The sequence below is a fragment of the Amycolatopsis sp. lyj-346 genome, assembly GCF_046548975.1.
GTDB lineage: Bacteria > Actinomycetota > Actinomycetes > Mycobacteriales > Pseudonocardiaceae > Amycolatopsis.
The window spans coordinates 1-114,058 of record NZ_JAJPWT010000010.1 but is presented as its reverse complement, the minus strand read 5'-3'; the positions used below and the strand labels follow the sequence as shown (position 1 = coordinate 114,058).

The following is a 114,058-nucleotide window of genomic DNA, read 5'->3' as shown; positions in this document are numbered from 1 at the left end:
GCGTGTCCGGCTCGAGCCGGCGCGCCGGGTCGGTGTGCACGACGAAGTGCACCTGCGCCAGGACGGTCTCGCCGATCCGCGCGCTGTACTCGAGCTGGGTGCCTTCGAGTTCTTCGAGCAGCACCTCCTGCATCGCCAGCCGCGAGCGCGTCGTGTAGCGGTCGCGCGGCAGGTAGACCAGGCAGGAGTAGAAGCGGCCGTACGGGTCGCGGCGCAGGAACAGCCGCAGCCGGCGGCGGTCCGACAGCGTGATCGCGCCGGTCGTCGTCGAGTACAGCGAGTCGGTGTCGGCGGAGAACAGGTCGGCGCGCGGCCAGTTCTGCAGGATTTCGAGCATCCGCTGGCCGGAGAACGACTCGATCGGGAAGCCGGCGCGGTGGATGACCTCGCGGACCCGCTTGGAGACGACCGGGATGTCGAGGACGTTCTCGTGCAGCGCGGTCGTGGTGAACATGCCGAGGAAGCGGTGCTCGCCGGTGACGGTGCCGTCGGCGTCGAAGGTCTTCACGCCGACGTAGTAGGGGTAGACCGGCCGGTGCACGGTCGAGGGCGCGCTCGCCTGGGTCAGCACCAGCAGCGTCGGCGCGAGGGCGGTGGCGGCGGTGTCCGGGCCGGCGGTGAGACCGCGGGCGGCGAGGCTGTCCTGGCGCAGCACGCCGAGGCCGGAGGCCAGAACCGCGCGCAGGGCGGGCGCGGTGTCTTCTTCGGAGTCCGGGTTCGGGTTCGGGTTCTCGATCAGCTCGTAACGCCGGTAGCCGAGGAAGGTGAAGTGGCCGTCGGCCAGCCAGCGCAGCAGCCGCGCCCCCTCGGCGACCTCGGACTGGGGCAGCTTCGGCGGGTCGGTCTCCAGTTCGCTCGCCAGCTGGCAGGCGGTCTGGGCCATCTTTTCGGCGTCCTCGACGACCTCGCGGACGTCACCCAGCACGCTGGCGAGCCGGTTGTCGAGCTCGCGGGCGCGGTTGCGGTCGGTGACGAAGTCGATCTCGATGTACATCCACGACTCGGCGGCCGAGTTCGCGGGCGGCTCGGCCGGGTCCGCTTCGGGGTGGACCTCGAGCAGCTCACCGGTCAGGTCGCGGCTGACCACCACGATCGGGTGAACGATCCGCTGGACTTGCACCCCGTCGCGGGCGAACTCCGCGGCGATCGAGTCGACCAGGTAGGGCATGTCGTCGGTGACGACCTGCACGACGGTGGCTTCGCGGGCCCAGCCGTCTTCGGCGACGGTCGGGTTCAGCAGCCGCACGGCCGGGCGGCCGGGCATCCGGTGCTTGGCCAGTTGCAGGTGCGAGCGGACGGCGCCGACCAGGTTGACGGGCTCGTCGCCGACGATCTCTTCCGGCGGGAGGTGCCGGTAGTAGAGCCGGATGAGCTCACCGATCTCCGGCGCCAGCCCGGCGGCGGAGTCGATCAGGTCGTCCCTGATCTGCTCCGGGCTGGCCGAGGAGCGCGGAGCGCCGAATTCGGGTTCGGCGTCGGCTCCGGTTCCGGGTAGGGACGAGACTCCGGTCGAGCTCATTTGAGGCAACTCTCCAGTTTGCGTGAGGTGGCACCGCGCCGGTTCGGCGTTGAGCCGGCCACCCCACACTAATGCGCCGCGATCCGGGATCGCAGGAAGACCCGAAGGTTCCCCAACGCGCGGAAACCCTTCCGGGGCAGGGGATTTGCGGGATCGGTCAAGCTACTGACGGGTTGCGTTGCGGGGGCGTGCGCAGCTGTGACCAGCCATGGCAGGCGGGTTGCGTTGACGGGGAGGTCAACATGATCGGTTCAGCTCGGGCGGCCCACCACCGTTCGGCGAGCGGTGTCGGCCGGTCGGCGACGCCGAAGCGGCCCGGCGGGGGCCGCGGCGGGCCGACGGTGAGTCGGCGACGAAACGAGGTGTCTCACCGACTGGGAGGTGACCAGAGCACCGGTACGCCGGGGGGCCGGAGCCGGTCCCGGCCGGAACCGGCGCCGGCGGCCTGCGAGCGAACGCGTCAGCGTCAGCCGGCACGGTGCGGTCCCGGCGGGCGAGTCAGTCGCGGAACCGGTGGCCGCGGGAGTCCGATACCTCGGCGCCGTGGCCGTTGCGGCCGTGGCCGTTGCGGCGGCCCGTGTTCTCGGAATCGAGCTGCTTGACCAGTGCGGCCGCGCTGGCCGTGCCCGCCTGGTGCTCGGCCAGTGCGCGGGCGAGCAAGTCGGCGAGCCCGGCGTCCGGCGGGGGCTCGTCCTCCGCGATGGCGCGGGCGTAGCTCTCCGGGAACGGCGCCGTCGCCGGGGTCCAGTGGCCGAAGTCCTCCATCGGCTCCAGCGACGGTGGCATCCGCAGCCGCGGCAACCACGGCTCCGCCTCGTCGCGGTGGCCCGGCACCGACGGTGGTTCGTCCTCCGGCCGCGGCGGCGGGGCGAGCTCCGGCTCCGGACGGGCCGGTTCCCCGGCACGCGGAGTGCCGGCGTCTTCCGCCCGGCGGCGGCGGCCGGCGCCCCCGGAGGACGAAATGCCCAGGCGGTCCAGCACGGACCGCGCGGCCACCGAGCCGTGCTCGGCGTCGTGGCGCGTCGACGGTGGCGGCTCCTCCTTCCGCCGCCGCCCCTCCGCTGCCCACGGCTCCCGTTCGGCGGCGGGCTCGGGCGCGAGCGGCAGGGCCGGCGTGACGCGGGTGGGCGCCGAATCCCGCTCGGCGGCGGTCTCCCGCAGCCGGGATTCGGCCAGCGCGGCCCAGGAGAACTTGGTCTTGCCGGCTTCACCAGACGGCACCGTCTCGACGGGCTCCCGCGCGGACCGCACCTCGTCAGGCTCCGACCGGAAGTCCGGCTCCCGCTCACGCTCGGCCCGCGGCGGCTCCGAACGGCGCTCCGGCTCTCGCGACGGCACTTCGCCAGGCTCAGCCTCCGGCTGCCGCCCACGCTCCGCCAACCGCGGCTCGGCGGGCTCGGCCCGGTGATCCGCCGACCGCACCTCGTCAGGCTCCGACCGGAAGTCCGGTTCCCGCACCGACCGCGCCTCAACGGACTCGGCCCGGTGGCCCGCCCCACGCCCCGACCGCACCTCGCCAGGCTCCGACCGGAACTCCGGCTCACGCACCGACTGCGCCTCAGCAGACTCGGCCCGGTGGCCCGCCCGCCGTGCCGACCGCGACTCGTCAGGCTCCGACTGGTGGCCCACCCCACGCCCCGACCGCGACTCGCCCGGCCCCGACCGGAACTCCGGCTCACGCACCGACCGCGCCTCAACAGACTCCGCCCGGTGGCCCACCCCACGCGCCAACCGCGACTCGCCCGGCCCCGACCGAAACTCAACCGGCTCCGGCCGCGGCTCCGAGCGTCCCGGCTGCACCTCGATCGGCTCCGGCCGGGCCGGCGCCGCCTCCGGGCGTCGCTCCACCACGACCGGCTCCGGGCGTACCCGAGGCTCCGGCCGCGGCGAGGCGGGCTCGTCCCGCACCGCCGGCATCAACGTCGTCTCGGCCGCGTCCGCAGTCACCCGTGGCCGTTCGAACGACCACGCCGGTGCCGGCTGCCGCGGCTCGGGCCGCGATGGCGCCTCCTCCCGCCCGAACGACCACGCCGGCGTCCGCGGCTCGGGCCCCGGAACCGGCTCCGCCGCGACGACCGGGACAGCGGGCGAAGTGGATGCCGCGGGAGCAGCGGGCGCTGTCGAGGCAGCCGGAACGACCAGCGTCGGAGCCCCGGCCGCGACCGGAACCGGCCGCGACGGCACCGCCTTCAGCACCTCGTCCAGATCGACCGAAGCCGGTTCCCCGCTGCCGAACTCGCCGGCCAGCACGCTGCACGCCTGCCGCCGGGCCCTGGCGTGCAGCTGCTCCGCCGCCCGCGAGCGGTAGAGGCACGCGATGGCCTCCTCCGCCTGCCCGAACCGCTCCTGCAGCTGAGCCAGTTCCAGCCACAACCGCGCGGTGATCGACGGCAACCCGTGCCGGTCCGTGCTCGCCACGGCTTCGCGGACCAGCTCGATCGCCGCTTCGCCCGCCCCCGCGGGCAGGTGGACCCGCGTCGCGACGGCCAGCCGCAGCCAGCCCATCGGGGCGACGCCCGCCGCGCGCACCGGCTCGGCCAGCACCGGCTCCGCGATCTCGTACGCCATTTCGGCGTCGCCGCGGTCGAGCAACGTGCTGACCAGCAGGAGCACCAGCCGGATCCGGACGAGGCCGCCGTCGTCGGCCGGGTTGTCGAGCTTTTCCAGGAACCCCAGCCCGGTCCGGGCCGCGTCGGCCGCCGCCGTTAGATCGCCGTGGCGCCGCCGGTGGGCGGCCGTGCCGACGCGCAGCAGCGCCCGCACCAGCAGCTGGGTGTCGGCGCCCAGCGAAGCGTCGCCGACGACGAGCTTGTCCGCCTCCACGAGCACGCGGTCCAGCTCCGACTTGCGCCCGAGCTGGCCCAGGCAGCCCACCAGGTGGCACAACGCGGCCGCGCGGTGCACCGGCGAGACCACCGGGTCCGTGAGGACCGGCCGCAACGCGGCGAGCCCGGTCAGCGGCACGCCGAGGCTGCGGGCGCAGACGGCGAGGTCGATGCGCAGCCGCGCGGCGATGTCGCCGTAGCCCGCGTGCTCGGCCGCGCGCAACGCCGCGACCGCGCGCCCGACGGTGCCCGGCCGCATCCCGAGCCGGACGCGCGCGGACACGACCAGGCTCTCGGCCCGGACCCACTGTTCGTCGGCACTGGCCGCCTCGGCCAGCGCGGCTGCGCGCTCACCGAGGACCAGTGCGAGCTCCGGCGCGCGCAGGTGCAGCGCGTCCGCCCGCTCGATCAGCCGTCCGACTGCGGAGAGGGTTCCCCCGGCATTGACGGAGCGCCCGCCCTCCACTCGGGAGAACGGGCCCGTCCGGTGCTGTTTGCTGGCTTCCACGGGGAAACCCGCCCCCTCAGTCGCGGGTCAGCTTGCGATGGGTGACACGGTGCGGGCGGGCAGCCTCGGCGCCCATCCGCTCCACCTTGTTCTTCTCGTACCCCTCGAAGTTGCCCTCGAACCAGAACCACTTCGCCGGGTCTTCGTCCGTACCTTCCCAAGCCAGGATGTGCGTCGCGACCCGGTCGAGGAACCACCGGTCGTGGGAAATCACGACGGCGCAGCCGGGGAACTGCTCCAGCGCGTTCTCCAGGGAGCCCAGCGTCTCGACGTCCAGGTCGTTGGTCGGCTCGTCGAGCAGGATCAGGTTCCCGCCCTGCTTGAGCGTCAGCGCCAGGTTGAGCCGGTTGCGCTCACCACCGGAGAGCACGCCGGCCGGCTTCTGCTGGTCCGGGCCCTTGAACCCGAACGCGCTGACGTACGCCCGCGACGGCATTTCGGTCTGGCCGACGTGGATGTAGTCCAGCTCGTCGGAGACGACCTGCCAGACGGTCTTCTTCGGGTCGATCCCGCCGCGGTTCTGGTCCACATAGGACAGCTTGACCGTCTCGCCGATCTTGACCACGCCGTCGTCGGCCTCTTCGAGCCCGACGATGGTCTTGAACAGCGTGGTCTTGCCGACGCCGTTCGGGCCGATCACGCCGACGATGCCGTTGCGCGGCAGGTCGAACGACAGGCCGTCGATGAGGACGCGGTCGTCGAAGCCCTTCTTGAGCTTCTCGACCTCGACCACGACGTTGCCCAGCCGGGGACCCGGCGGGATCTGGATCTCTTCGAAGTCGAGCTTGCGGTGCTTGTCCGCTTCCGCCGCCATCTCCTCGTAGCGGTCGAGGCGGGACCGGGACTTCGTCTGACGGGCCTTGGCGTTGGACCGCACCCACTCGAGCTCGGTCTTCAGGCGCTTCGCGAGCTTCTGGTCCTTCTTGCCCTGGACCTCGAGGCGCTCGCGCTTCTTCTCCAGGTACGTCGAGTAGTTGCCCTCGTAGCCGACGACCCGGCCGCGGTCGATCTCCATGATCCACTGGGCCACGTTGTCCAGGAAGTACCGGTCGTGGGTGACGGCGAGGACGGCGCCGGCGTAGCGGGAGAGGAACTGCTCCAGCCACAGGACACTTTCGGCGTCCAGGTGGTTGGTGGGCTCGTCGAGCAGCAGCAGGTCGGGCGCCGACAGCAGGAGCTTGCACAGCGCGACCCGGCGGCGCTCACCACCGGAAAGGTGTGAGACGCCTTCGTCCGGCGGCGGGCAGCGGAGCGCGTCCATGGCCTGCTCGACGGTCGAGTCGAGCTCCCAGGCGTCCGCGTGGTCCAGCTCCTCCTGGAGCTGTCCCATCTCCTCCATCAGCTCTTCGGTGTACTCGGTCTCCATGAGCTTGAGGACCTCGTTGTACCGGTCGAGCTTGACCTTGACTTCGCCCAGGCCCTCTTCGACGTTCTGCCGGACCGTCTTCTCCTCGTTGAGTTCCGGCTCCTGCATGAGGATGCCGACGCTCGCGCCTGGCTGGAGGAACGCTTCGCCGTTGCTGGCCTGCTCGATCCCCGCCATGATCTTGAGAACGGTGGACTTACCGGCACCGTTCGGCCCGACCACGCCGATCTTGGCGCCGGGGTAGAACGCGGTGCTGACGTCGTCGAGGATGACCTTGTCCCCGACGGTCTTGCGCACCTTCTTCATGGTGTAGATGAACTCGGCCATACCCACGATCGTAGAGCGCACCTGATCGCGGCTCGACGCCGGTCACCGTCGGACTACCGAAAGTCAGCCAGGGATCACGGCGAGAGTACCGGCACCACCGTTTTCCCGGCATCCGGATGGCGGCTCAACCTCAACTGGAACCCGAGGGTCGCTTGCCCTCGGCGAGGTTCTTGAGCATCGCGTTGTAGGCGTTCAGCTCCTCGTCGCCCGTCACCGCTTCGCGCCGGTCACTCCGCTTCGCCTCGCGTTCGTCCTGACGCGCCCACTGCACCAGCAGCGCGATCAGCACCAGCAGGACCGGGACCTCGCCGGCGGCCCAGGCGATGCCGCCGCCGAGCCGCTGGTCGGTGAGCAGGTCGGTGACCCACGGCAGGTGCAGCTGGCTGTAGAAGGCCTGCCCGATGACGGTCTGCTTGCTCATCAGGATCACGCCGAAGAACGCGTGGAACGGCATCGCGGCGAACATCATGCCGAGCCGGCCGAGGTACGGGATCCGCCGCGGCGCCGGGTCGACGCCGATCACCGGCCAGTAGAAGACGTACCCGGCGAGCAGGAAGTGACCGTTCATCGCCAGGTGCGCCCAGTGGTAGTTCAGCGCGGTGTCGAAGATGCCGGAGAAGTACAGCGCGTAGAACGAGCCGACGAACAGCAGCAGCGCGACCACCGGGTGGGTGAGGAACCGCGACACCGGCGAGTGCACGAAGGCGACGAGCCACTCGCGCGGGCCGGGCGGGGTGTCCTTGCCCGCGGCCGGCAGGGCGCGCAGCGCGAGCGTCACCGGCCCGCCGAGCACGAACAGCACCGGCGTCACCATCGACAGCAGCATGTGGTTGCCCATGTGGACGCTGAACATCGCGGGCGCGTACCGGCCGATGCCCGACGACGTCGCGATCAGCAGCACCACGCAGCCGGCGATCCAGGCGACCGTGCGGCCGACCGGCCAGGTGTCGCCCCGGCGCAGCAGCCGTCGGACCCCGGCGAGGTACAGCCCGCCGAGTACGAGCGCGAGCGTGCCGTAGACCAGGTCGAAGCGGGTGTCGAAGAGCAGCCGCCAGACCGTCGGCGCGCCGTCGAGGTTGTAGCCGATCAGCAGCTCGGTGGTGGACGGCTGGGTGACCGCGTCCGCCGGCGGTGGCGTCCTGGCCAGCCCGGTCGCGATGCCGATCGTGACGAACATGATCAGGATCTCGACCGAGGCCAGGCGCAGCAGCTGGGCGCCGCCCTTGCCGTCGACGAGGTTCGCGACCCCCTTTTCGCGCTGCTGGTGCCCGAACACCCCGAGCAGCAGCAGTGCGACCGTCTTGGCCACGACCAGCAGGCCGTAGTCGGTGGTGAACAGGTCGTTCAGGCCGATCCGGACCAGTGCGTTGACCGCGCCGGAGAGCGCCATCACGATCCAGCAGACCAGGGCCAGCTTCGAGAACCGCCGCGCGGCCAGGCTCAGGTGGCCCCCGCGCCGGTACCCCAGCGCGAGCAGGGCGACCAGGCCGCCGACCCACAGCGCCGCGGCGACCAGGTGGAACAGCAGGCTGTTGGTGGCGACGTCGTGCGAGCCGCCGCTGGCGGAGTGCCCGGTGACGGCGACCGGGACCAGCCCGCCGACGGCCAGGAAGAACAGCACCGCCGTCCAGCCCCAGCTCAGCGCGAGCCGGCAGCCGAGCGCGACGAGGACCGCGATCAGCGCCGTCCACAGCCACGCCTTCGGCTGTTCGATGGCGCCCACGAGGTCGAGCAGCGTCTGCGGGTCCAGGACTTCACCGAAGGGCTTTCCGGCGGTGTCGGCGGCCGTGAAGGCCACCGAGAGCAGGGCCGCGGCGAACCACACCCAGGCGGCGATCCCGGCCACGCGCAGCGCGCCGTAGCCCTCCGGCCCGAGCGTCCCGGACTTCTGCGGCGGCACCAGGAACGCGGCCAGCAGCAGCGAGCCGACGCAGATCACCGACGCGCATTCGGACAGCACCCGCATCAGGGTGATGCCGTACTTGGTGACCAGACCCGGGTCGGGCAGGCCGGCGATGGCGTAGCCGGCCCCGCCGGTGAGGGCGATCAGGCCGATCGCGACCACGGCGGCCAGCAGGACTCCGACCACGAGCAGGGGCAGCACGCCGGCCCGGCGCTGGGTGGGGACGTCGGATTTCGTCGCGGACACGCCACTGAGGGTATGCCCAGCCCCGGTCAGGCCCGTGTGACGGGCAGGATGGGCGCCGTGAAGATGATCCTGCTGCGGCACGCCGAGTCGCTCGGCAACGTCGACGAGCTCGCCTACACGCGGATCCCCGACCACGCGCTGCCGCTGACCGCCAAGGGAGAGCGGGAAGCCCGCGCGGTGGCGCCGGAGATCGCCCGGCTGCTCGACGGCACGCGGCCCGCGGTGTACGTGAGCCCGTACCTGCGCACCCGGGAAACGTTGCGGCTGCTGGACATCCGGGCGTCGTGCGAACGGCTGGTGCCGGAGCCGCGGCTGCGCGAGCAGGACTGGGGCAACCTCCAGGACCCGGCCGACCAGGAAATCCAGAAGGCGCGGCGCCACGAGTTCGGGCACTTCTTCTACCGGCTGCCCTTCGGCGAGTCGGGCGCGGACGTCGACGACCGCGTCGCGGCGTTCCTCTCGGACCTGCGCATGCGCGAGGAAAGTCACCCGGAGACGGTCCTGGTCGTCTCCCACGGGCTCACGTTGCGGCTGCTTTGCCGACGGCTCTTCGGCTGGAGCATCGAGCTGTTCGAGTCCCTGTCCAATCCGGCCACCTGCGAATACCGCGTCCTCGAAGAGCAGGACGGCAAGTGGGCGCTGGACCGCCCGTTCGCGCAGTGGCGGGACTCACCCGACGGGGAAACCCAGCTTTAGCGGCGCGGTCAGCACGACGCGGGTGCCGTGGCCGGGTGCCGAGTCGATGCGCGCGGCGCCGTCGATCTCGGCCATCCGGGCGTGGATCGAGTTCTCGATGCCGAATCCGGCGTGGCGCGCGCCGAGGTCGAAGCCGGTCCCGTGGTCGCGCACGGACACCGTGACCACGCTTTCACGCTCTTCGAGGCACACGACGGCCTTCGTCGTCCTCGCGTGCTTCAGGGTGTTTCGCAGTGCTTCGCGGGTTGCGTCGTGAAGAGCGTTGACGACGGCTTCGGGCGCGTCAGTGGGCTTCGCGAGCACGACGAGGTCGACGCGGAGGCCGTCCGCCGTCATCTCGACCGCCAGCGCGCCGAGCCGGTGTTCGAGCCCGCCCGGTTTGGCGGGCGCGTCGCCGTCGAGGCTCAGCCGCAGGCGCAGGGCGTGCGCGCGGGCGGTGCGGCGAACCTGGTCGAGACTGCCCCGCGGGTCGAGCGCGTCCCCGGGCGCGGGCAGCGCGAGGGACTCCATGACCTGCAGGACGGTGTCGTGGACGTCGCGGCGGTGCCGTTCCCGCTCGGCGGCCCGGCCGCGCTGCTCGCCCAGCCCGAGCGCGAACCGCATGGACCCGGCGACGAGCAGGACGATGGCCAGCGCCGTCACGGCGGCCGCGACCAGGGCGAGCAGGATCCACGTGGCGGGGGCCGACGTGCCCGACACCGCGGCCATGCCGTACCTCAGGAGCAGCGCACCGGCGATCGCGACGGCTCCGGCGGGCGCGCCGAGCAGCAGGGTCCAGACCATGACCGTGCCCATGATGTTCGGCCAGGCCAGGGTCAGCAGCTCGGGTGACTGCGCCGCGAACACGGCCGCGGCGAAGCTCGTCATGAGCGTGTACGCGGTGTCGGCGGCCAGAACCGGCCGGATGCCGGTGGCCCGGCGGAAGACCCAGGCCACTTCGAGCAGGTTCGGCACCAGGTAGAGGGTGATCGCGGTCCAGAGCACCGGCGCGCTCAGCGGGCCGCCGAACCAGACCGCCTGCAGGAACAGTGCCAGCCGGAACGCGACCGGTACCAGCACGAGCCGCGGCACGGCGTCCTGGACGAGTCTCGACCCCGTCCCGCCGAACCGCCCGCTCCGGCCGGCGAGCGCCCCCGCGCCGCCGAGCAGCACAACCCTCACGACGTCCTCCCCGGACCAAGGCCCCTACCCTGATCAGCCGACCTGAAATTGAAACGTCGCCGTATTCATTTCAGTTTACCGACGGGGTTCAGCTTGCCTCGCGCACCAGGAGACTGTCAACGCCCGGGCACTGGCGGAAACGCGGGCCAGGGGCCGGATTTCGGGCACGGACGGCCTAGCGGCCGGCCATCGCCGCCGCTTCCTCCCGCCGTCGCGACCGCCGTGCGGCGACCGCGGCGGGCAGGATCAACGCCGCGATGAGCGCGACGAAGACGAACGCCACGTTGTAGTCCGTCGCCTGCGCGATACCGCCGACGATCGGCGGGCCACCCAGGAAGCCGGTGTAGGCGAGGGCGGTGACGAAGCCGATCTCGCGCTCGCCGCCGGTGCCGTCGCCACGCTTCCCGGCGTCTCCGGCGAGGCTGAGGGCCATCGGGAAGGACGCGGCGAGACCCGCGCCGGCCAGCGCAAACCCGGCGTAACCGGCGGCGGCGGCCGGGATCGTGGCCGCGGCGACCAGCCCGGCGGCGGCGAGGGTGGCGCCCGCGGCGAGGCAGCGGGTCGGGCCGAACCGGCGTTGCGCCCACGGGCCCGCCAGCCGGGTCAGGCCCATGACCAGCTGCATTCCCGCGAACGCAAGAGCCGCGGCGCCTTGGCCGACTCCGCGCTCGACCGTCATCAGCAGCGCCGACCAGTCCGATGAGGCACCCTCGGCGATGGCCGAACACAGCGCGACCGCGGCGAGCAGCCACAGCACCGGCCGCCGGATCGGCGCGCGCGCCGGCGTGACGACCGGCTCTTCGGTGTGCGCGGGTCGGATGCCGGGGACGGCGCGGATCACGAGGGCCAGCACCAGGAGGGCGACGATGGCGGCCACGGTGAGGTGCCGCGCCGGCGACCAGCCGTGCCCGGCGGCGAGGCCGGCAGCCAGGGAACCGGCGAGCGCGCCGAAGCTGAACCCCGCGTGGAACACGGACATCACCGGCTTGCCGAGCCGGCGTTCGACGGCCACGCCGGCGACGTTCATCGCGACGTCGAGCATCCCGACGCTCGCGCCGATCACCAGCAGCGCCCCGGCCAGCAGCGGGACGGTGGGCGCGAACCCGATCAGCACCAGCGAACCGGCGGCCATCGCGGTGCTCCCGGCGACCACCGCCCGTGCACCGGCCCGCTCGATCAGCCGTCCGGACACCGAGGCGGCGGCGAGCATCCCGGCGCTGGCCCCGAGCAGGGCCAGGCCGAACACCCCGGGCGACGCGTGCACCTGCGCGGTCAGCGCGGGCGTGCGCGACGCCCACGACCCCAGCGCGAGCCCGTTGAGGGCGAACACGGTGAACACCGCGATCCGGTCCCGCATGCGTCCCCCTTTCGTGCCTCCCAGGGTGACTTAAGCGCTTCAGAAAGTCCACCGGGCTGCGGCTAGACTGCGCCGATGACCCGGCGCCGCCGTCCCACGCTCGACGACGTCGCCGGCGCCGTCGGCGTCTCGCGCGCCACCGTCTCGAACGCCTACAACCGGCCCGACCAGCTGTCTGCCCGGCTGCGGGCCGAGGTCCTGCGGGTGGCGGCCGAGCTCGGCTACCCCGGCCCGGACCCGACCGCGCGGAGCCTCGCGACCAGCCGCACGGGCGCGATCGCGGTCCTGCTGGACACGTCGTTGTCGATGGCGTTCGCCGACCCCGCGCTGTACCTGACGCTGGACGCGCTGGCCCGGGTGATCGACCCGCGCGGGCACGCGCTGCTGCTCCTGCCCGGCGGGGCGCACGGCGGCCCGCCCGCCGACCGCGTGCTCGCCGCGCAGGCCGACATCGCGATCGTGTATTCGCTGCCCGACGGCGCTCCTTCGCTGGACGCGGTGCGCACGCGGGGGTTGCCGCTCGTGGTGATCGACCAGCCGCTGCTGCCCGGCACGGCGCGGGTCGGCTGCGCGGACCGGCTCGGCGCGGCACTGGCCGCGCGGCACCTGCTGGACCTGGGGCACCGGCGGTTCGGGATCTTCGCCGCGTGCAGCCACCTCAAGCCCGGCGGGGGCGGGCTGAGCGTGGCGGAGGCGGCGGCCGCGCCCTTCCACGACGTCCGCGAACGGCTGGGTGGCTACCTGGACGAGCTGGGGTCGTGCGCCGTCGTGGTCGAGGAAGCCGCCGGGCTGAGCGCCGAGAGCGCGATGACCGGGGCGTTCGCGCTGCTCGGGACGTCGCCGCGGCCGACCGCGGTGCTGTGCATGTCCGACCAGCTCGCGCTGGCGGTGCTGGCCGCGGCCCGTGAGCTGGGGATCAGCGTGCCGGGCGAGCTTTCGGTGGCCGGCTTCGACGACAGCCCGCCGTCGTCGTGGTCGTCACCGCCGCTGACCACGGTCCGGCAGGACCTCGCGGCCAAGGGCCGGATCGCCGGGGAACTGGCGCTGGCGCTGCTCGACGACGGTTCGGTGCCGGCGCCGGTCGAGGTGCCGGTTTCGCTGGTGGTGCGCGGCAGCACGGGCCCCTGTTAGCACCGTCCTCGTCCGGTCCGCAAGACCGCTCACGGATCTGTGGACAACCATTCCACTGCCGGGCAGTTGTCCACAGAATCGAAATCGCGGGCTGACAAACCCCCCACCACCCGCCAATCTGGAATCACACGTTCACCGCGGCCGGCAAGAGCCGCGATTCCGGAGGGGAAATCCACCATGTCTTCACGTCGTCTTCGTTCCCGCCTGCCGCAGATCGTGGTCCTGGCCCTGATCGGCCTGCTGACCAGCGTCGGAGCCGCCCACGCCGGCACGGATCCGGCCTGCCGCAAGGGCGAGTTCTGCCTGTGGCCGTCCGACGGCTACGGCGGCGAAATCCAGCGCTTCGACCTGCGCTCGGCCAATACCGAAGAATGCCTGCCACTGCCCGAGGGATTCGACGGGTCGTCATTCGCGAATCTGATGACCCGCGACGTCACGGTGTACCAGGACGAGGAATGCTCGACCGAGGGAGACTTCGTCACCTATCCGGGTGGCGGCACGTTCGTCCCGAACGCGCCCTTCCTGGTCCGCGGCATCCAGATCTGGGAGTGACGCCCTGACCGGGCCCGCACGCCGTCCGCTCCAAGGGGGAGCCGGCTCGCGGCGGCGACCGGGCCCGACCGGGGCCGCTCCCCCGAAGCGGCCCCACCCCGTGGGCGCGCCTCCGCGGCGTGGCGCGCCCACGGGTCCCCGCTGAACGCAGGGGTTTCTTGGGGAAGCCGGTCGGATCGGCGGCCTCGGGACGCTCCGCCGGGAGCGTTCCCGGCACGGCACAACACCGCCCGCCCAGCCCGACGGGCGAGCACGACAAAACCCGCGAGACACCGGACCGACCACCCACAGCAACCGTTCACGCACGACGAGCCCATCACCTCGGCTGCACCGGCCGAAGTCCACTGGCGACCCATCACGCGCTCCCGGAAAGGCCGACGCAGCCATGCCCTTCGTGACACCAGAAGCCAGGCCACTTCCCGGCCCTGAGGCGCCCCACCGCAGGTGTTCCCACCCGGGCACGGCTGCCCTCTCACCCGACCGAGTGGCGGCTGTGGTCCACACCACCATCCTCGCCCCTGGCCGGTCCACCGTGCACGGGCTCCGGCGCGTTGCCCCGCCGTGACATCGCGCCGCCGACTTTTCCGAATCAAGTCGAACGAGACCTGAAACGATTCGCCGGTGTCGAACGATCGAGAGGATGGCGACGACTAAGCTGCCCGTGCCGGGCGACCGGCACGGGCGGGACAGGTCGTCGGCGCGGGCCCTCGTAGCTCAGCTGGATAGAGCAAGAGCCTTCTAATCTCTAGGTCGCAGGTTCGAGTCCTGCCGGGGGCGCCACCAGGGAAAACGCCGTGCGCAGGTCGCGCACGGCGTGCTCCGGCCGAGAGATCCGCCTCACACCCGGCCGGGTCGCCGACGACGTCATGCCCCCACAGTGGACGGTAACGGGCCGCGTTCTTCCTTGCCCCGCACCCGACCGGGCGACCATCGGCGCATGCGGCCAACTGGCCCAACAATCGCGGTGCCCGCACCCCTCGAGACAATCTTGTTATCCGGACGGCGATCCCGGGCGCCGTTCCGACCCCGTTCTCACCGCGACCGGGCGGTCACACCGAGCAATGACGCCGGCGTGCCCGCCGCGCACCCCGCCGACCTTCCGAGGACGAACGCCATGACGGACCAGGAATCCACCCCACGACACCACCGCCACCACCGCCGCCGCGCGAACGGCGCCGCTCGCGGCGCGTTCACCGAGGCGCGCCGCGCCGGGCTGGTGCAACGGCACCTGAGGAAGATGCACCACCTCGCGAGGCGGGAAGACCGCGGACCCGCCACCCGGGCGAGGCCGGACGACGTCCCGCTCGACCGCACCCCGCCCGCACCGCCACCGTCTCCGGTCCCCGGCGCACCTCCGTCCACTTCGGAGGCTGCCTGACTGTCGCTTGTAGACGGTGGTCCCCCGGCTCGGGGCGCCTTACCCGAAACCGGGTCGCCGCGCATCTTCCAGATTGCGCTACTGGGCGGGCGCACTCACCCGTGGGGCCCCTCACGGCGAAAGCGCAGCTCAGAGCCGCTGCAACGGGGAACGGGCGCCATTCGGACCACACGAAGGTGGTATTTCCCCGCCGGAAACAGCATGATGGAAGAACGAGGCGGCACCGTCCGCCCCGGTTTGACGAATGCGGAGGACGTTCCGGTGCCAGATCCGATGGTGAGGAAGCTGCTGAACGCGATCGAGCGAACGGCGGGCTACAGCCACACCGGCTACCTGCTCAACGGGCTCACCGGCCCCGGCCCGTTCGCGGCGCCGGCGTACCTCGCGCCCGTCTGGCACCCGGACCTGTGTCTTCAACCGCCGCTCAGCCGCCAGGAACGCGACGCCTTCGAGCGCCTGACCGCCTGGTTCTGAGTTCCGCCCCGGCCGGGGTCGTGGTTTCCAGGCGGTCGGGGCTCCACGCACGCCGGGCCGGGCGAACAGGGTGCGGCCGAGGTGGGCGCGCCGAAACCGAGCCGCGAGCCGTGCAGTCACCTCGGTCCCACGCACCGGGACCGCCCGGGGCGAGTACCGATCCGGCAGCGCCGCGCAAAGGCGCACCCGCGCCCCGGCAGGCCGCCGGAACCGGGCAGGTCCCGCCGCGGCCCGTCCGGGTCAGGCGGCCTCCGCGATACCCCCCGCGACCAGGCCCACCAGGTTCTCCGCCACCTCGATCGGGGTCGGCTCTCCCGCCAGCTCCGCCGCCAGCACCTCGGCCGCCCGGCGGTAGCCGGGCCTGGCCAGGAGCTCCTCGCAGTGGGCGGCGATCGCCGACGGGGCGATCTCGGTCGGGAGGAGGCGGATGCCGGCGCCGGCGGCCGTGATCGCTGCTCCGTTGTCGAACTGGTCGTCGAACACCGGGAGGACCAGCTGCGGCAGAGCCGCCTCGATCGCCGTCAGTGCGGTGCCCTGGCCGCCGTGGTGGATGGCCGCGTCGCAGGCCGCGAACACCGGGGACAGCGGCATGCGGCCCACGTGCCGGACCTCCGGGGGCAGCGGGGGCCAGCCCGCCGCGATGCGGTCGTCCACCGCGATCACGATCTCCACCCCCAGGTCCGCCAGGGCGGCGACGATGTCGGGCACGCTCCCGGCGACCTGGCTGCGGCCCGTGCGCGGCACCACCGTGCCCAGCGTCAGGCACACCCGCGGCCGGCGACGGCGGCGCAGCACCCAGTCCGGCACCCGGGCCTCGCCGTTGTAGGCCAGCGGGCGGATGCCGGTGTGGCCGGCCGCGTGCGGGAGGCGCAGGGACGGCGGCCACGGGTTGAGCACCGCCGCCGGGCGGGGCAGGGCGTCCAGGCCTCGGGCCGCCAGCTGGACCGACAGCTCCTTCGCCGCCGCCGTGCGGTACTCGGGCAGGGCCGCCACCCCCCAGTGCAGCTCCACCTGCGGGATTCCCAGGTGCCACGCCGCGAGCGGGCCGGCGAACTCGGCTCGCTCGCTCACCACCACGTCGGGCTGCCACGTCCGCATGACCACCGACGTGCCCGGCAGGCTGCGGGCGGCCATCCGGCCGAACACTCGGCCGTGGGCCGCGCGCTGCTCCGCCAGGCCGGCGCTCGGCCGGTCGTCGGCGACCAGGTCGGCAAACCGCTCCGCCGGCCCCGACGACGCCGCAGGCAGTCCCGAACCGAGGACCGTCGGAACGAAGTCCGCCGCACTGAGCACCAGGACCTCGTGCCCCGCCGCGCGGCAGGCCCACGCCAGCGGAACCAGCGGGAAGAAGTGACCGGGCAGGGCCACGGTGGTGAACAGGATCCGCACGACGTCCCCCCGTGTCAGGTCAGTACGTCACGACGGCGCGGAACCGCACCTCGCCCTTGCCGACCTTCCGGACGGCTTCGGCGACGTCTTCGGCCGCGAACGTCTCCACCAGCGGCTTGACCTTGCCCGCGGCCACCAGGTCCAGCGCCTCGCGCAGGTACTCCGTGCCGTTGTGGGTGGCGCCGATGATCCGCTGGCCCAGCCCGAAGAACGGCAGCATCGGCGGCAGCGTGAACGGCTCCGTGACGTCGATGCCGGCCAGCACCAGGCGGCCGTTGACGTTGAGGCCGGTCATCGCGTCCGCGGCCGCGCGGTACGACGTTCCGGTGACGAGCACGACGTCGGCCCCGCCGGCCGCGCGCAGCTCTTCGCCGTTGGACACCACCGTGCCCGCACCCAGCTCGCGGGCCAGGTCGTGCTTCTCCGGCGAGCTGGTGACGGCGATCGTGTCGAAACCGCAGGCGCGCGCGTACTGGACGGCCAGGTGGCCCAGGCCGCCGATGCCGACCACCGCGACCCGTTCGCCCGGCTTCGGGTCGGCCGTGCGCAGCGCGCTCCAGCTGGTGTACCCCGCGCACAGCACGGGAACCGCCAGCTCCGGTGCCAGGTGGTCGGGGATGAGCACGGTCTGGTCCGCGGCGACGACGATGTACTCGGCCTGTCCACCTTGGACGGTGAAGCCGGTGGAAATGGGCGCGGCACAGGCGAAGGCGGCGCGCGCGGACAGCGGCAGGCCGAGACGGCAGTAGTCGCAGCTGCCGCAGGTGCCGCGGATCCAGGTGGTGCCGACGACGTCGCCGACCTGGCGGCTGGTGACCGCGTCGCCGACCGCGACGACTTCGCCGACCGGCTCGTGGCCGGGGATGGCGGGGTCGAACGCCGGGAACGGCAGCATCCCCTTGGTCACCAGGACGTCGTTCGAGCAGATCCCGGAGGCCCGCACCCGGATGAGCACGTCCGCCGGGCCGGGCTCGGGGGTCGGCACCTCCCGCAGCTCCCACTCCTCGTTGACCCCGGGGATTACCGCAGCCTTCATGACCATCATCCTCACTGGACGGAAAACTTTCGGGACCCGTACGGCAACGGTGCCAGCGCACCACCCGCCCCGGCGTCTCCCCGGCTGCGGAAGCCGGGCAGCTCAGGCGGCGCGGGCGTTCCGGGTGCGCCGGCCGGTGCACTCGCGCACGGCCGAGATGACCCGGTCGACGTCGGCGTCGGACAGGGACTGGTGCATCGGCAGCAGCAGCGTCTTGTCCGCGGCGGCTTCGGCGCCGGGGAGGACCGCGTCGGAGCCGTACGCCGGGACCTGGTGCAGCAGCGGGTAGCGGAACGTCGTGTACACCCCGCGCTCGTAGAGGTCGCGGGCCACCTGGTCGCGGTTGCCGTCCTCGAACTGCAGCCAGTACATGTAGTACGACGACGTGTGCCCTTCGGGCAGGGGCGGCGGGACGCGCAGTCCGGGCACGCCGGCCAGCCCGGCGTCGTAGGCTTCGGCGACCTCGCGCCGCCGGTCGATGAACTCGCCCAGGCGGCTCAGCTGGACCGTGCCGACGGCGGCGAGCACGTCGTTCGTCGTGGAGCGGCGCGAAAACGACGTGACGTCGAAGTCCCACCAGCGGGTCTGGGCGCGCATCGCCTGGTCGTACCCGCTGCGCTGCTCCATGCCGAGGTAGGCGATCTTGGGGGCGCGCGCGGCCAGCTCCGGGTCGCGCACGCACAGCATGCCGCCGTCCACGGTGACCACGATCTTGCCGTGGTCGAAGCTCCACACGCCCATGTCGCCGAAGGTGCCGCACGCCTGGCCGTCCACAGTGGACGCGATGGCGACGGCGGCGTCCTCGATCAGGGAGATGCCGCGGTCGCGGCACAGCTCGGCGATTCGCGCCACCTCGCCCGGGTAACCGCCGTAGTGGAGGATCAGCACCGCCTTGGTGCGCTCGGTCAACACGGCCTCGACATCCTCGACGCGCGGGTTCAGCGTTGCTTCGTCGACGTCGCAGAACACCGGCACCGCGCCACGGGAAGCGATCGCGTTGCCCGCGCCCACGAAGCTCGGCGACGGCAACACGACCTCGTCGCCCGGCCCGACCTCCAGCAGCTCCATCGCGATGAACGTCGCCTCGGTGCAGGAGTTCGTCGACGTCACGTGCCCGGCGTCGACCCCGATGTGCCGTGCGAAAGCCGACTCGAACTCGTTCGTGCGGGCGCCACGGCCGATCCAGTTGCTCTCGAACACCTCCCGGACGGCCGCGAGCTCGCGCTCACCCAGCGCCGGCTGCATGACGTTGATCATCGGCTCCATCGGGACTCCTCGAGATGGCTGGATCACGGGCGGGTCCGGCCGGATCGCGAGGGCGATCCGGCCGGACCCAGGGTTTTCCGTTGTCGCGCCGGCCGTCAGGCCTGCGCGGCCTCCGCGGAGGCTTCCCCTTCCGCGGGGGCACCTTCCGGCGCGGCCTCCGGCGGCGGGCCCGTGGGCGGCGCCGGCGGGACCGGGATGTGCCGGAGGGTGGCGAAGGCCAGCGCGGCCAGCGCCACGAACACGACCGCGCAGATGCCCGCGGTGGTGTTCAGGGCGCCGGTGAACGCGTCGCCCGCCGCGGACAGCAGGTCCTGCGCGACGGCCGGCGGCTGCGAACCCGCCGCCAGCACCGCGCTGGAGATGCTCTCGCGGGTCGCGTCGGCGGCCGGGCCGGTGACGCTGGCCGGCACCGTCAGGTGGCTGTGGTAAGCCGCCGTCGCGATGCTGCCGAGCGCGGCGATGCCGAGCGCGACACCCAGCTCACCACCGGTCGACTGCAGCGAAGCCGCCGACCCCATCTTCTCGGGCGGAGCCGAGCCCATGACGACCTTGTTCACCAGGACGCCGATCGGGCTGCCGCCGATGAAGATGATGCACGAGCCGAGGATCAGCACGCCCACGCCCGAAGCCGTGTCGTACAGGCTCAGCACCAGCATGCCGGCCGCCGCGACGAGCATGCCCACCATCATGATGATGCCGGGCCGCACCTTCAGCGACAGCGGGTTGGTCACCTGGATGCCGATGACCATGATCACGGCCGGGATCAGCAGCAGCAGCGCGGACTTCAGGGCCGAGAAGCCCTCCACCTGCTGCAGGTGCTGGGTGACGAGCAGGCCCGTGCCGCCCTGGATCGCGGCGAACAGCAGGCCCAGGATCAGGCCACCCGAAACGGCCTTGATCGCGAACAGGCGGACGTCCAGCAGCGGGTTCGCCAGCTTGAGCTGCCGGACGACGAACACCACGCCGAACACGATGCCGGCCACGGCCACCAGGACCGGCGCGACCGCCCAGCCGGAGCGGACGACCTCCTTGAGGCCCCAGATGAAGGGCAGGATCGCCAGCAGGGACAGCAGCACGCTCACCAGGTCGAGCTTGCCCGCGTTGGGGTTCTTGAACTCGGGCAGCAGGATCGGCCCGAACACCAGCACCAGCACCATGATCGGCACCGCGAGCAGGAAGACCGAACCCCACCAGAACGAGGCCAGCAGCAGACCGCCGACCACCGGGCCGAGGGCGATACCGGCCATCATCGAGGTGGCCCAGACACCGATCGCGGCACCCATCTGCTTCGGGTGCTGGAACATGCCCATGATCAGCGCGAGCGTCGAGGGCATGATCGTCGCGCCCGCGATGCCGAGCAGGGCCCGGATGACGATCAGCGTCTCGGGGTTGGTCGAGAACGCCGCGATCGCCGAAAGGATGCCGAAGGCGGTGGCACCGACCACCAGGACCCTTCGCCTGCCTACCCGGTCACCGAGCGTGCCCATGGTCACCAGGAACCCGGCGATCAGGAAGCCGTAGATGTCGGTGATCCACAGCTGCTCGGTACTGCTCGCGCCCAGGTCTGCGCTCAGGTGCGGGAGCGCGAGGAACAGGACGTTGATGTCCATCATCGTCAACATCGTGGGGAGGGCGAGTATCGCCAGCCCCCACCATTCCCGCCGCCCGGCCAAGGGCGGCGCGCCGTTACCGGTCACTTATCATCATCCTCTCTCCAACAAAGCCGCCGGCCAACCGAGGGATCACAAAGGCCAGACGCACAGGGCGTTGTGACTTCGAGGTCGGTTCGTACGGTGAGTAACTGTCCCAGAGGCCGCTCGTCACGAGCATCTTCCGGAATGCGGTGCGACCCGCGCCGGGAACTGTCCGGCCGAACCGTGCGTTTCCCACTGTTTGCCCCCGGTGAAACAGGCTCTGACCTGCGGCCACGGATTCCCGTGGTGGGCCGGGCCGCGACGGCGGAATCGGGACTCAGATGTATGCGGTGTCCGGTTCCAAACCGCACAGAATACGACCGTACAATTCCGCGGCGGTGGTCGGGTTGATCAACGCGTGCAGGCTCGCGGCCTGCAGGTCGTGCAGGATGCCCTGGATCGGCACGTGCTGGTAGATCGACGCGCCGCCCGCGCCGGCCGCGAGGATGTCGACGGCTTCCTTGGCCAGCTTGCAGACCTCGCCGACGTCCGCCCGGTTGCGGGCCCGCTCCACGAGCGTCCACGGGACACCCTCGACGGCCTTCCGGTCCACGGTGGAGGTGATCCGGCGGGCGTGGAACTCGGCCTGGTCGATCTTCTGCGAGGCCTCGGCGACCTGCAGGTGGGTGACGGCGGCGTCCGACTGCTTCGAGTAGGCGGTGTACGCGATCCGGCGGCCCGGCAGCCATTCCAGGAAGTTCTCCTTCGCCGCGCGCGCCAGGCCGAGGAGGGTGCCGACAGTGCACGCGCCGGACACCGGCACCAGCGGCGCGCGGTAGATCGGGATCCGCGCGTTGCGCTCGGAGACCGTGTTGCCCTGCACGACGGTCGGCATCGGCAGCGCCCGCTCGGCCGGGACGAACACGTCCTGCGCGATCGTGGTGAGGCTGCCCGAGCCCTTGAGGCCGGTGGCGAACCAGTCGTCGACGACCTGCAGGTCCGCCATCGGGACCAGGGCCATCAGGGGGTACGGCTCGGAGCCGTCGCCCGGGTCGAGGATGGCGATGATCTCCTGCCAGTGCGCGTGCGGCGCGCCGCTGATGAAACTCCACTTGCCGTTGACGACGTAGCCGCCGGAGACCGTCTTCGCGAAGGCGGTGGGGCTGAGGGTCCCGCACACCCGGACGTTCGGGGTGGCGAACACCTCCTCCTGCACCTCCTCCGGGAACATGCAGACCATCCAGCCCGGGATCGAGTAGACCGAGGCGACCCACGACGCCGAGCCGTCTCCGCGGCCGAGCTGAGCGGCCACCTCCATCAGCGTGGTCGTGTCCGCCTCGTAGCCGCCGAACCGGGCGGGGACGCGGAGCTTGAAGATCCCGGCGTCGGCGAGGGCATCGATCGTCTCTTCGGTGAGGCGGCGGTCTTCGGCCGCCTTGGCCGCGTTGCTGCGCAGGAGCGGGACCAGGCCGGCCGCGCGTTCGACGAGCTGGGCGCGGGTCGGAAGGGGGGTGCTCGGCACCATGACCTCCACGGGATGACAAACGACGGAGGCCCGGCCGGGCGGCTCCGGGCGCAACAGGACGCCGCGCGCGTCCCGACGTTCGCACCCCCGTCCCGGCGGCCGCACCTCACGGGATGCGGCCGCCGGAGGCTGCGCAATCCGGAAGAGCCGGAAGCGCCGGAAGAGCCGGCAGGGCCGGAAGCGCCGCCGAAGAGGCCAAGCCGAAAGACGCGCCCCGGGCACCGGCCGTCCGACACTGGCGCCAAACCCGTCCTTGACCGGAGGATGCGCATGCGAGTCACCACCGACCGGCTGGCCGTGCCCGGCGCGAGCCTGCACTACGAGGTTCGCGGCGCCGGCCCGGCGCTGCTGATCATCCCCAGCGGCAACGGCGACGCCGCGCCCTTCGTCCCGCTGGCGGAGACCCTCTCCGACGAGTACACGGTGATCACCTACGACCGCCGGGGCTTCTCCCGCAGCCCGCTCGACGGCCCGGTCGGCGACGACCGGCTGGCCGACGACGCGCACGACATCGGCGCCCTGCTGCGGCACCTGGCCCCCGGACCGGCCGCGGTGTTCGGGTCGAGCTCCGGGGCCATCGTCGCGCTCGCCACCCTCGAACGGCACCCCGACCTGGTGCACACGGTCGTCGCGCACGAGCCGCCGCTCGCGTCGGTGCTGCCGGACGCCGAACAGTGGCTCGGGTTCTACGCCGAGCTGTACGAGACCTACCAGCGCGAAGGCGTGGACGCCGCGCGCAAGGCGTTCCGCTCGGGCATGGGCATGGACACCACGACGAAACCGCCGCGGCGCACCGAACTGCCGCCGGACGAGCTCGCCGAGATGCTCGGCCGGATCCGCCGCAACCACGTGTTCTGGTTCGAGCACGAGCTGCGCCCCTACCCGGCCTACCGCCCGAACCTGCGGCTGCTGAAGTCCTTTTCGGACAAACTGGTGCTGGCGGGCGACGACACGGCCCCCGACCGCTTCCCGTACCTGCCCAACACGGTGCTCGCCGAGCACACCGGCAACCCGATCGTGCACCTGCCCGGCGGGCACGTCGGCTACGTCACCCAGCCCGACGAGTTCGCCGTGGCGCTGCGGGAGATCATCCGTCAGGACAGCCGGTTACCCCGGTGAGGGTCAGGCGGCGTCTTCGTGCAGCCGGAGCAGGGTGTACGCCGAAACCGTCGTGTTGTCGCGGATCCCGCCGGCGCGGATCAGGGCCTCGAACTCCGCGCGCGGGCACCACCGGTGCCGCATGTCCTGCTCCTCGTGCTCGCGGTCGGGTTCGCCCTGGACGAGGTCCGTCGCCAGGAACACGGTGCACATCTGGCCGCTGGCGCCGTGCCAGGCGGCCAGCCTGCCGATCGGCACCATCGAGCCCGCGCGCAACCCGGTCTCCTCGGCCAGCTCGCGGTGCGCCAGTTCGAGCGGGTCTCCGTCGCGGCGGCCGGGGAAGCAGCCCTGCGGGAACTCCCAGTACCGCGCGGAAATCGGGTACCGGTACTGGTCGACGAGGTGGAAACCGCCGCGCTCGGCGGCGATCACCACGGCGAAGTCGGGCCGGTCGATCACGGAGTAGACGCCGTGTGAACCGTCGGGGCGCTCGATGCCGTCCTCGCGGACGCTCAGCCACGCGTTTTCGTACACCTGCCGGGTGGAGATCTGCCGGATCACCGGGAGATCGGCGGCGTCAGCCATGGCCTCACGATAGGCGCCGCCGGACGGACGGCGCTTCTCTGGCGGTGCTCCACAAGCAACAGAGGAGACGCGGGCGGCGGCGGCCCGCGCGGACCATGGTCGCTGGGGAGACCGGCGGTCCGGCCGGCCACCGGCAGGACCGGTCCGCCGTGTCCGGCGCGTTCGCCCCCGACGAGTTCGTGCAGGACCCGCGCTCGGTGCCGCAGTCGGCCCGCGAGCCGGCCCCGGAGGCATTATCACTTGATTGGAGACGCGAATGCGTTTTCTGCCCGACAAGGACCAGCTCCGAGTGGCGGTGATCGGATTCGGCTATGTCGGCTCGTGCATCGCCGCGACACTGGCCGACCGGGGGTTCGACGTGGTCGGCGTCGACACCGATCCCCGGCTGGTCGGCGAACTCGCCCGCGGCCACTGCCGGTTCGCCGAAGACGGTCTCGCCGAACTGATCTTCCGCGGCCTCGCCGACGGGCACCTGCGCGTGACCACCGACATCGCCGAGGCCGGTACCGCCGACGTCGTGCTGATCTCGGTCGGCACCCCCGTGCGCGAGGACGGCTCCCTCGCCGAGGAGCAGCTGCGCGGCGCCTGCCGGGCGCTGAGCGAGCACCTGCGGCCGGGTCAGCTGATCGTGCTCAAGAGCACCGTGCCCCCGGGCACCACCCGCGGCATCGTGCTGCCGCTGCTGGAGGAGAGTGGCCTGACCGGCGGCGTCGACTTCGGACTGGCGTTCACCCCCGAACGGCTCGCCGAGGGCACCGCCCTGCGTGAGCTGCGGACCTTCCCGATCGTCGCCGGCGGGCTCGGCGCGGACAGCGAAGCCGCCGCGGAGGCGTTCTGGCAGCGCGCGCTCGGGGTCGAGGTGATCCCCCGCGACTCACTGGAAGCGGCCGAGATCGTCAAGCTGGCCAGCAACTGGTGGATCGACCTGAACATCGCGCTGGCGAACGAGCTCGCGAAGTTCTGCGCGCTCTACGGCGTCGACGTGCTCGACGTGATCACCGCGGCGAACACGATCCCCAAGGGCGCGGGCAACGTGAACATCCTGCTCCCCAGCGTGGGCGTCGGCGGCTCGTGCCTGACCAAGGACCCCTGGATGGTGTGGCGCTCGGCCGACCGGCTCGGGCTGCAGATCCGGACCGCCCCGGCCGGGCGCGAGGTCAACGCCGGGATGCCGGAGTACACCGCGCAGCTGGCCGTCGACGAGCTGGTGCGCCAGGGCAAGAACCCCACCGGCAGCAAGGTGGCCGTGCTGGGCCTGGCGTTCAAGAACGACACCGGGGACCTGCGGGCCACCCCGACCGTCGGCGCGGTGAAGACACTCGCCAAGGCGGGGCTGACCGTGTCCGTGTACGACCCGCTGGTCGACGCGGACGCGGCCGAGGAGCTGTTCGGCGTCCGGCCGGCCGCCACGCTCGAAGAGGCCGTGCGGGACGCGGACTGCCTGGCGATCCTCGCCCTGCACCGCGACTTCCACGACCTCGACTTCGCCGCCCTGCCGGTCGCGGAGAACTGCCTGGTCCTCGACGGCCGGGCCTACTACCCCAAGGAAAAGATCGCCGAGCTGCGTGCCGCCGGCTACGTCTACCGCGGCATCGGCCGTGGGGACGCGATTCCCGGCCCGGACGAAGGCGCGCAGCGGATCTGGACGGAGACCGGACGATGAGCACCCACCCCGCCCGCCACGCCGTCGTCACCGGTGGCACCGGTTTCGTCGGCTCGCACCTGGTCGAGCGCCTGGTCGACCGCGGCGACCGCGTCACCGTCCTGGACGCGGTGGCGTCGCGCTTCCCGGTCGAGGGCGTCCGGTACGTCACCGGCGACCTGCGGGACGCCGCGAAGCTGGCGAGCGTGATCCGGCCCGGCGTCGACGTCGTCTACCACCTCGCCGCGGTCGTCGGCGTCGACCAGTACCTGGCGCGCCCGCTGGACGTGATCGACATCAACTACGCCGCCACCCGGTCCGTCCTCGACCTCTCGCTCGAAGCGGGCGCGAAGGTCGTGCTGGCCAGCACCAGCGAGGTGTTCGGCAAGAACCCGGCGGTGCCGTGGGACGAGGACGGCGACCGCGTGCTCGGCGGCACGTCGCACGACCGGTGGTCCTACTCCTCCAGCAAGGCCCTGGCCGAGCACCTGACCTTCGCCTTCGCCCGCCAGCGCGGACTCGATGCGACGATCGTGCGCTACTTCAACGTCTACGGCCCGCGCCAGCGGCCCGCCTACATCGTCAGCCGGTCCATCCACCGCGCACTCAACCGGCGGTCGCTGGTGGTCTACGACGAGGGCAGGCAGACCCGCTGCTTCACCTTCGTCGACGACGCGATCGAGGGCACCCTGCGCGCCGCGGACCACCCGGGATCGACGGGCCAGGCGTTCAACATCGGCAGCATGGTGGAGACCACCGTCGGCGAGGTCGTCCGGCTGATCGGCGAGATCACCGGCGCGACCGCCGTCGTCGACGTCGACACCGGCGAGAAGCTCGGTGCGTCGTACCAGGACCTGCCGCGGCGGGTGCCCAACAACGCCAAGGCGCAGGCCATCCTCGGCTGGCGGCCCGAAACCGCGCTGCGCGACGGCCTGGTGAAGACCGTCGAGTGGGCGCGCGGGGCGGACTGGTGGCTCGGCCAGGACGACAGCGGCGCGGAGTGAGGATGCCATGACCACGAACAGTGAGGGCCAGTCCATGAGTACGAAGTGTCGGGTGTGCGGCGGCCAGGTCGCGGAGTTCGTCGACCTGGGCAACCAGCCGACGGCGAACGGCTTCCTGCTCCCCCACGAGGTGGACGGCGAATTCCGCTTCCGCCTCGCGGTCGGGGCCTGCGAGAGCTGCACCATGGTGCAGCTGATGGAGGAGGTGCCGCAGGAGCTGCGCTACCACGCCGGCTACCGGTACCAGGCCTCCGGTTCGGCGGGCCACCGCAAGCACTTCCGGGCCGACGCCGAGTGGTTCCTCGCCAACGAGCTCACCGGGGGCGACCCGTTCATCGTCGAGATCGGCTGCAACGACGGCGTGATGCTGTCGGCGATCGCCGAGGCGGGGGTCCGGCACCTGGGCGTCGAGCCGTCCGGGAACGTCGCGGAGCTGGCCAGGGCCAAGGGCGTGCAGGTCCTCTCGGCGTTCTTCGACGAGGAGACCGCGACCGCCGTCCGCGGCGCGCACGGTGCCGCGGACGTCATCTTCGGCGCCAACACCATCTGCCACATCGCGCACGTCGAATCGCTGTTCCGCGGCATCGACGCGCTGCTGTCCGACGACGGCATCTTCGTGTTCGAGGAGCCCTACCTCGGCACGATCATCGACGGCATGGCGTTCGACCAGATCTACGACGAGCACGTGTTCTACTTCAGCGCGGGTTCGGTGCGCCGGATGGCCGAGCGGTTCGGTTTCGAACTCGTCCACGCCGAGCACATCGCCATGCACGGTGGCGAAGTCCGCTACACCATCGCCCGCCCGGGCGCGCGGACGACGTCGGCCGCGCTGGACGCGCTCCTCGCCGAGGAGGAGGCGGGCAAGCTTTCGGAGCCACTGACGTTCGCCCGGTTCGGCCGGAACGTGGAGCGCATCCGCGACGACCTCGTCGGGCTGCTCACCCACCTGCGGGCCGAGGGCAAGACCGTCGTCGGGTACGGCGCGCCGGGCAAGAGCTCGACGGTGACCACGTACTGCGGGATCACGACCGACCTGATCCCGTTCGTCGTCGACTCGACGCCGGGCAAGCAGGGCCACCTGCTGCCGGGCTCGCACCTGCCGGTGAAGCCGCCGTCGGCGTTCTCGGACGACTACCCGGACTACGCGGTGCTGTTCGCGTGGAACCACGCGGCCGAGATCATGGCCAACGAACAGGCCTTCCGCGCGGCCGGCGGCAAGTGGATCCGCTTCGTCCCGGAGGTCGAGGTGCTCTGACGCCCGACCGCGAAGGCCCCGCCGAGTCCGCTCGGCGGGGCCTTTTCGTCGCCGTGCTCGTTGCCGCACGAAGAAAGGAAGCCGCCGTCCCGATGCGGGACGACGGCTTCCGGGTGGTGCAGGGGGGTCAGCGGCGGTGCTGGACGATCAGCTTCTCCAGGTCCGGGATCACGTCGCTGGGGGACGGCATCGCCAGCCAGTCGTCGTGCAGGGCCGCCGCCGCGTGGCGGTAGCACTGGTCCGTGGCCACCGACCAGACCAGGTCGCGGATCTCCTCGACCGTGGTGGCGCGGTGGTCGAGGCGGACGCCGGCGCCGGTCGAGATGACGAAGTCCGACACCACGGTGGACTCGACCTTCTTCGCCGGCAGCTCCCAGTGCGAGGTGGCCGCGTCGGGCTCGCCCTCTTCGCGCTCGTCGAACTCCCAGCCGAGGCGGTAGGTGCCGGTCTTGTTCACGTCGCCGTCCTCGACCAGGCGCATCAGCAGCGACACGCCCTCGACGTCGCAGACCAGCTGCGGGACCTTGTGCGCCACCGCCGACGAGTACGTGCCGATGCCGCCGTGGTGGATCAGCGCCGAGCAGGTCGGGAGCAGGTGCGGCAGGTTGACCCAGTCGATGACCTTGACGTTCGGCGGGATCTCCTCGACGTCGGCCAGCTGCGCCTTGTCCAGCGTCGCCACGATCTCGAGGTCGTCGAGCTCGCCGAGGGCCTTGATGATCTTCGGCGCGCGGTCCCAGTCGCCCTTGATGAACCGGCGGGTGGACTCCCCCAGCGACAGCGCGACGCGGCGGCGGTTCTTGCGGCCGCAGCACTCACAGCGCGTCGCCTCGGGACGCTGGTAGAGCCACTTCGGGAACGGCGCCGGGTCGACGTACGGGACGTGCCGCATCGGCAGCTTCTTCGTGCTGGTGGGCAGCCGCAGGCCTTCCAGCATGGTCTCGATGCTCCACTGCCCGACGAGCAGCTCGTCGTCGACCTCGTAGCCGTACTTCTCGGCCAGCGGCCGGATCAGCGTGGCCAGCGGGTTCGGGTCGAGGCCGGCCGCCTTGAGGGCGGACTCGTTCTCGGCGAGCCGGTCCAGGCTCCAGCCGAACATGTCGTGCCCGATCAGCAGCCGCGTGTGCGCCGCGCCGCAGACCTTCGCCGCGACCGCGGCGGCCGGGATGGTGGCGTCCCACGAGATCAGGTCCGGCTTCCAGACCTTCGCGAACTCGATCAGGTCATCGGCCTCGGAGCGGTCGAGCCGCACGTAGTCCGACGTCGGCTGCATCAGCCACTGGTAGAACACGATCCAGTGCTCGCGGCCCTCGGGCGACAGGCCCATCACGTCGGCGTAGCGGTTCACGATGTCCTGGTGGTGCGGCGGGGCGCAGTTGTCGGTGAGCCGCACCGGCGGCTGGTCCGGGTCGCCGAGCAGCACCGGGGTCAGGCCCGTCTTGGTGATCAGGTCCGCCGAGCTGTGGTGCGCGGCGATGCGGACCTCGTGGCCGGCGCTCTGCAACGCCCAGGCGAGCGGGACCACCGGGTAGAGGTGCGCCAGTGAGTTCGGATAGACCGTGAACAGGACTCGCATCGAATCTCCTCGACTCCGGATGAGGTGTCGTCGTCGGTGGGAAGTCAGGCGCATCCGGGGCGGCTCGGGCCGGCCGCGGTCCGCACGCGCCGCGGAACACCGTGACGACGGCACGCGCGACGCCGTTCCGGCGCGGAAATCCTGACTACAGCGAGGATCGTCGCCCGGCCCGCGGCGGCGCATCTCCCGCCGTGCGGTGGGCCCGTGCGCAGTGCAAACGAGGAGACGCAGTGCCGCGGCACCGCGCCGATACTTGGCGTCTGCCCACCGGAATCCGGCCGGATCGCGCGCCGTCGTGGAGGACGCATGAGTACGTTCAGTTTCCTGGACGAGAAGACGATCGCCTACGTGGTCAGTTCGTGCACGCCACCCGACGCGGTGGTGAGCAGCCTGATCGAGGACACCGCGAAGGTCGGCGAACTCGCCGAGATGCTGACGCCGATCGAACAGGCCGGCTTCCTGCACCTGATCGCGAAGCTGGTCGCGCCGAAGACGGTCGTCGACGTCGGGACGTTCACCGGACTGTCCTCTTTGGCCTTCGCGCGCGGGCTCGCCCCGGGCGGTCGCGTGATCACCTGCGACGTCACCGAGGACTGGGTCGGCATCGCCCGCAAGCACTGGGAGATGGCCGGCGTCGCCGACCGGATCGAGTTCAAGCTCGGCCCCGGTCGCAAGACCCTGCCCGGCCTGGTCGGCGAAGGCGAAGCGGACCTCGTGTTCATCGACGCCGACAAGACGTCCTACCCGTACTACATCGACGCGGTGACGCCGATGCTGCGCTCGGGCGGCCTGCTGATCCTCGACAACGTGCTGCTGCACGGCAGCGTCGCGGCGCCCGAAGACGTCGAAGAGGACCTTCCGCGCTACGCCGCCGAAGTCGTCGCCGGGGTCAACGCCAAGCTCGCCGTGGACGAGCGGTTCGAAACCGTGATGCTGCCCATCGCCGACGGCGTCACGCTCGCCCGCAAGAAGTGAACGGACAGGGGGAAGTGGCCATGAGCGAAAACCCGGACGGCCCCGGCCCGGCCGAGGCGAGCCGTCCGGCCCGGCCGCTGACCGGTGCCGAGTACATCGAGAGCCTGCGCGACGACCGCGAGGTCTACATCAACGGCGAGCGCGTCAAGGACGTCACGGAGCACCCGGCGTTCCGCAACCCGATCCGGATGACCGCGCGCCTGTACGACGCGTTGCACGACCCGAAGTACAAGGACGTGCTCACCGCGCCGACCGACACCGGCAGCGGCGGCTACACCCACCGGTTCTTCCGCACCCCGCACAGCGTCGAGGACATGATCGCCGACCAGAAGGCGATCGCGACGTGGGCGCGCATGAGCTACGGCTGGATGGGCCGCAGCCCGGACTACAAGGCGTCGTTCCTCGGCACCCTGGGCGCGAACTCCGAGTTCTACGCGCCGTTCGAGGAGAACGCCAAGCGCTGGTACAAGGAGTCGCAGGAGAAGGTCCTGTACTGGAACCACGCGCTGGTGCACCCGCCGGTCGACCGCAAGCGGCCGCCGGACGAGGTCCGCGATGTCTTCGTGCACGTGGAAAAGGAGACGGACTCGGGCCTGATCGTCAGCGGCGCCAAGGTCGTCGCGACCGGGTCGGCGCTGACGCACTACAACTTCATCGCCCACTACGGCCTGCCGATCAAGCGCCGCGAGTTCGCGCTCGTGGCCACAATCCCCATGGACGCCAAGGGGATGAAGCTGATCTGCCGCCCGTCGTACACGGCGATGGCGAACTCGGTCGGCTCGCCGTTCGACTACCCGCTGTCCTCGCGGCTGGACGAGAACGACACGATCCTGGTGCTGGACAAGGTCCTCATCCCGTGGGAGAACGTCTTCATCTACGGGGATCTCGGCAAGGTGCAGACGTTCACCGGGCAGTCCGGGTTCATCGAGCGCTCCACCTTCCAGGGCTGCACGCGGCTGGCGGTGAAGCTCGAGTTCATCGCGGGGCTGCTGGCCAAGGCGCTCGAGATCACCGGCACCGAGGACTTCCGCGGCGTGCAGACCCGCCTCGGCGAGGTTCTGGCGTGGCGCAACCTGTTCTGGGGTCTCTCGGACGCCGCGGCACGCAACCCGGTGCCGTGGCGGGACGGCGCCCTGCTGCCGAACCCGGCGTACGGCCAGGCCTACCGCTGGTTCACGCAGGTCGGCTACGCGCGGATCCGCGAGATCGTGCTGCAGGACGTCGCGAGCGCGCTGATCTACATCAACTCCAGCGCCGAGGACTTCAAGAACCCCGAAATCCGCTCCTACCTCGACACCTACGTCCGCGGGTCGAACGGCATCGACGCCGTGACCCGCGTCAAGGTGATGAAGCTGCTGTGGGACTCGGTGGGCACGGAGTTCGGCGGGCGGCACGAGCTCTACGAGCGCAACTACGCCGGCAGCCACGAGAACACCCGCATCGAACTGCTGTTCGGCCAGGTCGCCTCCGGGCAGGTCGACGACTACAAGCGGTTCGTCGACACCTGTCTCAACGAGTACGACCTCGACGGCTGGACCGTGCCGGACATGCACCGGTGACTGTGCCGTTCGTTCCTGATCCGGCCACGGCCGAATGGCTTCTGGCCGGATCGGGAACTGGGCAAGACGCGAGGTGTCCGTGGCCGGGGACGCAACGAAGATGAAGCCGGGGAACGAGGGCCGGCGACCGCGGCCGTCCTGGGGTACCGCGGCGGTTCGGCCGAGAAGAACTTTGAGGAGTGAGTGATGTCCGTAGAAGACGCCCCTCGCGTGCCGCTCGAGGCGACGGATCTGACCAATCCGCCGCAGCTGCTCGCCAAGCTCGGCACCGACAGCCCGATCCACAAGGTGTCGATGCCCGACGGCATGCCGGCGTGGCTCGTCACCGGCTACCGCGAAGCGCGGCGGGCCCTGTCCGACCCCCGCCTCGCGCGCAGCGACAAGGTCGCCGACCCGACGCTCAAGCCGTACCTGGCGCTCTACAACGACGACTTCTTCCGCCACTCCATGGTCTTCAACGACCGGCCGGACCACACGCGGATGAAGAAGCTCGTGTCGCAGGCGTTCACCCCGCGGTACATGGAGAACCTGCGCCCGCGGGTGCAGGAGATCACCGACCGCCTGCTGGACGCCGTCGCCGCGGCCGGCACCGCGGAGGTCGTCGAGGACCTCGCCATCCCGCTGCCCAACGAGGTCATCTGCGAGTGGTTCGGCGTCCCGATGTCGGACCGCGCGGAGTTCCGCGAGTACTGCTCGATCGTCACCGGGCTCGGCGAGGTCACCGACCAGAACGACATCTTCCAGGCCGGCCGCTGGTTCGACGACTACCTGACGAAGCTGATCTCGCAGCGCAAGGAGACCGGCGGCGAGGACATGATCTCGGCGATCCTGTCCGGCCAGGAGGGCAACGCGACCCTGTCGGACATCGAGCTGCGGTCCAACATCTTCCTGATGCTGATCGGCTCGGTCGAGACGGCGGTCAACATGATCGCCAACGGCATCCTCGCGCTGCTGCGCAACCCGGAGCAGCTGGCCGCGCTGCGGGCGAACCCGGACCTGGTGCCCAAGGCGATCGAAGAGATCCTGCGCGTCGACCCGCCGGTGGTCACGGTGACCTACCACTTCGCCAAGGCCGAGGTCACCATCGGCGACGTCGTCGTGCAGCCGGGCGAGCACGTGGCCATCTCCCTGACGGCGACGAACTACGACGCGCGGGACTTCCCGGACCCCGGCAAGTTCGACCTGGAGCGGCAGACCCCGCACCTGGCCTTCAGCCACGGCATCCACTTCTGCCTCGGCGCGCCGCTGGCCCGGCTGGAGGGCGAGATCTTCTTCAAGAGCCTGCTGGCCCGGTTCTCGGACATCCAGCTGGCGATCCCGGACGCCGACCTCGGCTGGAAGCCCAGCTACTTCGTCCACCGCCTCAACGAGCTCCCGATCCGCTTCACGGAGACCTCCGCCGCCGCGGCGGCTTAGGTTCTCCCCCGAGCCCCGGGTCCGGTCCGCCGGCCCCGGGGCTCTTTCGTGCCCGGGGACCGGCGGGTGGGCCGCCGCACGCGGGTGGCGGGCCCGGCCGGGGTGGCGGCGGCCGGGGTGGGGTGGGCACAGGAAAGAGCCGCCTCGCGCCAGTGGCGCGAGGCGGCTCCGGAGTCCCCCAGGTCAGGCCGCGGCGCGGCGTTCCCGCTCGGTGACCGCCGCGTAGTAGCGGGCGATCGCCTTGTACGACTCCTTCGGCTCGATGCGGTACGTCGAGAAGTGGTCGAAGTAGTCGTCGCGGATGGACTTCGTGATCGTCATGCTGGCCGCGTCGAGGTCCCACTGCGGGTCCGGCGAGTGCGGGTGCGTCGGGTGGACGAACTCCGTCACCGCGACGCTGTAGATGCCGAACTCGTCGTACAGGCGCAGCCGGTCCAGGTGGAAGTCCGCCTGGGCCTGCTCGTCGCGGACGAAGCCGTCGAACACGCGGGGCGGCTCCACCGTGCGGTCCACGATGTCGAAGCCCAGCAGGCCCTTCTCCGCCGCGCCGGCGTAGGTGAACGTGCCGTACTCGGCGATCATGATCGGCTTGTTCCACTTGCGGTACGCGTCGAGTTCGGCGATGTACGCCGACCGGCTCGGCTTCGCGTGGTAGTAGTCCGTGATGCCGATGTAGTCGAACGGCGTCCAGTCGACCCGCTCGAACGAGCCCGCCGAGTAGGTGATGCCGCCGCCGAAGTTCGCCCGCGCGACCACCACCGCCTGGCCCAGGAACGCGTTGAGCTTGCGCTCGACGTCGTCGTGGTCGATCGGGCCGACCGGACGCAGGAAGTGGTGGTCGGAGTCGGGGAAGGCGTTGCCCATCCGGTTGTGGTAGAACTCGCCGGGCATGATCCCCATGGTCTGGATCGCGTGCGTGCACCCGACGCTGACGTGGATGTCCGCGCCGTGGGCGCGGAACTTCTCGCCCAGCGCGGCGGTCTTCCCGATGTGCTCCAGCACGTCCGGCTGCTCGCCGTCCATCAGGCGCGGCTGCAGCCACACGTGCAGGCCGCGCTCGACGGCGTAGGCCGTCGTCGCCTCGAGGCGGTCGAACAGCGTGCCGTAGATCGTGACGGAGTTCGCCTTCAGGCCGTCGGCGATCGAGTCGATCTCCGTGCGCATGACGGTGTCGTCCCACACCATGCGCGAGTTGTGGCCTTGGCCCGTCTCGTGGTTGGACCCGCAGTCGTAGGCGACCCCGCGGTAGGTGAGACCTCTTCCCTGCGGCGCGAGGATCTCTCCTTCTTCTCTTGCCATGTTCCCACTCCTTGCCCGGGACGGCGGTGCTACGCCGCCCGCCTGCGCTGCTCGAAGATGTCGTTGATCCCGGTGAGTCCCGAGAGCATGGTCGCGAAGTCGGTCTCCCGCGGCCGCAGCTTCTTCGGGTCGATCTGCTGCTGGGCCTTGTCCCAGTAGTCCTCCTTGTTCTTCGTGCGGTCGTAGAAGAACCGCACGAAGTCCAGCACCGAGTCGAGGAAGGTCCGGTAGCTGTCCTCGTACAGGTCGAGCAGCTCCTGCGCGACCGACGGGTCCCGCAGCGCTCCGTCGACGGCGTCGGCCAGTGCCCGCGCCCCGCGCAGGGCCAGCGTGACGCCGGTGGACAGCAGCGGGTCGACGAACGCGGCGGCGTCGCCGACCAGCGCCCAGCCCGGGCCGTGGAAGCGCTTGGCCGTGTAGGACCAGTCCTTGATGTTGCGGAACCCGCTCGCCCGGGTCGCGCCCTTGACCAGGGTGCTGACCTCTTCGGTCTTGCCGAGCTCCTCGAAGTACAGCTCCTCCAGCGACTTGCCGGACTTCTGGTACTCCTCCAGCGGCGTCACGTAGCCGACGCTGACCGTGCCGTCGTGGAGCGGGATGAACCAGAACCAGCCGGTGGGGCGGTTCTCCGAGATGATGTCGCCGGCCTTGGTGCCGCTGTAGAGGTTGCAGCCCTGCCAGTACGTCCAGGTGGCGATGTTGCGCAGGTCGTCGTGCCAGACGACGGAGTCGAAGTGCTTGGCCAGCAGGTGGGTCTGGCCCGAGGCGTCGATCACGAACTTCGCGTGCGCCTCCTTCGTCTCCTTGCTGCCCTTCTCGGCGTAGGAGACGCCGACCATGCGCTCGCCGTCGAAGAGGGGCTCGCGGACGGTGACCTCTTCGAGCACCTTCGCGCCCAGCTCACGGGCCCGGCCCAGCACGAGCGCGTCGAAGTCGGCGCGGCGGACCTGGTAGGCGTAGTCGTAGAGGGCCGACTCGGTGAACCGGAAACCCCAGGTGCCCTGGTTCTTGCCCCACAGCAGCGTGCCACCGTACTTCTTGGTGAAGCCCATGGCGTCCAGGCGCTTGAGCAGGCCCAGATCGTCCAAAGTGGGCAGGGCGCCGGTGATCAGGGACTCGCCGATGTGGTAGCGCGGAAACTTCTCACGCTCGAGCACCAGCACCTTGTGCCCCATGCCGGCCAGCAGCCCGGCCGTCGCCGCGCCACCCGGTCCCCCGCCGATGACGACGACGTCGTAATCCTCTTCAGTTGCGCTCATGTGCGCCTTCCTCCTCGAGATCGCCGCTACTGGTGCATTCGGGGGTCCAGGGGGCTTGCCCCCGGCTGGGCTCCGGGGCTCGGCCCCGCGAGACACCGTGCGTCAAAGTGCCCACAGTGGACGGTTGGGGTCGGCCAGGCCGGACGCGAGGATCCCGCGGTAGTCCTCGATCATCCGGATCGTCGTCTCCCGGTCGAACTGCTCGGTGTTGTAGCGGGCGGTGCCGGCGATCTCGCCGTCGGCCAGGATGTCGAGCGCCCACAGCACCCCGTTGGGGATGTCCGAGGTGTCCTGGCAGGCCTTGGTGCGCTTGCGGACTTCGGCGTACTCGACGTCGCCGACGGTCTCGGCGTCGGTCATGCCCGGGAACTGGAGGACCTGGATCGCGCAGACGGCGTTGTCGTCCCGCTCGTAGGTCTTGTTGATCTCCGGCGCCTGCGCGACGACCTCGCTGAACGGCAGCTCGTGCGCGTAGGCCTCCAGGCAGGTCGCCCGGATCCGCAGCACCAGTTCGGAGAAGGTGCGGCAGCCCTCGATGTCGGTCCGGAGCGGGACCAGGTTGAAGAACGGCCCGACGGTTTCGAGGAACGACTGGTCGGTGCGGCCGGAGGTGATGATCGGCACGACCAGGTCGGTGGCACCCGACTTCCGCGCCAGCAGCGCGTTGAAGGCGGCCAGCAGGACCATGAACGGCGAGCAGTGCATCACCCGCGCGAGCTCGATCGTGCCCCGCGTCAGCTCCGTGTCGAGCAGGAACCGCTCGACCGCGTAGACGGCCGCGGTGTCCGGGGCGAGCGTGCGGTCGGCCTTGATGTCGAGCATGCGCCCGCCGCGCAGCTTGCCGCCCCAGTATTCGCGCGACGCCTGGGACTGGGCAGTGGCCAGGTCGTCGATCTGCCACACGGAGAACTCCCCGTACTGGCGGGCCTCCGGCAGGACGGGCACCTCGAACCCGCGGCGCCGCGCGTAGCAGACGGCCAGTTCGTGGATCAGCACGTGCAGGGACCAGCCGTCACCTGCCGTGTGGTGCACGATGAGCACCAGCACCCCGTCGCGGTCGTCGAAGCGGCCGAGCTCGGCGCGCAGGTGCGGCAGCACGTCGGCGCCGAGCCGGCCCGCCTCGATCGTGTTGACGAAGTCGTCGACCTGCTCGTCGCGCGGTCGTCCGTCGTCGGTGATGTCGTGCACCACCAGCTCCGGCGAGCAGGGCGGGTGCACGCGCTGGTACTGCTCGCCCCCGTCGCGGACGATTTCCGTGCGCAGGATCTCGTGCCGCTCGACGACGTCGTCGAGCGCGCCCCGCAGCGCGGCCAGGTCCAGTTCGCCGCGCACCCGCCAGCCGTGGATCACCAGGTGCCGCGGCCCGAACGCGCCGTCCGTCTCCCCCTTGTCGAAGATGCACAGCAGACCGAGGTTGGCCGACAGCGGGTAGCGGCCGGCCGTGGCGCCGGCCTCGGAGATGCTCATCGCGGGTTCCCTTCGTAACGGCGCGAGCGGGCGGGGGTCAGGAGTGGTCGCGCTGGCGCTCGGCGGCCTGGTACAGCGCGGTGATGTTGCCGCTGCCGAACCCACGGGCCCCGAGCCGCTCGATCAGCTCCAGGAAGATCGTGTTCCGGGGGTGCACGGACCGGGCGAAGATCTGGTACAGCTGTCCGTCGTGGTCCTCGTCGACGAGGACCTGCTGGTCGCGCAGGTTCGCCACCGAGTACTGCTCCGGCGCCACGCGCTGCAGCAGGTCCGTGTAGTAGGAGTCGGGGGTGCCCATGAACTCGACACCCCGGTCGCGCAGCTGGTCGACCGCCTCGATGATCCCGTTGGCGGAGAAGGCGATGTGCTGCACGCCCGCGCCGCCGTGGTCCTTGAGGAAGTCGTCGATGTGGCCGGGCTCCTTCGAGGTGTCCGGCTCGATCAGGGTGAACGTGACGCTGCCGGACTTGCTCTGGACGACCTTCGTGGTCATCGCCTGCGACCCGACCGCGATGGTCTCGTTGAAGATCAGCTCGAAGCCCAGCACGGTCCGGTAGAACTCGACCGTGGGGTCGAGGAGCCCGTTCTCCACGCACACCGCGAAGTGGTCGATCTCCAGCAGGGCACCCGGTTCTTCGGCGTTCGCCACGATCGGCGCGGGCCGGCCGCCGGGGTACTCGACGAAGGTGTGCAGCGTGTCGCCGAAGCCCATGATGCTGGCCGTGACCACGCCGCCGGCGCTGGTCGGCGCGGCGACCGGGCGGGCGCCACGGGCGACGGCCGCCTCGAAAGCCGCCTTCGCGTCGCTCACCCGCAACGCGATGTCCGAGACGCCGAAGCCGTGGTGGTCGACGTAGGCGCTGCCGGGGTGGTCCTCGACCAGGGGCTCGCTGAAGACGAACCGGACGTCGTTCGCGCCGATCTCGACCGAGCGGACCGCGGCCCAGTCCGGCCCTGCGTCACCCAGGGGCCGCTCACCGAGCCCATACCCGCCTACCAGCCAGTCCCGCGCCGTGTCGAGGCTGCCGACGTAGAAACGGACGTAGTCCAGCTCGAGGCCGTCGAGCGCCGACGGATTCAAGGTGGCCATGGAAACCTTCTTTCCTCTGTGACGGGAGAGCGCGGTGGGCGGCGTCCGGGGGTCAGGCGGCGCGGCGGGCGGCGGCGTTCGGCCGCAGGTCGCGCCAGTTCTCGGCGATGTAGTCCAGGCAGGACACGCGGCCGCGCGGGCCGTGCACGACCTCCCAGCCCGCCGGGACGGGGATGCCGGACGGCCACAGCGAGTGCTCGCCCGCGGCGTTCACCAGGACGGTGTAGTTCTTGTCCGGGTCGTCGAAGGGGTTGGTCATCTCGGTCTCCCTCAGAGCACCTGGGCCAGGCCGGCCACGGTCGGAGTGTCGAAGAGCGTGTTGATCTTCAGTTCCACACCCAGCTCGGCGCGGATCCGGTTGAGCAGGCGCATCGCCAGCAGCGAGTGCCCGCCCAGGTCGAAGAAGCTGTCGTCGACGCCGACCTCCTCGACGCCGAGCACCTCCGAGAACGCGCGGCAGAGCGCCTCCTCCTTGGGGCCGCTCGGCGCGCGGGACGCGCCCGCGGTCTCGAACTCCGGCTGCGGCAGCGCGGTCCGGTCGAGCTTGCCGTTGGCCGTCAGCGGCAGCCGCTCGACGACCACGAACGCCGCGGGCAGCATGTACTCGGGCAGGCGGGCGCGGACGCGCTCGCGGATGGCGCCGGTGTCCGGCTCGCCGTCCTCGGCGACCAGGTAGGCGACCAGCCGGACGTCACCGGCCTTGACCTCGCGGGCGACGACGGCGACGTCGGCCAGGCCGGGGTGCCCGGAGATCGCGGCTTCGATCTCGGCCAGCTCGACCCGGAACCCCAGGATCTTCACCTGGTCGGTGGCGCGGCTGACGAACTCGATCTCGCCGGCGGTGGTGCGGCGCACCAGGTCGCCGGTGCGGTACAGGCGGGAGCCCGGGGCGCCGAAGGGGCTGGCGACGAAGCGCTCGCCGGTCAGGTCCGGGCGCCCGGCGTACCCGAGGGCGACGCCGACCCCGCCGAAGTAGAGCTCGCCGACGGTGCCGTCGGGCACCGGGTCGAGCCGCTCGTCGAGCACGTGCAGCTCGACGCCGTCCATCGCGCGGCCGACGGGGACCACCGGGCCCGGCGTGTAGGGCGCGGTGATCGCGGAGGTGGTGCTGAACACCGTGCCTTCGGTCGCGCCGTACATCGCCCGCACGACCAGGCCGGGGTTGACCTCGAGCACGCGGGCGACCGCGGTGGGCGCGATCACGTCGCCGCCCGTGAGGACCTCGCGGACGCCGGCGAGGCTCTCCGGCGCCTCCTCGGCCACGACCCGGAACAGCCCGGCCGTGAGGTGCACGCCGGTGATCGCGTGCTCGGTCAGCAGCGCGCCGAGGGACGGGATGTCGAGCTTGCCCTCGGGTGCGACGACCACCGTGCCGCCGTGCAGCAGCGGCACCCAGATCTCGTAGGTCGACACGTTGAACGCGTGCGGCGCGATGAGCAGGACCCGCTCGTGGTGGCCGCTGTCCCAGGTGGAGTCCAGCGCCAGTGCCAGCGCGTCGGTGTGGCGCACGGCCACGCCCTTCGGCTCGCCCGTGGAGCCCGAGGTGTACATGACGTACGCCGGGGCGTTCTCGTCCAGGGTGACCCCGGGCGCGGTGACGGGCTGCTCCGAGAGGTCCTCGGAGGCCAGCACGACGTCGGCGACCGACGGGATCCCGCGGCCCTTCGACGCCTCGTCCGTGACGAGGATCGTGGCCTTCGAGTGGTCGATGATCCACTGGCGGCGATCGGCCGGGTAGGCCGAGTGGATCGGCTGGTAGAAGGAGCCGGCCTTGAGCGCGGCCAGGAATGTGACGACCACGTCGGCGCTGCGCTCGAGCAGCACGGCGACCGGGACGTCCGGGCCGGCGCCGAGGGCGGCGAGGCGGTGCGCGAGCCGGTTGGCCCGCTCGTCGAGTTCCCGGTACGTCAGCGTGCGGTCCGGGCCGGACACCGCCACCGCATCGGGGGTTCGGGCGGCCTGCGCGGAGAACGCCTCATGAACGGACCGGGCCATGATCACCACTCCAATTTCCTCGAATCCTGCAGCGCCGGTTCCGACGCTAACCACGGGCGCGGCGGGCCACGTCTCCGTCTTTGCGGGCTTGGATCCCTTGGCAGGCAAGGAGAATCCAGGTATTTCGGGCAGGGCGGCGGGGCCGCGGCTCCTCGCCGCGGCCCTGCCGCCGATGCTCCTCAGGCGGCCTGGCCGGCCGCGCCGTCGGCGGGCTGGAGCGCCAGCACGCGCTGCACCAGCTCCGGGTCCATCAGCGCGGTCGGCGGGTCGATCAGCCCGGCCACGCGCATGAACGCCTTGACGATCTCCTGGTCCTTCGACGCCGCGTACTGCAGCAGGCCCATGAAGGCGTTGCCCTGTTCGATCTCCGGGGTGCGCTCGCCTTCCACGCCGGGGAAGGCGAGGTCACCGCTCGCGGACACCGCCCACGGCGCGTCGACGACCTGGCCGATGTCGCGGAAGTAGGCGTACTGGTCGACTTCGCCGGCCCGCAGGTGCTCGCGCAGGGTGAACGCCTCCCAGGCGGCGACGCTCATGCCCTGGCCGTAGACCGGGTTGAAGCTGCAGATCGCGTCGCCGAGCACGAGCAGGCCGGCCGGGAACTCCGTCAGGTGCTCGTAGCGGCGGCGGACGCTGGCGGGGAAGCCGAAGGACGTCGCGTCGTCGAGCGGCTCGGCGTCCTTGATGCCGTCGTAGACGTCCGGCACCGGCAGCGACTTCGCGAAGGCGAGGAAGCCCTCGGGGTCGGTCGGCGGGTGGTCGCCGAGGATGCCGGTGAGCGACACGATGCAGGTGTCCTCGTCGGCCAGGCCGAAGAAGGCACCACGCGGGTGCTGCGGCGAGGCGACCGGGTTGATCGACCAGGTGTCGGTGAACGAGCCGGGCGGGCGGCGGTAGAACCGCGTGGTGTAGGCGAGGCCGATCTTGACGCGGTCCTCGGTGGGCCGCGCGTAGCCGAGCTGCTCGAGCCAGGCCGGCGTCCGCGACCCGCGACCGGTGGCGTCGAGGACGAGGTCGGCGCGCAGCACCTTTTCGGTGCCTTCCGTGTCGCGCACCCGCACGCCGATCACCCGCGAGTTGTCCGAAGCGGACACCAGGCCGAGGATGTCGTGCTGCTCCAGGTAGGTCACGTTCGGCAGCGCGGCGACCCGGGTGCGGACGTGGTTCTCCAGCACCGGCCGCGTCGGCGTCACCGAGACCAGCCCCGTGTGGGTGTAGGGCAGGCGCAGCCCGTTGAAGTACCAGCGCATCTCGCCCAGGTCGCCGACCGGGGCGCCGCTGGCGCGCACGTCCTCGGTGAACCCGGGGAAGAAGTCTTCGAGCACGCGCTGACCACGCGCGTGCAGCCCGTGCGCGTGCCGGGTGTGCGGGGTGCCCCGGCGCGGGGTGGTCACCCCGAGCAGGACGTCCCGGTCGAGGACCAGGACCTCCTCGTAGGACTCCGACAGCACCCGGGCCGCCAGGCTGCCGGCCATGCTGCCACCCAGGACGACGGCGACCCTTCCGACCTGTCCGGCCATGTGCCGGCCTCCTTGTGTGAGAGTTCGTGAACCAGGCCACCTCCCCCGCGGCGGCCTTGCCCAGCCTCACATCCCGCACCGGCACCGGACGTCTCATGGTTTGCCTGCCCGGCGGCCCGGAGAACGCTCGAAGAAATCGGCGGACGGCACCGACCTGGAACGCCGAAGGGGATCCCCGCGGAAAGCGAGGATCCCCTTCGGCGCAGGACCGCCGTCAGCTCGGGAAGGTGCCGCTCGTGACGTTCACGAACGTGCCCGTGATCGCGCCCGCCCGGTCGGAGGCGAGGAACGTCGCCGTGGCCGCCACTTCGGCCAGCGTCGGGGACTTCTTCGTCATCCGCATCCCGTCCAGGTGCTGCAGGAGCCCCTGGAAGGCCTCGTCGTCCATCTGCGGGCCGCCGCTGAACGCCGCCAGCTTCTCCGGGGACAGCGTCTCCGGGAGGCCCGCCGTCCAGATGCCGAGCACGCGGACCCCGGCCGGCCCGAGTTCGGCCGCGAGGTTGCGGAACAGCGTGTCGACCGCCGCGTCGGCCGGGCCCGTGGCACCCATCATCGGGCTGCCGTTGGCCGAGCCGCTGTTCAGGCCCAGGATCACGCCCGAGCCCTGCTCGGCCATGTGCCGGGCGGCCGCCCGTGCGGTGAGGTAGTTCGTGGTGAGCCCGGTGAGCACCGGCCCGGTCACGTCTTCCGCGATCATGTCGACCAGCGGGGTGCCCTGCACGTCGCCGCGGGTGATCAGGTTGATCGAGATGTCCAGGCTGCCGCTCTCGGCCACCACCGCCTTGGCGTGCCGTTCCACCGCGGCCTCGTTGAGGGCGTTGACCACGTTGGCCTTCGCCCAGCCGCCGGCGTTGGTGATCTCCTTGACCACCGGGGTGAGGTTCTTGCGGGTGCGTCCGGCGCAGTAGACCCGGGCGCCTGCCTTGGCGAACGCCTTCGCCACTTCACGGCCGATCGATCCACCGGCTCCGTAGACGATGGCGTTCTTGTTCTCCAGGGACATCGAAATTCCTTTCCTGTTCCACGCGTGCACGGTGCACACGGAAGGCCTGGCCCCCAGCCATCGCGTCGACCCGGCCGCCGAACGGCGGAATCGGGTCGGCTGTCGAGCACATGGTTGTGCCATTGCGACGCGGGCCGCATCTCCCGAAATGCGCTCACCGCCTGCACTCGGGCGTATCGAAGTTCAGGCGAAAGAAGGAATTGACTACTCCGTATGCGTGCTCTTCGCCAGGGTTCAGCTGGGGAAGATGCCGCTCGTGACGTTCACGAAGGTGCCCGTGATGGCACCGGCCTCCGGCGCGGCGAGGAACGCCGCGGTCGCCGCGACCTGGGCGAGCGTGGGCGACTTCTTGGTCATGCGCATGCCGTCGAGGTGCTGCAGCAGACCCTGGAACGCGGCGTCGTCCATTTGCGGCGCGCCGCTGAAGGCCGCGAGCTTCTCCGGGGACAGCGTTTCGGGCAAACCGGCCGTCCAGATACCCGCGACGCGGACGCCCGCCGGGCCGACTTCGGCGGCGAGGTTGCGCACGAGGGTGTCGATCGCGCCGTCGGCGGAACCGGTCCCGCCCATCATCGGGCTGCCGTGCGCGGATCCGCTGTCGAGCGCGAGGATCACGCCGGAGCCCTGCTCGACCATGTGCCGGGCCGCCGCGCGCATGGTGATGAAGTTGGTGGTCACGCCGGTGACGACCGGGCCGGTGAAGTCCGCGGTCTTCATGTCGATCAGCGGGATGCCCTGCACGTCGCCGCGGGTGATCAGGTTGATCGAGACGTCCAGGCTGCCGCCCTCGACGACCACCGTCTTGGCGTGCTCCTCGACGGCCGCCTCGTCGAGCGCGTCGAGCACGTCCACCGAGGCCGAGCCGCCGTCCGCCTCGATCTCGTCGGCCACCGCCTGCAGCTTCTCGAGGGTCCGGCCGACCAGGAACACGTGCGCGCCGTCGGCGGCGAACGCCTTGGCCACCGCCGCACCGATCGAACCGCCGGCGCCGTAGACGATCGCGTTCTTCTTCTCGAGCGACATCGCTCTCTCCTCCGCGTCTTGTCGCGTGCTGTGTTGCCCGCGTTGTCGGACATTGAGACGCACGCGTTCGCGAAAACTCATCGCCCCGCCCGGAGGAGATCGGGTCAGAGCGTGAGCGGGAGACCGAAGGCCGGGAAGAGGTGGGGTTCGAAGGAGGTGATCTCGACGATCCGGCCACCCTCGACGCGCAGCACGTCGAGTACCTGGGCGCGGTAGACGGTGGTGCCGGGGCGGCGCAGGTAGCCGGCCGCCGCGGGCTGGCGGTTCGCGAAGGTCGGCAGGTGCTTCCAGGTGCCCTGGAAGTGCGGCGACGCGGGGTCGATCGACGGCTTGATGAACGCCATCATCGCGTCCCGGCCGACGAACCAGAACGGGTTCGGCGGCATGGTCAGCACCACGTCTTCGCTGAGCAGTTCGGCGACCACGGCGGCGTCGGCCTGGTCGGCCGCGTCCATGTAGCGCTGCAGGATCTCCCGCTCTTCGCTGGTCGGGCGCGCCGAAGCGGTCCAGTCGGACCGCCGCTGCGGCAGGTGGCGGCGCAGGGCGGGCCGGGCCCGCTGCAGGGCGCTGTTGACCGAGGCGACGCTCATGTCCAGCTGCTCGGCGGTGTCGGCGGCCGGCCAGCCCAGCACGTCACGCAGGATCAGCACGGCCCGCTGCCGGGGCGGCAGGTGCTGGATCGCGGCCAGGAAGACCAGCTCCATCGTTTCCCGGGACACCACGGCGCCATCGGGCTGGACCTCGGTGGAGGCGACGTCTTCCAGCAGCGCGTCCGGGTAGGGCTGCAGCCAGGTCACCCGGGCCGGCGCCTCCGCGGTGCCGTTGTCCATCCCCGGCACCGGCTCGTAGCGCTGCGGGCGCCGCTCGTTGCGGCGCAGGAAGTCGAGGCACGCGTTGGTCGCGATGCGGTACAGCCAGGCCCGGAAGGTCGAGCGGCCCTCGAAGGCGTCCCGCCGGTTCCAGGCCCGCAGGAAGGTCTCCTGCACCATGTCCTCGGCGTCGTCGTACGAGCCGACCATCCGGTAGCAGTGCACCTGCAGCTCGTGGCGGTACGGCTCGACGAGCCCGGCGAAGTCCCATTCGTCCCCCGAGCGCACGGCGGCCGTGACGACGTCGTCCTCGCCACCGGATTTCGTCACGCCGTCGTCCGTGACGCCGTCGGAGCCGGTTTCCGTCACGGCCGGGGACGTGACGTTTTCCGGCGGGTTCACCGTCACGCGGGCGGGCGTGACGTTTCCGGCGGTCTCTTCCGCGGAGGCGTCCCTGGCCAGCTGCGCGATCCGCCGCAGCCGGCCGACGGTCGAGGCGAGGTCGGTGACGTCGGTGTAGAACTCGTCGGGCAGCTGCGGCGCGAGCCGGCGCACGCGCTGCTCGATGTCCGCGATCAGCGCCGGCACCGCCGTGTCGGCGCTCGGCTGCCGCCGCTCGCGGTAGGCCTTCTGCCGGCAGGCCGGCGAGCAGTACTTGGACGTGCGGCCGCGGCCGCCCTCGCGCGCGGGCAGGGGCTTGCCGCAGCTGGGGCACCGGCCGTCAGTCACGGCCCCGAATCTACGCAGCCGGGTTGCCTGCCGCCACCGGACCACGTCTCTCGTCGTGCGCCCTGGGTGCCGTGGTCCGCCCGCACCGCAGAAATGGAGGCGCCACCAGGTTTTCCTCCCGATCATCCTCGTATGCGGGCGAGCCGGGCCAGGCCGACCCATCCCCTGCGAAGGAGAACAAGCCCATGGCGACGAGCGTCCCGATCTCGGAGGCGGACTACCTCCGGATCCTCATCCACGGCCACACCGCCTTCGAACTGCTGCGCACGGGTCTCGAATTCGACCTGTTCCAGAAGCTCGAAGACAGCGGCGGCCTGGACCTCACCGAGACCGCGGAGGCGCTCGGCGTCGAGGAATACCCGGCGCGCGTGCTGCTGCTCGGGCTGGCGTCGCTGCTGCTGATCGAGAAGAAGGACGGCAAGTTCGTCAACGCCCCGATCGTGCGCCGGAAGCTGCTGAAGGACGGCGAGCGGTTCCTCGGCCCGCTGATCGACATCCAGGACAAGATCATCAACAAGACCCTGGTCGACTTCGCCGAGTCGATGCGGCAGAGCACCAACGTCGGCCTGCGGCACCTCGACGGCCCCGGCGACACGCTGTACTCGAAGCTCACCGCCACGCCGGACCTGCAGAAGGTCTTCTACGACAACATGGGCGACGCTTCGAACCGCGCGTTCGAGCAGTTCCTGGAGTACTACGACTTCAGCGGGATCAAGCACGCGATCGACATCGGCGGCGGCGACGGCACCAACTCGGTCAAGCTGGCCGAGCGCTACCCCGAGCTCGAGATGACCGTGTTCGACCAGGAGAGCGTCACCCGGCTCGCCGCGGACAAGATCGAGGACCCGTCCGTCCGCAAGCGCGTCCACTTCCACCCGGGCGACATGCTCGCCGACCGGCTGCCGGAGGGCGCCGACGCGATCCTGTACTTCCACATCTACGAGATCTGGTCGCTGGAGCGCAACACGGAGATGCTGCGCAAGTGCTACGACGCCCTGCCCGAGGGCGGCACCGTGCTGGTCTACAACTTCGTCTCCAACGACGAGGGCACCGGCGCGCTGTCGGGCGGGCTCGTCTCGCCGTACTTCCTAGCGCTGGCCTCCGGCGAGGGCATGACCTGGTCGGCGGCGGACATGGAACAGTCCGTGCGCGACGCCGGCTTCTCGCGGGTCGAGCGGTTCGCCGACCTCGGCTTCAGCCACGCCCTGGTGGTGGGCCACAAGTAGCCCGGAGCCCGATCCGGGCGAGCCGGAACCGGCTCGCCCGGATCTTCGGTGTCCTTGCCCGGCGCCCGCCGCTCGCGGGACGAATGAAAGAAGGCCGATGAACTTCCCCGAACCCGTCGCCATCATCGGGATGGCTTGCCGTTTCGCCGCGGGAATCGAGTCACCAGAGTCGTTCTGGGCCCTCCTGCGCGACGGTGGCGACACCGTCGGCGAGCTGCCCGCGGACCGCTGGGAGTGGCACGCCGGCCAGAGCCGCGAGCACGCCGCGGTGGTCCGGGACGTGACCAAGCGCGGCGCGTTCCTCGACAACGTCAAGGAGTTCGACGCCGACTTCTTCGACGTCACGCCCCGCGAGGCGGCCCTGATGGACCCGCAGCAGCGGATCACGCTGGAGCTGGCCTGGGAGGCGCTGGAGCACGCCGGGATCCCGCCGCGCTCGCTCGGCGGCACGGACGCCGGGGTGTTCATGGGCGTCGGCGCCGACGACTACGGGCGGCGGCTGCTGGAGGACCTGCCCCGGATCGAGGCCTGGACCGGCATCGGCAGCTCGTTCTGCGCGGTCGCCAACCGCGTGTCGTACGTGCTGGACCTGCGCGGCCCCAGCATGGTCGTGGACACGGCCTGCTCCTCGTCCCTGGTGTCGATCCACCTGGCCGCCCAGGCGCTGCGCTCCGGCGAATGCCCGGTGGCCCTCGCCGGCGGCATCCTGGTGATGGCCGGCCCCGGCCTCTCGGTCGTGCTCGACGCGGCCGGGGCCACCTCCCGCGACGGGCGCAGCAAGTCGTTCGACGCCTCGGCCGACGGCTACGGCCGTGGCGAGGGCGGCGGCGTAGTCGTGCTCAAGCTGCTCAAGGACGCCCGCCGCGACGGCGACCGCGTGCTCGCGGTCGTCCGTGGCAGCGCGGTGCAGCAGGACGGCAAGACCAACGGCATCATGGCGCCCAACGGCGAAGCGCAGGCGCACCTGATGCGCCGGGCCTGCGACGCCGCGGGCATCGACCCGGCGACCGTCGGCTACGTCGAGGCGCACGGCACCGGCACCAGCGTCGGCGACCCGCTCGAAGCGGGCGCCATGACCGCGGTGTTCGGCGCCGGCCGCCCACCCGGCGAGCCCTGCCTGATCGGCTCGGTCAAGCCGAACGTCGGCCACCTCGAAGCCGGCGCCGGCGTCGCCGGGGTGATCAAGACCGTGCTGGCCCTGCGGCACGGCGAAATCCCGGCCAGCCTGAACTTCACCACGCCGAACCCGAAGATCCCCTGGGACACCTCGGGCCTGCGCGTGGTCACCGAGCACACGCCGTGGCCGTCCGGCGCCACGCCGCGCCGCGCCGGGGTGTCCGGGTACGGCTACGGCGGCACCATCGCCCACGTCATCCTCGAGGCGGCCGATGACGCCGACACCGAGGCCCGGCCCGCCGTGGCGGCCGGGACGCCGAAGGCACTCCCGCTGTCCGGGGCGACCGAAGCCGCCGTCGCGAAGTACGCCGGGCGGCTGGCGAACTGGCTGTCCCGCCACCCCGACACGACGCTGGCCGACATCGGGTACACGCTCTCCCAGCGGCGCCAGCACCTCCCGTACCGCGCGACCGTGACCGCCGAGAGCACCGGGACGCTCCGCGCGAAGCTGACCGACTTCGCGGCGGGCACCGGCGGGACGTCCGGGCGCGCGCTGCCGGAGACGGCCCGCCAGGACCTCGTCTGGGTCTTCTCCGGGCACGGCTCGCAGTGGACCGGCATGGCCCGCGAACTGCTGGCCACCGAACCGGCGTTCGCCGCCGTGATCGACGAGATCGAGCCGGTCTTCCGCGCCGAGCTGGGGATTTCCCCGCGCGCGACCATCGGCTCGGACGACGCGCAGCCGGTGGACGTCATCCAGCCGATGATCTTCGCCGTCCAGGTCGCCCTGGCCGCGCTGTGGCGCGACCGCGGCGTCCACCCCGACGCCGTGATCGGGCACTCGGTCGGCGAGATCGCCGCGGCGGTCACGTCCGGCATGCTCACCCTCGAGCACGGCGCGCGGCTGGTCTGCCGCCGGTCCGTGCTGCTGCGGCAGGTCGCCGGCCGGGGCGCGATGGCGATGGTGAACCTGCCGCCGGACGAGGCCCGGCAGCGGCTCGCCGGCCGCACCGACGTCGCCGTCGCGGTCGCCGCCGCCACCGGCTCGACCGTGTTCTCCGGGGACATCGACGCCGTCCAGGAGCTCAGCGAGGAGTTCGGCGCCGAAGGGCTCGTCGTCCGCCGCGTCGACTCCGACGTCGCGTTCCACAGCCCGCACATGGACCCGCTGCTGGACTCGCTCGCCGCGGCCGCCGCCGACCTGCCGCCGACCCCGGCCGAGATCCCGGTGTACAGCACCGCACTGGCCGACCCGCGTTCGGAGGCGCCGCGCGACGGCGCCTACTGGGCGACGAACCTGCGCGGGACCGTGCGGTTCGCCACGGCCGTCGCGGCCGCGGCGGCCGACGGCTACCGGCTGTTCGTCGAGGTCTCGCCGCACCCGGTGGTCGAGCACTCGATCAACGAGACCCTCGACGAGCTGGGCGTCACCGACGCCGTCGTGACGCACTCCCTGCGGCGCAACCGGCCCGAGCGCGAAACCCTGCTGGAGAACCTCGGGGTGCTGTACTGCGCCGGCGCCGGCGTCGACTGGGCGGCGCACTGGCCGGACGGCTCCCTGGCGGATCTGCCGACCACCGCGTGGCAGCGCAAGGAACACTGGGTCGACGACTCGGTCGGCCGGTCGTTCCTCACCGAGCAGCACGACCTCGACAGCCACACGCTGCTCGGCGGCCGGATCAACGTGCACGGCGCGAACCCGGCGCAGGCCTGGCTGACCTACCTGGACCGCGACTCGCGGCCGTACCCGGGCGACCACCCGGTGCGGAAGGTCGAGATCATCCCCGCCGCGGTGCTGCTCAACAGCTTCCTCACGGCCGCGGCCACGGCCAAGGGCGCGTGGCACGAGCTCTCCGACGTCGCGCTGCGCGTGCCGGTGAGCGTCACGCGGCCCCGGCACCTGCAGATCGTGCTGCAGGACGGCGCGTTCCGGCTGTCGTCGCGGATCATCGAAGACGGCGACGAGGGTGACGACAAGGGCTGGGTCACCCACACCACCGCGTCCGTCTCGCCGTTCACCGGCAAGATCCGCGGCCAGCGCTCGGAACCGCACACCACCGAAGACCTGCCGACCGGGTACGTCATCGACCGGCTCGCCACCCTCGGCGTCGCCGCGATGGGCTTCCCCTGGACGGTCGAGGAGATCCGGCGCGGCGAGGGCACCCTCGTGGTCACGGTGAACACCGACCCCGGCTCCGACGAGCTGCCCGAGACGTGGGCGCCGCTGCTCGACGGCGCGCTGTCGGCGGCGTCGGTCGCCTTCGGCGGCCCGCCGATCCTGCGGATGCCCGCCCACATCCACCGCGTCACCCTCGCCGGCCAGTCGCCGTCGCGGGCGCGGGTGACCGTGCGCGTGGTCGCCGACGACACCGTGGACGTCGAGATCGCCGACCTCGACGGCACCGTCGTCGGCCGGCTGTCCCGGCTCCGCTACGGCGTGCTGGACAGCGAGGCCGGCGCCGTGACGAGCCCGCGTCAGGTCGTGCACCGCCTGGCCTGGCGCCCGGCCGAGGGCACGGCCGCCGGCCCGGCGCTGAACCTGGTGCTGGTCGGGCCGGACTCGCCGGTGCTGCGGCGGGTCACCGCGGGGCTCGACGCGCTCGGCGTCGCGCACCTCGTCGCCGCCACTCCCGAGATCCTCCCGGCCAGTGTGCTCGGCCGGGAGCACACCCTGCTCGTGGTGCCCCCCGCGGGCGCGTCCGGCGACGCCGCCGCCGAGGGGTCCTGGCTGCTCGCCCGCACGGCGCAGCGCGTCGCCGCGACCGGCGAGGCGAAGCCCGCCCACGTCTGGTGCCTCACCGAAGGCGTCCACGAGAGCGCGGACGCCGCCTCGCTCGGCCACGGCTCCCTGTGGGGCGTCGGCCGGGTGATCGGCGGGGAGCACCCGGACCTCTGGGGCGGCACCGTCGACATCGGACAGTCCGAAGAGGACATTCGCGGTCTGGTCGACGTGCTGCGCACGATCCGCGGCGAAGACGTCGTCGTCGTCCGCGACGGCGCGGGCTCGGTCGCGCGCCTGCACCGGATCGAGGGCGAACCCACCCGGCCGCGGCTGGAGAGCCGTCCGCACGCGACGTACCTGATCACCGGCGGGCTCGGCGCGCTGGGCCTGGAGGTCGCGCACTGGCTGGCCGACCGCGGGGCCCGGCGGATCGTGCTCGCCGGCCGCCGCGGGCTGCCGCCGCGGGCCCGCTGGGGCGAGCTGACCGACGAGGCCGAGATCGCCGCCGTCGACTCGGTGGTCGCGCTGGAACGCCTGGGCGTCACCGTGTTCCCGGTCGCCGTCGACATCGCCGACGCCGGCGACGTCGCCGCGAAGCTCTCGCCGGAGGCGCTCGGCCTGCCGCCGTTCCGCGGGGTGGTGCACGCCGCCGGCGTGCTCGACGACCGCACGCTCGGCCGGCTCGACGAGGCGTCGCTGCGCCGCGTCATGCGGCCGAAGGTCGAGGGCGCGCTGAACCTGCACCGGCTGTTCCCGCCGGGCTCGCTGGACTTCTTCGTGCTGTTCTCCTCGTGCGGGCAGCTGCTCGGCCTGCCCGGGCAGACCAGCTACGCCGCGGGCAACGCGTTCCTCGACGCACTGGCCGCGCACCGGCGTGCGGACGGGGACACCGGGGCCGCCAGCTACGCGTGGACGTCGTGGCGCGGACTGGGCATGTCGACCTCCACCGCGGTGATCGACGCCGAGCTCGCCGCCCGCGGCACCGCCGACATCAGCGCCACCGAGGCGTTCGGGGCGTGGGACCTCGCGGCCCGCCACGACCTCGGGTACGCCGTGATGCTGCGGACCCTGCCCGCCGAGCCGGGGATGCGGAAGCTCGCGCTGCTCTCGGAGCTGCCCGAGGAGACCGCGGCCGGGGCGACGGCCGCCGACCTGGTCGACGTCCCGTGGGCCGGGCTGACCGGCGGCGAGCTGACGGCCGCGGTCACCGGGGAGATCCGCAAGCAGGTCGCGGCGGAGACCGGCCTGTCGCCGTCCGAAGTGGACTCGCGGCGGCCGCTGATCGAGATGGGCCTCGACTCGGTGATGACCGTGCGGATCCGGCGGGGGCTGGAGCGGCGCTTCCGGTTCGCGCTGCCCGCGACCTTGTTCTGGGACCGCCCGACCATCGAGGCGGTGGCCGCGCTGCTGACCGAGCGGATGGCCGAGGAGACTGGGGAGCCTGAATGAGTTTCGAGGGTTTCGTGCCCTGGCCGGAGGACCTGGCCCACGCCTACCGGGCGGCCGGGGTCTGGCCGGGCCGGACGATGGGGTCGTACCTGTGGGAGTGGGCGGAGACCCGGGGTGACCGGGTCGCCGTCGTCGACGGGGCGACCCGGCTGACCTACCGCGACCTCGCCGTCCGCGCGGACGCGCTGGCCGCGGGGCTGGCCGGGCGCGGGCTGGCGCGCGGCGACACGGTGCTGGTGCAGTTGCCCAACACGTGGGAGTTCGTGGTCGTCACGGCGGCCCTGCTGCGGCTGGGCGTCGTCCCCACGATGATGCTGCCCCCGCACCGCGACCACGAGCTGACCGCCATCGGCAAACACGTGGGGGCGCGCGCCCTCGTCGTGCCCGGCACCTGGCGCGGCTACGACCACCAGGAGCTGGCGTTCCGGGTGGCCGCGGCGCTGCCCGGGCCGGCCGAGGTGCTGGTGGTCGGCGACGACGTGGCCGGCGGCGCCGTCGACGTCCGGGCTCTGCTTTCCGCGGACGGCGACGTCGAAGAACGGCGGCGGTGGCTGGACGAGCACGGGCCGTCGCCGTCGGACATCGCGGTGTTCCTGCTCTCCGGCGGCACCACGGGCGTGCCGAAGGTGATCAGCCGCACGCACGACGACTACCTGTTCAACATCGCCGGTTGCGCGCGGGCGTGCGCGTTCGACGCCGAGACCGTGTACCTCGCGGTGCTGCCGGCCGGGCACAACTTCCCGCTCGCCAGCCCCGGCCTGCTCGGCGCGCTGCACGCGGGCGGCCGGGTGGTGCTCTCGGCGTCACCACGGCCGGAACCGGTGTTCGCGGCGATCGAGGCGGAGCGCGTCACGGCGACCTCGGCGGTACCGGCCGTCGTCCTGAAGTGGATGGACGCGGCGGCCACGCTGAAGCCGGACCTGTCGAGCCTGCGGTACCTGCACGTCGGCGGCTCGATGCTGGCCCCCGACATCGCCGAGCGGATGGCGCGGACCCTCGACTGCCGGCTGCAGCAGGTCTACGGGATGGCCGAGGGCCTGATCTGCTACACCCCGCCGGACGCGTCCGACGAGGTGGCGTTCGGCACGCAGGGCCCGCCGGTCAGCGCGTTCGACGAGCTGCTGATCGTCGACGAGGACGGTGCGCCGGTGCCGCCGGGCGGGACCGGCGAGCTGCTGACGCGCGGCCCGGGCACCCCGCGCGGCTACTTCGGCGTCCCGGACCAGAACCGGCTGTCGTTCACCGAAGACGGCTGGTTCCGCACGGGCGACCTGGTCCGCCTCACCCCGGAGGGCCACGCGGTGGTCTGCGGCCGCGTCAAGGACCTGATCAACCGCGGCGGCGAGAAGATCTCCGCCGGCGAGGTCGAAACGCTGATCCAGGAGCTGCCGGAGGTGGCGGAGGTCGCCGCGGTGCCGGCCCCGGACCCGGTGTACGGCGAGCGGGTCTGCGTGTTCGTCCGCTTCCACGGCGGGTGTTCGCTGTCCCTGGCGGAGATTTCGCGTCTGCTGACGGAACGCGGCCTGGCGGCGTTCAAGATCCCGGAGCGCCTCGAGGTCGTGGCCGCCCTGCCCCACACGGCGGTCGGCAAGGCGGACAAGAAGGCCCTGAAGGCCCTCCTGGCGGACCTGGACACCCTCCCCCGCGCGGCTTGAGTTTCCTCCGGGCCCCGCGACCACCCACCGGTCGCGGGGCCCCGCCGTGTCGTCCCCTCAATCACGCGTGGTGCCTCCTCCATCACGCGTACCGGAACGGTCGGCTCGCGTACCCCGAGAGTCGGCCTGCGTACCCAGACAGTCGGATCCCCAGCCGACCTTTCAGGTACGCGGGCCGACCCTCCAGGTACGCGGTCCGACTCTCCGGGTACGTGATTGGGGGGTCGACACGGCAAAGCGAAGGCCGCCGGCCGGGTTCAGAGGGGACCCGGGCGGCGGCCTTCGCGGAGTGACCGTCGTGAAAGAACGGTCAGGCGGCGCGACCGGTGGCGCGGCGCGCGGTCTCGGCTCCTTGGGCCGCGATCACCGCGGCGTCGAAGTTCGGGGCCTGGCCGACTTCGGGGACGTACTCGGCGTGGACCACCGTGTCCGCGGCGTCGACCACGAACACCGCGCGGGCCAGCAGGCGGAACTCCTTGATGACCACGCCGTAGGCCAGGCCGAACGCCAGGTCGCGGTGGTCGGACAGGGTCCGGACGCCGTCGACGCCCGCCGCGCCGCACCAGCGGGCCTGGGCGAACGGGAGGTCGACCGACACCGTCAGCACCGACGCCTCGCCGAGCTCGGTCACCGCTTCGTTGAAGCGGCGCGTCTGCATGTCGCAGACCGGCGTCTCCAGCGACGGGACGACCGAGATCACCCGCGTCGTGCCGCTCAGCGAGGAGAACCGGACCGGGGCCATGTCGTTGGCCAGCGCGGTGAAGTCGGGCGCCTGGTCGCCGACGGCGACCGCCGGGCCCAGCAGCGTCACCGGGTTGCCCCGGAACGTCGTGACGCCGGTGCGTTCGGTGCTCGTCATGCCCGCCCCCTCAGCCCTTGACCGGGCTGGTCTGCTGGGACACCACGCGCCACTCGCCGTCGACCTGCGCGGCGACCCACGTGCCGCGGACGGTGCGCTCGGCCGGCACCGCGGTCTCGCCGTCGTAGAGCACGCCGCCGTCGGTGATCACGACGGCCACGCCCGGCTCGAGGACCTTGACGTCGATCGGCTCGGTGACCAGCTTGGTCCCGGCGAGCGTCGCGCCGAAGGCGTCGGTGAAGAACGCCAGGATCGCGTCACGCCCGTTGATCTGCTCGTCGTCGACGAGGATGCTGCCGTTCTCGGCGAACGACTCGGCGAACGCGGCGGCGTCGTTCGCGTCCCAGGCGGCCCGCGCGCGCAGCTGGGCGGTCAGCGCGGCGCTCTCCTCGCCCTGGGTGAACTTGCCGTAGTAGGTGGCCCACTGCTTGGCCCCCGCGACGAGGGACGATGCCTTCTCGGACATCCGGCTCTCCTTGGCTGGTCAATTGGCTCGAATCTCCGTGGCCAGCATTCCGGGGAACACCGCGTCCGGGCATCTCCTCTCCTGCGGGAAAAGGCGGGGCAACCGCGGCAACGCAGGAGAGGTTTCCGGCCCGGTGCGCGTGTGACCATAAAGCTCGTATGGGCCGATCGTATCCCTGCCCGTTGGTTGGCCGACCGATCGAAGGAGAAGCAACAGTGTCCGCACCCACTTCTGACGACCAGGCCAGGCTGGACGACTACTACGGGCCCTTCACCTCCGAAAAGGAAAAGGAAGCCCTCGACGTCCCGCTGCGGCTGATCGCCGCCTGGAGCAAGAACGACGGCTACGGCGTCGCCAAGGCCTTCACCGAGGACGGCATCCTCATCCTGCCCGGTGACGTGCTGAAGAAGGGCCGCGACGAGATCGGTTCGTTCATGGCGGCCGCCTACGCCGGGCCGTTCAAGGGCACGGGCGTCACCGGCAAGCCGGTCAACCTCCGGTTCGTCTCGGACACCGTCGCGCTGATCCGCACGCACGGCGGCATCCTCGCCCCGGGCGAGACCGAGATCGACGAGGAACTCGCCGTCCGGTCGACCTGGGTCGTCGTCAAGCGCGACAACGAATGGCAGCTGGCCGTCTACCAGAACAGCCCGCGCGGCTCCGGCGCCACCCTCCGCTGGTAACACGAAACGAACCAGGAGATCATTGTGCCGACCAATTCGTGGGGCGATGCCACCGCGATCCTCGCCGCGCACGGAGTCACCGAGGACACCTCTTTCTACCGCGAATTCACCAGCGCGGACGAAAAGGCCGTCCTCACCGTTCCGCAGCGCATCCAGGACGCCTGGCTGAAGAACGACCCGGACGTGTTCGCGGACGTGTTCACGGCCAACGGCAGCCTGCTGCTCCAGGACAACCAGCTGACCAGCCAGGACGAGATCCGCGCCTACATGCGCGCCGGGTTCTCGGGTCCCCTCAAGGGAGCGCACGTCTACGGCTGGCCGCTCGAGGTCAAGTTCCTCGACGAGAACGTCGCGATCGCGGTCACCGAGGGCGGGATCATCCGCGCCGGTGAGTCCGAGATCGCGCCGGAGAACCAGATCCGCGCGGTCTGGGTGGTCGTCCGCAACGCCGACGGCGACCTGAACCTGTTCTCGCACCAGAGCAGCCCGGTCAAGGGCTGAGCACCGACGCCGTGCAGGCCACCTCGAGGAACTTGAAGTTCCTCAAGGTGGCCTGCACGGCATTCTGGGAGATGGCGGACGACGCCTCCGGGACTAGCGTCCCCAGCGGGCCCGTCCGGCCCACCCGACGGCCGAAGAGCGGGGGATTTCGATGACCACGGCCCTTTCCACCGGCGACCCCGTCGACCCGGCGAAGGCGCGGCCCTTCCCGTCGGTCGCGCGCTACGAGAAGGCACTCGCCGAAATCCGCGCCGCCGCGGCCGCGTACTACGCCGGCCCGGACGTGCTCATGGACGACGACGCCTACGACGCCCTGCTGGCCCGCGCGATCGCGACCGAGGCCGCGCACCCAGCGTGGAAGGCTCCGGACACCCCGACCGAGGCCGTCGGCGCGGGCGTCGCGCCCGGGACCGAAGTCCCGCACAGCACGCCGATGCTGGGCCTGGACAACGTCTTCGACACCGAGTCGCTGCGGAAGTGGGCGGCCCGGCTCGAGCGCGTCCTCGGCCACCCGGTCGCGGCCTACACGGTCGAACCGAAGCTGGACGGCCTCGCCGTGGCGGCCCGCTACTCCCGCGGCCGGCTGACGCTGGTCCTCACGCGCGGCACCGGGACGATGGGCGAGGACGTCACCACCCGCGCGATCCAGGCCAAGGGCCTGCCCGCGAAACTGTCCTCACCCCGGACGATCGAGGTCCGCGGCGAGGTGTTCATGACCGACGAGGACTTCGCCACGGCCAACGAGCTGCGCACCGGCCACGGCGAGCCGGCGTTCGCGCACCCGCGCAGCGCCGCCGCCGGGACGCTGCGCGCGATCGATCGCGCCTACTCCGCGCCGTTGTCGTTCGTCGCCTACTCCGTGCAGGGGATGGCCGACGACGAAACGCACTCGGAAGCCATGGCGCGGCTGGAAGAGCTGGGGGTCGCGACGACGGCCGCGGCCAAGCCCGCGCTGAAGGTGTGCCGCGGCACCGAAGAGATCGAGGCGGCGGTCGCCGAGATCCGGGACCTGCGCGGCTCTCTCGGCTACGGCGTGGACGGCGCCGTCATCAAGGCCGACCGGCCCGAGGACCGCGCCGCCGCCGGTGCCTCGACCAAGGCGCCGCGCTGGGGCGTGGCCGTGAAGTTCCCGGCCGACACCCGCAGCACCCGGTTGCTGGCCATCGACGTCCAGGTCGGGCGCACCGGCGTGATCACCCCGGTCGCGACGCTCGAGCCGGTGTTCATTGACGGCGTGAAGGTCGTCTCGGCGACCCTGCACAACTTCGACGACCTCGAGCGCCGCAACGTCCGGGTCGGCGACACCGTCTTCGTCCGCCGGGCGGGCGACGTGATCCCCGAGATCACCGGCGCCAAGCTCGACGAGCGGCCCGAGCACGCCAAGCCGTTCACGCCGCCGGAGGTCTGCCCCGACTGCGGGTCCGCGATCGACCGTTCGCAGACGCGCTGGCGCTGCACGGGCGGCCGGGTCTGCGGCGCGCGGAAGATCCTCGCCCACTACGCCACCCGCGAAGCGATGGACATCGAGGGCATGGGCGGCAAGATCATCGACCTGCTGGTGGCCGAAGGGCTGGTCGCGGACCCGGCCGACCTGTACGACCTCGACGTGCCGCGGCTGGCCGCGCTCGACGGCCTCGGCGAGATTTCCGGCGGCAAGCTGGTCGCGGCGATCGAGCTCACCAAGCGCCGGCCGCTGTCGAGCCTGCTGACCGGGCTCGGCATCCGGATGGCCGGGCGGGCGGTGTCGCGGCGGCTGGCCCGGCACTTCGGCTCGATGGACGCGCTGCTGGCGGCCACGCCCGAGCAGCTGCAGGAGGTCGAAGGCGTCGGCCTGGAACGGGCGGTCACCATCGCCGGCGAGCTGGCCGAGCTCGCCCCGGTCATCGCGAAGCTCCAGGACCGCGGCCTGACCATGACCGAGCCGGACTTCGCGGCCCCGGCCGCCGCGGACGCTCCCGCCGCCCTCCCGCTCCGCCGGCCCGACGGCGCGCCGATGCGGGTCGTGGTGACCGGCGCGGTGCCCGGGCTGAAGAACCGCGACGAAGGCAACCTGGCCGTCGAGCGGCTCGGCGGCACGGCGTCGGGCTCGGTGTCGGCCAAGACGGACCTCGTGGTCGTCGGCGACGGCTCGGGCGGCAAGGTGGACAAGGCGCGGGCCCTGGGCGTCCGGATCCTGCCCGCGGAGCGGTTCGCGGAAGTCCTCTCCGCCCACGACGCCGGAGACGACGGGCGGGCCGCGGAAATCCTCGCCTCCTAAAAGCGGAAACGGACAAAAGGGCCGTCACCGGAATTCCGGTGACGGCCCTTTTACCGGACCTCAGCGGAAATGGATGTCAACCCGGTCGAGCGCGGTGACGGAAGCGTCATAGGCACCCAGGGTGCACTGCACCGCCGCACAGTCGACCGCCACGTCGACGCCGTCGCCGATATTGCCGACGTAGTTCTTCTGGGCCACGATCGTCGTGTACGCAACGCCGTTGGCGTCACTGTGGACTTCGACGACCGTCGCCGGGTTGCCGGCGCAGCCGGTCGGCACCCAACCGCACTCGCCGACCCAGAACGTGCTGTTCGGGGGCAGCCCGACGACCACCGCCGCGACGGTGGCGTTGGCGGACAACGCGAACGTCGGCGCCGCGAAGAGGTGCACCGTCGACGCGGCCGAGGCCGAGGCGACGGGTGCGGCCACGGCCGTCAGCCCGGCGGCCACCGCCGCCACGGCCGCGATCCGGCGGATTCTCGTACGCATGGAAGAACTCCTGTCGTTCGACAGCGATAAGGAAACGGAAAAGTCGGACCCCTGCCCGGATCGTACGGTAACGCGGGTGTTGCCCCGACATTTCCGGAAAAGCACAGCAATGATTTGTGCGTTCCGCATGAATCGAGACGCCTGCTGCCCGCCGTTACCGCAAACTCGGCTGGAGTACTCCCGTGGAGGTCGAGCCATGCATCTTGCCGCGCCGGTGGCGCCGATCGCGCCCCATCCCCTGTTGCTGTTCTTGCTGGGCCTGCTGGTCCTGCTGACCCTGGCCAAGCTGCTCGGCCGCCTCGGCGAGCGCTTCGGGCTGCCGTCCGTCGTCGGTGAGCTCGTCACCGGCATGTTGCTCGGCCCGTCCCTGCTGGGCCACCTCGCGCCGGGCATCTCGAACTGGCTGCTGCCCACACAGCCGGCCGAGCAGATCCACCTGATCGACGCGGTCGGCCAGTTCGCCGTGCTGCTGCTGGTCGGCATCACCGGCACGCACCTCGACACGCGCATCCTGCGCCGCCGGGGCCGGGTCGCCGCCACGGTGAGCCTGTTCGGCCTGCTGGTGCCGCTGGGGCTGGGCATCGCGCTCGGGTTCGTGCTGCCCGGCTCCCTGCTCGGCCAGAACTCCGAACGCTGGGTGTTCGCCCTGTTCATCGGGGTCGCCATGTGCGTCACGGCGATCCCCGTGATCGCCAAGACCCTCACCGACATGCGCCTGCTGCACCGCAACATCGGCCAGCTGACCCTGGCGGCCGGGATGATCGACGACGCGGTCGGCTGGCTGCTGCTATCGGTGGTCACCGCGGCCGCGACGGTCGGCGTCACGGCCGGCGTCGTCTCGCTGTCCGTGGGCTACCTGGTCGGGTTCGTCGCGCTGGCCGGGACCATCGGGCGCGTACTGGTGCGGAAGCTGATGGACCTCGCCGCCCGCCGGGAGGAGCCGGGCCCGGCGGTCGCCATGGCGGTGATCATCCTGCTGGCGTTCGCCGCCGCCACGCACAGCCTCGGGATGGAACCGGTGTTCGGCGCGTTCGTGGGCGGCATCCTGATCGCGCAGTCGCGGGCGGCGCAGGCGAAGCTCGCCGCGCTGCGCACGGTGGTGCTTTCCGTGCTGGCGCCGCTGTTCCTGGCCACGGCCGGGCTCCGGATGGACCTGACCGCGCTGTGGCACCCGACCACGGCGCTGGCCGCGCTCGCCCTGCTGGCGCTGGCCATCATCGGCAAGTTCGCCGGCGCCTACGCCGGCGCGCGGCTCAGCAAGCTCAGCCGCTGGGAAGGGCTCGCACTCGGCGCGGGGATGAACGCCCGCGGGGTGATCGAGGTGATCGTGGCGCTGACCGGCCTGCGGCTCGGCGTGCTCAACACCGCCACCTACACGATGGTGGTGCTGGTCGCGATCGTGACGTCGGTGATGGCGCCGCCGCTGCTGCGGCTGTCGATGCGCCGGGTGGCCCGCACCGAGGACGAGCGGCTGCGGCAGCTCGACCACGAGCAGTGGCTGGGTCACTCACTGTCCACACCGGACATCGCACAGCAGCGCAAGGCCGCTTGAAGGGTCCACAGAGGACAGACACAATAGAAGGGGGCTTCCCGCACCTGGTGCGGGAAGCCCCCTTCTGTTTGCCTCAGAGCATGTCGGCCAGGCCGGCGTACCCGCCTTCGGCCAGCCGTTCGCCGGACGTCGTCGCGTACGCCGCGTCGGCCTCGATGCCCAGGCCCTCGACCATCCGGTTCATGAAGTTGAACAACGCGCAGACGAGCACCGCGTCGTGCAGGGCCCGCTCGTCCCAGCCCGCCGCGAACACGGCCTCGGCGTCGGCCTCGGTCATCCGGGACGGCGTGCGCGTCAGCTTGCCCACGTAGGCCAGGACCGGCTTCAGCTTGTCGGCGACCGGCGCGCTCTCCAGGTCCGCCACGGCCGCCGTCAGGACGCCTTCCGGCACTCCGAACGCCTCCGCCGTCACGGTGTGGATGCCGTGGCAGTAGTCGCAGCTGTTCACGCCGGAAACGTAGGCCGCGATCATTTCCCGTTCCCCCGGCGAGAACGGCGATTCCCCGCGCAGCAGCGTTTCGTGGAACGCCAGCAGGTGCCGCGCCGGGCCGGGGTAGGACTGGAAAACCTGGAGGAGCGTCGTTTCAGCCGGCAACGACTTCAGATACGACATCGGGATCTTCCTTTCGGTCGGCGAGCCGGTCGATCTCGTCGCGGCGGATCCAGCAGGCCGTCAGGTACGCCCGCGCCGCCGGACCGGCGTCCGGCACGGCCCCCGCGATCCGGTCGGCCGAGTTCGCCCACTCCTGCCGCAGCGCCCCCGCCTCCGGCCGTCCCGGCTTGGCGTCGACCAGCGGGCGCCACGCCCGCCACTGCGCCAGCCCGGCCGCGGTCAGCCCGGCCAGGTCGGCCGTGAAGACGCCGTGGCGGGCCCGGTCGACCGCCTGGGTGACCAGTCCCGGGTCGTCGGCCAGGCGGGCGAAGCCGAGCCCGGCGAGCAGCCGGTCCGGCTCCAGGCCCAGCAGGATGACCCCGACCTCGGTCCCGGGCGGGGCGTCGACGTCGGGCAGGGTGAAGCGCGAGTCGTAGGGCTCCTGGTCAGACACCGGCACCCACCTTCGCTCTGACCGGCGCCGCGACGGGAGCCTCGCCGCGGAGGCTGCGCGCGATCGACTCGGCGACGCGGGCGGTGGCGACGCGGTGGCCGTCGATGTTGCGGGCCGCCGGGCCGAGCACCATGCCCGCGGCCGCGCCGACCACGGACACCCGGGGGGCGTACGCGTAGGCCAGCGTGCGCTCGTCGAGCTCCGGCCAGCCGTCGCGCTCGCCGACGACCTCTTCGGGCATCAGCCCGCGACCGGTCTCCGGCGTGGTGCCCAGCGCGAGCACCGCGCAGTCGCCGGCGACCCGGCGTCCCCCGGCCAGCCGCAGCACGGCCGTGCCGCCGGCCCCGGCCGTCACCCCGGTGATCGCCTCGCCGCGGTGCACCACCAGGCGCCCCTCGGCCTCGGCCCGCTCCAGCTGCGGGCGGAACTCGAACATGATCGACGCCCGCCGGAACTCGGCGATCAGCCGCAGCCGGTCCGCCCAGCCGACGTTGCCGATCCGGGCGCGGCCCTCGGGCCGGAAGAACTTCGAGTTGACGTCGGCGCACTGGTAGCGCTCGCCTGGCTCGCGGACCACCCAGTGCACCTCCCGGCCGGCCTCGAGGGCGTTCGAGATCAGGTGCGCCGAGGTCAGTCCGGCCCCGACGACCACCTGCCGCTCGCCGGCCGCCGGAACCCGTTCGTCCCAGTGGGAGACCCCCGGTGGCGCGGCCCCGCCGCCCCACCACTCTTCGGGCGCTTCACGCCGCTCCTCGCCGGGGCAGAGCACGACGTGGCGGGCGGTGACCGGGCCGCGGTCCGTGCGCACGGTGACGCGGTCGTCCGCCGGGAGGACCTCGCGGACCGTGGCCCGCCAGGTCTTCTCCGCCACCCCGTGGGTGTCCACCAGGTGGTCGCAGTAGGCCTCGAAGACGTCGACCGGCACGACCGAGCGGTGCCCGGCCTGCGCCATCCGGACCTCCCGGCGCTCGACCGGCGTCAGCCGCCCCCAGTGCAGCCGCGCGAAGTCGAGCAGCTCACAGTCGCGGTAGCCCTCGACGCCGGGGTGGTGCTCGTACGGCGAGCGCAGCACCCGCTGGCCGAGCAGGTCGACCCGGCCGAAGAACCGCCCGCACGGCCGGCCGGCCCGGTCGAGCACGACCACGTCGGACACGCCGTGGTGCCACAGCGCCGACGCGACGGCCAGCCCTGCCGGGCCCGCCCCCACGACGACGACGTCGGCCCGCTCCGGCGGCACCGCCCCGCGACCGGGGACCGGCGCGGCGGGCAGCCGCGGCCAGTCCCGGCCCCGTGGCGACTCGAGCAGGTGCGGCCCCGGGACGAAAGTGGTGCTCACGAGGCCCCCCGGCGTCCGATCGGCATCCGGCTCAGCCGATCACGGTGACCGGGACGATGAGCTCGACCATCGGCCGCCGGGCCATCCCGTTCGTGACGAGCTCTTCGAGCGTCTGCTGGGACTGCTCCATGCTGTCGGTGGCGATCGGGCTGTACCGCGAGTAGGAGTAGGCCGGCTTGCGGGCGCTGGTCTCCATCTCGTAGACCTTGAGCACGGCCTCCCCCGGGCGGACCTCGCCGCCGTAGAAGGTCAGCCGCCGCTGGTCGGGCGTCATGAACGACTTCGAGAACTGCCTCGACATCACCAGCGACTCCGGGTCGTTGACGAACGTCGACTCGTCGTCCATCACGACCTGCATCGCGACCCACGTCTGGTCGGTCAGGTTGGTCTCGGACTTGATGATCTGCCAGCGGCCCGGTTCGGGCAGGTTGACGCTGACCGAGACGTCGTGGTCGGTGGTGTCGATGGCGCCGGAGATCATCAGCACCCTGCGGCGGACGTCGGCGACCCCGGCCATCTGGATGTCCCGCGCGCGGACCCGGCCGGATACATCCAGACCGGCGAATTCCGGTGACGACATTGCGCAGCCTCCTTGATTTTGCCCCCGGGAACCCCCATGAACTGCGAACAAGCCGAGAGTTCCACAGGGCCGGAGACACTGTCAAGGTGACGAATGCACGTTTGCGAGGGCCATCCCGCCCACGCCGCTGGACTTCTCGACCCGCGCCGCGCACGGCCGATCGGAGCAGTGATCACTGGGCGACGCGGCGGAGTCAGCCTTCGTCGATATCTACTTCGACCTCGGCCGCGATCTCGGGGATCGCCACGGAGGCGTCGTCGTCGAGGGTGCCGACGTAGAGGATCTCGAAGGCGGACTCGGCGCGCTGGACATTGATCTTCACCATCAGGTCGGCTTTCACCAGAATGATGAAGTTCGAAATGTCGTCAGGGTCGCCGAAAACGTCGTAAATGAGAAAAACGGAACCGTCGCCGATCGCGAACAGTGCTTCGTAGAGCACATTCCGTTCGGCCTGGGTTGCCGAGTCCGCCCATTCTTCGAGCACCTCGACACCCGCAACGAGCTGGAGGCGCATAGCCATCCGCTGGCCTCCCTACCGAGCGTGCGCCGACGAGCCGGGGCCGGTCCCGAACCGCTCGCGGGGCCTGCCGTGTGTCCCCGCCGGGCGCCGGGGACACCCGGTGCGAAACAGCTTCCAGTGTGGCGGTGCCGGAGCCGCCCCGGCATCTCGAATCTTGCGCTCCGGCAAGGGATCAGTTGTAGCCGAGCACGATCGTGTCGCGGAGGTACTCCCGCTGGGCCGGCGCGGGGATCTCCCCCAGCGCCTCGGCGACCAGCCGGCCGCCGGCGTCCTCCGGCGCGGTGCGGGGTCCGGGGACGGCCGGCCCGCCCACCGGCGGTTCACGATCGATCCGGGTCTGGGGCGCGGTCATCGCGGTACCTCCGTTTCACTCCTGGTGACCCACCATGGTGCGGCACCGGCGTCGAGCGCGCCTGGAGTGCCGCTGGCCCGCCGATCGAGCCGGGCCGGTCCGCAGGAGGCGAGACGCGGGGACAGCGCGAGACGAGGTGTGCTGGACAGGCACGACTTCCGCCCGCCGAGAACCCCCGAGGTGCGTGATGACCGAGCGTCCGGACGACGGCGAAATCTTCACCCGAGACGATGACCTCGGGCACCGGCCGCCCACGGCGCGCGCGACCGCGGCACGCCGGTGGTCCCCGGCGCTGCCGTGGGACAGCGACGAGTTCGACGCCTACGACGTCTTCGAGGCCGGGGAAGCGGCGGCCTGAGGGGCACGAAAAAGGCGCCCCAGGCGGCCTGAGGCGCCGGTAGCCGGTAGCCGGTGACCCCGCCGGCCGTCCCGCCGCTCAAGCGCCCCAATGTGGCCTTGGTTGCGTCCAACGCACCCAATGTGGCCTTCGGTGCGTCCAACGCACCGAAGGCCACATTGGGGCGCTTGGGGCCGGGGCGACTCGGCGTCACCGCGCGGGCACGAGCGGGAGTGAAACGTCGCGAATGAGACATTCGGGACGTCAGAGGTCCCGAAATGACTCATTCGCGACGTTCAGGGGCCGGTCAGCGCGGGAGGCCCGACAGACGCCACGCGCCCGGCCGCGCCACCAGGGGCGCGTCCCGGCGCCAGGCCGGGTCCGCCCACGCCGGGCGCGCGGGGGCCGGGAGCGGGACGGGTGCGGCCGCGACGAGCAGCGCGGCGACCAGGGCCGCCAGCTCGACGTCGTCCGGCAGCCCGCGGACCACCCGGAAGCCGGGCACGGCCGGTTCGGTTGCCGCCATCGGACACCTCGGATACTGGGTTCGGGGGTGCTCAGATCGGGTGGTTGCCGTGCTTGCGTTGCGGGCCGGGCTTGCGCTTGTCCTGCAGCATGGCCAGCCCGCGGGCGATCGCGGCCCGGGTGTCGGCCGGGTCGATCACGTCGTCGACCAGCCCGCGCTCGGCCGCGTACTGCGGGTCCAGGTACTCGGCGGTGTACTCGCGGACCAGCTTCCCGCGCAGCTCGGCCGGATCGGCCGACGCGGCCAGGTCGCGGCGGAACAGCACGTTCACCGCCCCCTCCGCGCCCATGACGGCGATCTCGTTGGTGGGCCAGGCCAGCGACAGGTCGCAGCCGATCGACCGGGAGTCCATCACGATGTACGCGCCGCCGTAGGCCTTGCGCACGATGACCTGGATCCGCGGCACGGTCGCCTCGCAGTAGGCGTGCAGCAGCTGCGCACCCTGCCGGATGATCCCGCCGCGCTCCTCGTCCACGCCGGGCAGGAAGCCCGGCACGTCGACCAGGGTGACCAGCGGGATGCCGAAGGCGTCGCAGAACCGCACGAACCGCGCCGCCTTCTGCGACGCCGGCCCGTCGAGGACGCCGGCCAGCACGCACGGCTGGTTGCCGACGAAGCCGACGACCCGGCCGTCGACGCGCGCCAGCGCGCAGAGCACGTTCGGCGCCCAGCCTTCGTGCAGCGCGAAGAACTCGCCGTCGTCGGCGATCTCCGCGAAGACGTCGCGCATGTCGTAGGGCCGGTTCGGCTCGGCGGGCACCAGCTCGGCCAGCCGCGGCCGCCAGTCGGCGGTCGCGCCGGTCTCGCGCGTGGCCGGGGCCGGCTCGAGGTAGTTGCGCGGCAGCAGCGACACGAGGTAGCGGACGTCGGCGAGGCAGGTCTCCTCGTCGTCGTGCACCACGGTGGCCACGCCGGAGTGCCGGCCGTGGGTATCCGCGCCGCCGAGCTCGTCGGCGGTGACCCGCCGCCCGGTCACCGACTCGACCACGTCCGGCCCGGTGAGGAACATCCAGCCGGTGTCGCGCACCATGAACGTGAAGTCGGCCAGTGCCGGCGAATACGCCGCGCCGCCGGCGCACGGGCCGAGGATGACGCTGATCTGCGGGATCACCCCGGACGCCTCGACCTGGCGGCGGAAGATGCCGCCGTAGCCGTTGAGCGCCATCACGCCTTCCTGGATGCGCGCGCCGCCGCTGTCGTTGAGCGCGATCACCGGGGAACCGGTGGCCACGGCCAGGTCCAGCACCTTCTGGATCTTCGCCGCGTGCGCCTCGCCGAGCGACCCGCCGAAGACGGTGAAGTCCTGCGCGTAGACGAACACGCGGCGCCCGTCGATCGTCCCCGAGCCGGCGACGACGCCGTCGGTGTACGGGCGGTTGTCCTCGAGCCCGAGCCCGCGGGCCTGGTGGCGCCGGTAGGGCTCGACCTCGGTGAAGGAGTCTTCGTCCAGCAGCAGGGCCAGCCGCTCGCGCGCGGTGAACTTGCCGAGGGAGTGCTGCCGCCGCACCGCGTCCAGCCGCCCGTCGGCCACGTGCGCGGCCAGCTCGTCGCGCCGCTTGCGCAGCAACGACATGCCCGGCTCGAGCTCGGTGGCCGGGTGCAGGGAAATGACCTGGGCTTCGCCGGCGGGCAGCGACCGGCGGTGGTGCCCGTGCCCGCGGCGGTCGCCGTCGGACAGGGGCACCACGTCGGCGTCGTCGGTGCGCTGGGCGCCGGCGTCGGACGGACCGCTCACGCCGCGTCCCGCAGGCGGCCGAGGCGCTCCTGGTGGTCCTGCTCGATCTCGGCGACGATCGAGCTCCACACGATGCCGCGGCCGAGGCGCGGCATCGGGCGCGAGATCGGCGGCGGCACCGGGGCCGCCTCGGCGGCGGGTGCGGCGGGTGCGGCGGGTGCGGCGGCAGGCTCGGCGATCGGGTCCCGGACGAGCCGGAACGGGCGGGCGGTGCCTTCGGTCTCCTCGTGCGCGGTCATGCCAGTGCCTTTCCGGTCGGTCCGGCGCCGGCGGAGCCGGCCCCGGCTGCTGGAACTGTCGAACGAGCTTCCGCCGGGCGAGCCGCCCGGCCGGCCCGCCGCGCGGTGAGCCTGCCGGTCGCGGCCAGCCAGGCCACGGTGTCCGCCACCGTCTCCGCGAGCGGCCGTGCGGGCACCCCGGCGACCGGGGCACCCGGCTCGACGGGCACGGCGACCGCGCACACGTGGATCGCGCCGTACTGAACGGGGAGGTGCGCCGGCCACCACCGCTGGAGGAGGTCGGCGGCCCGGCCGACGCCGGTCAGGGCGCGGGCCGGCAGGAACACCGCCGGGAGCCGGCGGCCGGTGACCGCGCGCACGGTGGCGAGGTACTCGCGGGTGGCCACGAACTCGCCGGGGCCGAAGAAGTCCGGGCCGAGCGCGGCCGGGCCGTCGAAGAGCCGCGCGTGCAGCTCGGCGCTGTCCCGGACGTCGCCGAGCGGCAGGCCCCCGGACGGCCAGATCGGCGTCAGGCCGCGCAGCAGGTCCCGCAGCCGCGCGTTCTGGTCGCCCAGGTGCGGGTCGTGCGGGCCGAGCAGCGCCGGCGGCCGCGTGATCGTCACCGGCGCTCCCTCGGCGCGGTGCCGCCGGGCGATCGTCTCGGCGGCCGCCTTCGAGGCCAGGTAGGCCTCGCGCGACCGGCCGACCGGGGTGCCCGGCCCGATCGTGCCGTCCGCGGCGGGGTACAGGGCCCCGACCGTGGACACGTGCACGATCCGGCCGGTGCGGGCGCGGCGGGCCGCCCCGAGCACGACATCGGTGCCGTGCTCGTTAACCCGCCGCAGTTCGGTGCGCCGCCGGGGGTCGAAGGTGTAGACGCCGGCGGCGTGCAGCAGACCGTCCACACCGGACACGAGACGGGCGGCGGCGGCCGGGTCGGCGACGTCGCCGTGGACGACGTCGACCGCGGCCGGGTCGGCCCCGAGCGGGCCGAGCGCGGCCGGGACCCGCCCGGGGTCGCGGGCGAGCAGCCGCACCCGGTGCCCGTGGCGCAGCAACGCCGCCACGGTGTGCGCACCGAGGAAACCGGTGCCCCCGGTCACCGCCACCAGCATCGTGTCCCCCTTGTCGTGGAGTCTCAGGCCGCGCGGGCGCGGCCGTCGATCTCGTGGTAGCCGCCGCCGTAGAACACCAGGGCGTCGTCCCCGGGGCCGCGGCTCGACGTCAGCACCCGGCCCAGGAAGATCGAGTGGTCGCCGCCCTCGTAGACGGCGGCGAGCTCGCACTCGAGCCAGGCCAGCGCCCCGCCCAGCAGCGGGGCCCCGGTCTTCGTCCCCGGCGTCCAGTTCACCGAGTCGAACTGGGCCATCCCGTTGGGACGGCGCCAGTCGGCGAAGTACTTGGACAGGTCCTGCTGGTCGGCCGCCAGGATGTTCACGGCGTACGAGCCGGCGCTGACGATGGCGGCGTGCATCCGGGCGGCCCGTGACACGCAGCACAGCACCATCGGCGGCTCCAGCGAGACGGACGAGAACGCGTTGGCCGTCATGCCGTGGCCCGCCTCGCCGCCCGCCGTGAGCACGGTGACGCCGGTGGCGAACTGCGCCATCACCTCGCGCAGGCCGGTCTGGGTGGACAGGTGCCGTCGGCCCGGCGGGGTCGGCAGCCGCTTCAGCACCGTCCGTTCGATGGTTTCCCCGGCGTCGCCCACGTCACGCTCCCTTGCCGTTCACCGCGGAGGTGGCGTACGGCGCCAGCGCCTCGCGCAGCTGCTCGGGCACCCGCGACGGCACGGTGGCGGTGTTCGGGCCGCGCATGCAGGCGATCCGCTGCCGGCCGCGGGCGACCAGCCGCTCGCCGTCCGGGTGCAGGTGCACGTAGTCGAAGGCGAACTGGACCTGCGTCGAGGTGAGCTCTTCCAGCCGCAGCCGGATGGACAGCTCGTCGAACGCGGTGATCTCGGCGAAGAACTCGCACTCCACCTTGAGGGTGAAGAGCTTGAGGTCGTGCCGCACCTCTTCGAGGACCGCGGGCGCCTTCTCCTTCAGGAACATCTCCCGGCACCGGCCCTGCCAGCGCACGTAGTTCACGTAGTAGACGTTGCCCACCAGGTTGGTCTCTTCGAAGCCGACCGTGTGGCGGATCTCGTAGTAGTCGGACATTGCTCAGCTCTCCTCTGCCTGCAGCACCGCGAAGACCACCGGCTCGGTCCGGTCGTTGACGGTCGTGGCCCAGGTCGCGATCCGGGCCGACCCGCTGGCCAGCAAGGCCCAGCCGTCGGCCTCCACCCGGTGCACGGTCAGGGACTCGGTCATCGCGCCCGTCTTGCGGACGCATTCCAGCGCACTCCAGACCCGGGTGTTCGCCACCTCGACCGGCTCGCCCGCGTCGGCGGCCAGCAGCCGGCCGACCGAGAGCAGGTCTTCGCCGAGCAGCCCGGCCCAGTCCTCCTCGGTGCGTTCGAGCACCGTCTCGACGTCGCAGGTCACCTGTCCGGTGCCGGCCACGACGAGGGTCAGCCGGGAGCTGTGCGACGCGGTGATCTCGCCGCCGTCGATCTCCGGCTTGCCGTCCGGGCGGTAGCGGATCTCGACCGGCCGGTCGAGCGCCCGGCTCGCCGCCAGCGCGGTCTGGGCGCGGCGTTCGGCGATGCCGCCCACCTCGACGCCGGCCGGGTCGGGCTCCAGCACGACCGCCCGGCTGCCGCCGAGCATCCGCTCGCAGGCCCGCTCCAGGTAGGAGCCGAGCATCGAGGGCACCCACGGCCCGGCCCCGTCGGTCTTGCGGACCGCCCGCAGCATCAGGCCTTCCCAGCGCTCCACCAGGGTGCCGTCGGGGTTGCGGACGTCGAGGTCGTAGACGTAGCTGTCGCCGTCCTGCAGCCGCTCCTTCGCGTCCAGCAGCACGTATTCCGGGTGCTGGGCGCCGGGCTCGGCCAGGTAGAGCTTCTCGATGCCCTGCGGCAGCAGCGTGGCGTCGGGGACGCAGCACTGGATCGCGTGCATCATCGCGTCCCGCGTGCCCGGGTCGGCCAGCAGCCGCTCCTGCGGCAGGAACGGGGCGAACCACGTGGAGTCCGCCGTGGTGGCGATCTCCGCGACGGCGTGCCGCGCGCTCGCCCGGCGGTAGCCGACGACCCGCTGGAACCGCTTGCCCTGGAACAGGACCGAGCCGTACAGCTCGGTGATCGGTTCCACGGGCACGGACGGCACGTCGACCTCCCGCCGCACCGCCGGGCCGATCTCCGCGGGCCTCGCGAAGTTCAGCCGCGCCTTGAAGTGGTCGGCGCTGAATCCGGTCTCGTCGCTGCGCAGCACGACGTCGACGGTGTCGGCGTCGGCCGCGACGGCGGCCAGCCGGATCGTGGTCGACCCGCCCGGCGAGACGATGATCGGGCGCAGGAACTCCACGTCGGACAGCACCGGCGCGCCGGTCCGGTCGAGCGTGGCCGCCGCGATCTGGGTCATCGCCTCCATCCCGAGCACCGCCGGGAACAGCAGCTGCCCGTCGAGCAGGTGGTCGGCCAGGTACGGGTCCGACCCGGCGGACAGGTCCGCCTCGGTGATCAGCTCGACGCCGGGGTAGTGCACGACCGCGCGGTCGACGAACCGGGTCAGCGGCAGTTCCTTGCGCTGGATGGGCAGCGTGGCCAGCCCGCCCGTGCGCCCGCAGACGACCAGCACCGGCGGCACCGCCGGGTCGGCCAGTGCCTGCTTGAGGATGGCGATGCCGTCCTCGGTCGGGATCGGCGTGATGCCGTCGCGCTTGAGGGCGCTGACGACACCCAGCTTCTCGCCCATGCCGGTGCCGGACCAGACCGACCATTCGAGCGCGACCGCCCGCGCCTGCGGGTATTCGCGGCCGAAGCGCAGGGTCAGCTCGGTCATCCAGTCGTTGGCCGTGGCGTAGTGCGCTTCGCCGCGCAGGCCGGCCCGGCCGATGATGCTGCCGAAGGTGACCAGCAGCTTGATCTTGCTCTTGTCGACCGCGTCCAGGACCGCGTTGAGGCCACCGATCTTCGGGGCCAGTGTCTTGCGGAAGATGTCCTCGGTGAGGCTGAACAGGGCGGCGGGCTCGTTGCGCCCGGCACCGTGCAGCACCGCCGTGACCGGGCCCAGCTCGGCCTGCATCCGCGAGATCGCGTCCGCGACCTGGGTGGCCGAGGTGACGTCGGCGCGCTCGTAGCGGTAGTCGATGCCCGCGGCCGCCATCCGGCCGAGGTTGTCGGCCAGCTCGCTGTCGTCGGCCGGGTCGCTGCGCCCGAGCAGGGCGAGCTTCGCCCCGGAGTCCTTGGCCAGCGCCAGCGCGCTCTCCGCGGTGATGCCCTTGCCGCCACCGGTGACGAGCAGGACGTCGCCCGGCTCCAGCGACTCGGGGACCGGGCCGGTGGGCGCGGGGGCGACCGCGGCCAGCCGCGGCACCGTGCGCCCGCCGTCGGCGCCGTAGCGGACCTCGCAGAAGTCCGTGGTCGCGGCGACTTCGGCGACGACGAGCCGGACCGCCTCGGTGATGGCGGCCGGGTCGGCCGGTGTCGGGTCGGCCAGGTCGACGATCGTGGTGCGGGCCGACGGGTCCTCGAGCCGGAGCGTCTTCGCCAGGCCGGAGGCGCCCAGGCCGTGCTGCACGACGACGAAGCGCGTGCCGTTGGGCGCGGCCATGACGTTGCGGCCGGCGTCGAGGAACAACCCGGCGTGGCCGGCGTCGCAGTCGGCGGGCAGGCAGAGGAGCACGCCGTCGCCGGCGCCCGCACGGGCCAGTGCCGCGCGCAGCGGCTCGGCCAGCGGGTGCCCCGGCGTCGAGAACACTTCCCAGCGCGAGTTGCCCACGCCCGGCGTCAGGTCGGCGTGCGGCCGCGGAGCCGGGACGTACTCGACCGCGAACGGCCGGACCCACGGGCCGGCGCCCGGGACCTCGCCGCTGCCCGCGTCGGCGGGCTTCGCGGTCTGCGCGAGCTCGTCGATCATCTCGGCGAGATCGCCGAGGCAGACCGTCGCGAAGTTCGGCATGCCCTCGAGCGCGGGCCGGCCGAGCGCCCGGGTGACGTCGTTGACCAGCTGCCCGACCGTGATGGAGGACAGGTGCAGGTCGTCGAGCGGGTGGGTGTCCGCGGTGACGGTCTCCAGCGGCAGCTCGACGCGCTCGGAAGCGAGCTTGCGCAGCAGGTCGAGCGTGGTGTTGGCGTTGCCGTCGTGCACCTCGGCCGCCGAAGCGGACTCGGCCTTCTCCGCGGCCAGTTCCGCGGCCAGCTCGCTGTCGATCTCCGGCGCCGCCTCGCACGGGCTGGCGAGGAAGTTGAAGACACCGTCCTCGGGCAGCGGGCGCAGGACGCGGCCCTCGAACAACGGGGCGGGCGTCAGCGGCGCGCCGGCCGCGAAGGCCGCACCGGCCACCCGCAGCACCGCGCTCAGCGTGGTGCTGTCGGTGTCCACCGCCAGCACCGGCGTGCCCGGGGCGATCTCCTCGAACAGGCCGGAGAGCACCCGGCCCGGCCCGACCTCGATCACCAGGTCGCTGCGCTCGGCCACCTTGGCGGCGGCCTCGCGGAAGCGGACCGGCAGCACGATCTGGTCTCGCAGCAGCGAAGGCAGGTTCTCGGCGGCGTGCAGGACGTCGCCGGTCACGCTCGAGACGACCGCGCGCTCGAGCCGGGCGAACGGGATCTCGTCCAGCCGCTCGGTCATCGCCGCCGCGGCCGGTTCGACCAGCGGCGAGTGGAACGCGTGCGACACCTTGAGCCGGGTCGCCGTGACGCCCTCGGCGTGGGCACGGGCGATCACCCGGTCCACGGCGACGGCCGGGCCGGAGATCACGGTCTGCTCGGGCGCGTTGTACCCCGCGATGACGACGTCGGTGCCCAGGCCGAGCTCTTCGGTCCGGCTCGGCGACGCGGCGATGCCCGCCATCGCGCCGCCGCCTTCGCCCGCGGTGGTCTCGGCCATCACCTTGCCGCGGATCTTGGCCAGGCCCAGCACCGCGCGCTCGTCCAGGGCCCCGCCCCAGTGCAGGGCGGTCAGCTCGCCGAGGCTGTGCCCGGCCGCCGTGTGCGCCTCGATGCCGAGCAGGTGCAGCACCCGCAGGGCGGCCAGCGAACCGGCGACGATCCGCGGCTGGGCGACCTCGGTGGCGACGTGGTCGGCGCCGACGGGCAGGCCCGCGGCGCGGAAGATGTCGTCGGCGACGGTGAACCGGCGTCGCACGGCACCTTCGGCCGCGCGTCCCGACCCCTGGCCGGGGAACAGGAAGCCGATGCGCGGGCGGCCGGCGCCGTGGCCGGCGAAGATGCCGTCGGTGGCGGCGAAGACGGTCCCGTCGTCGCCGAGCAGCTCGAGCAGCCGGGTCAGCTTGCGCTCGGCCTCCTCCGGGCCGGTCGCCACGACCGCGGCGCGGACGGGCCGCCCGGCCAGTTCGCCGGCCAGCTGCCCGGCGAAGTCGGTGAGCTCGGCCATCGACAGCTTCGGCACGACCTCCAGCAGCGCGGTGATCCGGGCCCGCAGCGCGTCGACGTCGTCGGCGTCGAAGAGCAGCAGTTCGGCGTCCTGGCGGCCGGAGACCAGCGCCCGGGTCCGCTCGTCCAGCTCGGGACGGCGCGGGGCGCCGGGCGCCTCGGTGACGGTGACGTGCGAGTTGATCCCGCCGAAGCCCATCGCGGAGACACCGGCGCGGACCGGGGCGTCGGACGGCCACAGCTGCGCCTCGAGCGGCACGTACATCCGGGCGGAGTCGCCGGTGAGCTTCTCGTGCGGGTCGAAGTGGCCGGTGGCAGGCGGGATGACCTGGTGGTACACGGCGAGGGTCGCCTTGATCAGCCCGGCGACCCCCGCCGCGGCCTTGGTGTGGCCGATGTTGCCCTTGATGGTCGACAACGCGGCCGGGGCGGCCAGCGGGTCGGCCGCGTGCCGCGCGGTCGAGAGCGCCTCGATCTCCGTGGCGTCGCCGAGCGCGGTGCCGGTGCCGTGGCCCTCGAAGTAGGACACGGTCTCGACGCCGTAGCCCGCGCGGTCGTAGGCGCGCTTGATGGCGAGCCGGTGCCCGGCCGCCTCCGGCCGGGTGATGCCGCCCTTGCCGTCCGAGGACACGCCCCAGCCGCCGATCGAGGCGTAGATGCGCTTGCCCTGCTCGATCGCGTCGCTTTCGCGCATCAGCACGAGCATGCCGGAGCCTTCGCCCGGCCAGAAGCCGTTCGAGTCGGCGTCGTAGACCTTCATCTCGCGCTTCGCGAGCGCCCCGGTCTTGGCGAAACCGATCACCTCGAACGGGTCGATCGACAGGTCGACACCGCCCGCGATGGCGACGTCGAGGTCGCCCTGGGCGAGCGCGTTCGCGGCGTTCACCACCGACAGCAGCGAGGACGAGCAGGCGCCGTCCACCGTGTAGCCGCCACCGGCGAAGTCGAAGTAGTTGCAGACGCGCCCGGCGATCGTGTTCGCCAGCCCGCCGGCCAGTGAGTCCTCGTTGATCTCCGGGAACGGCTCCTTGTACTGGACCTCGAGCTCCCGCAGGAAGGACGCCGTCTCGTCGTCGCCCCAGCCGCGCTCGGACAGCGCGGCGGCCACCGTGCGGCGGACGTAGGGCCAGCGCAGGCGCATGATGTTGGCGCGCGAGAACTCACCGGTGAGGCTGTTGCCGATGACGACACCGGTCGCCTCCTTCGGCAGCCCTTCGCCCTCGGGGAACCCGGCGTCGGCCAGCGCCTGGGCGGCCACGTCCAGCGCCAGCCAGTGCGTGGTGTCCGTGGCGCGGAACGTGCTGCCCGCCACCTTGTAGGCCACGCGGTCGAATTCGAAGTCGCGCAGGACCGCGGCCTTCTGCGCGTAGAACCGGTCCGGCGCGGCCGGATCCGAAGAGTAGTAGTCGGCCCGGTTCATCCGTTCGTCGGGCAGCCGGCGGAACGCGCGGCGGCCCGCCAGCACGTTCTCCCAGAGCTCTTCCAGCGAACGGGCGTCCGGATACCGCAGGCCGATCCCGACGATCGCTATCCGCTCAACGCTCATGCCACCGCACTCCCATATAGCTCTCGAGCCCGTCCGTCGCCGGGGGCGACGGTTCCCGGTGCTGTCCGGCGCGGGTCTCGCCCCCGGCCGAGTCGTTCCTTCGGCGACGGCGGACGATCTCGCCGCCGCCGTCCGGCGCAGTCCGGTCAAGCATGGACTCCCGCGCCCCTAGCTTCTTCTTTCTGCCTGCCCCGGACACCGGTTGCGCAACGGGGGACAAATCCCCCGCGCGCACCGTGTGTCCACATCAGACACTCAGGGCGTGAACTGCCCGGGTCGGCGGCCCTCGCCCGCCGGGCCCCGGTAGGCCTGCGCCAGCTCCAGCCACTGCCGGGCCAGCCCGCCCTCGGTCCGCACGTCCAGGTCTTCGGGGTGCCGCCGCCGGGTGACCAGCAGGCAGAAGTCCTCGGCACTGCCGGTGACGCGCTCCTGCGAGTCCTCCGGCCCGAAGGTCAGCAACCGGCCCGACGGCGTCGTGATCTCGAACCGGAACTCCTGCTCGGGCGGGGTCAGCCCGCGGGCCTGGTACCCGAAGTCGCGGACCCGCACGGCGAAGCCGACGAGGTGGGCGAGGCGGTCGGTGCGGACCGGCCGGACGCCGAGCGCGTCGGCGATGTCCTGGCCGTGGGCGAAGGCCTCCATCATCCCGGCGCACGCGAGCACGTACGGCGGGAGCGGGTTGACCAGCCACGGCACCAGTTCCGTGCCGGGCACCGCGGCGAGCGCCTTGATGCCCTGGTCGCGCTCGGCGCGCCAGCGGTTCAGCAGGACCTCCGCCGGGCCGCCGAGGTACTCCTGGAGAGCACCGTTGACCGCGGCGTCGAGGTCACCGCCGATCGACTTCGTCATGGCGACGAAGGCGTCGGGCTGCGCCGCGGCGAGACCCGCGATGCGGAAGATGAACGCGAGGTGCCCGACCTGGTGGCGCACGGTCCAGCCGGGCGCCGGGGTCGGGGTGTCCCACTCCGTCTCGGAAAGACCGGCGACGAGCGCGTCCACGCCCTCGGCCTCGGTCGTCAGGTCGGCGATCACGGCCGTCGTGTCAGTCACCGGAAGTCCTCTCCATCATCGGTTCTTCGTGGACAGTCAGGGACGGTGCCGGCGGCCGCCGCGCACAGGGCGGGGGTGGGGTGGGCCCCGGTGCGGCGGCCGCCGGGAGCGGACCGGCCCGGCCGGGACGACGGCACCCGGGCGCGTCTCGGCTGTGTCCGGTGCTGCGCTCGACCGGCCGGTCGATCCGCTCCTCCCCGAATCATCGCCCGCGCCCGCCGGGGCCGTCTTCTCCTCGTGGGCGCAGGGAAAGGCGGGCACCCAGCTCTTCGGCCGCGGCGTGAGCGGCCCACGAGACGAGCTCGATCAGGCCGCGGTCGTCGTCGCGGTCGCGGCGGGCGGCGGCGACCACGAGGGCGTCGACCTGGTAGGGCGCCTTCGCCACGAGCAGGGCCAGCCGCGCGGCCGGCCGTTCGGCGGCGGGCAGCTCGGCGAGCGGCCCGTCGGCCCACGACCGGCCCAGCCCCGGCGGGCGGCCGTCCCAGTCCTTCAGCTCCCGCCGGACGAGGTCGCGCACCCGCGGCGGCAGCACGCCTTCGCCCGCCGCCTCGAACGCCGCCCCCGCTCTGGCGAACGCGTCGGCGAGCGTGCTGCCCGGCGCGGCCCAGCCCGGGCCGTCGGCGCTGGTGGCGGGCAGCAGCTCCAGCGCCTGCCCGGCCGGCGGCGGGGCCCCCGGCCGGAGGAAGTGCCCGAGCACGGCCTTCGCCGTCCCCCTGGCCGACGCGGGCACCTGGTCCGGCAGCGGCGAGTCGTCGAGGAAGACGCTCACCACCCGGTTGAGGTAGTGGAAGGCGGTGGCCACGGCGGCGAACTCGGCCGCGGCCGTCCCGGGCACCCCGGGCGGCAGCGGACCCGCACCCCGGGCCCAGGCGGCGAGTTCGCGGGTGTCGGGGTCGGTGATCGCGTCCGGCTGGTTCGCCACCAGTGCCTCCGCGGCGGCCGGCTCGCCCAGCGAGCCGAGGGCCATCGCGTGCACCTCGACGCAGTACGGGCAGTCGTTCGCGGCCGAGACGGCGGCCGCGACGACCTCCCGGTCCGCCCGGCTCGACACCCCGGCCGCGACCAGCGACTCGCGCAGCACGAGCCACGCGGCGGCCAGCACGGGCGGTGACGGCGAGTGCAGCGCCATCGGCGGGGCGAGCATCCCGAAGTCCCGCTCGACCTGCCGGTACACCGCCCGCACCAGCCCCCGCGCCCGCCGCGGCGCCGTGGCCTCGACGTGCTTGACGTCCTTCAGGGTCCGCCGCAACGCGACCCGCACCAGCCTCGGCGCCATCTTTCCTCCTCGAAACGCGCGAACTCGCGTACCCGGGGAGTCGGTTCGCGTACCTGGAGGGTCGGATCGCCGTCCGACCCTCCAGGTACGCGAACCGACCGTCCAGGTACGCGAGTTCGCTGGTCGGGTCCGTCAGTTGCCGGCGACGAGGTCCAGCTTGGACACCGCGCGGCGGCCCGTGATCGAGCCGTCGGGCGCCGGGGCGCCGTACTTGACGTCGATGCCGCGGGCCTGCGCGGCCCGGACGATGCTCGGCACCGACCGCTCGGCGAGCGCGGCGATGGTCATCGCCGGGTTCACGGTGAGCGCGCCCGGCACCGCCGAGCTGTCGGTGACGAAGATGCCCGGGTGGTTGCGCAGCTCGTGGTTCGCGTACAGCGCCGACGTCGCCGGGTCGTCCCCGATCCGGCACGACGCCAGCGGGTGCACGGTGTAGGCGCCCACGACGTCGTTGGTCCACGGCGCCACCGTGCCGATGCCGTCCTTCTCGATGATCGCCTTGCAGTCGGCGTCCGCGAGCGCCCAGCCGCGGCGGGTGTTCGTGGTCGGGTCGTAGCGCAGCGAACCGCGGCCGAGCATCTGCTGCGAAATCCGGTACGCGTTGCCGGTCGGCGGCGGCGTGCCGAAGACGCCTTCGTTGTCGTCCTCGGTCATCAGGAAGATCGTGAGCCAGTTCGCCCACTTCTTCAGGATTTCCTTCTTCTCCGCGCCGAACCAGCGCGGTTCCTCGCCGCCGGGCGCCTGGGCGAGGATGGTGCCCAGGCCCGGCGGGAAGTACAGCTGCTCCAGCGAGTACCGCTCGTACTCCGGCAGCGAGCCGTCGAGCTTGTCCCAGTTCGCCACGGTCGGGCCCTTGCCGATGTGGTTGGCCGAGTAGATCGGGCCGTCCTCACGGGACAGCCCGAGCACGTCGCGGACGCGGTCCTCGTCGATGATCGCGGTGTTGAGCCGCTCGCCGTTGCCGGAGAAGTACCGGCCGACGCCGTGCGGCATGCTGCCCAGCGCGGCTTCCGAGCGCTGCAGGATGACCGGGGTCGCGCCGGCGCCGGCGGCGATGATGACGATCTTCGCCTCGATCACGCCGGTGCTCGTGTGCACCCGGTAGTCCTCTTCGTCCACGATGTCGAAGTGGACGCGGTAGCCGCCGTCCTCCGTGCGCTCGAGCCGCTGGACCTCGTGCAGCGGCCGGATCTCCGCGCCGTGCGACAGTGCCGCGGGCAGGTAGTTCGTCAGCATCGACCGCTTGGCGTCGAACTTGCAGCCCGCCATCATGAAGTTGCAGTTGACGCAGGTGTCGTTGTCGACCGCGACCGGCGCCGGGTTCGCCGTGCGCCCCGAGTGGTTGCAGGCCGCGGCCCACAGGCCACCGGCGTAGGAGACGTCGTTCCAGTCCTGTTTGGACACCGGGATCGACTCGTCGACGCGGTCGTACCACGGTTCCAGCGAGTCGCGGGAGATCGCCTGCGGCCACATCCGCCGCCCGATGCTGCCGTGCCGGTCGAAGACGAACTTCGGCGCCCGCGGCATCGCGGCGAAGTACACCACGCTACCGCCGCCGACGCAGTTGCCGCCCAGGATGCTCATCCCGTCGCCGACGACGAAGTCGAACGCGCGGGTGTAGGACGAGCCGAGCAGGTAGTCGTGCTCGAAGTCGGCCGCGGCCAGCCACGGCCCGCGCTCCAGCACGGTGACCTTGGCCCCGCCCGCGGCGAGGTGGTAGGCGGGGATGGATCCGCCGAAGCCGCTGCCGACGATGACGACGTCGGTCTTGTCAACTGTACTCATGCGGGGCTCCCCGATGCCGTCGTGTCCGGGTGGAGTTCGGCCAGCTTGCGGCCGTAGCCGTACTTCGGGAACCGCCAGAACCCGTCCGCGTCCGGCGGGGTGTACCCCAGGGCCAGCAGCCCGGGGTGGCCGTCGCGGATGGCCTCGGCGGTGTGCAGGTGCGCGGCGCTGTCGAAGGCCATGTTGCAGAACAGGGCGAGGCTGACCCAGCCGTCCTTCTCCGGGTGCCCCGGCGTGGTCAGCCGGCGCACCAGCTCGCGGCGGTGCTCGTACGGCAGGGCGACGAACGGCGGGACGTCGAAGTCGAGCTCGAGGTCCACCTCGCCCGCGTAGGACTTCGCGTGGTCGTTGAGCGACTGCGCGAGGTAGGGCAGGCCGGCCGTGACGCCGGTCGCGTCGAAGTTCAGCAGGTCGAGCGCACCCGCCGCCACCGAGCCGGGGCCGGGCGCGGCCCCGGCGATCGCCCGGTCTTCGGGGGACCGCTTCTCCCCCGGGACGATCGTGTCCGCGTAGGCCTCGAGGGTCATGTTCTTGAAGCGTTCTTCTTCGGTGACTTCGGGTTGCACCGGCCTACCTCCTCATCGAATTTCCACAGCAGGACTCAGGCGGCCTTGCGCACGCGGGCCGCGCGCGGGTGCACGGTCATCGGCAGCCCGCCACGCACCCGCAGCGAGAGCATCGCCTCGGGCTCGACGACCTTGCCCGGCACCTTGCGCAGTTCGAGGTCGCGTGCGGCCATGGCGAGCACGAACACCGCTTCCATCACCCCGAGGCTGTTGCCGATGCAGAACCTCGGCCCGGCCCCGAAGGGCAGGTAGGCGTACCGCGGCGGCCGCTCCGCGGAGGTGAACCGCTCCGGGTCGAAGCGCTCCGCGTCGGCCCAGAACTCCGGGTGCCGGTGCAGCGTGTAGGGCACGACGACGACGTCGGACCCGGCCGGCACGTGGTACCCGCCGATCTCGTCGTCGGCCTGGGCGATCCGCGGCAGCAGCCACACCGGCGGGTACAGCCGCATGACCTCTTCGACCACCGCCACGGTGTAGGTGAGCCGCCGCAGGTCCTCGTGTTCCGGCAGCCGGTCGCCGAGCACTTCGGTGGCTTCGGCGTGCAGCCGCTCGCCGACCTCGGGGTGCTCGTCGATCAGGTGGAACGCCCAGCCGAGCGTGCTCGCCGTGGTCTCGTGCCCGGCCAGCAGCAGGGTGATGAGCTCGTCGCGCATGCGTTCGCGCGACGCGCCCTGCTCGGATCCGGACGCGATCAGCCGGGACAGCACGTCCTCGCCGTTCTCGACCGGGTTCGCGAGCCGTTGGTCGACCAGCTCGTCGGCGATCCGGCGCAGGTCGTCGCGCGCGGTGCGGAACTCCAGCTGCTTCTTCAGCGGCACCCACTGCGGCACCATGCTCAACGTGACCGCCTCGAACATGGCCTGGTCCTGCACGGCCTCGAACGAGTGGCCGAGCGTTTCGTAGCCGCCGAGCTCGGCGTCGAGCAGCGTCTTGCCGAGCACGCCGAGGGTCAGCCCGGTCATCTCGTGCAGGATCTCGACGGGCCCGTCGTGCGCGGCCAGCCGGCGGATCAGGCCGTCCACTTCGGACGCGACGACCGAGGCCTGGCGCGAGATCCGCTTGGGCTGGAACACCGGCTGGATGGTCCGGCGCTGGCTGCGCCAGGTTTCACCGTCGCTGGTGAGCAGGCCGTCACCGAGGGCCCGGCGGGCCTCCTGCAGGCCGATGCCCTTGTGGTAGTTGGCGGCGTTGTCCGCGAGGACGTGCTTCGCGAGGTCCGGGTGGTTCACCAGGTACATCGCCTTCGGGCCGATGGCGATGCGGACGACGTCGCCGTAGGTCTCGGCGTTGTCGCCCATGAGGGCGAGCCGGTCGGTGAAAAGCTGCTTCAGCAACCGGAACGTCGCTCGGCGCGGCGGCCCCGGCGGCGCGGTGCGCGCCGCCGGGGCTTCGTGCTGCGAGCCGGTCATGCCGCGATGGCTCCCGGCTTCTCGTCACCGGTTTCCGCCGGCGGCGCGATCTCCAGCTTGGCCTTCTGCTCGGCCTGCTCGGCCTCGAACTTGATCCGTGCCTTGTTCGAGAAGTGCAGGCCCCACAGGAACAGGCCGCGGATCAGGCAGACGGTCGCGGTGGCCAGGAACAACCCGTAGGCCACGTGCACGGCGGTGAAGAAGCCGTACGCGAGCGCCACCCCGGCCCCGAAGGCGAACTGCGAGACCGGCTTCGACGGCGTCGTGCCCGGGTCGGTCACCATGTAGTTGGTGTAGAGCACGAACGCGACGCCGGTGCCCATCGCCAGCGCGCCGGGGATGGACGTGTCGAAGAGCCAGCCGCGGACGACGGCCTGGATCACGAAGAAGCCCAGCCAGCCCGCGATCAGCCACATCCGGTTGGTCAGCTTCGCGTTGAGCAGCGTGCCCGAAGCCAGGATGATGCCGACGATCAGCCAGCCGACCCAGGTGTCGACCTGCTCGGTGAAGTGGTACGGCGGGGCGATGCTCGCCCACGGGAACACCAGCAGGATCATCGTGATGCCGAAGTTCGACGGGTTCATGTAGTGCCGCATGCGGCCGTACACCGGCGCCTGCAGGACCCACTTCGCCCCGACCGCGACGACGACGCCGAAGATCATCACGAGGATCTGGTCGTTGACGTAGGTCAGCATGTTCAGCGCGAGGCCGGTGATGTGCGCCGGGAGCAGGAACTCCGCGAGCCCCTTGAACCCGTTGCCCTTGAACCGGACTTCACGGCTCGTCACCCGGGCGTTGATGATCTCGAGCAGGATTTCGGTGGTGTACGCGGTCGCCAGCGCGATGAACGGGTACAGCCACGGCTGCTCGAAGCCGAGCACGGTGTAGCCGAGGATGTTGAAGATCGTGATCGAGATCGCGAAGCGCCGCAGCGCGGTGATGACCTTGTTGGTCCGCTTCGGTGGCGCGCTGTCCACCTTGGTCAGAGTCGGGGTGGCCATGTCACATCGCTTCCTTCGCCGTGGAGCCGAGCTGGTACATGTGGCAGCCGGGTTGCAGCTTCAGGTTCTGCGTGCGCAGGTGCCCGGTCCGGTCCCGCCACTGCAGGTGCACGTCGAGCGGTCCGCTGACGTTGTGCCCGAGGCCGATCTGGATGTCGAAGCTGCGCCGTCCGGCCTCCCCGCTGCTGCCGTCGACCCGGCCGAGGTACTTCTTGCCGTCCGAGGTCGTGACCGTGACCTGGGCGCCGATCGCCGGCGAACCGGCCGCGGGCAGCGGGCCGGGCGCCACCGGGGCGTCGGTGAACAGCTTCAGCTGCAGGGCCTTGCCGGGGTTCGGGCTGTCGTTGTGGTAGAAGATCGGCTGCTCCCACTGCCGCGCCACGGCGAACTCGGGCAGACCGTCACCGTCGGTGTCACCGACGCCGATGCCGCGGGTGGGCACCGGAACCGCCAGGCCGAGCTGCGGCGCGAGGTCGGTGTACCGGCCGTCGGAACTCTTCACGAAGAAGTGCAGCGTCTGGTCACCACCGATGTCGTCACCGGCGCGGGCGTTCGGCCACCACAACGGGTTGGACAGCAGGCCGTCGTGAGCGGTGGCGATCTCCTGCAGGTTCGGCCAGCGGTTGACCTGCCCCTTGACGAACCCGGTGGCCTGGGCGATCTGGTTCTCGCCGCTGTTGTTGAAGTCCTGGATCTTGACGTCCCAGCCCCAGCCGGACCACGCCGTGCCGTGCTCGGCGCTGTCGTCGTGGAACGGCGCGACACCGTCCTTCAGCTGCTTGGTCAGGTCCGCGTTGTCCTTGGCCTTGTTCATGAACTGGAAGTTCGACTCCTCGATGCCCCACGACGTCGTGATGTTGCTGACGAACAGGTCGTAGAGGCCGTCGTGGTTCAGGTCGCCGAAGTCGACGCCCATCCCCTTGAAGGAGTCGTGGCCCAGCACCTTCGACTTCGGGTCGTCGAACCCGCGGACCCCGGTGACCTCGGAGAGCTCGATCTTCCCCGGCGTCGACCGGTTGTACAGCAGGTGGTCGTGGCCGAAGTCGTTGGCGATGTAGAGCTCCGGCAGGTTGTCGCCGTCGATGTCGGTCGCGCTGGAGGCCAGCGTCCAGCCGAGGCGGGCGCTCTCCGGGATGCCCTGGGAGGCATCGATGTACTGGGCGCTCGGGTGGGCACCGGAGGTGGCCCCGGTCCAGCGGAAGATGAACTTGGCGCCCGAGTTCACCGCGTGCGACATCGACTGGTTCAGCGTGATGCCGCCGTCGGCGTTCGGGTCCAGCACCCGGCTGTCCGGGAAGTAGTTGCCGACGAAGACGTCGACGTGCCCGTCGCCGTCGAAGTCGCCGATGGTGACGGAGTCGGTGTTCCACAGTGGACCGTTGTACTTGCCGTCGGCGCCGCGGAAGTTGCCCGGCACCAGCTCGGTCGGCTGGAACGCGGAGGCGTCGAACTTGGTCGCGGTGGCCTTCTGCAGGAACAGCACCGGGGTGCGGCCCCAGTAGTAGGCGAGGATGTCGGTCCGGCCGTCTTCGTTGTAGTCACCGGGGACGCAGCCCATCGGCGCCATGTAGTCCCACGTCGGCAGGGCCGGCGCGGGGTCGAGCTCGAAGGGCGCGTACCGCGGGCCCGAGTCCGGCGTCGGCGTGATGACGACCTGGTCGCTGCGCGGGTCGACCAGGCACAGGTCGTTGGTCTTGCCGCTGCCGCTGATGTCGTTGATCGCGATCGCGGCCCCCACCGAGGAGATCCAGGCCGCGATCTTCTCGTACTCCTTGTTCACCGTCCGGATCGACTGCGACTTCTTCGCCGCGGGCAGCGCGATCGTCATCGGGGTGAAGCGGAACTTGTCCGCCATCGTGTCCTGCTCGGCGGCGGAGACACTGGGCAGGCGCGCGACCAGGAACAGGCCGAGGATCAGCACCAGCGCCACGATGCCCGCCAGCTGCTTGCGCAGCCAGCCGAAGGTCGTGGTCATTTCTTCTTACCTCCGTGGGTGAGGACTTCGTCGGCAATCCGCTGCCGCCAGGTTTCGAAGGCCGGGACGTCGTCGCCGTCGACGACGACGGCCGGGCGGACCTCCTGGGTGATGGCCGCGGCGCGTTCGGCGGACATGCCGCAGATCGCGCGGGCCGCCATCTCCGTCTCCGGGATCATCAGGCCCGAGCGCACCCGGCACTCGGCGGCGAAGGCGCTCCCCTGCGCCAGCTGCCCGCGGTGGATGCCGGCGCGGTCGACCAGCTCCGCCAGCTCGTCGGCGGTGACACCGCACGCGTAGGTGGAGGCCAGCCCCACCCCGGCGTACAGGTCGCCGTGGCGCGACTCGGGGAACTCCTCGATCGTCTTGGCCACCAGCTCGACGTCGGTGCCGCAGATGAACCACAGCGCCCGGCCGATGCCCTGGTCGATGGCCCGCAGCGCGTAGCCGTCGTAGCGCCGGTCCGGCCAGGAAAAGCCGGCGTCCTGGTGCTGCTGCTTTATGTACTTCTCGGTCTTGAAGTACGCCTGGTGGAAGCCGTACCCGTCGAGCACCAGCCAGCGCAGCAGCGGGTCGAAGCCCGACGCCTTCGGCCACGCGAACCGGGGGAGCCGGCACATGGCCCAGCCGACCCCGACGTAGATGATGTAGTCGTGTTTCTCGCCGGGGCCGGCCAGGAACTCGGCGACGTTCGTGCTCTTGCCGAACGGCAGCCCGTCGAGAACGCCGTACCCCATTCCGGCGCCTTCGTAGGCGAAGCCGCGGAATTGTGTCGGAATTTGTTCGAGCCATTCCTCGGCTTGCTCCGGCGAACGCGCTTCGACCGCGTGCGCGTAGCCGAGGAGGAATTTCTCCCCGACCGTCTCGAGCCGTTCTTGAGCGGCTGGGCTCTTCCTGTGGAAGCCGCGCTTGACCAGCGAGGTCTCCGAAACGTCCGGTGTCAGGATTCGGCGCCTGAGCGCACGCCAACCATTGCCCAACGCACTCTCCCCCTTTTCGGGTTCCATCATGTGCTTTTCGGGGTCCGGGTGGCGAAGCCCCCGGCCTGGGGCGAGGCCCCGGTTGTCACAGCTTCCACGCTCACATAAGCCGTGGTCACGGGTCTACTCCACAGTTGCGAGCGCCGCGGGATCAACCCGCGACGCGCAGCGTTCCCGCACCGAACTCGGCCCGGATCCGCGCCCGCCACAGCTCGTACGGCGGGACGGGGCCGACGTCGTCGAACGGCACCTCCGTGCGGTCCGCGAGCGCCTCGGCGGCTTCGACGGTGAGGTCCGCGAGCACGGCCGCGGCGAGCCGGCTGTGCTCCGGCACGTACGTCGAATAGGTGCGCGCCTTGATCGCGAACACCACGCCCAGCGCCAGTTCCGCGTGGTGCGCCCCGGAGAGGCGGCGCAGCGCCGCCAGCCCCGCCTGGCCGGCGCCGCCGGCGAACGTCGCCGCCAACCCGACCCCGCTCCACAGGTCCGGGCGGCGGGCTTCGGCGAACGCGTCCACCGCCGCGGCGACGGCCTCGGGCACCCCGCCGTGGATGAACCACAGCGCCCGGCCCACGCCTTGGTCGAAAGCACGCGGGAAGTAGTCCGCGCGCCCCGCCCACGGGTACGGTGCCGGCTCGGCCTGTTCGTCGATCCAGCGGCGGGTGTCGAAGTAGGCCCGGTCGAAGCCGTAGCCGTCCACCGCCAGCCAGCTCATCACCGGGTGGTGGTGGACGCCGGTCAGCTCCGGCAGGATGTTCTTCCACAGTGGACGCGGCAGCCGGGCCATCGCGAACCCGATCCCGATGTAGGTGAGGAAGATGTGCGGCTCCCCCGGGCCTTCCAGCAGGGCCTTCGTGCGGTCGCGGCCGCCGCCCGGCATCGCGTCCAGGATCGTGTAGCCCATGGTCGCGCCCTCGTACGCGAATCCGCGCTGCTCCGGCTCGACGAGCGCGAGCCGCCGTTCCAGTTCCCACAGGGAAGCGCCTTCGATCGCCCACTCGAACCCGCACACCACGGCCTGCGGCACCGCCTCCAGCCGGGCCGTCGCCGTGGTGGGCGTGATGGGGAAACCGCGCTCCTCGAACCCGACGGAGGCCAGTGACGGTGCGAGCACGCGCTTGCGCAGCACACCCAGGAAAGTCGACATCTGAAGTCCTCGTTTTCGTTCGGGTGGGTCAGGCCACGGCACGCAGGTGGGCCCGCTGCGCCGCGAGCATCCGCTGGCCGGCCGGCGACTGCCGCGACGCCAGCGTGATCGCGATCGGCGGGTCGATCAGGGACGGCGGGCGCAGCCGCATCGTCACCGTGGTCGGCTCGAACTCGGCCACCGTCGCCGCCGAGGTGGCGACGGTGAACGCGGGCCCGGACGGCACCTGCCGCACCGCACCGTGGTCGGCGACCGCGATCACCGTCCAGTTGCCCTCCGGCACGCCGTCGAGCGTCAGCTCGGCGGACCGGGTCTCGGCGAGCCCGCCGAAGGCCACCGGACCGCTCTGCGGCACCGCGTCGGCGAACACCCCGACGAGCACGGTGGCCGGCGCGGCGTCCTCCGGCATCCTCAAGCGCACGGTCAGCCGTCCGCTGCCCGACTGCAGGGACGCGCACGAACTGCCGGCCGCCCGCAGGGAACGCAGCGAAGGCAACCGCTGGAAGTACGCCGAGTGAGCCACGAGCAGCTCACCGACCTCGGGTTCGCGGTACTCGGTCGGGGTCATCCCGACCGCGCGGACGAACCGGCTGGTGAACGTGCCCACACTGCTGTAGCCGACGCTGCAGACGATGTCCGACACCGTCAGCGACGTCGTCAGCAGCAACCGCTTCGCCTCGAACAGCCGCACCGCGGTGAGGAACCGGCCGGGCGTCACCCCGGTCGCCTTGGCGAAGATGCGCGAGAAGTGGAACGGGCTCACGTACACCTCGGACGCGAGAGCCGAAAGCGTGATCGGCTCGAAGTAGCGATCAAGGATCATCTCGATCGCGCGCAGAACGGCGGGCTGGACCACCTGGTCGAGGTCCTGCCTGTAGCGCTCCACACCGGCCGCCGGCTCACCGCCGTCGGCACCCCCTGACGCAACCGATCGCAAGATCATCAGTCCAACCTCGAATTTCCTACGGCGTCAAAACCCATCGCCGCCAGGTAAGACGCCAGACCTCGCAGGCCGGTGGACCTCCGATCGAGAGTCGAAGGAGGACGGCGCAGCATCGGAACAGGGCCCGTGCGGGCCGCACGCGCCGGAAGTGCCGAACGCACCCCCGGCGCATGCGTCTCGCACGGGCCCGGTCTGACAGACGCTCGGATACGGCGGGTGATAGCGGCCGCGGATCCTCATCGCCCGGCCGCGGGGATGATCGGGACCTGGGGTTTGCCCGGCCGGCCCGGCCCGCGGGGGTTCGCGGCGGGGGTGGGAACCGTGCGGAACCCACGGGTCCGCCGCACGAAACACATCTTGACTCTGGTGGACGGTTCACTGGCTGGTGCCCCGCCGCTCTGTCACATTCGACAGTGGACAGCCCGGGGTCGACCACCACGATCCGGCGAGGCTGCACTGGGGAGCTCGAGACATCGGAGCAGGAACACTGGAGGCGCCCGGCATGTACTCCGAAAAGAAGCTATCGGACGGACTGGTCGGCGTGGCTCAACGACCGGTCAAACCACCCGAAGGTGTGGTTGAGTTCACCGTCCTCGGCCCGTTGAGCGTCCTGCGCGACGGCGTCGACTACGCACCGACCACACCGAAGATCCTGCAGCTGCTCGCCCTGCTCGTGATGCGGCCCGGCAAGATGGTGCACGTCGACTCGATCACCCAGGAGCTGTGGGCGAGCAATCCACCCCGGACCGTGCGGACCACGCTGCACACCTACATCTACCACCTGCGGCGGTGCATCGAGCAGAACAGCCTCGCCGAGAGCGCCGAGGCGATGCTCGCCACCCGGGCACCGGGGTACATCTTCCGGATCGACCCGGCCCAGGTCGACGTCTTCCGCTTCGACCGGCTCCAGCAGGAGGGCCAGGAACTGCTGCGCCAGAACGAGCACGCGGCCGCGGCGCTGCGCTTCCGCGCGGCGCTGGACCTCTGGAGCGGTCCGCCGCTCGCCAACGTCCACTGTGGACCGATGCTGGCACCGTACACGGTGGAGCTGCTGGAGCAGCGACGCCACACCCTGCACATGCTCATCGAGGCCGAGATCACCAGCGGGCGCCACCGTGAGCTGATCGGGGAACTGCGGTCGCTGACCGCGGGGAACCCGCTCGACGAGGCGTTGCACGGGCAGCTGATGCGGGCGCTGGGCCGCAGCGGACGCCGGTCCGACGCGATGGCCGTCTACCGCAGCATGCGCAAGCGGCTGAGCGAAGAACTCGGCGTCGAGCCGTGTGACGAGCTGCAGCTGCTCCACCGCGACCTCATCTCCGAGGGCGACCACCACTGACGCTTCCACCGCACGACAGAAGTGAGGATCAATGACCGCACGCACCCGCACCTACGGCCAGTACTGCGGACTCGCCCGCGCCATGGAACTCGTCGGTGAACGATGGGCGCTGCTCATCGTGCGCGACCTGGTGCTCGGCCCCAAGCGCTACACCGAGCTGCAGGCCGGCCTGCCGAAGATCCCGCCGAGCATCCTTTCGGCACGGCTCAACGAGCTGGAGGAGACGGGCGTGATCCGCCGCCGGATCCGCCCGGACCTCGACGCCGGCCTGGTCTACGAGCTGACCGAGTACGGCAGCGAGCTCGACCACATCCTGCTCGACCTCGGCCTGTGGGGCGCCCGCTCCCTGAGCCACCCCGGCCCGGACGACGTCTTCACCCTGGACGCGGCGATCCTTTCCCTGTACACGACGTTCCAGAGCGAAGCCGCGGCCGGCGTCCAGGTCACGTTCGAGATCCAGTACCACGACACGATGATCCTGCACGCGATGGTCGACGACGGGGCGCTCAAGGTCTCCGAGGGCCGCTACCCCGACGCCGACCTGATCATCCGCTCCAGCCAGGGCGCGGCCCTCCTGGACGTGATCGGCGGCCAGGTCACCCCGCCGGAGGCGGTGCGCACGGGCAAGGTCTCGATCGACGGCGACCTGCGCGACCTCGAGCTGTTCACGACCCTGTTCCGCCTGACGGCGGCCCCGGAGATCCAGGACGGGGTCTCTCTCCACTGAGGACGGTTCGAGCCGGCCGCGAGCCGGAGGGACTTCGGTCCCTCCGGCTCGTTCCCGTGCGCGGAAGGGCACCTTCCTCGCGGGTGCCGAGCTCCAACCGGCTTGCCCGCTCCTCCAGGTACCGCCGCTCCGGCACGCTCGCCGTACCCCGCGCCGCCCGCCGGTAGTGTTCCCTGGCCGCCGCCGGGTCACCCGCCTGCTCCAGCAGGTGCGCGCGCACCGCGTCGAACCGGTGGCTCTGCTTCATCCGGCTGTCGCCGGCGATCGTGTCCAGCAGTTCCAGGCCACGCGCCGGGCCGTCGACCATCGCCACCGCGATCGCCCGGTTCAGCGTCACCACCGGGCTGGGCGCCAGTTCCTGCAGCACCTCGTACAGCTGCGCGATCTGCACCCAGTCGGTCGTGTCCGTGCTCGGCGCCTCGTCGTGCAGGGCCGCGATCGCCGCCTGGACCTGGTAGCCCCCGACCGGGCCGCGGCCGAGCGTTGCGCCGATCAGCGCCGTCCCCTCGGCGATCATCGCCTGGTCCCAGTGCTCGCGGTCCTGGTCGGCCAGCGGCACCAGTGTTCCCCCCGGCCCGGTGCGGGCGGCGCGGCGGGCGTCGGTGAGCAGCATGAGCGCGAGCAGGCCGGCGACTTCGCCGTCGTCCGGCCGCAGCGCGCGCACCGCCCGGGTCAGCCGGATCGCCTCGTGCGCGAGCTCGGGCACCTGCAGCTCCGTGCCGGACGTCGCGGTGTACCCCTCGTTGAAGATCAGGTACAGCACCTGCAGCACGACCCGCAGCCGCTCGGCGTACTCCGCCGCCGCGGGCTCGCCGAACGTCGAGCCCGCCGCCGCGATGCTCTCCTTGGCGCGGGTGATGCGCCGGGTCATCGTCGCTTCCGGGACGAGGAACGCCTTGGCGATCTGCGCGGTCGTGAGACCACCCACCGCGCGCAGCGTCAGCGCCACCTGCGACGGCTCGGAAACGGCGGGGTGGCAGCACAGGAACAGCAGCGTCAGCGTGTCGTCCCGATCGGACGGCCGCTCCTCGCCGGGGCCGGCCACCGCGTCCGCGTCCGCCCGTTCGCGCACCGCGATGGACTCTTCCCGGCGCCGTCGTGCGCTTTCGCTGCGCCAATGGTCGGTGAGCCGGCGCGCGGCGACGGTGACGAGCCAGCGCTGCGGGTGGTCCGGCACCCCTTCGGACGGCCATTGCGCCGACGCGGCGATCAGCGCCTCCTGCACGGCGTCTTCGCAGGCGTCGAACTGGCCGTAGCGGCGCACGAGGACGCCGAGCACCCGCGGGACGAGCGGCCGGAGCAGCTCGCCGACCGCGGCCGGTCCGCTCACCCGGCGAACTCGGACTCGGCCTCCGCGTCGGCGAAGAACACCACCGGGCGGACCTCGATGCCGAGCCCCTCGATCTTCGCGTCCGGGATCATCGCGGCCACTTCGCAGGCCCGCTCCCGGCTCGCGCACTCGACGAGGTAGAAGCCCGCCAGGAACTCCTTGGACTCGGCGAAGGGGCCGTCGGTGACGGCCGGCACGCCGCCGGCGACCCGGACCACCGCGCTTTCGGCCGGGCCGCCGAGCGCCTGGGTGCTGATCATCTCGCCGGATTCGCGGATCCGGCGGATGAACTCGCCGTGCCCGGTCATCACCTCGTCCTTGTCCTGGTCCGACAGCCCGGCCCAGACGTCCGGGTTCATGTGCATCGCCAGCAGGTACTTCATTTCCGTCTCCCCGCGCTCGCTGACCACCTGCCGGCGAACATAGCCGATCCGGCACCGCAATCCACGAGTGGTCGGCGGCGGTGCCGCAGGAGGAGCATCTACGCCTCAGCACTGAACGTCCGGAGGACGCCCCCCATGCAAGACGTGCACGCCGACCTCGCCTCCGAGGCGGACATCCTCGCGGAACTGATCCGCGACCACGAGGGAACGGTGATGCTGCCCGTCGGCCGGTCGATCACCGCCCACCTGGCCGAACTGACGGTCATCGCCCGCCGGATCGTGCTGAGCGTCGAGGGCGACGAAAGCGCTGTCGCGCCCCGCATCACGAACTCGGGGATGCTCGGCGACGCCGTGGTCGCCTGGCGTTCGGAGCACCGCAAGGCCACGGACCTGCTGGCCACCACGACCGCGGACATCCCGTGGCCGGGCGGGGCGATGAAGCCCTCGGTGCTGGGTGCGGCCCTGCTGACGGCGGTGTTCGCCCGCGGCCAGGACATCGCGGACGCCCTGGGCGCGCGGCTCGAGCGCAACGACAGCGTCGGGCACGTCGCCTACTACGGCGTCCGCACCCGTGACGCCGCCTACGCCGGGCACGGCGAGCCTCCCGCCGGGCCGTTCCGGTTCGAGTTCACCGCGCCATTGGGCGCCCGCTGGGATTTCGGGCCGCCGGACACGGCCGACCGGATCGCCGGCCCGGCCGAAGACTTCTGCCTGCTGTTCACCGGCCGCCGTCCGCTCACCGGACTGGCGGTCACCGCCACCGGCGACGAAGCCGTCCGCTGGCTGGGCCTGGCGCAGGCGCGCCGCGATCCACTCTGGACGTCCGAAGTGGACTGACGGTCAGGCGAAACGGTCCGGGTCGCCGGCGCCGCGGCGGACGATTTCGGCCTCGCCCGAGGAGAAGTCGACCACCGTGGTCGGCTCGGTGCCGCAGTCGCCGGAGTCGACGACCGCGTCGACGGCGTGGTCGAGCTCCTCCTTGATCTCCCAGCCCTGGGTGAGGGGCTCGGCCACGCCCGGCAGCAGGAGGGTGCTCGACACCAGCGGCTCGCCGAGCTCCGCCAGCAGCGCCTGGGTGACGACGTGGGCGGGGATGCGCACGCCCACGGTCTTCTTCTTCTCGTGCATCAGCCGCCGCGGCACCTCTTTGGTGGCCGGCAGGATGAACGTGTAGCGGCCCGGGGTGGCCGCCTTGATCGCGCGGAACACCGCGTTGTCCACGACGACGAACTGGCCCAGCTGCGCGAAGTCCTGGCAGACCAGCGTGAAGTGGTGCCGCCGGTCGAGCTTGCGGATCGCGCGGATCCGGTCGAGACCGTCCGGGTTGTCCAGCCGGCAGCCCAGCGCGTAGCACGAGTCCGTCGGGTACGCGATCAGCCCGTCCTGCCGCACGAGGTCGGCGATCTGGCCGACGGCCCGCCGCTGGGGGTTGTCCTGGTGCACGTCGAAGTACCTCGCCATGCCGCGAGCCTAGGCCCCGGGGGCCGGCGGGCGCCGCACGCGTCTCCCACCTTGCTCCGATCACCCCCGAACCGGTGACCGGAGCCGGGCGCGGGCCGCACAATCCGCGGAGCGAACCCACGCGCTGCCACCCGGAGGCGATCATGACCGAACTGGTGCTGCCCGACCTCAGCCGACCGATGCTGCCCCGGCCCCGTGCCGTACCGGCGGCCGAGTACCAGTTCGACGGTCCGGCCGGGCGGGTGGGCCTGGCCGGGTTGTTCGGCAGGCACCGGCGGCTCGCCGTGCACCACCCGGCGCCGGACTGCAGCCGGCCGGGAGCCGCCGTGCGTGCGACGGAGACCGCCGCCGCGCTGCACACCGCCGGCACCCGCGTCGTGCTGGTTTTTCACGCACCGTACGCGAAGTTCGCACAGTACGGGCGCCACTTCGGCTGGGACCTGCCGGGGTACTCCGCCGTGAGCACCGGGTTCAGCGCGGACTTCCCCGCCACCCGGTACCTCGAGGGCACCGGCGGCACCGACGCTCCCGGGTTGAGCTTCTTCGTCCTCGACGGACGGATCGTGCTCCACGTCGGCACGATCGCCGTGCCGCACCTGGACTTCCTCGAACTCGTGGGTGTCGCCGGCGACCGCCGCCGCGACTGAACCAGTATTGGACCAGAACGGCCCGATCCGGCGGGAAACGCTGTGGCACGGCCACTCCTCGACGTACCGGCGAGCCGCCGGCATGAGATACGATTGGCCAGGACGATGACGACATCGCTCAGCCCGGACCACCCCGCCAGACCTGTGCGCCGCCGACCCGCCGGAGGACCGCCGCAAATGCCTCCGGTTGCCGCACTCGATCCCGCGCCGCTCTCACCCACCGCCGAGCCGCGCGGCACCACGGTCGTCGACCGGCGCCCGAAACTGGCGGCCTACCTGGCCGCGGGGATGATCACCGTGGTCGTCGCCGGGTTCGGGTTCGTCCTCCTCGCCAGCCTGCTGCCCCTGCCGATCAGCTCGTTCGAGGTCGGCTACGCCGTCTGCGCGGTCGCCGTGCTGCTGACCGTCCAGCTGCTGCACTACAGCAGGCCCTCGGTCCGGCTCGACTCGAGGACCAGCCGGCTGCTGCTCATCGTGCTGGCGGCGCTGGGCTACGTCCCGGTCCTGACGTTCGACGCCATGTGGGCCGCGATGCCGGTGTTCTTCGGGGGCTGCGTGCTGCTGTCGCTGCCGTCCCGGCTGGCGTGGCCCCTGTTCGGCGTCAACCTGGCCGCCGTGCTCTGGATCGAACTGGAGTTCGATCCGCCCGTCCTGGCGATCTACACCGTCTGCGGCGCGGCGTTCTACAGCCTGGTCTTCTACCTGCTCACCCAGCTCGCCCGGATGATCCGCGAGCTGCACCGCGCCCGCACCGAGCTGGCCCGGCGCGCCGTCGCCGAGCAGCGGCTGGCCTTCGCCCGCGATCTGCACGACCTGCTCGGCATCAGCCTCTCCGCCATCGCCCTCAAGGGTGAACTGGTCCACCGCCTGCTGCGGAAGTCGCGCGAGCAGGCACAGGCCCAGCTCATCGAGATCACGGCGATCGCGCAGCGCACGCTCTCCGACGTCCGGGCGGTGTCCCGCGGTTACCGCGAGCTGTCCCTGGAGAAGGAGTTCCGCACCGCGCAGTCCCTGCTCACGGCGTCGGACATCGCCGTCCGGGTCCACCTCGACCCGGACGACGACCTGCCGGTCCAGTCCCGCGCACTGCTGGCCAAGGTGCTCCGGGAGGGCGTGACGAACGTCCTGCAGTACAGCGAGGTCGAACACTGCGACATCGAGATCCGCCAGGTCGACGGCCGGGTCAGCCTGGCGATCGTCAACGACGGCGTGAACCCCGACGACGTCCCGGCCGGCTCCGAGCTGCTCACCCGGCTCCCCGGCGAGGTGGCCGCGCTCGGCGGCACGGTGACCACGGGGTTCGGCGACGACGGCCGGTTCCGCCTGCGGGTCGAGCTGCCGCTCCCGGACCAGGCCGGGGTGGCGGCCCCGGCCGACGAGGAGGACCGGAAGTCCGACGCCGAGTCACGGCGGATCCGGGTACTCCTGCCGGTCACCTTCGGGCTGCTCGGCATGATGGCGGTGCTGCACGAGCTGCTGCTGACCACCAACCTCTGGCACATCGCCATGGTCGTCGGGTCCGTGGCGGCCCTGCTGACCCTGCAGTTCGCGTACTTCAACCGGCCGACCACCCGGCTCCGCTCGGGGCAGAGCATCGCCATGCTGTTCGTCCAGGCCTGCCTGATCTACCTCCCGCTGCTGCCGCTGCAGCACGACTGGGTGAGCATGCCCTCCCTGCTGATGGGCTGCGGGCTCCTGGTTCTGCCGCCGGTCGCGGGCTGGCTGTTCTTCGCCGTGAACACCGGCGTCTACCTGTGGTTGCAGTACGTGGCCGGACAGGCCGGGCAGGACGCCCTGTACGTGATCCTCTTCTCCACCGGCACGATCATGATCGGGTTGATCGTGTTCGGCATGCTCTGGCTGTCCCGGCTCGAGGCCGAGCTGGACCACAGCCGGCGTCGGCTGGCCGAGATGGCCGTCGCCGAGGAGCGGCTGCGGTTCGCCAGGGACCTGCACGACCTGCTCGGCATGAGCCTTTCGGCGATCGCGCTGAAGAGCGAACTCACGGGGCGGATCCTGCCGCTGGACCGCGACCGGGCGACCGAGGAACTGCTCGAGATCCTGGACCTGACCCGGCAGGCCCTGACCGACGTCCGCTCCGTGGCCAGCGGTTACCGGGAGCTGTCCTTGGACAGCGAGTCCCGCACGGCCCGCTCGGTGCTGACCGCGGCGGATGTCCGGGTCCGGATGGAGATGCTCTCCGACGACCTGCCGGCACCCGTGCGCACGGTGCTCGCCGTGGTCCTGCGCGAGGGCGTCACGAACGTGCTCCGGCACAGCCGGGTCGAGACGTGCGAGATCGCCATGCACCGCACGGACGACGGCGTCGCGCTCGAGATCGTCAACGACGGCGTCGGCGGCGCGGGCCGACCGGCCGCCCGCCCCGCGAACCCGGAAGGCAACGGTTCCGGCCGGCCCCCGGGCGGCGGGGTTCCCGGCAGCGGCATCGGGAACCTGACCCACCGCGTCGCGGACGTCGGCGGCGAACTCACCGCCGGACTGGCCGACGACGGCCGGTTCCGCCTCCGCGCGGTCGTGCCGGTCTGATCGGACGGACCCGGGCCACGTCCACCCTGATTCCCCACGGCGGCGTCCGCCCGGCCGGGCGGACGCCGCCGTTCAGAGCCAGCCGGACTCGCGGGCCAGCCGGATCGCGTCCACCCGGTTGCGGGCCCCGAGCTTGGCCACCACGGTCGTGAGGTAGTTCCGCACGGTGCCGGCGGACAGGTAGAGCCGGGCGGCCACCTCGACCGTCCCGTAGCCCTGTGAGGTCATCCGCAGCACGTCGAGCTCGCGGGCCGTCAGCGGGCAGTCGACGCTGTCCCACGCCGCCAGCGCGAGGTCGCCGTCGACCATCCGGCGGCCGGCCACGACCCCGCGCACGGCGTTGGCCAGCTTGTCCGGCGGCGCGTCCTTCAGCAGGAAACCGCTCACCTTGGCGTCCAGGGCGCGCCTGAGCGTCCCGGGACGGCCGAGGCTGGTCAAAATGAGGGTGCGGCAGTTCGGCAGCTGCTCGTGCAGCTCGCCGGCGGCGGTGAGGCCGTCCTTGCCCGGCAGGTCGATGTCGATGATCGCGACGTCGGCGGCCGTGGCCCGGGCCGCGGGCAGGATCTCCGGTCCGGACGCCACCTCGGCCACGACGTCGATGTCGGGCTCCAGCCCCAGCAACGCGACGAGCGCCCCACGGACGATGTGCATGTCTTCGGCCACGAGCACTTTGATCACCAAGCGCCTCCGCCTCCATGAACTCCCCAGAACCTCAGTTAATCATTTCGACGGAGACAATGGTTGAGCCGTTCGGGGTTCGGCATGCAAATATCCCGGCGGTGATACGGGGAAAGCCACGGCCGATACGCCATGCGGAGTCGAACGGCTACCGTAAGTAATAGATTACCTGCACACACGGTGGGCGGAATTCCCGAACGGGTTCCACGACGGTCCCGGAACGCGAGCGAGCCGGCCACCGCACCGCGGGCGACCGGCTCACCAGGACCGGGACCAGTAGAAATACTGGTTCAGTCCAGTTAGGCCGCGAGCTCGACAGTCATCTCGAAGTCGGCGCGCGTGCCGCAGATCGAGGCGCGGACGAAGGTTTCCCCCGGCCGGCTGTCGAAACGGTCGATCACCAGGCCGGATTCGACGGCACAGATTTTCTCGACCTCGAAGCCGAGGTCCTCGAAAAGCACGCGGACGTTGGCGGAAAAATTTGCAGACATTGTGTACTCCCCAGTGGCGAAGATGAAAGCCTCATGTGACTTAAATAGTCCGCGAACGCGGATCCCGAGGCCAGTGCCCGCATCATCGGGCCACTGTGTTTTATGACTGCTCCGCGCAGTGCCCACCATTCCGCCAAATGGGGCATCCGAGGGCGTCGACGTCCGCCACAAGGACCAATTTGGTCACCTTGCGCGTTCGACCCGGCGCTCAATGTGCCTATGCACGTGCCGATGTCATGGGTCTAGGTGCCCACTGACCGGCCGCTTCACACGTCGGCGGCGCGCATGTGCAAAACGCATGTCCTGGCCCTGCGAAATCCATTCGGAACGGTGCACTGAGCACTTAAGAAGTAGACGGCCGACGACCTACAGTTCTGCCATACCGAATTGCCGACGCCGAACACGTTCGCAGGGGAACGTGCCTCGGCCGGCCCGGCGACTGGAGGGACGGCCACCATGGACGAGATCGTGCGGCAGGCCGTGGCACGCGCCATCATGACCATGCGGGACAACCTGGGCGACCGGCTCACCATCGACGACCTGGCCCGGGCCGCGATGTTCAGCAAGTTCCACTTCACCCGGGTCTTCCTCCGGGCGACCGGGCTGTCGCCCGGGCGGTTCCTCTCGGCACTGCGCCTGGCCGAGGCGAAACGGCTGCTCGTGACCACGGGGATCTCGGTGGCGGACATCAGCCACCAGGTCGGCTACAACAGCGTGGGCACGTTCAGCGCCCGGTTCAGCGGCAGCGTCGGCTTCTCCCCCACGGGGTACCGGCAGCTGCGCGGGATGTCCCCGCGGATCGCCGAACGCACCGGTCAGCCGGGGTCCGAAGTGGCCGTGCGCGGCCACGTCTGGCGGCCGCCGGGCGGGGACACGGGCCAGGTGTTCGTCGGTCTCTTCCCGGCCAAGATCGCCGAGGGCACACCCGCCCGGTACGCGATCGTGCCGGGAGCGGGCCAGTACACGCTGACCGACGTGCCGCTGGGTTCCTGGTACGTCATCGCCCACGCCTACGGGGCCACCCCGCAGGACGACCGCGGCCCGCGGCCGCTGACCGGCCTGTCCGGGCCCGTGACGGTGCACCGAGGGGTCGCCGCGAGCCTGGTCGACGTCCGGTTGCGGCCGCGGCACGGCTTCGACCCGCCGGTCCTGCTGGCGCTGCCGGACCTGCGGCGGGCGCCGGTCCGCCGTCCGGTCGCGGTCTGAGCACCCGGCGGGCGTCCCGGGGAGGACGCCCGCCGGACCCGGTGCCGAGGAAAGGGGATTCCGTGCGCGGGCACCACCGAGCAGTCACGGCGACGGCAGTTCTGCCGTCGCGAACCGGAATTGACGGAACCGATTCGCCGGTCCGGATCGTCCCGGTGCGCCCGGCGAATGCCGGGACGGGACCGCCCAATGGCGTACAATTCCACGAGCGGGGAACGCACGACCGGGGGAAGCGAGGGACCGACGTGATCAAGGTTCTGCTGGCCGAGGACATGGACATGGTCCGCGGCGCCCTCGTCGCCCTGCTCAACCTCGAGTCCGATATCGAGGTCGTCGCCGAAGTGGACTCCGGCGACGAGATCCTGCCCGCCGCCAAGGCCTCCCGGCCCGACGTCGCGGTCATCGACATCGATCTGCCGGGCAAGGACGGGCTGACCGCGGCCACCGAGCTCCACGAGCACGTCCCGGAATGCCACACGCTCATCCTCACCAGCCTCGGCCGCCCGGGCACGGTCCGGCGCGCGCTCGACGCCAAGGTGAACGGGTTCCTGCTCAAGGACGCCCCGTCGGACAAGCTCGCCAACGCGGTGCGCTCGGTCGCGATCGGCAGGCGCGTCATCGACAGCGAGCTCGCGCTGTCCGCGTGGGAGGCCGACGACTGCCCGCTCACGCCGCGGGAGCTGGAGATCCTGGCCCTCGCCGCGCGCGGGCGCAACGTCGCCGACATCGCCTCGGACCTGTTCCTGTCCCCCGGCACGGTGCGCAACTACCTGGCCGCGTCCGTCACGAAGCTCAACGCTCGCAACCGGGTGCACGCGATCCGGATCGCCACCGACGCCGAATGGCTCTGAGCGGCGCCGGGAACCGGTCCGCCGGCTGAAGAGCGGGCCCGAACCGGGCCATCGGGACGGTGACGCGCAGCAGGTGCGTCCCACCGGGGCGGATCCCGGCGGTCAGCTCCCCACCGAGCAGGTTCACGCGGTGCGCCAGGTTCCGCAGCCCCCAGCCGTGCTCCTCCGCGCAGTCCTCGCCGTCGGCCGGCACCACGCCGTCGTTGTGCATCCGGAGCCACGCCTCGCCCCGGGACACGCCGACGGCGAACTCGCACCACGACGCCTCGCTGTGCCGCACCACGTTCGTGGCGCTTTCCCGCAGCACCGTGGCGAACGTCGTCGCGACCGCCTCGGGGAGCTGCCCGGGCAGCTCGGGGTCGAAGCGCACGGTCACCCCGGCCGAAGCCAGCACCGCGGCCGCGGCCCGGCACTCGTCCGCCAGGGACACCTCCCGCTTCCCGGCCGCCACCGAGCGGACGTCGGCGAGGGCTTTGCGGGACATGGTCGCCAGCTCGGTGAGCTCGTGCTGGGCCTGCGCGGGCTGGGTGTCCACCAGCCGCCGGATCAGCTCGACCTTGAGGGTGATGGCGGACAGGCTCAGCCCGAGCAGGTCGTGGGTGTCCCGGCTGAACCGCAGCCGTTCCTCGGCCACCACCCGGGCGGTCAGCTGACGCCGGTCGCCCTCGCGTTCGGCGGCCAGCCGGACGAACCACGCCAGGCCGAACACGGCGACCGCGGCCACGGAGGTGAGCACCGCGCCGTGCACGCCGTCCGCGATGGCCTGGCCGGACGCGCCGGACAACAGCCCCGCACCACCGCAGACGAGCACGAGCACCGGGATCGACACCGCCGTCTTCGCCACCAGCAGCACGCTGCCGGCGAAGAAGCTGCTGAGCACGATCCACGCCACGCCCAGCTGCACCACCGGCAGGACACCCAGCACGGCCTGCACGGCCAGTGCCGGACCGCGGAACCGGATGCGCCCGTAGCCGAAGCCGACCAGGTGCGCCGCGATCAGCGCGACCACGTAGCCGCACGCGAGGAGCACGGCGGGCCACGACTGCACGGTCCGCAGCGGGCCCAGCAGGCCGAGCACGCCGATCCCGAGACAGACCCCGGCGTGCACCGCGTAGACGAACCGGGCCGGGAACGCCTTGCCCGGCAGTCGATCCGGGGTGCCCGAACGCGACACCGGCAGCGTTGCTCCGTTTGCCACACCCGGGTACCACGATCGGAGTCTTGCGCCGTGTGCCCTCGCTGTCGCGATCATGCAGCGCCTCCCCAGAAAGCTTCGCAGCGCTCAGAACAGCAATCTAACAGCCGTTCCCGCAGATCCGGATCGCCGCCACGGGGGATTTCGGCGGTTTCCGCGCTACGCGGGGAAGTCCAGCACGCACTCTCCGACACTGACCTCCGCGGGCCACTCCAGTTTGAGCGCGCGGTCGACCCGGTCGCCGGCGTCGACCGGCACCGCGTGCGCGGCCAGCCCCATCGCCTTCGCGGCGAGGTAGAGGACCTGCTGCAGCGCACCCAGGTGCAGCAACGTCGTCGCGTAGGCGGCACCGCCGAGCACCCAGGCGATCCGGGACATCCGCGTGGTGACGGTCAGAAGCGCGGCGGGGCGGCGGTGGCCGCCCGCGGCGATCATCGCCATGTCCAGCAGGTTGTCCAGGACGGCCTCGTCGTCGTTGATCAGGGTGAGCGTGTGCCAGAGCGGGTCGTAGTGGTAGATGCCGCGGGCGAGATCGGCGCCGCGGTTGATGCCGACGTAGATCTCCAGCTCGTACAGGCAGGCAACGCTGAAGTAGGGCCGCTGGGACGCCTCGTGCGACGGGCCGCCGGGCAGGTGGGCCGGCCCCACCGACCGCACCCGCGCGGCGCGGAAGAGGAACTCGCCGACCTGCGCGGCCGTCAGTTTCCGGGTGCTGAACTCCGGGCAGTCGTGGTCGCTTTCCAGCAGCGCGGCCAGCGGCGGGTCCGTGGCGGCGAGGGCGCGGGGGTCCGGCCGGGGCAGCGGGAACGTCGGCCCCGCGGTGACCTGCTTGACCACCGGCGGTTCGGCGCCGGACCGGTTCGCGTCGGGCTCCGGCGGCGAACCCCGCTGCCACGTCCGGCTGCGCGCGTGGAACATCAGGTCGTCGTGCGTCCAGATCGCCGTCTCCAGGTCACCGTGGTCGGTGAACCGGCCCTCGGCGTCACCGACGAGCACGACGCCCGCGGCGACGAGGTACTCCACCACGTCGGCGACGACCGCCGGGGCCAGTCCGGTGGTGGCGGCCAGCTGCTCCACCGTCGTCGGAGCGGCCAGCGAGGACGCGATCAGCACGGCGGGCGGGCGGAACAGCGCGACCTTGTAGCGCGCTCCCGGCGACTCGGCCAGCAGCGCGCCCTCGTCGGCGCGCAGGGCGGTGAACCGCGACAGCCGGACCAGCCTGCCGGCCGGCAGCGGGCCGTCGGGGAAGACCGGGAACTGCGTCACGGGGATCGCCGAAAGCACCGGTCCGCGGCCGTCGTTGAGGGCCAGCGAACGCACCACCGAGCCGGAGAGCCGGGTCAGCACCTTCCGCAGCGACATCCGCCAGGAGTCGCTGCTCGCCCGGCCCGACACCGCGAGGTTCGCCATCGACACGGGCCCGAGAACGAGGCGGCCCAGTGACTCGCGCACGCCCTCGGCCGTGTCCGCGAACTCGTACTCGCCCCACCAGGTGATCGCGACGAGGGACCCGTCGTCACCGGCCTCGAGCAAGGTGTCTTCGGTCAGCGACCACAGGCGGACCGTTTCGACGTGCCCTTCCGGGCTCTCGGAAACCACCGCAAACTCCTATACCCACGACGGAACGTCGTTCTCCGCACGCAGTGTCCTAGAGGAACATGGGGAACGGGTTGAGACCCTCGTGAGGCGTCGGCTCGGCCAGCCTGCCGAGCCGCACCGGGACGTCGAACAACCGGCCGGGCGCGAACCGCGCCCAGAACGGGCGCAGGCCGGGGGCCAGCACCTTCACCGCCGGAAGCTCGACGTCGGGACGGGTCTGGTCGAGCACGAGCAGCTCGCTGCCCGCCGCCGCCAGCGTCCGGGCCAGCGCCATGACGTCGTCGCGGACGTCCGCGCGGTGGACGAAGGTGAAGTCGGCCGCGGTCCGCACCGGCAGCCCGGCGGCGGGCCGCAGGTACGGCTGGTTGGCCACCGTCGCGTACTCCAGCCAGCGGGCCGCATCGGGGTCGTCGACATCGTGTCCGCGCACGAGCACGTCCGGCATCATCTGGTTCAGCTCGGACACCGCGCGCCGGACGGCGATCCTCGGGTCGAGGTGGGCACCGAAGCCGAAGATGATGTGCTCGTGCGGGCCGTCGGTGCGCCGCGAGGCCGCGACGAAGACCGGGACGCCGAGGTCCGACGTCACGTCGAGCACCCACAGTTCGCGGCCCATCCCGGCGTAGTGCCCGGTCATCTCCTCCAGCCAGCCGTCGCCGAAGGAGGCGAGGTCCACCCCGGCCACCGGCGTGCGGTTGTACCACCACAGCGCGACGGCGTCCCGCTCGACGAGCTCGAGCGTGCCCTGGAGGACGGCGTCCTCGAGGCTGCTGCCGGCCGCGGTGCCGTTGGAGTCCGCGTGCAGGCCCCGCAGGCCGGAGGTGGCAGGCACCCCGTAGTACAGGTACCCGGTGGGCAGCAGCCGTCGCTGCCCGGCCAGGGACCAGACGGGGGTCCAGTCGATCGAGGCCGCCGGGTCGAACGGCTCGGGGACGTGCTGGAACAGTCCGTGCGCGCCGTTCCACGCGGCCCGCTCGCGGTACTGGCGCTCGGAGAAGAGCATGCAGTCGTTCGGGTGCACCGCCTCGGCGCCGAGCTCCTCGAACGAGGCCCGGATCCGCAGCTCGTCACCCTGGTAGTTGCCGGAGAAGCGCTCGGCGGCCTCGCAGAGGGCGCCGACCTCGGCGTCGATCGGGCTGACCCCCTTGCCGCCGTTCTCACTGCGCAACCCGGCCTGCATCCCGGCCATCCCGGTGACGCCGCGGGCGACGTTCAGCCCGGACCGGTAGGCGTTGAGGAACGACGGCGCCGCCGGGTCGGGGCGGACCTCCTTGATGATCCCGGTGATCGGGCTGACCAGGTGCCGGTAGCGCTCGAGCGTCTGCGACGGCGTCGCGGTGCGGTGCCCGCCGCCGGTCGAGGTGGTCTTGCGGGCCGGTTCGAGCACGATCGGCCGGGCCGCCCGCGCCGCCATCAGGCCGGTGTCCCCGCAGCCGGGGCACTGCGGCCGACGGCGCAGCTCGTGCCGCTTGCCCTGCAGGTCAAGGGTGTCGAGCACCCACACGCTCTGCTGGCCGCTGTGCCGGTAGCCGGCCAGCCACTTGCTGGCCTCGAGCGCGATCAGGTGCGCCGCCGCGGCGGTCAGCGACGGCAGGGCGGCGGCCGGACGGCGCGCGGGGCCCTCGTGACCGAGCAGCTGCTGGGCGCAGGCCTCCGCGTGCCGGTGCCCCCACAGCCGGTTGGTCAGGCAGTGCCAGCACGCGGATTCGCCGGGCCGCAGCACCGGGCCGATCCACACCTGCGCGGCGGACGGCCGGGCCAGCAGCCACGGGCGGCCGGTCCGCCGGTGCTCGGCGTCGATCGCACCCAGCCGCGGGTCGAGGTAGTCGGCGCACAGCACGATGCTGAGGTCCGCCGCGTCCGCCGCGGTCCCGGCCGGCGCCACCTCCAGGGCCGCGTCGGCCAGCGCCCGCCCGACCACGCCGGTGTCGACGTCCTCGCCGACCGCGACCAGCCGGACCCCGGGGCGGGTGACCCGCGAGGTGACCGAGGCCGTGTCGATGCCGCACGCGTCCCAGTAGGCCAGCTCCCGCTCGTCGACCGCGGGTTCGGGTGCCGGGCGGACCGAGAGCAGGCCCGCGTCCATCAGCTGCGCCAGGATCGCCGCGACCTCTTCGGGGGCCATCCCGGCCGGCCGGGCCCGCAGCACCTCGGCGAGTTCCCGGGTGCCGTCGAGCAGCGGGGCGAGCGACTCGATGCGCGCGCCGCGCATCGAGATGACACCCTGTTCGGAGAACAGGTAGGCGCCTTTCCCGGCGTGCACTTCGGCGCGCAGGTGCCGCTTGAAGGCGAGTACGGGAGCGCCGGTGACCGGTGTCGCCGCGGCGCGCGACCGGTGCGGGGCGGGTTGCACGACTCGTCCACTCATCTGCACTCCTGTGTCCCGTGCGCGCGATCCGAGAACCTGGATTCTTCTCCGCGGCCGGGACCTGCGGCCAGTGCGCCGCACATCGAACCGGATATGCGAAACGCATGTCCGTTCGCGTGAAACACATGTCCGGGGGGTGTGCTCCGCACTGGTCCGCGCCGCCCGCCGTTCGTCAACCTGGTTCGTGAGGGCTTTGCGCCCGCGGGCTCCGCCCCGGCCCGTTCGACCGAGACCCACAAGTGAGGATCGAGTATGACGACCACTCGCACCTACGGACAGTTCTGCGGCCTGGCGCGCGCTCTCGAAATCGTCGGGGAGCGGTGGTCCATGCTCGTCATCCGTGACCTCGTGCTCGGCCCGAAACGCTACACCGACCTGCAGCGCGGCCTGCCGCGGATTCCGGCCAGCATCCTGTCGTCCCGGCTCAACGAGCTCGAGCAGGCCGGGGTGATCCGCCGCCGGGTGCTGCCGCAGCTGGACGCGAGCCTGGTCTACGAGCTCACCGAGTACGGCAGCGAACTCGACCACATCCTGCTCGACCTCGGGCTGTGGGGCGCGCGGTCGCTGGGACACCCGAAGGACGACGAGGTCTTCACCAACGACGCCGCCATCCTTTCCCTCTACACGACGTTCCAGCAGGAGGCCGCGGCCGGCGTGCACGTCACCTACGTGCTGCGCCACCACGACTCGCTGATCATCCACGCGATGATCGACGACGGGACGCTGAAGGTCGGCTCGGGCGACCACCCGGCGGCCGACCTGGTCATCGAGCCGCAGGGCCCGGAGCTGATCGACCTGGTGAACGGCCAGCTCACCGCGTCCGAGGCGATGGCGACGGGCCGGGTGCGGATCGAGGGGGACTTCGCCCACCTCGAGCTGTTCACGAAGCTGTTCCGCATCCCGCCGAAGCCGGAGCTGCCGGACGGCCTCGCCTTCCACTGATCTCCTCCGGCGCGGGCAACGGGGCCGGCAGCCGTCCTCGCGGGCGGGCTGCCGGCCCCGTTCGCCGGACAGCCGCACAGGATCGGCAATCCGGAGTAACGGATCGGACGTATCCGGCGGTTAAGGTCGACGAACCCGCCGTTTTCCGCAATCCGAACAGAGGGGCACGCATGTCGACGTCCGAACTCGCTCGGCCGTCCGGCTTTCTGGGGAACCTGAACAGCAGGAACCACCACCGGGCGCTGGCAGCCTTCATGATCATCGTCGTCGCCCACTGGGCCGAGCACATCGTCCAGGCCGTCCAGATCTACGGCTTCGGCTGGCCGACGGCCCGTGCGCGCGGCGTGCTCGGCGTGCCGTTCCCGTGGCTGATCTCGCAGGAGTGGCTGCACTACGGCTACGCCCTGGTGATGCTGGTGTTCCTGTGGGTCCTGCGGCACGGCTTCGCCGGCCGCTCCCGGCAGTGGTGGAACCTCGCGCTGGCCCTCCAGTTCTGGCACCACATCGAGCACCTGCTGCTGTTCATCCAGGCGCAGTCCGGCTGGCGGCTGGGCGGCGGCAAGGTGCCCAGCAGCATCGTCCAGCTGCTGATCCCCCGGGTCGAGCTGCACCTGTTCTACAACACGATCGTCACCATCCCGATGATCGTCGCAGTCGTCCTGCACCGGCGCGCCTCGGCCGCCGAGCGGGAGCTGACCCAGTGCCTCTGCGGTCAGCCGAAACAGCCCGCGCTCGCGGCGTGAAGCGCGCGCTGGCCCTGCTGGCCTTCCTGATCGGCTGGCTGGTGCTCGGCGCGACTCCGGCTTCCGCGCACGTCGAGATCGTGTCGTCGAACCCGGGGGACGGCGCCCGCCTGAGTGCGGCGCCGTCCCTCGTGTCGGTCACCCTGTCGGAGAACGTCGGGATCCAGCCGGGGTCGATCAAGGTCGTCGACCTCGGGGGCCGTCAGGTGGACACCGGGCCGGTGTTCCAGCCCGGGGAGGCCGCGGAGCAGGTCGCGGTCCGGCTGAAGCCGGACCTGCCCGACGGCAGCTACCTCGTCGAATACGCCTTCGTCTCGGGGGATTCCCACCCCGTGCGCGGCACCTTCGCCTTCGTCATCGGCACCGGGCCGCTGGTCACCTCGGCCGGCGCGGTGTCCGCGGCCACCGGCACCGACGCGGCCGTGAACGCGGCGTCGACGGCGGTGCGCTGGCTGGCCTACCTCGGCGTCGTCCTGCTCGGCGGGCTGGCGTTCGTGCTGCTGTGCCGCCCCGCCGCCCGCACCGACCGCCGGGCACGCCTGCTGCTGCACGCGGGCGCCGGGCTGGTCGCGGCGACCACCGTCGCCGCGTTCGTGCTGCAAGGCCCGTACGCGGCCGGGCGGGACCTGACCGCCGTGTTCGACACGGCCTTGCTGGCCGACACCCTGCGCGTCGCCTACGGGAAGCTGCTGCTGCTCCGGCTGGCCGCCGTGGCGGCGCTGCTCCTGGTGCTGCCACGCCTGCTGCGGCCCGGGCCGCCGGACCCGTCGCGGTCCCGCTTCGAGAACGCGGCCATGATCACCGGATTCCTCGTGCTGTTGAGCTTTTCGGCCACCGGCCACCCGGTGACCGACCCGATCATGTTCGTGTCGGTCACGGCCGACCTGGTGCACTTCGGCGCGATCGCCGTCTGGGCGGGCGGGCTCGTCCAGCTGGCCCTGGGCCTGTACCGCCCGGCACCCGGCGAAGACCTGGCTCCGGTCGCGACGAGGTTTTCCCGCATGGCGACCTGGTCGGTGACGGCGATCGCCATCAGCGGCGCCGTGCTGGCGCTGCGGATCATGCCGTCGCTGTCGACGCTCTGGACCACGCGGTTCGGCGCACTGCTGCTGCTGAAGATCGCCGGCTTCGCCGTGCTGCTGGCCGTGGCGAGCCGCTCCCGCCGCGCGGTGCACCGGGGGTTGCGGGTTCCGGCTGCGGGCGGCGGCACGACGGTGACCAGCGACCTGCGCAAACTTCGGGTGGCGGTGGCGGTGGAGGTCGTGTTGAGCGTGGTGGTGCTCGCGCTGGCGGCCCTCCTGACGGTGACTCCGCCCGGCGGGTGACCTGGCGTTTCTCCCGCCACCCCGAAGCCCGATTGTGACTACGGACGGCAGCACCGCGTCAAGGCGGGAAGGCGTGCCTTGACCCGGCGCTGCCGTCCGTGTTCTGGCTTCGGTTCGGGGTTGCGGGGGGCCTGGGTGCCGTTGGGGTCGAGTTGGGTGGGGTGCTGCCGTGGCCTCCTCGAGGCTTACACCCCGGGGGACGGCGGGGGGCTGAACGGGCCCCAGCTGAATGCTGGCAGCCAGCGGCTCGGGGGCTCTGTCCAGTCCAGCGTCGTCAGCTGGGTGCGTGATCTGCGTCCGGCCAGTGCGCGGTACAGCTCCAGGGCCGGGGCCGTCACCGATGCTGCCGGCCGGCCCTTGCCCGCGGTCCACTCCGAGCCGCCCGTTGTGCGCAGCCGCAGGGCCGGGAGCCCGCGGGCGGCGACCGAGCCGGAGAAGCCGCGGACCAGCACCTCGAAGCTCGGCGCCCAGGCGAGGTGCTCGGCGGGCGGTGGGACGCCGAGGGCGGCGCGCAGGTCGAGTTCGTGGGTGAAGGCGTCCATCACCATCACCTCGCCGCTGTGGCCGCCCGCGTCCGCGAGCCGCCGGTCGAGCTCCTCGCCGACGTCGTCCCAGCGGTCGAGCAGCTCCGGCACCGCCAGGCCCGCGGCCGGTGCGGGTGGGGTGCCGCCGTGGCGGGCGAGGACGCGCTCGGCGATCTCGGTGAGGTGGGCGAGCAGGTCCTCGACCGTCCACTCCGGACACGCCGGGACCGTTCGGCGGTGGGTGGCGGGCCTGCCCTGCAGCAGGGCTCGGATGCCGCGCCGCACTTCCGGGTAGCCCACGAAGTCCGGTGCCGGGACCGGCTGACTCGCTGTCACACGTCCACCTCACCCTGGCCCGATCGGTGCTCCCGGCCAGTATGCCCTGGTGAGGAGCCTTCGCGGTTCTCCTCGCTTGCGGCTCGCGAACACCCGCAGGCCGTGACCTTGCCCACCTCGTGGTCCACGTCGACGTCGACCACGAGCCCTTTCCGAAGAGGGACAACGGATTGCGATCGTGACGCTGCGCCTCGACGGGCGCGGTGACCTCTGCGACCTCGCCGGGGAACCGGCCGAACTGCCCGGCGTGCGGAGCACGTCCACCGGCCGCGGGGAACCGTTCGACGAATGGTCACCCGCCCGGGCAGCGCACGGTGGCGGGTTTGCGGCACACTGGGGTACACGTGAAATTCCCCGGCGCCGCAACGGAAACGCGCGACCGGGGAGAAACCATCCAATTCGGAGGTGAGGCATGGCCCCCGGCGGTGGCGAGGACGTGGCGCAGACGCAGCCCGGATTCGACCTGGCGTGGCGCGGTTTTCACCGCGCACAGGTCGCCGAATACGTCGCGTGGGCCGAGGCCGAGATCCGGAGACTCACCGCCGAGCGCGACGCGGCACACCGGCGCGGCACCGCGCTCGCGGAGGAGAACCGTGAGCTCCGCGTGAAGATCGACCGGATCAGCCTGACCCCCATCCCGGCGGACGCGCTGCAGGAGCGCTCGCGCCGGATGATCGAGCTGACCCGCGAGGAAGCGGCGGAAATCACCGCGCACGCAACGGAAGCCGCGGCGCGGATCCGGCGCGAGGCCGAGGCGGAGGCCGTCCGGCTCACCGAGAAGGAACGCCGGCTGGTCGCCGAAGCCGAGGCCGAGCGTGAGCGGCGGCGGGTCGAGCACGAGGAGTTCGTGCGCGCGGCCGAGCAGCGCCGCCGTGAGCTCGACGAGGCCGCGGCGCACCGCCGTGCCGAGCAGGAAGAAGACCACACGCGGGCCATGACGGTCCGGCGCGCCGACGCGATGCGCGAGCTGGCCGAGCAGGAAGCGGCCGCGCGGGCCAAGGCCGGCCAGCTGATCGCCACCGGCGAAGGCGAGCTGGCCGCGGCGCGGAAGAAGGCCGCGCAGCTGGTCGCGGACGCCACCAGCCACGGCGAAACGCTGGTCGCGGCGGCCCAACGCGAGGTCACGGCGCTGACCGAGGTCCGCGACAAGCTCCACGCGAGCCTGGCGGGCTGCCGTGCCCTGCTGGCCGACGCGGCGGTGGCGCTCGACGAACGCCCGGGCCCGTTCGACCCGGAAGCGACGTTGCCGATGTCGAAGAGAGTGCCGATCCAGCGGCGGTCACCCGCGGACGACCTGACCGACGCGGTCGGTTGAGCCGGCCTTGACCGACGCCGCGCCCGCCATGGCCCGGCGGGTGCCGGCCGTGGTCGCGGCGGTGCTGACGCTGGCGGCGGCGACGACCCTGGCCAACCGCGTGCTGCCCGGCTGGGCGTATCCGCTGTGCGGCCTGGTCGCGACGATCCTCCTGGTCCTCTTGGGCCGCGCGGCCGGGTACACGGGGCGTGACCTGGGCTTACTCGGCTTCCGCCGTCCGGCGCTGGCCGGCCTGGCGGGGGCCGGGCTGGTGGCACTGGTGTTCGGGATCGCGCTGGCGGTGCCCGCGCTGCGCACGGTCTACCAGGACGGCCGCGTCGGCGACCCGGACGTGGGCCAGCTGCTGTGGCTGACGTGCGGCCGCATCCTGTTCGGGACGGTCCTGATCGAGGAGGTGGCGTTCCGCGGCGTGCTCCCGGCCCTGTTCGGGGCGAGCGACGACCGGTGGCGCTGGGGACCGATCGTCGCGGCGGCGGCCCTGTTCGGTCTGTGGCACGCCCTGCCCGCGCTGGCGATCGGCCGCAACGCGGCGGTCCACGCGGTGTTCGGTTCGACGCCCACGGTGGTGCTGCAGGTGCTGGCCATGGCGGCGGCGGGGGTGGCGGGAGTCCTCATGCACTGGTGGCGCCACGTGGGCCGCGGTGTGCTGGCGTCGGTGATCGTGCACTTCACGACCAACGCGGGCAGCTTGACCCTGGCGGTTCTGGTGCGCTGACCGCACCTGCCCGGCCTACGAGCGGACCAGCCGCGCGATCGCGTCCGACGCTTCCCGCACCTTCAGATCCGCTTCTTCGCCCCCGGCCGCCGCGGCCTGGACCACGCAGGTCGCCAGGTGCTCGTCCAGCAACTCCAGCGAGAACGACTGCAGGGCCTTCGTCGCCGCCGAGACCTGGGTCAGGATGTCGATGCAGTACTTGTCCTGCTCGACCATCCGCTGCAACCCGCGGATCTGCCCCTCGATCCGGCGCAGGCGCTTCAGATAGGCGTCCCGCTCGTTGCCGTAACCCGTCATCGCCCACCCGTTCCCCGTCGTCGGCAGTCCTGCCCCCGACTATACCCTCCCGGGGTGTCAGCGGAACCGGCGCAACCGGAGGCTGTTGCTCACCACGAACGCCGACGAGCACGCCATCGCCGCCCCGGCGATCATCGGGTCGAGCAGGCCGAGCGCGGCCAGCGGCAGCGCCGCCACGTTGTACGCGAACGCCCAGAACAGGTTGCCCTTGATCGTCGCCAACGTGCGGCGGGCCAGGCGGATCGCGTCGGCCGCGACGCGCAGGTCGCCGCGCACCAGCGTCAGGTCGCTCGCCTCGATCGCCGCGTCGGTGCCGGTGCCCATCGCCAGGCCCAGGTCGGCCTGGGCGAGCGCGGCCGCGTCGTTGACGCCGTCGCCGACCATCGCCACCACACGCCCCTCGGCCTGCAGCCGCTTCACGACGGCGACCTTCTCCTCCGGCAGCACCTCGGCGACGACTTCGCCGATCCCCGCCTCGGCCGCGATGGCCCGGGCCGCGCCGGCGTTGTCACCGGTCAGCAGCACCGGTGTCAGGCCGAGTTCGCGCAGCTGGGCGACGGCCCGCGCGGACGTCGGCTTGATCGTGTCGGCGACGACCAGCCGCCCGCGGACCTCGCCGTCCCAGGCCACGCCGACCGCGGTGGCGCCCTCCGCCTCGACGAGATCGCCGCCGACGAACGCCGCCCGCCCGACCGTGACCTCGCGCCCCTCGACCACGCCGGTCACCCCGAGCCCCGCGGTGCTGCGGAACTCCGTGACGGCGGGCAGCGCGCCGAAGCGCTCCCGGGCCGCGTCCGCGATGGCGCGGGCGACCGGGTGTTCGGAGGCGGCCTCGACGGCGCCCGCGAGCCGCAGCACCTCGCCGTCACCCTCGACGAGCGCCATCCGGCCGGTGGTGACCGTGCCGGTCTTGTCGAGGACCACGGTGTCGACGCGGCGGGTGGACTCGAGCACCTCGGGCCCCTTGATGAGGATGCCGAGCTGGGCGCCGCGGCCGGTGCCGACCAGCAGCGCCGTCGGCGTCGCCAGGCCGAGCGCGCACGGGCAGGCGATGATCAGGACGGCGACGGCCGCGGTGAACGCTTGCGCGGCGCTTCCGCCGGTCGCCAGCCAGCCGACGAGGGTCGCGAGCGCCGCGAAGACGACCGCCGGCACGAAGACCGCGGAGACCCGGTCGGCGAGCCGCTGAACCTCGGCCTTGCCGTTCTGCGCGGCTTCGACGAGGCGGGCCATCTGCGCGAGCCGGGTGTCCGCGCCGACGCGGGTGGCGCGCACGAGCAGCCGGCCGCCGATGTTGACGGTGCCGCCGGTGACCGCGTCCCCCGGCCCGGCCTCGACCGGCACGGATTCCCCGGTGAGCATGCTCGCGTCGACCGCGGAGCCGCCTTCGACGACCACGCCGTCGGTGGCGATCTTCTCGCCGGGCCGGACCACGAAGACCGCCCCGACCTGCAGGTCCTGGGTGGGGATGAGGTGCTCTTCGCCGTCGCGGAGCACGGTGACGTCCTTCGCGCCGAGGTCCATGAGCGCGCGGAGGGCGGCGCCGGCGCGGCGCTTCGACCGCGTCTCGAAGTAGCGGCCGGCCAGGATGAACGTGGTGATCGCGGCGGCCACCTCGAAGTACAGGTGGTGGTGGCCGCCCCCGAAGACGAGCGCGTACAGCGACCAGACCACGGAGGCGACGACGCCGAGCGAGATCAGCGTGTCCATCGTGGCGGTGGCGTGCCGCAGGTTGACCGCGGCGGCGCGGTGGAACGGCCACGCGCCCCAGGTGACGACCGGGGCGGCCAGGGCGAGCGCGGCCCACGCCCAGCCCGCGAACTGCCAGGCCGGGACCATCGCGAGCACGATCAGCGGGACGGTGAGGCCCGCGGAGACCAGCAACCGCGTGCGCGGCGGCTCCTCCTCCGGCGTCTCCGGCTCGGGGAGGTGCGCGGAGTAGCCGGCGGCTTCGACGACGGCCTTGAGGTCGTCGACCGACAGCCGGCCCGGGTAGCTGACCTGGGCTTTTTCGGTGGCGTAGTTGACCGTCGCGGTGACGCCGTCGACCTTGTTGAGCTTCCGCTCGACGCGGGCCGCGCAGGACGCGCACGTCATCCCGCCGATGGCGAGCTCGACGCGGGCCGCGGTGGCCACCTCGGCCGGGCTCACGCGACCAGGCGGTAGCCGGCCTCGGTGACGGCGGCGGCAACCGCATCGGTGGTCAGCGGCGTGTCACTGGTCACGGTCACGCGTCCGCTCTCGACGTCGACGTCCACCTGCCGGACGCCGTCGAGCTCGGAGACCTCCTCGCGGACCGAGGTGGCGCAGTGTCCGCAGGTCATGCCCTCGACGGTGTAGGTCGCTTCGGCCATTTCCCGCTCCTTTCGTCTCCCTCCTTTATACCCATCGGGGGTAGGGGTTCTCCATCGGGGCCGTCAGACTCGCGGCATGCGGAAGCTCTACGCGATCGGGATCGGCGCCGGCGACCCGGAGCACCTGACGGTGCAGGCGATCGATCGCCTCAACCGCGTCGACGTCTTCTTCGTGCTCGACAAGGGTGCCGGCAAGGCCGACCTGGTGCGGCTGCGGCAGGAGATCCTCGACCGGTTCGTGACGCGCTCGTACCGCGTCGTGCTGGCATCGGACCCACCCCGCGACCGCGAGCCGGCGGACTACCGGGCGGCGGTCGCCGACTGGCACGCGGCGCGGGCGGCGGTGTACGAGGAGCTGATCCTCTCGTCGCTTTCTCCGGACGAGGTGGGCGCGTTCCTGGTGTGGGGCGACCCGTCGCTGTACGACAGCACGATCGCGCTGATCGAGGCGGTGCTGGCGCGCGGGAACGTGTCGTTCGAGTACGAGGTGGTGCCGGGCATCAGCAGCATCTCGGCGCTGGTGGCCCGCCACCGGACGACGATGAACCAGATCGGCCGGGCAGTCCAGCTCACAACGGGCCGCCGTCTCGCCTCCGGCTGGCCCGAAGGCGTGGACGACGTGTTCGTGTTGTTGGACGCCCACACGACGTTCGACCAATTCACTTCTTCGGACCTGCACATCTTTTGGGGCGCCTACGTGGGCACGTCCGACGAGATCCTCATCTCGGGCCCCCTCACCCCGGCCCTCGCGGCCCAGATCCGCGCGACCCGCGCGGAAGCCCGCGAACGCCACGGCTGGATCATGGACACCTACCTCCTCCGCCGCCCAACCCCCTAACCGACCCTCCCGGTACGCCACCCGACCCTCCAGGTACGCGAGTCGACCCTTCAATCACGCAAGTCGACCCTCCAATCACGCGAGTTCCGTCTTCAATCACGCGAGTTCCGGGTTTGATCACGTGAGTTCGGTGCCTGCTCACGCCGGTGGCGGGCGGCGGGGGGTGTCTCGCGTGCCTGGAGGGTCGGCCGGCGTGCCCAGGCGGTCGGTTCGCGTACCTGGAGAGTCGGTTCGTGTGTCTGGAGGGTCGACTCGCGTGATCAGGGAGTCGACACCGGTGATCAGGGGGTCGACACGGCAAAGGGGGTGGGAATGGAGAAAAGGACCTGGGGCCGGGAGACTATTGTCTCGACCGGGCCCAGGCCCTTCTCTCAAGTAAGTTCGGCGGTGTCCTACTCTCCCACAACCCTTCGGTTGCAGTACCATCGGCGCTGTCAGGCTTAGCTTCCGGGTTCGGAATGGGACCGGGCGTTTCCCTGACGCTATAACCACCGAAACACTC

94 protein-coding genes, 1 tRNA gene and 1 rRNA gene (1 of these 96 cut by a window edge) are annotated in these 114,058 nt (G+C 71.9%); 34 read left to right on the top strand and 62 right to left on the bottom strand.

Going from position 1 to position 114,058, the window contains the following annotated elements; translation table 11 throughout:
• The 4 genes from ACLJQE_RS27280 to ACLJQE_RS27265 form a co-directional block, all read right to left on the bottom strand.
• Positions 1-1,519: the start of an NAD-glutamate dehydrogenase gene (locus ACLJQE_RS27280; protein ID WP_410642238.1), read on the bottom strand. 3,485 nt of this gene lie to the left of the window's left edge; only the first 1,519 of its 5,004 coding nucleotides appear in the window; it begins with the start codon at positions 1,517-1,519; its stop codon lies off the left edge, out of view.
• A 498-nt stretch (positions 1,520-2,017) separates the two neighbouring features.
• Complete coding sequence (locus ACLJQE_RS27275) at positions 2,018-4,852, bottom strand: hypothetical protein (RefSeq protein ID WP_410642237.1); 2,835 nt, start codon at positions 4,850-4,852, stop codon at positions 2,018-2,020.
• A 16-nt stretch (positions 4,853-4,868) separates the two neighbouring features.
• Positions 4,869-6,545, bottom strand: a complete 1,677-nt coding sequence (gene ettA / locus ACLJQE_RS27270) for an energy-dependent translational throttle protein EttA (RefSeq protein WP_410642236.1) — start codon at positions 6,543-6,545, stop codon at positions 4,869-4,871.
• A 130-nt stretch (positions 6,546-6,675) separates the two neighbouring features.
• Complete coding sequence (locus ACLJQE_RS27265) at positions 6,676-8,694, bottom strand: cytochrome c oxidase assembly protein (RefSeq protein WP_410642235.1); 2,019 nt, start codon at positions 8,692-8,694, stop codon at positions 6,676-6,678.
• Between the two features lie 57 nt (positions 8,695-8,751).
• Here ACLJQE_RS27265 and ACLJQE_RS27260 point away from each other — a divergent pair, with 57 nt between their 5' ends.
• Entirely contained in the window at positions 8,752-9,390 is a 639-nt protein-coding gene (locus ACLJQE_RS27260; protein WP_410642234.1) for a histidine phosphatase family protein, read from the top strand.
• Here ACLJQE_RS27260 and ACLJQE_RS27255 read toward each other — a convergent pair.
• Both ACLJQE_RS27255 and ACLJQE_RS27250 read right to left on the bottom strand, forming a co-directional pair.
• Complete coding sequence (locus ACLJQE_RS27255) at positions 9,364-10,542, bottom strand: sensor histidine kinase (protein ID WP_410642477.1); 1,179 nt, start codon at positions 10,540-10,542, stop codon at positions 9,364-9,366. The two genes, ACLJQE_RS27260 and ACLJQE_RS27255, sit on opposite strands and share 27 nt — an antisense overlap.
• 184 nt (positions 10,543-10,726) lie before the next feature.
• Positions 10,727-11,908, bottom strand: coding sequence for an MFS transporter (locus tag ACLJQE_RS27250; protein ID WP_410642233.1), 1,182 nt, complete (start codon positions 11,906-11,908; stop codon positions 10,727-10,729).
• A 75-nt stretch (positions 11,909-11,983) separates the two neighbouring features.
• Here ACLJQE_RS27250 and ACLJQE_RS27245 point away from each other — a divergent pair, with 75 nt between their 5' ends.
• The 5 genes from ACLJQE_RS27245 (at position 11,984) to ACLJQE_RS27225 (ending at position 15,443) form a co-directional block, all read left to right on the top strand.
• A complete protein-coding gene (locus tag ACLJQE_RS27245) occupies positions 11,984-13,039 on the top strand; it encodes a LacI family DNA-binding transcriptional regulator (protein ID WP_410642231.1) in 1,056 nt (351 codons plus the stop codon).
• Between the two features lie 177 nt (positions 13,040-13,216).
• On the top strand, positions 13,217-13,591 hold the full coding sequence (locus ACLJQE_RS27240; RefSeq protein ID WP_410642229.1) for a peptidase inhibitor family I36 protein: 375 nt from the start codon (positions 13,217-13,219) through the stop codon (positions 13,589-13,591).
• 703 nt (positions 13,592-14,294) lie between these two features.
• Positions 14,295-14,371, top strand: a tRNA-Arg gene (locus tag ACLJQE_RS27235).
• A gap of 334 nt (positions 14,372-14,705) precedes the next feature.
• Complete coding sequence (locus ACLJQE_RS27230) at positions 14,706-14,969, top strand: hypothetical protein (RefSeq protein WP_410642227.1); 264 nt, start codon at positions 14,706-14,708, stop codon at positions 14,967-14,969.
• Between the two features lie 276 nt (positions 14,970-15,245).
• Positions 15,246-15,443 carry a hypothetical protein gene (locus tag ACLJQE_RS27225; protein ID WP_410642226.1) on the top strand — a complete coding sequence of 66 codons (198 nt, stop codon included), beginning with the start codon at positions 15,246-15,248 and terminating at the stop codon, positions 15,441-15,443.
• A gap of 240 nt (positions 15,444-15,683) precedes the next feature.
• Here the strand turns inward: ACLJQE_RS27225 and ACLJQE_RS27220 are convergent, their stop codons facing one another.
• The 5 genes from ACLJQE_RS27220 to ACLJQE_RS27200 all read right to left on the bottom strand — a co-directional run bounded on the left by ACLJQE_RS27220 (position 15,684) and on the right by ACLJQE_RS27200 (position 22,290).
• Positions 15,684-16,832 carry a nucleotide disphospho-sugar-binding domain-containing protein gene (locus ACLJQE_RS27220; RefSeq protein WP_410642224.1) on the bottom strand — a complete coding sequence of 383 codons (1,149 nt, stop codon included), beginning with the start codon at positions 16,830-16,832 and terminating at the stop codon, positions 15,684-15,686.
• Positions 16,833-16,851: 19 nt separating this feature from the next.
• Positions 16,852-17,868: an alcohol dehydrogenase catalytic domain-containing protein gene (locus ACLJQE_RS27215; protein WP_410642222.1), complete on the bottom strand. Its 1,017-nt coding sequence runs from the start codon at positions 17,866-17,868 to the stop codon at positions 16,852-16,854.
• A 102-nt stretch (positions 17,869-17,970) separates the two neighbouring features.
• Positions 17,971-19,134, bottom strand: coding sequence for a DegT/DnrJ/EryC1/StrS family aminotransferase (locus ACLJQE_RS27210; protein ID WP_410642220.1), 1,164 nt, complete (start codon positions 19,132-19,134; stop codon positions 17,971-17,973).
• A 95-nt stretch (positions 19,135-19,229) separates the two neighbouring features.
• Positions 19,230-20,747 carry an MFS transporter gene (locus ACLJQE_RS27205; RefSeq protein ID WP_410642218.1) on the bottom strand — a complete coding sequence of 506 codons (1,518 nt, stop codon included), beginning with the start codon at positions 20,745-20,747 and terminating at the stop codon, positions 19,230-19,232.
• Between the two features lie 358 nt (positions 20,748-21,105).
• Positions 21,106-22,290, bottom strand: coding sequence for an acyl-CoA dehydrogenase family protein (locus ACLJQE_RS27200; protein WP_410642216.1), 1,185 nt, complete (start codon positions 22,288-22,290; stop codon positions 21,106-21,108).
• 273 nt (positions 22,291-22,563) lie between these two features.
• On the opposite strand from ACLJQE_RS27200, the gene ACLJQE_RS27195 reads away from it, so the two are divergent.
• Positions 22,564-23,412 (top strand): alpha/beta fold hydrolase, encoded by an 849-nt coding sequence (locus ACLJQE_RS27195; protein ID WP_410642214.1) that lies wholly within the window; start codon positions 22,564-22,566, stop codon positions 23,410-23,412.
• 3 nt (positions 23,413-23,415) lie between these two features.
• On the opposite strand, the gene ACLJQE_RS27190 is transcribed toward ACLJQE_RS27195, so the two are convergent.
• A complete protein-coding gene (locus tag ACLJQE_RS27190) occupies positions 23,416-23,976 on the bottom strand; it encodes an NUDIX domain-containing protein (protein ID WP_410642212.1) in 561 nt (186 codons plus the stop codon).
• A gap of 256 nt (positions 23,977-24,232) precedes the next feature.
• Here ACLJQE_RS27190 and ACLJQE_RS27185 point away from each other — a divergent pair, with 256 nt between their 5' ends.
• From ACLJQE_RS27185 to ACLJQE_RS27175, 3 genes are read left to right on the top strand one after another with little or no spacing between them, the layout of a single operon-like run.
• Entirely contained in the window at positions 24,233-25,639 is a 1,407-nt protein-coding gene (locus ACLJQE_RS27185) for a nucleotide sugar dehydrogenase (protein ID WP_410642211.1), read from the top strand.
• On the top strand, positions 25,636-26,622 hold the full coding sequence (locus ACLJQE_RS27180; protein ID WP_410642210.1) for an NAD-dependent epimerase/dehydratase family protein: 987 nt from the start codon (positions 25,636-25,638) through the stop codon (positions 26,620-26,622). Before ACLJQE_RS27185 ends, ACLJQE_RS27180 begins: the two co-directional genes overlap by 4 nt.
• Positions 26,623-26,656: 34 nt before the next feature.
• Positions 26,657-27,877 (top strand): methyltransferase domain-containing protein, encoded by a 1,221-nt coding sequence (locus ACLJQE_RS27175; RefSeq protein ID WP_410642209.1) that lies wholly within the window; start codon positions 26,657-26,659, stop codon positions 27,875-27,877.
• Between the two features lie 127 nt (positions 27,878-28,004).
• Here the strand turns inward: ACLJQE_RS27175 and ACLJQE_RS27170 are convergent, their stop codons facing one another.
• Positions 28,005-29,453 (bottom strand): nucleotide disphospho-sugar-binding domain-containing protein, encoded by a 1,449-nt coding sequence (locus tag ACLJQE_RS27170; protein ID WP_410642208.1) that lies wholly within the window; start codon positions 29,451-29,453, stop codon positions 28,005-28,007.
• A 306-nt stretch (positions 29,454-29,759) separates the two neighbouring features.
• Here ACLJQE_RS27170 and ACLJQE_RS27165 point away from each other — a divergent pair, with 306 nt between their 5' ends.
• The 3 genes from ACLJQE_RS27165 (at position 29,760) to ACLJQE_RS27155 (ending at position 33,403) form a co-directional block, all read left to right on the top strand.
• Complete coding sequence (locus tag ACLJQE_RS27165; RefSeq protein ID WP_410642207.1) at positions 29,760-30,428, top strand: O-methyltransferase; 669 nt, start codon at positions 29,760-29,762, stop codon at positions 30,426-30,428.
• A 20-nt stretch (positions 30,429-30,448) separates the two neighbouring features.
• Positions 30,449-31,987, top strand: a complete 1,539-nt coding sequence (locus ACLJQE_RS27160) for a 4-hydroxyphenylacetate 3-hydroxylase family protein (protein ID WP_410642205.1) — start codon at positions 30,449-30,451, stop codon at positions 31,985-31,987.
• 186 nt (positions 31,988-32,173) lie between these two features.
• Positions 32,174-33,403, top strand: coding sequence for a cytochrome P450 family protein (locus tag ACLJQE_RS27155; RefSeq protein ID WP_410642204.1), 1,230 nt, complete (start codon positions 32,174-32,176; stop codon positions 33,401-33,403).
• A 183-nt stretch (positions 33,404-33,586) separates the two neighbouring features.
• On the opposite strand, the gene ACLJQE_RS27150 is transcribed toward ACLJQE_RS27155, so the two are convergent.
• The 10 genes from ACLJQE_RS27150 to ACLJQE_RS27105 all read right to left on the bottom strand — a co-directional run bounded on the left by ACLJQE_RS27150 (position 33,587) and on the right by ACLJQE_RS27105 (position 45,597).
• Positions 33,587-34,702, bottom strand: a complete 1,116-nt coding sequence (locus ACLJQE_RS27150; RefSeq protein WP_410642203.1) for a hypothetical protein — start codon at positions 34,700-34,702, stop codon at positions 33,587-33,589.
• A gap of 29 nt (positions 34,703-34,731) precedes the next feature.
• Positions 34,732-35,961, bottom strand: coding sequence for an NAD(P)/FAD-dependent oxidoreductase (locus tag ACLJQE_RS27145; RefSeq protein WP_410642202.1), 1,230 nt, complete (start codon positions 35,959-35,961; stop codon positions 34,732-34,734).
• A gap of 102 nt (positions 35,962-36,063) precedes the next feature.
• Positions 36,064-37,428: a condensation domain-containing protein gene (locus tag ACLJQE_RS27140; protein ID WP_410642201.1), complete on the bottom strand. Its 1,365-nt coding sequence runs from the start codon at positions 37,426-37,428 to the stop codon at positions 36,064-36,066.
• A 37-nt stretch (positions 37,429-37,465) separates the two neighbouring features.
• A complete protein-coding gene (gene hppD, locus ACLJQE_RS27135; RefSeq protein WP_410642199.1) occupies positions 37,466-38,518 on the bottom strand; it encodes a 4-hydroxyphenylpyruvate dioxygenase in 1,053 nt (350 codons plus the stop codon).
• A 52-nt stretch (positions 38,519-38,570) separates the two neighbouring features.
• Positions 38,571-38,777, bottom strand: a complete 207-nt coding sequence (locus tag ACLJQE_RS27130) for an MbtH family protein (RefSeq protein ID WP_410642198.1) — start codon at positions 38,775-38,777, stop codon at positions 38,571-38,573.
• Between the two features lie 11 nt (positions 38,778-38,788).
• Positions 38,789-40,513: an amino acid adenylation domain-containing protein gene (locus tag ACLJQE_RS27125; protein WP_410642197.1), complete on the bottom strand. Its 1,725-nt coding sequence runs from the start codon at positions 40,511-40,513 to the stop codon at positions 38,789-38,791.
• Positions 40,514-40,692: 179 nt separating this feature from the next.
• The gene (locus tag ACLJQE_RS27120) at positions 40,693-42,033 is read right to left on the bottom strand and encodes an FAD-dependent oxidoreductase (protein ID WP_410642196.1); all 1,341 of its coding nucleotides are present in this window, start codon (positions 42,031-42,033) and stop codon (positions 40,693-40,695) included.
• A 214-nt stretch (positions 42,034-42,247) separates the two neighbouring features.
• Entirely contained in the window at positions 42,248-43,036 is a 789-nt protein-coding gene (locus tag ACLJQE_RS27115) for an SDR family NAD(P)-dependent oxidoreductase (protein ID WP_410642195.1), read from the bottom strand.
• A gap of 234 nt (positions 43,037-43,270) precedes the next feature.
• Positions 43,271-44,059 carry an SDR family NAD(P)-dependent oxidoreductase gene (locus ACLJQE_RS27110; RefSeq protein ID WP_410642194.1) on the bottom strand — a complete coding sequence of 263 codons (789 nt, stop codon included), beginning with the start codon at positions 44,057-44,059 and terminating at the stop codon, positions 43,271-43,273.
• Between the two features lie 104 nt (positions 44,060-44,163).
• Positions 44,164-45,597, bottom strand: coding sequence for an RNA polymerase subunit sigma-70 (locus ACLJQE_RS27105; protein ID WP_410642193.1), 1,434 nt, complete (start codon positions 45,595-45,597; stop codon positions 44,164-44,166).
• A 185-nt stretch (positions 45,598-45,782) separates the two neighbouring features.
• On the opposite strand from ACLJQE_RS27105, the gene ACLJQE_RS27100 reads away from it, so the two are divergent.
• From ACLJQE_RS27100 to ACLJQE_RS27090, 3 genes are all read left to right on the top strand, one after another.
• Entirely contained in the window at positions 45,783-46,823 is a 1,041-nt protein-coding gene (locus ACLJQE_RS27100) for a methyltransferase (protein WP_410642192.1), read from the top strand.
• Between the two features lie 97 nt (positions 46,824-46,920).
• A complete protein-coding gene (locus tag ACLJQE_RS27095; RefSeq protein ID WP_410642191.1) occupies positions 46,921-52,110 on the top strand; it encodes a type I polyketide synthase in 5,190 nt (1,729 codons plus the stop codon).
• Entirely contained in the window at positions 52,107-53,765 is a 1,659-nt protein-coding gene (locus ACLJQE_RS27090; RefSeq protein ID WP_410642190.1) for a (2,3-dihydroxybenzoyl)adenylate synthase, read from the top strand. The genes ACLJQE_RS27095 and ACLJQE_RS27090 overlap by 4 nt, the downstream gene beginning before the upstream one ends.
• A 310-nt stretch (positions 53,766-54,075) precedes the next feature.
• On the opposite strand, the gene tpx is transcribed toward ACLJQE_RS27090, so the two are convergent.
• Both tpx and ACLJQE_RS27080 read right to left on the bottom strand, forming a co-directional pair.
• On the bottom strand, positions 54,076-54,624 hold the full coding sequence (gene tpx, locus ACLJQE_RS27085; protein ID WP_410642189.1) for a thiol peroxidase: 549 nt from the start codon (positions 54,622-54,624) through the stop codon (positions 54,076-54,078).
• Between the two features lie 10 nt (positions 54,625-54,634).
• Positions 54,635-55,090 (bottom strand): SgcJ/EcaC family oxidoreductase, encoded by a 456-nt coding sequence (locus ACLJQE_RS27080; RefSeq protein WP_410642188.1) that lies wholly within the window; start codon positions 55,088-55,090, stop codon positions 54,635-54,637.
• 215 nt (positions 55,091-55,305) lie between these two features.
• Here ACLJQE_RS27080 and ACLJQE_RS27075 point away from each other — a divergent pair, with 215 nt between their 5' ends.
• The 3 genes from ACLJQE_RS27075 (at position 55,306) to ligA (ending at position 58,531) form a co-directional block, all read left to right on the top strand.
• The gene (locus ACLJQE_RS27075) at positions 55,306-55,773 is read left to right on the top strand and encodes an SgcJ/EcaC family oxidoreductase (RefSeq protein WP_235190988.1); all 468 of its coding nucleotides are present in this window, start codon (positions 55,306-55,308) and stop codon (positions 55,771-55,773) included.
• Between the two features lie 24 nt (positions 55,774-55,797).
• Complete coding sequence (locus tag ACLJQE_RS27070; protein WP_410642187.1) at positions 55,798-56,274, top strand: SgcJ/EcaC family oxidoreductase; 477 nt, start codon at positions 55,798-55,800, stop codon at positions 56,272-56,274.
• A gap of 151 nt (positions 56,275-56,425) precedes the next feature.
• Positions 56,426-58,531, top strand: a complete 2,106-nt coding sequence (ligA, locus tag ACLJQE_RS27065; protein ID WP_410642186.1) for an NAD-dependent DNA ligase LigA — start codon at positions 56,426-56,428, stop codon at positions 58,529-58,531.
• 60 nt (positions 58,532-58,591) lie between these two features.
• Here ligA and ACLJQE_RS27060 read toward each other — a convergent pair whose 3' ends face one another.
• The gene (locus tag ACLJQE_RS27060; RefSeq protein WP_410642184.1) at positions 58,592-59,020 is read right to left on the bottom strand and encodes a neocarzinostatin apoprotein domain-containing protein; all 429 of its coding nucleotides are present in this window, start codon (positions 59,018-59,020) and stop codon (positions 58,592-58,594) included.
• Between the two features lie 196 nt (positions 59,021-59,216).
• On the opposite strand from ACLJQE_RS27060, the gene ACLJQE_RS27055 reads away from it, so the two are divergent.
• Complete coding sequence (locus ACLJQE_RS27055; protein ID WP_410642183.1) at positions 59,217-60,572, top strand: cation:proton antiporter; 1,356 nt, start codon at positions 59,217-59,219, stop codon at positions 60,570-60,572.
• A 73-nt stretch (positions 60,573-60,645) separates the two neighbouring features.
• On the opposite strand, the gene ACLJQE_RS27050 is transcribed toward ACLJQE_RS27055, so the two are convergent.
• The 6 genes from ACLJQE_RS27050 to ACLJQE_RS27025 all read right to left on the bottom strand — a co-directional run bounded on the left by ACLJQE_RS27050 (position 60,646) and on the right by ACLJQE_RS27025 (position 64,406).
• Entirely contained in the window at positions 60,646-61,185 is a 540-nt protein-coding gene (locus tag ACLJQE_RS27050) for a carboxymuconolactone decarboxylase family protein (protein ID WP_410642182.1), read from the bottom strand.
• Positions 61,157-61,618 (bottom strand): DUF6187 family protein, encoded by a 462-nt coding sequence (locus ACLJQE_RS27045; protein WP_410642181.1) that lies wholly within the window; start codon positions 61,616-61,618, stop codon positions 61,157-61,159. Before ACLJQE_RS27045 ends, ACLJQE_RS27050 begins: the two co-directional genes overlap by 29 nt.
• A complete protein-coding gene (locus ACLJQE_RS27040; protein ID WP_410642180.1) occupies positions 61,611-62,954 on the bottom strand; it encodes an FAD-dependent oxidoreductase in 1,344 nt (447 codons plus the stop codon). Before ACLJQE_RS27040 ends, ACLJQE_RS27045 begins: the two co-directional genes overlap by 8 nt.
• A 31-nt stretch (positions 62,955-62,985) precedes the next feature.
• Positions 62,986-63,471: a DUF6423 family protein gene (locus tag ACLJQE_RS27035; RefSeq protein ID WP_410642476.1), complete on the bottom strand. Its 486-nt coding sequence runs from the start codon at positions 63,469-63,471 to the stop codon at positions 62,986-62,988.
• 256 nt (positions 63,472-63,727) lie between these two features.
• Positions 63,728-64,054, bottom strand: coding sequence for a DUF6235 family protein (locus ACLJQE_RS27030; protein ID WP_410642179.1), 327 nt, complete (start codon positions 64,052-64,054; stop codon positions 63,728-63,730).
• A 172-nt stretch (positions 64,055-64,226) separates the two neighbouring features.
• Positions 64,227-64,406, bottom strand: a complete 180-nt coding sequence (locus tag ACLJQE_RS27025) for a hypothetical protein (protein ID WP_410642178.1) — start codon at positions 64,404-64,406, stop codon at positions 64,227-64,229.
• A 187-nt stretch (positions 64,407-64,593) separates the two neighbouring features.
• Here ACLJQE_RS27025 and ACLJQE_RS27020 point away from each other — a divergent pair, with 187 nt between their 5' ends.
• A complete protein-coding gene (locus ACLJQE_RS27020) occupies positions 64,594-64,764 on the top strand; it encodes a hypothetical protein (protein WP_410642177.1) in 171 nt (56 codons plus the stop codon).
• Between the two features lie 286 nt (positions 64,765-65,050).
• On the opposite strand, the gene ACLJQE_RS27015 is transcribed toward ACLJQE_RS27020, so the two are convergent.
• From ACLJQE_RS27015 to ACLJQE_RS26935, 17 genes are all read right to left on the bottom strand, one after another.
• Entirely contained in the window at positions 65,051-65,269 is a 219-nt protein-coding gene (locus ACLJQE_RS27015) for an acyl-CoA carboxylase epsilon subunit (protein WP_410642176.1), read from the bottom strand.
• Positions 65,270-65,300: 31 nt separating this feature from the next.
• Positions 65,301-67,004 carry an acyl-CoA carboxylase subunit beta gene (locus ACLJQE_RS27010; protein WP_410642175.1) on the bottom strand — a complete coding sequence of 568 codons (1,704 nt, stop codon included), beginning with the start codon at positions 67,002-67,004 and terminating at the stop codon, positions 65,301-65,303.
• A complete protein-coding gene (locus ACLJQE_RS27005; RefSeq protein ID WP_410642174.1) occupies positions 67,001-67,243 on the bottom strand; it encodes a DUF6222 family protein in 243 nt (80 codons plus the stop codon). Before ACLJQE_RS27005 ends, ACLJQE_RS27010 begins: the two co-directional genes overlap by 4 nt.
• On the bottom strand, positions 67,240-68,337 hold the full coding sequence (locus ACLJQE_RS27000) for an SDR family NAD(P)-dependent oxidoreductase (RefSeq protein ID WP_410642173.1): 1,098 nt from the start codon (positions 68,335-68,337) through the stop codon (positions 67,240-67,242). Before ACLJQE_RS27000 ends, ACLJQE_RS27005 begins: the two co-directional genes overlap by 4 nt.
• A 23-nt stretch (positions 68,338-68,360) precedes the next feature.
• Positions 68,361-68,933, bottom strand: a complete 573-nt coding sequence (locus ACLJQE_RS26995) for a flavin reductase family protein (protein ID WP_410642172.1) — start codon at positions 68,931-68,933, stop codon at positions 68,361-68,363.
• Position 68,934: 1 nt separating this feature from the next.
• On the bottom strand, positions 68,935-69,384 hold the full coding sequence (locus ACLJQE_RS26990; protein ID WP_043785486.1) for an acyl-CoA thioesterase: 450 nt from the start codon (positions 69,382-69,384) through the stop codon (positions 68,935-68,937).
• Between the two features lie 3 nt (positions 69,385-69,387).
• Positions 69,388-75,213 carry a type I polyketide synthase gene (locus ACLJQE_RS26985; protein ID WP_410642171.1) on the bottom strand — a complete coding sequence of 1,942 codons (5,826 nt, stop codon included), beginning with the start codon at positions 75,211-75,213 and terminating at the stop codon, positions 69,388-69,390.
• Between the two features lie 255 nt (positions 75,214-75,468).
• Positions 75,469-76,263 carry a TIGR03084 family metal-binding protein gene (locus ACLJQE_RS26980; RefSeq protein ID WP_410642170.1) on the bottom strand — a complete coding sequence of 265 codons (795 nt, stop codon included), beginning with the start codon at positions 76,261-76,263 and terminating at the stop codon, positions 75,469-75,471.
• 202 nt (positions 76,264-76,465) lie between these two features.
• Entirely contained in the window at positions 76,466-77,539 is a 1,074-nt protein-coding gene (locus ACLJQE_RS26975; RefSeq protein ID WP_410642169.1) for a carboxymuconolactone decarboxylase family protein, read from the bottom strand.
• Positions 77,540-77,671: 132 nt separating this feature from the next.
• Positions 77,672-79,324 (bottom strand): GMC family oxidoreductase N-terminal domain-containing protein, encoded by a 1,653-nt coding sequence (locus ACLJQE_RS26970; protein WP_410642168.1) that lies wholly within the window; start codon positions 79,322-79,324, stop codon positions 77,672-77,674.
• Positions 79,321-79,890, bottom strand: a complete 570-nt coding sequence (locus tag ACLJQE_RS26965; protein ID WP_410642167.1) for a DUF5987 family protein — start codon at positions 79,888-79,890, stop codon at positions 79,321-79,323. Before ACLJQE_RS26965 ends, ACLJQE_RS26970 begins: the two co-directional genes overlap by 4 nt.
• Positions 79,891-79,925: 35 nt before the next feature.
• Positions 79,926-81,299 (bottom strand): cytochrome P450, encoded by a 1,374-nt coding sequence (locus ACLJQE_RS26960; protein WP_410642166.1) that lies wholly within the window; start codon positions 81,297-81,299, stop codon positions 79,926-79,928.
• Entirely contained in the window at positions 81,296-82,300 is a 1,005-nt protein-coding gene (locus ACLJQE_RS26955; RefSeq protein WP_410642165.1) for an enediyne biosynthesis protein, read from the bottom strand. Before ACLJQE_RS26955 ends, ACLJQE_RS26960 begins: the two co-directional genes overlap by 4 nt.
• Position 82,301: 1 nt before the next feature.
• Positions 82,302-84,275 carry a CRTAC1 family protein gene (locus ACLJQE_RS26950; protein WP_410642164.1) on the bottom strand — a complete coding sequence of 658 codons (1,974 nt, stop codon included), beginning with the start codon at positions 84,273-84,275 and terminating at the stop codon, positions 82,302-82,304.
• Positions 84,272-85,282, bottom strand: coding sequence for a DUF1702 family protein (locus ACLJQE_RS26945; RefSeq protein WP_410642163.1), 1,011 nt, complete (start codon positions 85,280-85,282; stop codon positions 84,272-84,274). Before ACLJQE_RS26945 ends, ACLJQE_RS26950 begins: the two co-directional genes overlap by 4 nt.
• A 124-nt stretch (positions 85,283-85,406) precedes the next feature.
• Entirely contained in the window at positions 85,407-86,402 is a 996-nt protein-coding gene (locus ACLJQE_RS26940) for a DUF1702 family protein (RefSeq protein WP_410642162.1), read from the bottom strand.
• A 28-nt stretch (positions 86,403-86,430) separates the two neighbouring features.
• A complete protein-coding gene (locus ACLJQE_RS26935; protein ID WP_410642161.1) occupies positions 86,431-87,345 on the bottom strand; it encodes a helix-turn-helix transcriptional regulator in 915 nt (304 codons plus the stop codon).
• Between the two features lie 502 nt (positions 87,346-87,847).
• Here ACLJQE_RS26935 and ACLJQE_RS26930 point away from each other — a divergent pair.
• Positions 87,848-88,684 (top strand): AfsR/SARP family transcriptional regulator, encoded by an 837-nt coding sequence (locus ACLJQE_RS26930; RefSeq protein ID WP_410642160.1) that lies wholly within the window; start codon positions 87,848-87,850, stop codon positions 88,682-88,684.
• 31 nt (positions 88,685-88,715) lie between these two features.
• A complete protein-coding gene (locus tag ACLJQE_RS26925; RefSeq protein WP_410642159.1) occupies positions 88,716-89,411 on the top strand; it encodes a winged helix-turn-helix transcriptional regulator in 696 nt (231 codons plus the stop codon).
• Here ACLJQE_RS26925 and ACLJQE_RS26920 read toward each other — a convergent pair.
• Positions 89,350-90,741: an RNA polymerase sigma factor gene (locus tag ACLJQE_RS26920; RefSeq protein WP_410642158.1), complete on the bottom strand. Its 1,392-nt coding sequence runs from the start codon at positions 90,739-90,741 to the stop codon at positions 89,350-89,352. The genes ACLJQE_RS26925 and ACLJQE_RS26920 overlap by 62 nt on opposite strands.
• Positions 90,738-91,124, bottom strand: a complete 387-nt coding sequence (locus tag ACLJQE_RS26915) for a YciI family protein (protein WP_410642157.1) — start codon at positions 91,122-91,124, stop codon at positions 90,738-90,740. Before ACLJQE_RS26915 ends, ACLJQE_RS26920 begins: the two co-directional genes overlap by 4 nt.
• A gap of 135 nt (positions 91,125-91,259) precedes the next feature.
• On the opposite strand from ACLJQE_RS26915, the gene ACLJQE_RS26910 reads away from it, so the two are divergent.
• Entirely contained in the window at positions 91,260-91,961 is a 702-nt protein-coding gene (locus ACLJQE_RS26910) for a maleylpyruvate isomerase family mycothiol-dependent enzyme (protein ID WP_410642156.1), read from the top strand.
• Between the two features lie 3 nt (positions 91,962-91,964).
• On the opposite strand, the gene ACLJQE_RS26905 is transcribed toward ACLJQE_RS26910, so the two are convergent.
• Positions 91,965-92,585, bottom strand: a complete 621-nt coding sequence (locus ACLJQE_RS26905; RefSeq protein WP_410642155.1) for an L-threonylcarbamoyladenylate synthase — start codon at positions 92,583-92,585, stop codon at positions 91,965-91,967.
• A gap of 143 nt (positions 92,586-92,728) precedes the next feature.
• On the opposite strand from ACLJQE_RS26905, the gene ACLJQE_RS26900 reads away from it, so the two are divergent.
• Together ACLJQE_RS26900 and ACLJQE_RS26895 are read left to right on the top strand one after the other, a co-directional pair.
• Positions 92,729-93,232: a DUF899 family protein gene (locus ACLJQE_RS26900; protein WP_410642154.1), complete on the top strand. Its 504-nt coding sequence runs from the start codon at positions 92,729-92,731 to the stop codon at positions 93,230-93,232.
• Positions 93,233-93,409: 177 nt separating this feature from the next.
• Positions 93,410-95,779 (top strand): sensor histidine kinase, encoded by a 2,370-nt coding sequence (locus tag ACLJQE_RS26895; RefSeq protein WP_410642153.1) that lies wholly within the window; start codon positions 93,410-93,412, stop codon positions 95,777-95,779.
• Positions 95,780-95,851: 72 nt separating this feature from the next.
• Here the strand turns inward: ACLJQE_RS26895 and ACLJQE_RS26890 are convergent, their stop codons facing one another.
• Both ACLJQE_RS26890 and ACLJQE_RS26885 read right to left on the bottom strand, forming a co-directional pair.
• Positions 95,852-96,457 carry a DNA-binding response regulator gene (locus ACLJQE_RS26890; protein ID WP_410642151.1) on the bottom strand — a complete coding sequence of 202 codons (606 nt, stop codon included), beginning with the start codon at positions 96,455-96,457 and terminating at the stop codon, positions 95,852-95,854.
• Between the two features lie 299 nt (positions 96,458-96,756).
• A complete protein-coding gene (locus ACLJQE_RS26885; RefSeq protein WP_410642150.1) occupies positions 96,757-96,918 on the bottom strand; it encodes a hypothetical protein in 162 nt (53 codons plus the stop codon).
• Positions 96,919-97,404: 486 nt separating this feature from the next.
• Between ACLJQE_RS26885 and ACLJQE_RS26880 the strand changes: the two genes are divergently transcribed.
• Both ACLJQE_RS26880 and ACLJQE_RS26875 read left to right on the top strand, forming a co-directional pair.
• Positions 97,405-98,154: a helix-turn-helix domain-containing protein gene (locus ACLJQE_RS26880; RefSeq protein ID WP_410642149.1), complete on the top strand. Its 750-nt coding sequence runs from the start codon at positions 97,405-97,407 to the stop codon at positions 98,152-98,154.
• Between the two features lie 245 nt (positions 98,155-98,399).
• The gene (locus ACLJQE_RS26875) at positions 98,400-99,005 is read left to right on the top strand and encodes a DNA-binding response regulator (RefSeq protein WP_410642148.1); all 606 of its coding nucleotides are present in this window, start codon (positions 98,400-98,402) and stop codon (positions 99,003-99,005) included.
• Here ACLJQE_RS26875 and ACLJQE_RS26870 read toward each other — a convergent pair.
• The 3 genes from ACLJQE_RS26870 to ACLJQE_RS26860 form a co-directional block, all read right to left on the bottom strand.
• The gene (locus ACLJQE_RS26870; protein ID WP_410642147.1) at positions 98,947-100,203 is read right to left on the bottom strand and encodes a sensor histidine kinase; all 1,257 of its coding nucleotides are present in this window, start codon (positions 100,201-100,203) and stop codon (positions 98,947-98,949) included. The two genes, ACLJQE_RS26875 and ACLJQE_RS26870, sit on opposite strands and share 59 nt — an antisense overlap.
• A gap of 156 nt (positions 100,204-100,359) precedes the next feature.
• Positions 100,360-101,799: a SagB/ThcOx family dehydrogenase gene (locus ACLJQE_RS26865; RefSeq protein ID WP_410642146.1), complete on the bottom strand. Its 1,440-nt coding sequence runs from the start codon at positions 101,797-101,799 to the stop codon at positions 100,360-100,362.
• A gap of 49 nt (positions 101,800-101,848) precedes the next feature.
• Complete coding sequence (locus ACLJQE_RS26860; RefSeq protein ID WP_410642145.1) at positions 101,849-104,167, bottom strand: TOMM precursor leader peptide-binding protein; 2,319 nt, start codon at positions 104,165-104,167, stop codon at positions 101,849-101,851.
• Between the two features lie 252 nt (positions 104,168-104,419).
• Here ACLJQE_RS26860 and ACLJQE_RS26855 point away from each other — a divergent pair, with 252 nt between their 5' ends.
• From ACLJQE_RS26855 to ACLJQE_RS26845, 3 genes are all read left to right on the top strand, one after another.
• Positions 104,420-105,109, top strand: coding sequence for a winged helix-turn-helix transcriptional regulator (locus tag ACLJQE_RS26855; RefSeq protein WP_410642144.1), 690 nt, complete (start codon positions 104,420-104,422; stop codon positions 105,107-105,109).
• Positions 105,110-105,279: 170 nt separating this feature from the next.
• Positions 105,280-105,852: a hypothetical protein gene (locus ACLJQE_RS26850; RefSeq protein ID WP_410642143.1), complete on the top strand. Its 573-nt coding sequence runs from the start codon at positions 105,280-105,282 to the stop codon at positions 105,850-105,852.
• Positions 105,849-107,177 carry a copper resistance CopC/CopD family protein gene (locus tag ACLJQE_RS26845; protein ID WP_410642141.1) on the top strand — a complete coding sequence of 443 codons (1,329 nt, stop codon included), beginning with the start codon at positions 105,849-105,851 and terminating at the stop codon, positions 107,175-107,177. Before ACLJQE_RS26850 ends, ACLJQE_RS26845 begins: the two co-directional genes overlap by 4 nt.
• A gap of 185 nt (positions 107,178-107,362) precedes the next feature.
• Here ACLJQE_RS26845 and ACLJQE_RS26840 read toward each other — a convergent pair whose 3' ends face one another.
• Entirely contained in the window at positions 107,363-108,037 is a 675-nt protein-coding gene (locus ACLJQE_RS26840) for a maleylpyruvate isomerase family mycothiol-dependent enzyme (protein WP_410642140.1), read from the bottom strand.
• Between the two features lie 412 nt (positions 108,038-108,449).
• Between ACLJQE_RS26840 and ACLJQE_RS26835 the strand changes: the two genes are divergently transcribed.
• On the top strand, positions 108,450-109,352 hold the full coding sequence (locus ACLJQE_RS26835; protein WP_410642139.1) for a M protein: 903 nt from the start codon (positions 108,450-108,452) through the stop codon (positions 109,350-109,352).
• A 28-nt stretch (positions 109,353-109,380) separates the two neighbouring features.
• On the top strand, positions 109,381-110,067 hold the full coding sequence (locus ACLJQE_RS26830; RefSeq protein ID WP_410642475.1) for a type II CAAX prenyl endopeptidase Rce1 family protein: 687 nt from the start codon (positions 109,381-109,383) through the stop codon (positions 110,065-110,067).
• A 15-nt stretch (positions 110,068-110,082) separates the two neighbouring features.
• Here the strand turns inward: ACLJQE_RS26830 and ACLJQE_RS26825 are convergent, their stop codons facing one another.
• Genes ACLJQE_RS26825 through ACLJQE_RS26815 form a run of 3 tightly spaced genes read right to left on the bottom strand, consistent with a single transcriptional unit; the run spans position 110,083 to position 112,718 of the window.
• A complete protein-coding gene (locus ACLJQE_RS26825) occupies positions 110,083-110,364 on the bottom strand; it encodes a metal-sensitive transcriptional regulator (RefSeq protein ID WP_003089374.1) in 282 nt (93 codons plus the stop codon).
• 57 nt (positions 110,365-110,421) lie between these two features.
• The gene (locus ACLJQE_RS26820; RefSeq protein WP_410642138.1) at positions 110,422-112,515 is read right to left on the bottom strand and encodes a heavy metal translocating P-type ATPase; all 2,094 of its coding nucleotides are present in this window, start codon (positions 112,513-112,515) and stop codon (positions 110,422-110,424) included.
• Positions 112,512-112,718, bottom strand: a complete 207-nt coding sequence (locus tag ACLJQE_RS26815; RefSeq protein WP_410642137.1) for a heavy-metal-associated domain-containing protein — start codon at positions 112,716-112,718, stop codon at positions 112,512-112,514. Before ACLJQE_RS26815 ends, ACLJQE_RS26820 begins: the two co-directional genes overlap by 4 nt.
• 76 nt (positions 112,719-112,794) lie before the next feature.
• Here ACLJQE_RS26815 and cobF point away from each other — a divergent pair, with 76 nt between their 5' ends.
• Entirely contained in the window at positions 112,795-113,556 is a 762-nt protein-coding gene (cobF, locus tag ACLJQE_RS26810; RefSeq protein ID WP_410642136.1) for a precorrin-6A synthase (deacetylating), read from the top strand.
• 379 nt (positions 113,557-113,935) lie between these two features.
• On the opposite strand, the gene rrf is transcribed toward cobF, so the two are convergent.
• Positions 113,936-114,052, bottom strand: a 5S ribosomal RNA gene (gene rrf, locus ACLJQE_RS26805).
• Positions 114,053-114,058 lie beyond the last annotated feature (6 nt).

What these genes read in the sequence shown, in the direction of transcription:
- ACLJQE_RS27120 (WP_410642196.1), bottom strand. Translation starts at nt 42,033, where the DNA reads ATGGCCGGACAGGTCGGAAGGGTCGCCGTCGTCCTGGGTGGCAGCATG.
- ACLJQE_RS26990 (WP_043785486.1), bottom strand. Translation starts at nt 69,384, where the DNA reads ATGTCCGACTACTACGAGATCCGCCACACGGTCGGCTTCGAAGAGACC.
- ACLJQE_RS27190 (WP_410642212.1), bottom strand. Translation starts at nt 23,976, where the DNA reads ATGGCTGACGCCGCCGATCTCCCGGTGATCCGGCAGATCTCCACCCGG.
- ligA (WP_410642186.1), top strand. Translation starts at nt 56,426, where the DNA reads ATGACCACGGCCCTTTCCACCGGCGACCCCGTCGACCCGGCGAAGGCG.
- ACLJQE_RS26940 (WP_410642162.1), bottom strand. Translation starts at nt 86,402, where the DNA reads ATGTCGACTTTCCTGGGTGTGCTGCGCAAGCGCGTGCTCGCACCGTCA.
- ACLJQE_RS27165 (WP_410642207.1), top strand. Translation starts at nt 29,760, where the DNA reads ATGAGTACGTTCAGTTTCCTGGACGAGAAGACGATCGCCTACGTGGTC.
- ACLJQE_RS27180 (WP_410642210.1), top strand. Translation starts at nt 25,636, where the DNA reads ATGAGCACCCACCCCGCCCGCCACGCCGTCGTCACCGGTGGCACCGGT.
- ACLJQE_RS27125 (WP_410642197.1), bottom strand. Translation starts at nt 40,513, where the DNA reads ATGGCCCGGTCCGTTCATGAGGCGTTCTCCGCGCAGGCCGCCCGAACC.
- ACLJQE_RS27030 (WP_410642179.1), bottom strand. Translation starts at nt 64,054, where the DNA reads ATGGCTATGCGCCTCCAGCTCGTTGCGGGTGTCGAGGTGCTCGAAGAA.
- ACLJQE_RS26935 (WP_410642161.1), bottom strand. Translation starts at nt 87,345, where the DNA reads ATGATCTTGCGATCGGTTGCGTCAGGGGGTGCCGACGGCGGTGAGCCG.
- ettA (WP_410642236.1), bottom strand. Translation starts at nt 6,545, where the DNA reads ATGGCCGAGTTCATCTACACCATGAAGAAGGTGCGCAAGACCGTCGGG.
- ACLJQE_RS27140 (WP_410642201.1), bottom strand. Translation starts at nt 37,428, where the DNA reads ATGAGCATCTCCGAGGCCGGCGCCACGGCCGGCCGCTACCCGCTGTCG.
- cobF (WP_410642136.1), top strand. Translation starts at nt 112,795, where the DNA reads ATGCGGAAGCTCTACGCGATCGGGATCGGCGCCGGCGACCCGGAGCAC.
- ACLJQE_RS26970 (WP_410642168.1), bottom strand. Translation starts at nt 79,324, where the DNA reads ATGAGTACAGTTGACAAGACCGACGTCGTCATCGTCGGCAGCGGCTTC.
- ACLJQE_RS26930 (WP_410642160.1), top strand. Translation starts at nt 87,848, where the DNA reads ATGTACTCCGAAAAGAAGCTATCGGACGGACTGGTCGGCGTGGCTCAA.
- ACLJQE_RS26985 (WP_410642171.1), bottom strand. Translation starts at nt 75,213, where the DNA reads ATGAGCGTTGAGCGGATAGCGATCGTCGGGATCGGCCTGCGGTATCCG.
- ACLJQE_RS26925 (WP_410642159.1), top strand. Translation starts at nt 88,716, where the DNA reads ATGACCGCACGCACCCGCACCTACGGCCAGTACTGCGGACTCGCCCGC.
- ACLJQE_RS27205 (WP_410642218.1), bottom strand. Translation starts at nt 20,747, where the DNA reads ATGATGGACATCAACGTCCTGTTCCTCGCGCTCCCGCACCTGAGCGCA.
- ACLJQE_RS27210 (WP_410642220.1), bottom strand. Translation starts at nt 19,134, where the DNA reads ATGGAGCCGATGATCAACGTCATGCAGCCGGCGCTGGGTGAGCGCGAG.
- ACLJQE_RS27110 (WP_410642194.1), bottom strand. Translation starts at nt 44,059, where the DNA reads ATGTCGCTCGAGAAGAAGAACGCGATCGTCTACGGCGCCGGCGGTTCG.
- ACLJQE_RS26815 (WP_410642137.1), bottom strand. Translation starts at nt 112,718, where the DNA reads ATGGCCGAAGCGACCTACACCGTCGAGGGCATGACCTGCGGACACTGC.
- ACLJQE_RS27250 (WP_410642233.1), bottom strand. Translation starts at nt 11,908, where the DNA reads ATGCGGGACCGGATCGCGGTGTTCACCGTGTTCGCCCTCAACGGGCTC.
- ACLJQE_RS27015 (WP_410642176.1), bottom strand. Translation starts at nt 65,269, where the DNA reads ATGGCGGCAACCGAACCGGCCGTGCCCGGCTTCCGGGTGGTCCGCGGG.
- ACLJQE_RS27005 (WP_410642174.1), bottom strand. Translation starts at nt 67,243, where the DNA reads ATGACCGCGCACGAGGAGACCGAAGGCACCGCCCGCCCGTTCCGGCTC.
- ACLJQE_RS27000 (WP_410642173.1), bottom strand. Translation starts at nt 68,337, where the DNA reads ATGCTGGTGGCGGTGACCGGGGGCACCGGTTTCCTCGGTGCGCACACC.
- ACLJQE_RS27185 (WP_410642211.1), top strand. Translation starts at nt 24,233, where the DNA reads ATGCGTTTTCTGCCCGACAAGGACCAGCTCCGAGTGGCGGTGATCGGA.
- ACLJQE_RS26825 (WP_003089374.1), bottom strand. Translation starts at nt 110,364, where the DNA reads ATGACGGGTTACGGCAACGAGCGGGACGCCTATCTGAAGCGCCTGCGC.
- ACLJQE_RS26900 (WP_410642154.1), top strand. Translation starts at nt 92,729, where the DNA reads ATGACCGAACTGGTGCTGCCCGACCTCAGCCGACCGATGCTGCCCCGG.
- ACLJQE_RS27230 (WP_410642227.1), top strand. Translation starts at nt 14,706, where the DNA reads ATGACGGACCAGGAATCCACCCCACGACACCACCGCCACCACCGCCGC.
- ACLJQE_RS26960 (WP_410642166.1), bottom strand. Translation starts at nt 81,299, where the DNA reads ATGACCGGCTCGCAGCACGAAGCCCCGGCGGCGCGCACCGCGCCGCCG.
- ACLJQE_RS27215 (WP_410642222.1), bottom strand. Translation starts at nt 17,868, where the DNA reads ATGAAGGCTGCGGTAATCCCCGGGGTCAACGAGGAGTGGGAGCTGCGG.
- ACLJQE_RS27115 (WP_410642195.1), bottom strand. Translation starts at nt 43,036, where the DNA reads ATGTCCCTGGAGAACAAGAACGCCATCGTCTACGGAGCCGGTGGATCG.
- ACLJQE_RS26880 (WP_410642149.1), top strand. Translation starts at nt 97,405, where the DNA reads ATGGACGAGATCGTGCGGCAGGCCGTGGCACGCGCCATCATGACCATG.
- ACLJQE_RS26905 (WP_410642155.1), bottom strand. Translation starts at nt 92,585, where the DNA reads ATGGCGAGGTACTTCGACGTGCACCAGGACAACCCCCAGCGGCGGGCC.
- ACLJQE_RS26945 (WP_410642163.1), bottom strand. Translation starts at nt 85,282, where the DNA reads ATGGAACCCGAAAAGGGGGAGAGTGCGTTGGGCAATGGTTGGCGTGCG.
- tpx (WP_410642189.1), bottom strand. Translation starts at nt 54,624, where the DNA reads ATGACGAGCACCGAACGCACCGGCGTCACGACGTTCCGGGGCAACCCG.
- ACLJQE_RS27170 (WP_410642208.1), bottom strand. Translation starts at nt 29,453, where the DNA reads ATGCGAGTCCTGTTCACGGTCTATCCGAACTCACTGGCGCACCTCTAC.
- ACLJQE_RS26910 (WP_410642156.1), top strand. Translation starts at nt 91,260, where the DNA reads ATGCAAGACGTGCACGCCGACCTCGCCTCCGAGGCGGACATCCTCGCG.
- ACLJQE_RS27130 (WP_410642198.1), bottom strand. Translation starts at nt 38,777, where the DNA reads ATGACCAACCCCTTCGACGACCCGGACAAGAACTACACCGTCCTGGTG.
- ACLJQE_RS27100 (WP_410642192.1), top strand. Translation starts at nt 45,783, where the DNA reads ATGGCGACGAGCGTCCCGATCTCGGAGGCGGACTACCTCCGGATCCTC.
- ACLJQE_RS26975 (WP_410642169.1), bottom strand. Translation starts at nt 77,539, where the DNA reads ATGGCGCCGAGGCTGGTGCGGGTCGCGTTGCGGCGGACCCTGAAGGAC.
- ACLJQE_RS26860 (WP_410642145.1), bottom strand. Translation starts at nt 104,167, where the DNA reads ATGAGTGGACGAGTCGTGCAACCCGCCCCGCACCGGTCGCGCGCCGCG.
- ACLJQE_RS27035 (WP_410642476.1), bottom strand. Translation starts at nt 63,471, where the DNA reads ATGGCCGGGGTCGCCGACGTCCGCCGCAGGGTGCTGATGATCTCCGGC.
- ACLJQE_RS26950 (WP_410642164.1), bottom strand. Translation starts at nt 84,275, where the DNA reads ATGACCACGACCTTCGGCTGGCTGCGCAAGCAGCTGGCGGGCATCGTG.
- ACLJQE_RS27175 (WP_410642209.1), top strand. Translation starts at nt 26,657, where the DNA reads ATGAGTACGAAGTGTCGGGTGTGCGGCGGCCAGGTCGCGGAGTTCGTC.
- ACLJQE_RS26955 (WP_410642165.1), bottom strand. Translation starts at nt 82,300, where the DNA reads ATGGCCACCCCGACTCTGACCAAGGTGGACAGCGCGCCACCGAAGCGG.
- ACLJQE_RS27195 (WP_410642214.1), top strand. Translation starts at nt 22,564, where the DNA reads ATGCGAGTCACCACCGACCGGCTGGCCGTGCCCGGCGCGAGCCTGCAC.
- ACLJQE_RS26895 (WP_410642153.1), top strand. Translation starts at nt 93,410, where the DNA reads ATGCCTCCGGTTGCCGCACTCGATCCCGCGCCGCTCTCACCCACCGCC.
- ACLJQE_RS26830 (WP_410642475.1), top strand. Translation starts at nt 109,381, where the DNA reads ATGGCCCGGCGGGTGCCGGCCGTGGTCGCGGCGGTGCTGACGCTGGCG.
- ACLJQE_RS27090 (WP_410642190.1), top strand. Translation starts at nt 52,107, where the DNA reads ATGAGTTTCGAGGGTTTCGTGCCCTGGCCGGAGGACCTGGCCCACGCC.
- ACLJQE_RS27025 (WP_410642178.1), bottom strand. Translation starts at nt 64,406, where the DNA reads ATGACCGCGCCCCAGACCCGGATCGATCGTGAACCGCCGGTGGGCGGG.
- ACLJQE_RS27080 (WP_410642188.1), bottom strand. Translation starts at nt 55,090, where the DNA reads ATGTCCGAGAAGGCATCGTCCCTCGTCGCGGGGGCCAAGCAGTGGGCC.
- ACLJQE_RS27055 (WP_410642183.1), top strand. Translation starts at nt 59,217, where the DNA reads ATGCATCTTGCCGCGCCGGTGGCGCCGATCGCGCCCCATCCCCTGTTG.
- ACLJQE_RS26835 (WP_410642139.1), top strand. Translation starts at nt 108,450, where the DNA reads ATGGCCCCCGGCGGTGGCGAGGACGTGGCGCAGACGCAGCCCGGATTC.
- ACLJQE_RS26855 (WP_410642144.1), top strand. Translation starts at nt 104,420, where the DNA reads ATGACGACCACTCGCACCTACGGACAGTTCTGCGGCCTGGCGCGCGCT.
- ACLJQE_RS27095 (WP_410642191.1), top strand. Translation starts at nt 46,921, where the DNA reads ATGAACTTCCCCGAACCCGTCGCCATCATCGGGATGGCTTGCCGTTTC.
- ACLJQE_RS26850 (WP_410642143.1), top strand. Translation starts at nt 105,280, where the DNA reads ATGTCGACGTCCGAACTCGCTCGGCCGTCCGGCTTTCTGGGGAACCTG.
- ACLJQE_RS27020 (WP_410642177.1), top strand. Translation starts at nt 64,594, where the DNA reads ATGACCGAGCGTCCGGACGACGGCGAAATCTTCACCCGAGACGATGAC.
- ACLJQE_RS27060 (WP_410642184.1), bottom strand. Translation starts at nt 59,020, where the DNA reads ATGCGTACGAGAATCCGCCGGATCGCGGCCGTGGCGGCGGTGGCCGCC.
- ACLJQE_RS27240 (WP_410642229.1), top strand. Translation starts at nt 13,217, where the DNA reads ATGTCTTCACGTCGTCTTCGTTCCCGCCTGCCGCAGATCGTGGTCCTG.
- ACLJQE_RS27145 (WP_410642202.1), bottom strand. Translation starts at nt 35,961, where the DNA reads ATGAGCGCAACTGAAGAGGATTACGACGTCGTCGTCATCGGCGGGGGA.
- ACLJQE_RS27245 (WP_410642231.1), top strand. Translation starts at nt 11,984, where the DNA reads ATGACCCGGCGCCGCCGTCCCACGCTCGACGACGTCGCCGGCGCCGTC.
- ACLJQE_RS27150 (WP_410642203.1), bottom strand. Translation starts at nt 34,702, where the DNA reads ATGGCAAGAGAAGAAGGAGAGATCCTCGCGCCGCAGGGAAGAGGTCTC.
- ACLJQE_RS27050 (WP_410642182.1), bottom strand. Translation starts at nt 61,185, where the DNA reads ATGTCGTATCTGAAGTCGTTGCCGGCTGAAACGACGCTCCTCCAGGTT.
- ACLJQE_RS27160 (WP_410642205.1), top strand. Translation starts at nt 30,449, where the DNA reads ATGAGCGAAAACCCGGACGGCCCCGGCCCGGCCGAGGCGAGCCGTCCG.
- ACLJQE_RS26915 (WP_410642157.1), bottom strand. Translation starts at nt 91,124, where the DNA reads ATGAAGTACCTGCTGGCGATGCACATGAACCCGGACGTCTGGGCCGGG.
- hppD (WP_410642199.1), bottom strand. Translation starts at nt 38,518, where the DNA reads ATGGCCACCTTGAATCCGTCGGCGCTCGACGGCCTCGAGCTGGACTAC.
- ACLJQE_RS27155 (WP_410642204.1), top strand. Translation starts at nt 32,174, where the DNA reads ATGTCCGTAGAAGACGCCCCTCGCGTGCCGCTCGAGGCGACGGATCTG.